The sequence below is a fragment of the Pseudomonas sp. BW7P1 genome (assembly GCF_024981055.1).
Classification (GTDB): Bacteria; Pseudomonadota; Gammaproteobacteria; order Pseudomonadales; family Pseudomonadaceae; genus Aquipseudomonas; species Aquipseudomonas bananamidigenes.
Genome location: NZ_CP103374.1, coordinates 5172685 through 5287022 on the forward strand (window position 1 = coordinate 5172685; position 114338 = coordinate 5287022).

General features: G+C 60.4%; 109 protein-coding genes, 1 other RNA gene, 2 pseudogenes and 1 riboswitch (1 of these 113 running past the window's edge). Of the genes and pseudogenes, 45 read left to right on the top strand and 67 right to left on the bottom strand.

Features of this window, described 5'->3' with window-relative positions; translation table 11 throughout:
* Window positions 1–37: 37 nt before the first annotated feature.
* The 9 genes from NWV16_RS23235 to hmpA form a co-directional block, all read right to left on the bottom strand.
* Window positions 38–352, bottom strand: a complete 315-nt coding sequence (locus NWV16_RS23235; protein WP_260520920.1) for a DNA-binding transcriptional regulator — start codon at window positions 350–352, stop codon at window positions 38–40.
* 141 nt (window positions 353–493) lie between these two features.
* Window positions 494–1381 carry a heme o synthase gene (gene cyoE / locus NWV16_RS23240; RefSeq protein WP_039765651.1) on the bottom strand — a complete coding sequence of 296 codons (888 nt, stop codon included), beginning with the start codon at window positions 1379–1381 and terminating at the stop codon, window positions 494–496.
* 10 nt (window positions 1382–1391) lie between these two features.
* Window positions 1392–1727 (bottom strand): cytochrome o ubiquinol oxidase subunit IV, encoded by a 336-nt coding sequence (gene cyoD, locus NWV16_RS23245; protein WP_065261339.1) that lies wholly within the window; start codon window positions 1725–1727, stop codon window positions 1392–1394.
* On the bottom strand, window positions 1727–2353 hold the full coding sequence (locus NWV16_RS23250; RefSeq protein WP_065261340.1) for a cytochrome o ubiquinol oxidase subunit III: 627 nt from the start codon (window positions 2351–2353) through the stop codon (window positions 1727–1729). Before NWV16_RS23250 ends, cyoD begins: the two co-directional genes overlap by 1 nt.
* Window positions 2354–2356: 3 nt before the next feature.
* Window positions 2357–4387, bottom strand: a complete 2031-nt coding sequence (gene cyoB, locus NWV16_RS23255; protein WP_065261341.1) for a cytochrome o ubiquinol oxidase subunit I — start codon at window positions 4385–4387, stop codon at window positions 2357–2359.
* Between the two features lie 3 nt (window positions 4388–4390).
* A complete protein-coding gene (gene cyoA / locus NWV16_RS23260) occupies window positions 4391–5332 on the bottom strand; it encodes a ubiquinol oxidase subunit II (RefSeq protein WP_260520921.1) in 942 nt (313 codons plus the stop codon).
* Window positions 5333–6155: 823 nt separating this feature from the next.
* Window positions 6156–6665, bottom strand: coding sequence for a disulfide bond formation protein B (locus tag NWV16_RS23265; RefSeq protein WP_260520922.1), 510 nt, complete (start codon window positions 6663–6665; stop codon window positions 6156–6158).
* Window positions 6666–6690: 25 nt separating this feature from the next.
* Window positions 6691–7251 (bottom strand): ester cyclase, encoded by a 561-nt coding sequence (locus NWV16_RS23270; RefSeq protein WP_260520923.1) that lies wholly within the window; start codon window positions 7249–7251, stop codon window positions 6691–6693.
* Between the two features lie 235 nt (window positions 7252–7486).
* Window positions 7487–8668: an NO-inducible flavohemoprotein gene (gene hmpA, locus NWV16_RS23275; RefSeq protein WP_260520924.1), complete on the bottom strand. Its 1182-nt coding sequence runs from the start codon at window positions 8666–8668 to the stop codon at window positions 7487–7489.
* Window positions 8669–8831: 163 nt separating this feature from the next.
* Between hmpA and norR the strand changes: the two genes are divergently transcribed.
* The 5 genes from norR to NWV16_RS23300 all read left to right on the top strand — a co-directional run bounded on the left by norR (window position 8832) and on the right by NWV16_RS23300 (window position 13121).
* Window positions 8832–10388 carry a nitric oxide reductase transcriptional regulator NorR gene (gene norR, locus NWV16_RS23280; RefSeq protein WP_260520925.1) on the top strand — a complete coding sequence of 519 codons (1557 nt, stop codon included), beginning with the start codon at window positions 8832–8834 and terminating at the stop codon, window positions 10386–10388.
* Window positions 10389–10516: 128 nt separating this feature from the next.
* Entirely contained in the window at window positions 10517–11419 is a 903-nt protein-coding gene (locus NWV16_RS23285) for a chemotaxis protein CheV (protein WP_065261347.1), read from the top strand.
* A gap of 27 nt (window positions 11420–11446) precedes the next feature.
* A complete protein-coding gene (locus NWV16_RS23290) occupies window positions 11447–11905 on the top strand; it encodes a GNAT family N-acetyltransferase (protein ID WP_260523577.1) in 459 nt (152 codons plus the stop codon).
* Between the two features lie 61 nt (window positions 11906–11966).
* Window positions 11967–12284, top strand: a complete 318-nt coding sequence (locus NWV16_RS23295) for a hypothetical protein (protein ID WP_260520926.1) — start codon at window positions 11967–11969, stop codon at window positions 12282–12284.
* Between the two features lie 87 nt (window positions 12285–12371).
* Window positions 12372–13121: a YkgJ family cysteine cluster protein gene (locus NWV16_RS23300; RefSeq protein ID WP_260520927.1), complete on the top strand. Its 750-nt coding sequence runs from the start codon at window positions 12372–12374 to the stop codon at window positions 13119–13121.
* Here NWV16_RS23300 and NWV16_RS23305 read toward each other — a convergent pair.
* The 4 genes and pseudogenes from NWV16_RS23305 to NWV16_RS23315 form a co-directional block, all read right to left on the bottom strand.
* Window positions 13118–14182 (bottom strand): methyl-accepting chemotaxis protein, encoded by a 1065-nt coding sequence (locus NWV16_RS23305; RefSeq protein WP_409519396.1) that lies wholly within the window; start codon window positions 14180–14182, stop codon window positions 13118–13120. The genes NWV16_RS23300 and NWV16_RS23305 overlap by 4 nt on opposite strands.
* A gap of 243 nt (window positions 14183–14425) precedes the next feature.
* Window positions 14426–14707, bottom strand: a pseudogene (locus tag NWV16_RS27910) (PAS domain-containing protein); the annotation flags it as partial.
* A gap of 150 nt (window positions 14708–14857) precedes the next feature.
* Window positions 14858–15085: a hypothetical protein gene (locus NWV16_RS23310; RefSeq protein WP_260520929.1), complete on the bottom strand. Its 228-nt coding sequence runs from the start codon at window positions 15083–15085 to the stop codon at window positions 14858–14860.
* A 134-nt stretch (window positions 15086–15219) separates the two neighbouring features.
* Entirely contained in the window at window positions 15220–15579 is a 360-nt protein-coding gene (locus tag NWV16_RS23315) for a DUF6124 family protein (protein ID WP_065261353.1), read from the bottom strand.
* Window positions 15580–16496: 917 nt separating this feature from the next.
* Here NWV16_RS23315 and NWV16_RS23320 point away from each other — a divergent pair.
* The 7 genes from NWV16_RS23320 (at window position 16497) to NWV16_RS23350 (ending at window position 26352) form a co-directional block, all read left to right on the top strand.
* A complete protein-coding gene (locus NWV16_RS23320; RefSeq protein ID WP_260520930.1) occupies window positions 16497–17657 on the top strand; it encodes an efflux RND transporter periplasmic adaptor subunit in 1161 nt (386 codons plus the stop codon).
* A complete protein-coding gene (locus tag NWV16_RS23325; protein ID WP_260520931.1) occupies window positions 17654–20755 on the top strand; it encodes a multidrug efflux RND transporter permease subunit in 3102 nt (1033 codons plus the stop codon). The genes NWV16_RS23320 and NWV16_RS23325 overlap by 4 nt, the downstream gene beginning before the upstream one ends.
* An 8-nt stretch (window positions 20756–20763) precedes the next feature.
* Window positions 20764–21441, top strand: coding sequence for a heavy metal response regulator transcription factor (locus tag NWV16_RS23330; protein WP_260520932.1), 678 nt, complete (start codon window positions 20764–20766; stop codon window positions 21439–21441).
* On the top strand, window positions 21431–22795 hold the full coding sequence (locus NWV16_RS23335) for a heavy metal sensor histidine kinase (protein ID WP_260520933.1): 1365 nt from the start codon (window positions 21431–21433) through the stop codon (window positions 22793–22795). Before NWV16_RS23330 ends, NWV16_RS23335 begins: the two co-directional genes overlap by 11 nt.
* 206 nt (window positions 22796–23001) lie before the next feature.
* A complete protein-coding gene (locus NWV16_RS23340; protein WP_260520934.1) occupies window positions 23002–23223 on the top strand; it encodes a hypothetical protein in 222 nt (73 codons plus the stop codon).
* Window positions 23224–23419: 196 nt separating this feature from the next.
* Complete coding sequence (locus tag NWV16_RS23345) at window positions 23420–24736, top strand: OprD family porin (RefSeq protein ID WP_260520935.1); 1317 nt, start codon at window positions 23420–23422, stop codon at window positions 24734–24736.
* A 110-nt stretch (window positions 24737–24846) separates the two neighbouring features.
* Window positions 24847–26352 carry a sensor domain-containing diguanylate cyclase gene (locus tag NWV16_RS23350; RefSeq protein WP_260520936.1) on the top strand — a complete coding sequence of 502 codons (1506 nt, stop codon included), beginning with the start codon at window positions 24847–24849 and terminating at the stop codon, window positions 26350–26352.
* Window positions 26353–26462: 110 nt separating this feature from the next.
* On the opposite strand, the gene lpxC is transcribed toward NWV16_RS23350, so the two are convergent.
* The 18 genes from lpxC to rsmI all read right to left on the bottom strand — a co-directional run bounded on the left by lpxC (window position 26463) and on the right by rsmI (window position 46016).
* On the bottom strand, window positions 26463–27374 hold the full coding sequence (gene lpxC / locus NWV16_RS23355) for a UDP-3-O-acyl-N-acetylglucosamine deacetylase (RefSeq protein WP_065261513.1): 912 nt from the start codon (window positions 27372–27374) through the stop codon (window positions 26463–26465).
* 112 nt (window positions 27375–27486) lie between these two features.
* A complete protein-coding gene (gene ftsZ, locus NWV16_RS23360) occupies window positions 27487–28683 on the bottom strand; it encodes a cell division protein FtsZ (RefSeq protein ID WP_065261512.1) in 1197 nt (398 codons plus the stop codon).
* Between the two features lie 67 nt (window positions 28684–28750).
* Complete coding sequence (gene ftsA, locus NWV16_RS23365) at window positions 28751–30010, bottom strand: cell division protein FtsA (protein WP_065261511.1); 1260 nt, start codon at window positions 30008–30010, stop codon at window positions 28751–28753.
* Window positions 30011–30025: 15 nt separating this feature from the next.
* Window positions 30026–30892, bottom strand: coding sequence for a cell division protein FtsQ/DivIB (locus NWV16_RS23370; RefSeq protein ID WP_260520937.1), 867 nt, complete (start codon window positions 30890–30892; stop codon window positions 30026–30028).
* A gap of 4 nt (window positions 30893–30896) precedes the next feature.
* Window positions 30897–31871 (bottom strand): D-alanine--D-alanine ligase, encoded by a 975-nt coding sequence (locus NWV16_RS23375; protein ID WP_260520938.1) that lies wholly within the window; start codon window positions 31869–31871, stop codon window positions 30897–30899.
* Window positions 31868–33328 (bottom strand): UDP-N-acetylmuramate--L-alanine ligase, encoded by a 1461-nt coding sequence (murC, locus tag NWV16_RS23380; protein WP_065261508.1) that lies wholly within the window; start codon window positions 33326–33328, stop codon window positions 31868–31870. Before murC ends, NWV16_RS23375 begins: the two co-directional genes overlap by 4 nt.
* A complete protein-coding gene (murG, locus tag NWV16_RS23385; RefSeq protein ID WP_065261507.1) occupies window positions 33321–34391 on the bottom strand; it encodes an undecaprenyldiphospho-muramoylpentapeptide beta-N-acetylglucosaminyltransferase in 1071 nt (356 codons plus the stop codon). Before murG ends, murC begins: the two co-directional genes overlap by 8 nt.
* Window positions 34381–35598 carry a putative lipid II flippase FtsW gene (gene ftsW, locus NWV16_RS23390; RefSeq protein WP_085709351.1) on the bottom strand — a complete coding sequence of 406 codons (1218 nt, stop codon included), beginning with the start codon at window positions 35596–35598 and terminating at the stop codon, window positions 34381–34383. Before ftsW ends, murG begins: the two co-directional genes overlap by 11 nt.
* Window positions 35595–36941, bottom strand: a complete 1347-nt coding sequence (gene murD / locus NWV16_RS23395; RefSeq protein ID WP_260520939.1) for a UDP-N-acetylmuramoyl-L-alanine--D-glutamate ligase — start codon at window positions 36939–36941, stop codon at window positions 35595–35597. The genes ftsW and murD overlap by 4 nt, the downstream gene beginning before the upstream one ends.
* Window positions 36942–36946: 5 nt before the next feature.
* On the bottom strand, window positions 36947–38029 hold the full coding sequence (mraY, locus tag NWV16_RS23400) for a phospho-N-acetylmuramoyl-pentapeptide-transferase (RefSeq protein WP_065261505.1): 1083 nt from the start codon (window positions 38027–38029) through the stop codon (window positions 36947–36949).
* Window positions 38029–39396 (bottom strand): UDP-N-acetylmuramoyl-tripeptide--D-alanyl-D-alanine ligase, encoded by a 1368-nt coding sequence (murF, locus tag NWV16_RS23405; RefSeq protein ID WP_260520940.1) that lies wholly within the window; start codon window positions 39394–39396, stop codon window positions 38029–38031. The genes mraY and murF overlap by 1 nt, the downstream gene beginning before the upstream one ends.
* Window positions 39389–40852, bottom strand: coding sequence for a UDP-N-acetylmuramoyl-L-alanyl-D-glutamate--2,6-diaminopimelate ligase (locus tag NWV16_RS23410; protein WP_260520941.1), 1464 nt, complete (start codon window positions 40850–40852; stop codon window positions 39389–39391). Before NWV16_RS23410 ends, murF begins: the two co-directional genes overlap by 8 nt.
* Window positions 40852–42591 (bottom strand): peptidoglycan D,D-transpeptidase FtsI family protein, encoded by a 1740-nt coding sequence (locus tag NWV16_RS23415; protein ID WP_176704498.1) that lies wholly within the window; start codon window positions 42589–42591, stop codon window positions 40852–40854. Before NWV16_RS23415 ends, NWV16_RS23410 begins: the two co-directional genes overlap by 1 nt.
* Window positions 42591–42884 (bottom strand): cell division protein FtsL, encoded by a 294-nt coding sequence (gene ftsL / locus NWV16_RS23420; RefSeq protein WP_003228022.1) that lies wholly within the window; start codon window positions 42882–42884, stop codon window positions 42591–42593. The genes NWV16_RS23415 and ftsL overlap by 1 nt, the downstream gene beginning before the upstream one ends.
* On the bottom strand, window positions 42881–43828 hold the full coding sequence (gene rsmH / locus NWV16_RS23425; protein WP_409519311.1) for a 16S rRNA (cytosine(1402)-N(4))-methyltransferase RsmH: 948 nt from the start codon (window positions 43826–43828) through the stop codon (window positions 42881–42883). The genes ftsL and rsmH overlap by 4 nt, the downstream gene beginning before the upstream one ends.
* Window positions 43825–44280 carry a division/cell wall cluster transcriptional repressor MraZ gene (gene mraZ, locus NWV16_RS23430; RefSeq protein ID WP_003205355.1) on the bottom strand — a complete coding sequence of 152 codons (456 nt, stop codon included), beginning with the start codon at window positions 44278–44280 and terminating at the stop codon, window positions 43825–43827. Before mraZ ends, rsmH begins: the two co-directional genes overlap by 4 nt.
* A 403-nt stretch (window positions 44281–44683) precedes the next feature.
* Window positions 44684–45037, bottom strand: an RNA gene (gene rnpB / locus NWV16_RS23435) — RNase P RNA component class A.
* Window positions 45038–45110: 73 nt separating this feature from the next.
* Entirely contained in the window at window positions 45111–46016 is a 906-nt protein-coding gene (gene rsmI / locus NWV16_RS23440) for a 16S rRNA (cytidine(1402)-2'-O)-methyltransferase (protein ID WP_409316147.1), read from the bottom strand.
* 177 nt (window positions 46017–46193) lie between these two features.
* On the opposite strand from rsmI, the gene NWV16_RS23445 reads away from it, so the two are divergent.
* The 4 genes from NWV16_RS23445 (at window position 46194) to NWV16_RS23460 (ending at window position 49637) form a co-directional block, all read left to right on the top strand.
* Window positions 46194–48005: a penicillin-binding protein activator gene (locus NWV16_RS23445; RefSeq protein WP_260520943.1), complete on the top strand. Its 1812-nt coding sequence runs from the start codon at window positions 46194–46196 to the stop codon at window positions 48003–48005.
* On the top strand, window positions 48005–48367 hold the full coding sequence (locus tag NWV16_RS23450; RefSeq protein ID WP_260520944.1) for a YraN family protein: 363 nt from the start codon (window positions 48005–48007) through the stop codon (window positions 48365–48367). The genes NWV16_RS23445 and NWV16_RS23450 overlap by 1 nt, the downstream gene beginning before the upstream one ends.
* Before the next feature lie 101 nt (window positions 48368–48468).
* The gene (locus NWV16_RS23455) at window positions 48469–49062 is read left to right on the top strand and encodes a phosphoheptose isomerase (protein ID WP_007928463.1); all 594 of its coding nucleotides are present in this window, start codon (window positions 48469–48471) and stop codon (window positions 49060–49062) included.
* Window positions 49059–49637, top strand: coding sequence for a BON domain-containing protein (locus NWV16_RS23460; protein ID WP_260520945.1), 579 nt, complete (start codon window positions 49059–49061; stop codon window positions 49635–49637). The genes NWV16_RS23455 and NWV16_RS23460 overlap by 4 nt, the downstream gene beginning before the upstream one ends.
* 54 nt (window positions 49638–49691) lie before the next feature.
* Here NWV16_RS23460 and NWV16_RS23465 read toward each other — a convergent pair whose 3' ends face one another.
* The 7 genes from NWV16_RS23465 to rplM form a co-directional block, all read right to left on the bottom strand.
* Complete coding sequence (locus tag NWV16_RS23465) at window positions 49692–50105, bottom strand: ClpXP protease specificity-enhancing factor (protein WP_007956787.1); 414 nt, start codon at window positions 50103–50105, stop codon at window positions 49692–49694.
* 16 nt (window positions 50106–50121) lie between these two features.
* On the bottom strand, window positions 50122–50739 hold the full coding sequence (locus NWV16_RS23470) for a glutathione S-transferase N-terminal domain-containing protein (protein WP_065261495.1): 618 nt from the start codon (window positions 50737–50739) through the stop codon (window positions 50122–50124).
* Between the two features lie 148 nt (window positions 50740–50887).
* Window positions 50888–51670 carry a cytochrome c1 gene (locus NWV16_RS23475; RefSeq protein WP_065261494.1) on the bottom strand — a complete coding sequence of 261 codons (783 nt, stop codon included), beginning with the start codon at window positions 51668–51670 and terminating at the stop codon, window positions 50888–50890.
* Window positions 51670–52881, bottom strand: coding sequence for a cytochrome b (locus tag NWV16_RS23480; protein WP_065261493.1), 1212 nt, complete (start codon window positions 52879–52881; stop codon window positions 51670–51672). Before NWV16_RS23480 ends, NWV16_RS23475 begins: the two co-directional genes overlap by 1 nt.
* The gene (petA, locus tag NWV16_RS23485) at window positions 52881–53474 is read right to left on the bottom strand and encodes a ubiquinol-cytochrome c reductase iron-sulfur subunit (protein ID WP_065261492.1); all 594 of its coding nucleotides are present in this window, start codon (window positions 53472–53474) and stop codon (window positions 52881–52883) included. Before petA ends, NWV16_RS23480 begins: the two co-directional genes overlap by 1 nt.
* Before the next feature lie 270 nt (window positions 53475–53744).
* On the bottom strand, window positions 53745–54137 hold the full coding sequence (gene rpsI, locus NWV16_RS23490) for a 30S ribosomal protein S9 (protein WP_065261675.1): 393 nt from the start codon (window positions 54135–54137) through the stop codon (window positions 53745–53747).
* A gap of 14 nt (window positions 54138–54151) precedes the next feature.
* Complete coding sequence (gene rplM, locus NWV16_RS23495) at window positions 54152–54580, bottom strand: 50S ribosomal protein L13 (RefSeq protein ID WP_013789889.1); 429 nt, start codon at window positions 54578–54580, stop codon at window positions 54152–54154.
* 244 nt (window positions 54581–54824) lie between these two features.
* On the opposite strand from rplM, the gene NWV16_RS23500 reads away from it, so the two are divergent.
* Window positions 54825–55865, top strand: coding sequence for an NADP(H)-dependent aldo-keto reductase (locus tag NWV16_RS23500; RefSeq protein WP_260520946.1), 1041 nt, complete (start codon window positions 54825–54827; stop codon window positions 55863–55865).
* A 105-nt stretch (window positions 55866–55970) separates the two neighbouring features.
* Here the strand turns inward: NWV16_RS23500 and NWV16_RS23505 are convergent, their stop codons facing one another.
* Window positions 55971–57107 (bottom strand): acyl-CoA dehydrogenase family protein, encoded by a 1137-nt coding sequence (locus NWV16_RS23505; RefSeq protein WP_260520947.1) that lies wholly within the window; start codon window positions 57105–57107, stop codon window positions 55971–55973.
* A gap of 246 nt (window positions 57108–57353) precedes the next feature.
* Here NWV16_RS23505 and NWV16_RS23510 point away from each other — a divergent pair, with 246 nt between their 5' ends.
* Entirely contained in the window at window positions 57354–58250 is an 897-nt protein-coding gene (locus NWV16_RS23510) for a GlxA family transcriptional regulator (protein WP_176704507.1), read from the top strand.
* A gap of 62 nt (window positions 58251–58312) precedes the next feature.
* Here NWV16_RS23510 and zapE read toward each other — a convergent pair whose 3' ends face one another.
* From zapE to NWV16_RS23525, 3 genes are all read right to left on the bottom strand, one after another.
* The gene (gene zapE / locus NWV16_RS23515; protein WP_065261678.1) at window positions 58313–59407 is read right to left on the bottom strand and encodes a cell division protein ZapE; all 1095 of its coding nucleotides are present in this window, start codon (window positions 59405–59407) and stop codon (window positions 58313–58315) included.
* 90 nt (window positions 59408–59497) lie between these two features.
* On the bottom strand, window positions 59498–60856 hold the full coding sequence (locus tag NWV16_RS23520; RefSeq protein WP_260520948.1) for a tryptophan--tRNA ligase: 1359 nt from the start codon (window positions 60854–60856) through the stop codon (window positions 59498–59500).
* A gap of 24 nt (window positions 60857–60880) precedes the next feature.
* Window positions 60881–61510 carry an alpha/beta hydrolase gene (locus NWV16_RS23525; RefSeq protein ID WP_260523579.1) on the bottom strand — a complete coding sequence of 210 codons (630 nt, stop codon included), beginning with the start codon at window positions 61508–61510 and terminating at the stop codon, window positions 60881–60883.
* Window positions 61511–61654: 144 nt separating this feature from the next.
* On the opposite strand from NWV16_RS23525, the gene NWV16_RS23530 reads away from it, so the two are divergent.
* The gene (locus tag NWV16_RS23530; protein ID WP_039766275.1) at window positions 61655–62089 is read left to right on the top strand and encodes a YhcB family protein; all 435 of its coding nucleotides are present in this window, start codon (window positions 61655–61657) and stop codon (window positions 62087–62089) included.
* Window positions 62090–62156: 67 nt separating this feature from the next.
* Here the strand turns inward: NWV16_RS23530 and NWV16_RS23535 are convergent, their stop codons facing one another.
* Both NWV16_RS23535 and NWV16_RS23540 read right to left on the bottom strand, forming a co-directional pair.
* Window positions 62157–62891, bottom strand: a complete 735-nt coding sequence (locus NWV16_RS23535; RefSeq protein WP_065261680.1) for an OmpA family protein — start codon at window positions 62889–62891, stop codon at window positions 62157–62159.
* A 116-nt stretch (window positions 62892–63007) separates the two neighbouring features.
* A complete protein-coding gene (locus tag NWV16_RS23540; protein WP_260520949.1) occupies window positions 63008–63652 on the bottom strand; it encodes an MBL fold metallo-hydrolase in 645 nt (214 codons plus the stop codon).
* A 202-nt stretch (window positions 63653–63854) separates the two neighbouring features.
* Here NWV16_RS23540 and NWV16_RS23545 point away from each other — a divergent pair, with 202 nt between their 5' ends.
* Window positions 63855–68771, top strand: coding sequence for a M10 family metallopeptidase C-terminal domain-containing protein (locus NWV16_RS23545; protein ID WP_260520950.1), 4917 nt, complete (start codon window positions 63855–63857; stop codon window positions 68769–68771).
* A gap of 95 nt (window positions 68772–68866) precedes the next feature.
* Here the strand turns inward: NWV16_RS23545 and NWV16_RS23550 are convergent, their stop codons facing one another.
* The 5 genes from NWV16_RS23550 to NWV16_RS23570 form a co-directional block, all read right to left on the bottom strand.
* Entirely contained in the window at window positions 68867–71602 is a 2736-nt protein-coding gene (locus NWV16_RS23550) for a LuxR C-terminal-related transcriptional regulator (protein WP_260520951.1), read from the bottom strand.
* 171 nt (window positions 71603–71773) lie between these two features.
* Window positions 71774–73138, bottom strand: a complete 1365-nt coding sequence (locus tag NWV16_RS23555) for a DUF1329 domain-containing protein (protein WP_260520952.1) — start codon at window positions 73136–73138, stop codon at window positions 71774–71776.
* 27 nt (window positions 73139–73165) lie between these two features.
* Window positions 73166–75055, bottom strand: a complete 1890-nt coding sequence (locus tag NWV16_RS23560; RefSeq protein WP_260520953.1) for a DUF1302 domain-containing protein — start codon at window positions 75053–75055, stop codon at window positions 73166–73168.
* Between the two features lie 318 nt (window positions 75056–75373).
* Entirely contained in the window at window positions 75374–77056 is a 1683-nt protein-coding gene (locus NWV16_RS23565) for a fatty acid--CoA ligase (RefSeq protein WP_260520954.1), read from the bottom strand.
* Between the two features lie 147 nt (window positions 77057–77203).
* The gene (locus tag NWV16_RS23570) at window positions 77204–78388 is read right to left on the bottom strand and encodes an MFS transporter (protein WP_260520955.1); all 1185 of its coding nucleotides are present in this window, start codon (window positions 78386–78388) and stop codon (window positions 77204–77206) included.
* Window positions 78389–78484: 96 nt separating this feature from the next.
* Here NWV16_RS23570 and NWV16_RS23575 point away from each other — a divergent pair, with 96 nt between their 5' ends.
* On the top strand, window positions 78485–79258 hold the full coding sequence (locus tag NWV16_RS23575) for a helix-turn-helix domain-containing protein (protein ID WP_260520956.1): 774 nt from the start codon (window positions 78485–78487) through the stop codon (window positions 79256–79258).
* Here NWV16_RS23575 and NWV16_RS23580 read toward each other — a convergent pair.
* A complete protein-coding gene (locus NWV16_RS23580; RefSeq protein WP_114885453.1) occupies window positions 79242–79871 on the bottom strand; it encodes a LysE family translocator in 630 nt (209 codons plus the stop codon). The genes NWV16_RS23575 and NWV16_RS23580 overlap by 17 nt on opposite strands.
* A gap of 179 nt (window positions 79872–80050) precedes the next feature.
* Between NWV16_RS23580 and NWV16_RS23585 the strand changes: the two genes are divergently transcribed.
* From NWV16_RS23585 to NWV16_RS23595, 3 genes are all read left to right on the top strand, one after another.
* Window positions 80051–81016, top strand: a complete 966-nt coding sequence (locus NWV16_RS23585; protein WP_260520957.1) for a 2-hydroxyacid dehydrogenase — start codon at window positions 80051–80053, stop codon at window positions 81014–81016.
* Window positions 81017–81049: 33 nt separating this feature from the next.
* Entirely contained in the window at window positions 81050–82048 is a 999-nt protein-coding gene (locus tag NWV16_RS23590; protein ID WP_260520958.1) for a class I SAM-dependent methyltransferase, read from the top strand.
* A gap of 40 nt (window positions 82049–82088) precedes the next feature.
* Window positions 82089–82211, top strand: a riboswitch (yybP-ykoY riboswitch).
* Between the two features lie 88 nt (window positions 82212–82299).
* Window positions 82300–82884: a TMEM165/GDT1 family protein gene (locus NWV16_RS23595; protein ID WP_260520959.1), complete on the top strand. Its 585-nt coding sequence runs from the start codon at window positions 82300–82302 to the stop codon at window positions 82882–82884.
* Between the two features lie 44 nt (window positions 82885–82928).
* Here NWV16_RS23595 and NWV16_RS23600 read toward each other — a convergent pair whose 3' ends face one another.
* A complete protein-coding gene (locus NWV16_RS23600; protein ID WP_065261237.1) occupies window positions 82929–83747 on the bottom strand; it encodes a M48 family metallopeptidase in 819 nt (272 codons plus the stop codon).
* A 1353-nt stretch (window positions 83748–85100) separates the two neighbouring features.
* Here NWV16_RS23600 and NWV16_RS27915 point away from each other — a divergent pair.
* Both NWV16_RS27915 and NWV16_RS27920 read left to right on the top strand, forming a co-directional pair.
* Window positions 85101–85298: pseudogene (locus tag NWV16_RS27915) on the top strand (HAMP domain-containing protein); the annotation flags it as partial.
* A gap of 111 nt (window positions 85299–85409) precedes the next feature.
* The gene (locus NWV16_RS27920) at window positions 85410–86153 is read left to right on the top strand and encodes a methyl-accepting chemotaxis protein (RefSeq protein ID WP_409519397.1); all 744 of its coding nucleotides are present in this window, start codon (window positions 85410–85412) and stop codon (window positions 86151–86153) included.
* 4 nt (window positions 86154–86157) lie between these two features.
* On the opposite strand, the gene NWV16_RS23610 is transcribed toward NWV16_RS27920, so the two are convergent.
* Genes NWV16_RS23610 through NWV16_RS23620 form a run of 3 tightly spaced genes read right to left on the bottom strand, consistent with a single transcriptional unit; the run spans window position 86158 to window position 87270 of the window.
* Window positions 86158–86781, bottom strand: coding sequence for an SOS response-associated peptidase (locus NWV16_RS23610; RefSeq protein ID WP_260520961.1), 624 nt, complete (start codon window positions 86779–86781; stop codon window positions 86158–86160).
* Window positions 86782–86817: 36 nt separating this feature from the next.
* Complete coding sequence (locus NWV16_RS23615) at window positions 86818–87078, bottom strand: putative signal transducing protein (RefSeq protein ID WP_065261234.1); 261 nt, start codon at window positions 87076–87078, stop codon at window positions 86818–86820.
* A gap of 9 nt (window positions 87079–87087) precedes the next feature.
* Window positions 87088–87270 carry a CPXCG motif-containing cysteine-rich protein gene (locus tag NWV16_RS23620; RefSeq protein WP_065261233.1) on the bottom strand — a complete coding sequence of 61 codons (183 nt, stop codon included), beginning with the start codon at window positions 87268–87270 and terminating at the stop codon, window positions 87088–87090.
* A 139-nt stretch (window positions 87271–87409) separates the two neighbouring features.
* Between NWV16_RS23620 and NWV16_RS23625 the strand changes: the two genes are divergently transcribed.
* Window positions 87410–88576: a 1-acyl-sn-glycerol-3-phosphate acyltransferase gene (locus NWV16_RS23625; RefSeq protein ID WP_260520962.1), complete on the top strand. Its 1167-nt coding sequence runs from the start codon at window positions 87410–87412 to the stop codon at window positions 88574–88576.
* A gap of 64 nt (window positions 88577–88640) precedes the next feature.
* On the opposite strand, the gene NWV16_RS23630 is transcribed toward NWV16_RS23625, so the two are convergent.
* Window positions 88641–88913 carry a hypothetical protein gene (locus NWV16_RS23630; protein WP_260520963.1) on the bottom strand — a complete coding sequence of 91 codons (273 nt, stop codon included), beginning with the start codon at window positions 88911–88913 and terminating at the stop codon, window positions 88641–88643.
* Window positions 88914–89106: 193 nt separating this feature from the next.
* On the opposite strand from NWV16_RS23630, the gene NWV16_RS23635 reads away from it, so the two are divergent.
* On the top strand, window positions 89107–89313 hold the full coding sequence (locus tag NWV16_RS23635; protein ID WP_260520964.1) for a hypothetical protein: 207 nt from the start codon (window positions 89107–89109) through the stop codon (window positions 89311–89313).
* Window positions 89314–89370: 57 nt separating this feature from the next.
* On the opposite strand, the gene NWV16_RS23640 is transcribed toward NWV16_RS23635, so the two are convergent.
* Window positions 89371–89955 carry a YajG family lipoprotein gene (locus NWV16_RS23640; RefSeq protein WP_260520965.1) on the bottom strand — a complete coding sequence of 195 codons (585 nt, stop codon included), beginning with the start codon at window positions 89953–89955 and terminating at the stop codon, window positions 89371–89373.
* A 192-nt stretch (window positions 89956–90147) separates the two neighbouring features.
* Between NWV16_RS23640 and NWV16_RS23645 the strand changes: the two genes are divergently transcribed.
* The gene (locus tag NWV16_RS23645) at window positions 90148–90381 is read left to right on the top strand and encodes a hypothetical protein (RefSeq protein ID WP_260520966.1); all 234 of its coding nucleotides are present in this window, start codon (window positions 90148–90150) and stop codon (window positions 90379–90381) included.
* A gap of 699 nt (window positions 90382–91080) precedes the next feature.
* Window positions 91081–92589, top strand: a complete 1509-nt coding sequence (gene mqo, locus NWV16_RS23650) for a malate dehydrogenase (quinone) (protein WP_260520967.1) — start codon at window positions 91081–91083, stop codon at window positions 92587–92589.
* A 145-nt stretch (window positions 92590–92734) separates the two neighbouring features.
* On the opposite strand, the gene NWV16_RS23655 is transcribed toward mqo, so the two are convergent.
* The 3 genes from NWV16_RS23655 to NWV16_RS23665 all read right to left on the bottom strand — a co-directional run bounded on the left by NWV16_RS23655 (window position 92735) and on the right by NWV16_RS23665 (window position 94306).
* Entirely contained in the window at window positions 92735–93022 is a 288-nt protein-coding gene (locus NWV16_RS23655) for a PA4642 family protein (RefSeq protein WP_065261225.1), read from the bottom strand.
* Window positions 93023–93085: 63 nt separating this feature from the next.
* The gene (locus tag NWV16_RS23660) at window positions 93086–93565 is read right to left on the bottom strand and encodes a hypothetical protein (protein ID WP_260520968.1); all 480 of its coding nucleotides are present in this window, start codon (window positions 93563–93565) and stop codon (window positions 93086–93088) included.
* A 183-nt stretch (window positions 93566–93748) separates the two neighbouring features.
* Complete coding sequence (locus NWV16_RS23665) at window positions 93749–94306, bottom strand: hypoxanthine-guanine phosphoribosyltransferase (RefSeq protein WP_065261223.1); 558 nt, start codon at window positions 94304–94306, stop codon at window positions 93749–93751.
* 165 nt (window positions 94307–94471) lie between these two features.
* Here NWV16_RS23665 and upp point away from each other — a divergent pair, with 165 nt between their 5' ends.
* On the top strand, window positions 94472–95110 hold the full coding sequence (gene upp / locus NWV16_RS23670; RefSeq protein ID WP_260520969.1) for a uracil phosphoribosyltransferase: 639 nt from the start codon (window positions 94472–94474) through the stop codon (window positions 95108–95110).
* Between the two features lie 2 nt (window positions 95111–95112).
* Window positions 95113–96387, top strand: coding sequence for a uracil-xanthine permease family protein (locus NWV16_RS23675; protein ID WP_260520970.1), 1275 nt, complete (start codon window positions 95113–95115; stop codon window positions 96385–96387).
* Window positions 96388–96492: 105 nt separating this feature from the next.
* Here the strand turns inward: NWV16_RS23675 and hemH are convergent, their stop codons facing one another.
* On the bottom strand, window positions 96493–97518 hold the full coding sequence (gene hemH / locus NWV16_RS23680; RefSeq protein WP_260520971.1) for a ferrochelatase: 1026 nt from the start codon (window positions 97516–97518) through the stop codon (window positions 96493–96495).
* A gap of 13 nt (window positions 97519–97531) precedes the next feature.
* Window positions 97532–98434: a TIGR01777 family oxidoreductase gene (locus tag NWV16_RS23685; protein ID WP_260520972.1), complete on the bottom strand. Its 903-nt coding sequence runs from the start codon at window positions 98432–98434 to the stop codon at window positions 97532–97534.
* A 197-nt stretch (window positions 98435–98631) separates the two neighbouring features.
* On the opposite strand from NWV16_RS23685, the gene NWV16_RS23690 reads away from it, so the two are divergent.
* The 12 genes from NWV16_RS23690 (at window position 98632) to NWV16_RS23745 (ending at window position 108651) form a co-directional block, all read left to right on the top strand.
* Window positions 98632–99618 (top strand): NAD(P)/FAD-dependent oxidoreductase, encoded by a 987-nt coding sequence (locus NWV16_RS23690; RefSeq protein WP_260520973.1) that lies wholly within the window; start codon window positions 98632–98634, stop codon window positions 99616–99618.
* The gene (locus NWV16_RS23695) at window positions 99615–99830 is read left to right on the top strand and encodes a TIGR02450 family Trp-rich protein (RefSeq protein WP_260520974.1); all 216 of its coding nucleotides are present in this window, start codon (window positions 99615–99617) and stop codon (window positions 99828–99830) included. Before NWV16_RS23690 ends, NWV16_RS23695 begins: the two co-directional genes overlap by 4 nt.
* Before the next feature lie 110 nt (window positions 99831–99940).
* Window positions 99941–100894, top strand: coding sequence for a YbgA family protein (locus tag NWV16_RS23700; RefSeq protein ID WP_260520975.1), 954 nt, complete (start codon window positions 99941–99943; stop codon window positions 100892–100894).
* A complete protein-coding gene (locus NWV16_RS23705) occupies window positions 100894–101835 on the top strand; it encodes a MerR family transcriptional regulator (RefSeq protein ID WP_260520976.1) in 942 nt (313 codons plus the stop codon). The genes NWV16_RS23700 and NWV16_RS23705 overlap by 1 nt, the downstream gene beginning before the upstream one ends.
* A 20-nt stretch (window positions 101836–101855) precedes the next feature.
* A complete protein-coding gene (phrB, locus tag NWV16_RS23710; RefSeq protein WP_260520977.1) occupies window positions 101856–103301 on the top strand; it encodes a deoxyribodipyrimidine photo-lyase in 1446 nt (481 codons plus the stop codon).
* A complete protein-coding gene (locus NWV16_RS23715; protein ID WP_260520978.1) occupies window positions 103294–103716 on the top strand; it encodes a nuclear transport factor 2 family protein in 423 nt (140 codons plus the stop codon). The genes phrB and NWV16_RS23715 overlap by 8 nt, the downstream gene beginning before the upstream one ends.
* On the top strand, window positions 103713–104495 hold the full coding sequence (locus NWV16_RS23720) for an SDR family oxidoreductase (RefSeq protein ID WP_260520979.1): 783 nt from the start codon (window positions 103713–103715) through the stop codon (window positions 104493–104495). Before NWV16_RS23715 ends, NWV16_RS23720 begins: the two co-directional genes overlap by 4 nt.
* Window positions 104492–105739: an NAD(P)/FAD-dependent oxidoreductase gene (locus NWV16_RS23725; RefSeq protein ID WP_260520980.1), complete on the top strand. Its 1248-nt coding sequence runs from the start codon at window positions 104492–104494 to the stop codon at window positions 105737–105739. The genes NWV16_RS23720 and NWV16_RS23725 overlap by 4 nt, the downstream gene beginning before the upstream one ends.
* Complete coding sequence (locus tag NWV16_RS23730) at window positions 105736–106551, top strand: DUF1365 domain-containing protein (protein ID WP_260520981.1); 816 nt, start codon at window positions 105736–105738, stop codon at window positions 106549–106551. The genes NWV16_RS23725 and NWV16_RS23730 overlap by 4 nt, the downstream gene beginning before the upstream one ends.
* Window positions 106538–107809 (top strand): cyclopropane-fatty-acyl-phospholipid synthase family protein, encoded by a 1272-nt coding sequence (locus tag NWV16_RS23735; protein WP_260520982.1) that lies wholly within the window; start codon window positions 106538–106540, stop codon window positions 107807–107809. The genes NWV16_RS23730 and NWV16_RS23735 overlap by 14 nt, the downstream gene beginning before the upstream one ends.
* Entirely contained in the window at window positions 107802–108290 is a 489-nt protein-coding gene (locus NWV16_RS23740) for a DUF2878 domain-containing protein (protein ID WP_260520983.1), read from the top strand. Before NWV16_RS23735 ends, NWV16_RS23740 begins: the two co-directional genes overlap by 8 nt.
* A 55-nt stretch (window positions 108291–108345) precedes the next feature.
* A complete protein-coding gene (locus NWV16_RS23745; protein WP_260520984.1) occupies window positions 108346–108651 on the top strand; it encodes a YkgJ family cysteine cluster protein in 306 nt (101 codons plus the stop codon).
* A gap of 40 nt (window positions 108652–108691) precedes the next feature.
* Here NWV16_RS23745 and NWV16_RS23750 read toward each other — a convergent pair whose 3' ends face one another.
* From NWV16_RS23750 to hemA, 6 genes are all read right to left on the bottom strand, one after another.
* Complete coding sequence (locus NWV16_RS23750) at window positions 108692–109210, bottom strand: acyloxyacyl hydrolase (RefSeq protein WP_065261206.1); 519 nt, start codon at window positions 109208–109210, stop codon at window positions 108692–108694.
* A 111-nt stretch (window positions 109211–109321) separates the two neighbouring features.
* Window positions 109322–110113 (bottom strand): glutamate racemase, encoded by a 792-nt coding sequence (gene murI / locus NWV16_RS23755; RefSeq protein WP_260520985.1) that lies wholly within the window; start codon window positions 110111–110113, stop codon window positions 109322–109324.
* Window positions 110106–110861, bottom strand: coding sequence for a molybdopterin-synthase adenylyltransferase MoeB (locus tag NWV16_RS23760; RefSeq protein ID WP_260520986.1), 756 nt, complete (start codon window positions 110859–110861; stop codon window positions 110106–110108). The genes murI and NWV16_RS23760 overlap by 8 nt, the downstream gene beginning before the upstream one ends.
* Window positions 110855–111685 carry a peptide chain release factor N(5)-glutamine methyltransferase gene (gene prmC, locus NWV16_RS23765; protein WP_260520987.1) on the bottom strand — a complete coding sequence of 277 codons (831 nt, stop codon included), beginning with the start codon at window positions 111683–111685 and terminating at the stop codon, window positions 110855–110857. Before prmC ends, NWV16_RS23760 begins: the two co-directional genes overlap by 7 nt.
* Window positions 111686–112768: a peptide chain release factor 1 gene (prfA, locus tag NWV16_RS23770; RefSeq protein ID WP_260520988.1), complete on the bottom strand. Its 1083-nt coding sequence runs from the start codon at window positions 112766–112768 to the stop codon at window positions 111686–111688. It abuts the gene before it with no gap.
* Window positions 112765–114051: a glutamyl-tRNA reductase gene (gene hemA / locus NWV16_RS23775; protein WP_260520989.1), complete on the bottom strand. Its 1287-nt coding sequence runs from the start codon at window positions 114049–114051 to the stop codon at window positions 112765–112767. The genes prfA and hemA overlap by 4 nt, the downstream gene beginning before the upstream one ends.
* Before the next feature lie 182 nt (window positions 114052–114233).
* Here hemA and NWV16_RS23780 point away from each other — a divergent pair, with 182 nt between their 5' ends.
* Window positions 114234–114338: the 5' end (the start) of a tetratricopeptide repeat protein gene (locus NWV16_RS23780; protein WP_260520990.1), read on the top strand. The gene runs 1620 nt beyond the window's last position; only the first 105 of its 1725 coding nucleotides appear in the window; it begins with the start codon at window positions 114234–114236; the stop codon falls past the right edge of the window.

Genomic DNA, 114338 nt, shown 5'->3' on the forward strand with positions numbered 1-114338 from the left:
TAAGCGTGCAGGGCTTTACGCAGACTTCGAAACGACTCTAAACAGCGCTCAATCGCTCGACCATATCAGGGAATTTTTCCACCAAACGGATCAGCAAGGCAGCTTGAGCGTTGGGCTTCGATTTCTCCTGTTCCCAGTTTCTAAGGGTGCTTGGACTTGTCCTGATTCGTCTGGCAAAAACGGCCTGTGACATGTGCAGTTTTTCCCGTAACGCTACGATTTCCCGAGCACCGACTTCAGGAGCTGGTTTCTCCTCAAGCGTCGTATTACGTAGCGTGATTTTTCCTTCGCGTTGAGCCGCCATCTCATCAACGCCCTGCATCAATTCTGCAAACAGGTCGCGTTTTTTCATGGGGTACCTCGTGTTTTCTTGCTTTCATTCAAAAACTATAAGCAAGTTGCCTATAGCAGAACAATAAACACCTTTCGTGCAGACAACAAAAAACCCCGCTCATCTCTCGATGAACGGGGTTTCTCATACAGCGTTCGAACCTTACGGCGCGTACGTCAGCAGCAGCTCGGTCGGCACCTTGAAGTCCAGGGACATCATGACGCTCAACGCGGTGATGGTGAAGATCGAGAACACGAACAGCTTGCGTGCCCAGACCGTATCATCCACCGCCTTGTAGCCGGTCCAGGCCATGTACAGCCAGTACATGCCCATGGCCGCGGCGACGGCGAGGTAGCTCATGCCGGCGTAGCCGCTGAAGGTCAGCATCAAGGTCGCCACGAGGAACGCCAGGATGTAGAACAGGATGTGCTTCTTGGCCACCTGGATTCCGCGCTTCACTGGCAGCACCGGAATCGATGCGGCCAGGTAATCGTTGAAGCGGAAGATCGCGATGGCGTAGGAATGCGGCATCTGCCACAGGCTGAACATCACCAGCAGGGTCAGCGCGGCCATGTCGAAGCTGTTGGTCACGGCCACGTAACCGATCACCGGTGGCATGGCGCCCGACAGACTGCCCACCAGCGTGCCGTGAACCGACTTGCGCTTGAGGTACAGGCTGTAGAAGCCGACGTAGATGATGAAGCCGATCACGGCGAACAGGGCAGCCAACGGGTTGGCCACCTTGTACAGCAACGCAACGCCGGCAACACCCAGGACGGTCGCATAGACCAGGGCCAGCTTCAGGGAGATCAGGCCCTGGACCAGCACCCGGTTTTTGGTGCGTTCCATCTTCAGGTCGATGTCGCGGTCGATGCAGTTGTTGAACACGCAACCGGAGGCCACGACCAGGGACGTGCCGATCATGGCGGCCAGGAACACCGCCAGATCCACATGCCCTTTCGAGGCCAGGAAGAACCCGCCTGCCACAGAAAGCACGTTACCGAAAATGATCCCCGGTTTGGTGATTTGGATAAAGTGCTTGAGCGACATCGGGTCTACCTCACTTCGCCATCATGAACGTGTGGATGCTGAACATGATCCACAGCGACAGGCCGACCAGCAGCAGGATCACGATGGCCGTAAAGACGAACGCGATCACGTTGTTACGCTGAGCCACGGAGCGGTCCAGGTGCAGGAAGTAATACAGGTGAACGATCACCTGGATCACCGCGAACAGCAGGACGATTGCCAGCGTGGTGGACTTCGGCAGGGTCGGGAACATCACCAGGCCGAACGGGATGACGGTCAGGATCACCGACAGGATGAAGCCGATGGCGTACGACTTTACGCTGCCGTGGCCAGCATCATGGCTGTCATGGGAGTGTGCATTAGCCATTACAGGGTCCCCATCAGGTAAACAACGGTGAATACGCAGATCCACACCACGTCCAGGAAGTGCCAGAACAGGCTCAGGCAGCTCAGACGGGTCTTGTTGGTCGCCGTCAGGCCGTGCTTGTTGACCTGGTACATCATGATGCCCATCCAGATCAGACCTGCGGATACGTGCAGACCGTGGGTACCGACCAGGGTGAAGAACGCCGACAGGAAGCCCGAACGGCTAGGACCGAAGCCCTCGGAGATCAACAGATGGAACTCGTTGATCTCCATGGCGATGAAGCCTGCGCCGAGCAGGAAGGTCAGGAACAGCCAGCCCAGAACCTGCTGCTTTTTACCTTTGTACAACGCCAGCATGGCGAAGCCGTAGGTGATCGAGCTGAACAACAGCAGAGCGGTTTCGCCCAGCACGTATGGCAGTTCGAAGATGTCGTGGCCCGACGGGCCACCGGCAACGTTGTTTACCAGTACCGCGTACACCGCGAAGATCGATGCAAACAGAATGCAGTCGGTCATCAGGTAGAGCCAGAAACCGTATACGGTCATCTCGCCCGAGTCGTGGTGATGGTCGTCATGCCCATGGTCATGGCCATGGGCGTGTCCAGCATTGGTCACTAAGTTCGACATTGTTTAAGCCTGTTCCAACTTGGTTTCAACACGGGTCGCGGAAGCAGGGATCTTCCCGGCCGCTACCAGACGCTTGTGCTGCTCGGCTTCGATGCGTTCGATCACGTCGACCGGCACCATGTAGCCTTGATCGTCACGTGCAGCGTGGATCACGAAGTAGATGACAGTGCCGGCCAGGCTGGCGATCGCCAACCACCAGATGTGCCAGATCATCGCGAAACCGAACACGGTCAGCAGTGCGCCCATCACCACGCCAGTGGCGGTGTTGTTCGGCATGTGGATCGGCTCGTACTTGGCCGGAGTCTGGTACGCGGTACCGTTTTCCTTGGCTTCGGTGAACGGGTCGATGCAGTCTGCTTTTGGCAGCACGGCGAAGTTGTAGAACGGAGGTGGCGACGAGGTCGACCATTCCAGGGTGTGGCCGTTCCACGGGTCACCGTGTTCGCACATGTTTTCCGGCTTGTTGCGGTCACGCACCGAAACGTACAGCTGGATCAGCTGGCAGGCGATGCCCACGGCGATCAGGATCGCACCGAACATGGCAACGTACAGGTACGGTACCCACTCAGGGTTGGTGGTGGCGTTCAGACGACGGGTCATGCCCATGAAGCCCAGAGCGTAGAGCGGCATGAACGCGACGAAGAAGCCCGAGATCCAGAACCAGAACGCTGCTTTACCCCAGCCTTCGTGCAGCTTGAAGCCGAACGCTTTCGGGAAGTAGAAGCCGAAACCTGCGATGTAGCCGAATACCGCGCCGCCGATGATCACGTTGTGGAAGTGCGCGATCACGAACAGGCTGTTGTGCAGAACGAAGTCGGCACCCGGAATGGCCAGCAGTACGCCGGTCATGCCGCCGATGGCGAAGGTCACCATGAAGCCCAGGGTCCACAGAACCTGGCTGGTGAAGCGCAGACGGCCCTGGTAGATGGTGAACAGCCAGTTGAACAGTTTCACACCCGTCGGGATGGAGATCAGCATCGTCGCCAGACCGAAGAAGGCGTTGACGCTGGCACCCGAACCCATGGTGAAGAAGTGGTGCAGCCACACCATGAAGCCCAGTACCGAGATCGCGCCCGAAGCGTAGATCATCGAGTGGTGGCCGAACAGTTTCTTGCCGGTGAAGGCCGAGACCACTTCCGAGAAGATACCGAAGGCCGGCAGGATCAGGATGTAAACCTCAGGGTGGCCCCATGCCCAGAACAGGTTGACGTACATCATTGGATTGCCACCAAGTTCATTGGTGAAAATGTGGAAATCCATGTAACGGTCAAGGGTCAGCAGTGCCAGGGTCGCGGTCAGGATCGGGAACGAAGCCACGATCAGAACGTTTGCCCAGGTGCAGGTCCAGGTGAAGATCGGCATGTCCATCAGTTTCATGCCTGGGGTACGCATTTTCAGCACGGTAGCGAGGAAGTTGACCCCCGTTAACGTTGTCCCGAGACCGGATAGCTGTAGCGCCCAGATGTAGTAGTCCACACCCACCCCAGGGCTGTATTGCAGACCCGACAGCGGTGGATAGGCAACCCAGCCGGTCTTGGCGAATTCGCCGACGCCCAGGGAAACGTTGATCAGCACGACGCCGGACACCAGCAGCCAGAAGCTCAGGGAGTTCAGGAACGGGAACGCAACGTCGCGGGCACCGATCTGCAGCGGCACTGCAAGGTTCATCAGGCCGGTGAAGAATGGCATCGCCATGAAGATGATCATGATCACACCGTGAGCGGTGAAGATCTGGTCATAGTGTTCAGGTGGCAGGTAGCCAGGCGAACCCTCGGTGGCCATGGCCAGCTGGGTACGCATCATGATGGCGTCGGCAAAGCCACGCAGCAGCATGACCATGGCAACGATGATGTACATCACACCGATTTTCTTGTGGTCGACCGACGTCAGCCACTCGGTCCACAAGTAAGTCCACTTCTTGAAGTAGGTGATTGCAGCGAACAACGCCAGACCACCGAGCGCGATCATCGAGATGGTGACCATCACGATCGGCTCGTGGAAAGGGATCGCTTCCCAACTTAATTTACCAAACATCGTTTACTCCTCTGCCCCGGCAGCTGAATGCGAATTCGAGTCCATATCCGTTGCCGCCACTTCTTTCTCTTTCTTCTCGTGCTTCAGCGGCTTGCCCGGTTTCATGCCTTCGTACTTGTCGACGATGGTCTGGAACAGGTTCGGCGCGACCGAGGAGTAGAGCTCGACTGGATTGTTCTGGCTTGGCTTGGCAAGGGCTGCGTATTCAGCTTGTTCAAGCTGTTTAGGTGCCTTTTTGACTTCACTTACCCAGGCGTCGAAATCTTCCTGAGAAGTTGCGATCGCTTTGAATTTCATACCGGTGAAACCAGCGCCGCTGTAGTTGGCGGAGATACCGTCCATTTCAGCGTTGCGGTCAGCGATCAGATGCAGCTTGGTGGTCATGCCCGCCATCGCGTAGATCTGGCCGCCCAGACCCGGGATGAAGAACGAGTTCATCACCGCGTCCGAAGTGATCCGGAAGTTGACTGGCGTGTGCGCCGGGAACACGATCTTGTTGACCGTGGCGATGCCTTGTTCCGGGTAGATGAACAGCCACTTCCAGTCCAGCGCGACCACTTCGATGGTCACTGGCTTGACATCGGATTCGATCGGACGATACGGATCCAGCGAGTGGGTCGACTTGTAGGTGATGTAACCCAGGGCAATGATGATCAGGACCGGGATGGTCCAGACGGCCACTTCGATCTTGGTCGAGTGCGACCATTTCGGGGTGTAGACGGCGTTCTTGTTGGAGGCGCGGTACTTCCAGGCGAACAGGAAGGTCATGACGATGACCGGCACAACGACCAACAGCATCAGCAGCGTGGCGGTGATGATCAGGTTGCGCTGTTCCAGGCCGACCTGGCCCGTTGGATTGAGCAAGGTCATGTTGCAGCCTCCCAGCAACAACGTGCCGAGCAGCGGCACTAGGCCTAGTAATCTGGGGTACCTGTTTTTACTCATCTCACGACCTCTAAAGCAGCTTGCGCAATGCAGTTGGGTTTTGATCGCCAACACTTCACCCTGCCAAGGGTTGGCATTTTCTTTGGATTGAATAAGGGCCGCCCGTCGCGCGTCAGACGCTCGACAAATCCTGGGACAGCGGTCAGTTCTTATTCGAATTCGTGGTCAAAGGCCTTGTTACAGACCAATTCCATTTGGTGCGGAAAGTTGGAAGGCACCGACACCTGGGTGTCTCGCAGGCCTTTCGGCCCCTCGACACCCGACTTCCTGCTCAGTTCCTTATAAAGGTTGAACAGTGCCGGGAATTCAGTGCGGGCGATTGTAGTTAGGTAGCGCCCTGGACACCATGTCTTATCCCGAAATAATTTTTATCGCTCCGAGCAACAATCCATCACCGTTTTTGCAAAAGTTCCGCATGTTATCGAAATCGATTCTCAACAAAAACACCAAAAAATGTAGGTGTACCTGGCTCGGATCAGACAGTTCCGAAGACTTTTTCTGACACCGTGGAGCGCTTAAACCCCGATAACCCAAGGGCTTTGGCCAATTGCCAGCAGTTGTTAAAACTGCCTGTTTCGGCACAAGCGTGCGAAAACCGAAAAACCCTGAAACAGACCAATCCTTTTTTGTAACAACGCTCCAATCCAGGCCCGCGAAAGGCACTGCGACGCAGCGTATGTGACAACATGTCGCACATCTGCCGCACCCTCCCTTGCCCTTCGTCACGGTGTTTTCACCAAGACTCTGAAATGCGAAACGCCCCGATTTCCATCACGGCAAATCGGGGCGTTCCTGATATCGGCGCATCGTCCGAAAAGTTGATTCAGCGCATTGCCTTTCGGTTACGCGAGGTCAGCAGAGGTACCAGGATCACCACCAGCACGAAGGCCACCAGGGCCCATTGCGCCAGCGACAGGCCGAGGATCGGCGGGTACGGCGTCGAGCAGAAACCGTCGACCTGGAAGCCCAGCGGGAAGATCTTCGCCAGTGGCAGATCATCGACGATCGGTTGCAGCACATCGATGCCGCAACTCACCGCCGGGTAGAACTGGGTGTACACGTGATGCCCGGCAACGCCGGCTCCGGCAATCGCACAAATCACCACCAGCACCTCGAACACGGTGATGCTGCGACGAGTGCGCATGGCCGCACCGATGAACGCGAACAGTGCGATCAGCAGCAAGGCATAACGCTGCAGGATGCACAGCGGGCACGGTGCTTCGCCCAGCACGACCTGCATGTACAGCGCGCCCCCGATCAGCGCCAGGCAGATGACGCCCAGCAACACCAGATAGCGCCGCTCACGTCCCAATCGAATCGTTTCCTCGCTCATCGCGTTTCCCTTTCTAGTCCATGGTTCAGCCGGCCGGCGCCTGCGCTTGCAGTTGCGCCATCAGGCTGATGTTGTCTTCGATATGCCAATTGGCCGCGATGCGACCGTTGTCGATCTGATAGATATCGGTTGCCCGGAAGTCTACACGCTGGCCCTGCCCTTTGAGAGCCTTGAACATACCGGTGAAATGCCCGCGAAAGTGCAGATGCACGACCACGCGATCACCGGCGACGATCATTTGCTCGATCTCGCAGCTCAGGTCCGGCACCGCCGTGCGAAAGAACTTCGACGCCAGCAATGGTCCCGTCGGCCCTTGCACCCGGCCTTCCGGCGGGGTCTTGTCGACAAACTGCGGCGACAGGGCCGCGGTGGCCAACGCTTCCTCGCCACTGTTCCAGAAACTGCCGTAACGTCGCGCCGCCAGTTCCATTGCATCACGCTGGGCCTTGGGCAGGCTCTGATCAACGATCAGGCTCTGCGGCTGGATCAACGCGGACTCGGCAAAGGCAAACGGACTGGACAGCAAGGCAACCGACAGGCCCACAGCGGCCAGGCTGATACGACGGGAGGAAGCGAAGTGCGACATGGGGGCGATCCTGATCATGTAAACGAACGAGCGCCTATCATCAGCATCAGGGAATAAACGATAAACCGGTTAAGAAACGATTAACCTTTAAACAGAATTTAAGAATCAGGGGCCGTGTAACGACCAATCGCTGGCAAGCCAGCTCCCACAGTTTCAGCGCCGGTCACAAATTCTGTGCACGCCATAAACTCTGTGGGAGCGGGCTTGCCCGCGATGAGGGCAACCCGGTTTCAGATCATTCCAAAGCCGCCGCCGGCCCGAAGAACTCATACCGGCTCTGCTTCTCCGGTACACCCAGCGCCTTCAAATGACGCTTGATCGCGCCCATGAAGCCTTTCGGCCCGAGGAAGTAGGCGTCCACATCTCGCTGTTCCGGCAGCCACTCGCCCAACTGTTCCTGGCTCAACAGCCCGACCTTGTCGGCCGCCGGGCTCACGCCGTCATCTTCGGCGTAGCAATAGAAGCGCTTGAGCTGCGGATGACGCTCGGCCAGACCGTCGATCCAGTCACGGAACGCATGCACGCTGCCATTGCGCGCGCAGTGAATGAAATGCACCGGACGCTCGGTTTCCAGTGCCGCTTCCAGCATCGCCAGGGTCGGGGTGATGCCCACGCCACCGCTGATCAGCACCAGCGGTTTGTCGCTCGCCGTCAGCGTGAATTCACCTGATGGCGGGAACAGCTGAATGCGAGCGCCGACGTGCAATTGATCGTGCAGGTAATTGGAGGCGCGACCACCCGGTTCACGTTTCACACTGATGCGGTACTGGCCTTTATTGGCCAAGGCGGACAGCGAGTAGTTACGGCGGATTTCTTCGCCATCGAGCACCAGCTTCATGCCGATGTACTGCCCCGGCTCGGCAGCGAGAATCGGACCTTTGTCCGCCGGCTCGAAGTAGAACGAAATGATTTCCGCACTTTCCTCGACCCTGGCCGCGACGATGAACTCCCGAGCACCGCGCCAGCCGCCGACGGCCTGTTCTTTCCGGTCGTAGATGGCGGCTTCGGCACCGATCAGAATCTCGGCCAACTGGCCGTAGGCCGCACCCCAGGCGCTCATCACGTCAGGCGTGGCAATCTCATCGCCCAGCACCTCGGAAATGGCACGCAGCAGGCACGTACCGACGATCGGGTAATGTTCCGGCAGAATCTGCAGCGCCACATGCTTGTTGATGATTTTCGCCACCAGATCGCCCAACTGGTCGAGCTGGTCGATATGGCGGGCGTACATCAACACACCGTTGGCCAGGGCGCGAGGCTGGTCGCCACTGGCCTGGTGCGCCTGGTTGAACAGCGGGCGGACTTCCGGGAATTCGGAGAGCATCATGCGGTAGAAGTGGGTGATCAGCGCTTCACCGCCGCTTTCCAGCAGCGGCACTGTGGATTTGACGATGGCACGATCCTGAACGCTAAGCATAAGGGTGACTCCTGAGCTTTCTTTAAAAGTGCCTTGACCATTTCAGTTATCGTGCCAATTAAATTTTCCATATAAATCAATAGTTTGAAATTTATGTAGTCAGATTGACACAAGTGCCTCTATAGTCGCTTCGACTACAACGTGTCCCTTTGACTACAAGCCCATGTCCGCCAAATCTTTGCTGACCGCTCTGCTCCCGCTGGTTTCCGACCTTTCCCGCGAATTGCCCGAAGGCGAGCGCTACCGGCGCCTGCTTGAAGCCATGCGCGCCCTGCTGCCGTGCGATGCCGCAGCCCTGCTGCGCCTCGACGGTGAATGGCTGGTGCCGCTGGCGGTAGACGGTTTGAGCACCGACACTCTCGGCCGGCGCTTCAAGGTCAGCGAACATCCGCGCTTTGAAGTGCTGCTGGCCGGCGAAGGGCCGACCCGCTTCGCCGCCGACAGCGAATTGCCCGACCCCTATGACGGACTGGTCGACGGCCTGGACGATCACCTCGAAGTCCACGATTGCCTCGGCTGCCCGCTGTTCGTCGATGAAAAGCTCTGGGGCCTGATCACCCTCGACGCCCTCGACCCCGAGCGCTTCGAGCCCATTGAACTCGACGCCCTGCAAGCCTTCGCCAGCCTGGCTTCGGCCACGGTCAACGCCGCCGAACGCATCGAACGCCTGGCGATCCGCGCCGAAGACGAACACCAGCGTGCCGAGGTCTATCGCCAGGCCAGCGGCCAGCAGAACCGCGAAATGATCGGCCAGAGCAAGGCCCACAAGCGGCTGGTGGAAGAAATCAATCTGGTGGGCGGCAGCGACCTGACTGTGTTGATCACCGGGGAAACCGGTGTCGGCAAGGAGCTGGTTGCCCAAGCGATCCACGCCGCCTCCCCGCGCGCCGACAAACCGATCATCAGCCTCAACTGCGCGGCCCTGCCGGATACCCTGGTGGAAAGCGAACTGTTCGGCCATGTGCGCGGCGCCTTCACCGGCGCCACCAGCGACCGGCGCGGCAAGTTCGAACTGGCCAATGGCGGTACGCTGTTTCTTGACGAGGTCGGCGAGTTGTCGCTGACCGTGCAGGCCAAGCTGTTGCGCGTGTTGCAAAGCGGCCAGTTACAACGCCTGGGGTCGGACAAGGAACATCAGGTCGACGTGCGCCTGATCGCCGCAACCAACCGCGACCTCGCCGAAGAGGTGCGCAGCGGTCGCTACCGCGCCGACTTCTACCATCGCCTGAGCGTGTACCCGTTGCGGGTGCCGGCCCTGCGTGAACGGGGTCGCGATGTGTTGCTGCTCAGCGGCTTTTTCCTCGAACAGAACCGCTCGCGCATGGGCCTCAACAGCCTGCGCCTGAACAGTGACGCCCAAGAAGCACTGCTGGCCTACACCTGGCCTGGCAACGTGCGGGAACTGGAACACCTGATCGGGCGCAGCGCACTGAAAGCGCTGGGCAACTGCAAGGTACGACCGAAGATTCTCAGCCTGGGTGCGATGGATCTCGATCTGCCACGGGATGTTGTGGATAACTCGCCGGAAACCGCCAGTGCAGTCGCTTCACTGCCTTTGATTTCCGGGGATCTGCGCAGCGCCACCGAGCACTATCAGCGGCAGTTGATCAGTGCCGCACTCGAGCGCAATCAGGACAACTGGGCCAGCGCCGCGCGCGAACTGGGGTTGGATCGTGCGAATCTGGGGCGGCTGGCCAAGCGGCTTGGCCTGAAAAGCTGAAAGATCCGGCATCGGAACGCCATCCGACAACTAACCTAAAGCCCACCCTTTTGACGCCGATAACCCGGCATCACTCGTTTCTGGCGATTTTCACCCTCGCCCATCACCTTTTTTCGCAGAAGGTTTTTATGTCTTCCAACAAAGCCCGCGCAGATTCACTTTCGCTTCTGCTGTTTACCTTGCGCAGCGGCAAGCTGATGGCGATCAACCTGCTGAAAGTCAGTGAAATCATCCCCTGCCCGCCGCTGACCAAGCTGCCGGAGTCGCACCCCCACGTCAAAGGGATCGCCACCCTGCGCGGCAACTCCCTGTCGGTGATCGACCTGAGCCGGGCCATCGGCGAACGACCGCTGGAAGACCCGAACGGCGGCTGCCTGATCGTCACCGATGTCAGCCGCTCGAAGCAGGGTCTGCACGTGCAGGCAGTGAGCAAGATCGTGCATTGCCTGACCACCGACATCAAACCTCCGCCGTTCGGCTCTGGCGGTTCCCGCGCCTACATCACCGGCGTGACCTCGGTGGACGGCACGCTGGTGCAAGTGCTGGACATCGAGAAAGTCATCCACGGCATCGCGCCGGCGCAAATCGACATGGCCCCGACCGAGCTGAGCATGGAAGACGCCGAAGTGCTGGGCAACGCGCGGATTCTGGTGGTCGACGACAGCCAGGTGGCCCTGCAGCAATCGGTGCACACCTTGCGCAACCTCGGCCTGGAATGCCACACCGCTCGCAGCGCCAAGGAGGCCATCGACTGCCTGCTGGACCTGCAAGGCACGGCGCAGCAGATCAACCTGATTGTCTCCGACATCGAAATGTCCGAAATGGATGGCTATGCCTTCACCCGGACCCTGCGCGAGACCCCGGACTTCGCTCACCTTTATGTGCTGTTGCACACCTCGCTGGACAGCGCGATGAACAGCGAAAAAGCCCGCCTCGCCGGGGCCAACGGCGTGCTGACCAAGTTCTCCTCGCCGGAGTTGACCCACTGCCTGATCGAAGCGGCCAAACACGTCGCCGCTCAGGGCTACTGAGTCTTGAGCGAGACGTTCTGCTTTCTGATGCGGCGCGACCTGAGCCAGCACGTGCCGGCCATCGAGTGGCCGCAAGGCATCGAACTCACCACGTACAGCCGCGAACAGGCGGCCGCCGTGCATGAACTCATGCAAGTCGGTTACCGCCAAGGTGGCGGTCGGGTACCGGCGCTGGACGTCTGGCGACAGCAGTTTGAAAACGATCCGGAGTACGATCCGGCACTGTGCTTCATCGCCAGCAATGGCGAAGGCGTCATCGGTGTGGCGCAATGCTGGACCAGTTCATATATCAAGAACCTGGTGGTGCATCCTCGGGTGCAGGGTCGCGGACTGGGTAAAGCGTTATTGCTTCACGCTTTCAAGGTGTTTCAGGATCGACGCGAAGGCTTTGTCGATCTGAAGGTATTGGAGGACAACCTGCGGGCCCGGCATTTGTATGAAAAGTCTGGAATGTATGTGGTCCGCCGGGAATTGGTGCCGGACTGACAAACTAAAATCCTGCGACATACTCAAACTCTGGCGATCAACCTCCAGGGAAGCCCCGACCATGAAACGCCTCGCCCTCTCCGTGCTGTGCCTCATCGCTCCATTCGCCCACGCTTCCAGCCCCGACGCCTGGGCCGCCTACGACAAAGCCGTGCTCGCCAGTTGCACCAAGGCCAGCGGCCTGAAAGACGCCAAACCGGTTGGCACTGCGGCGCAATTCGATGACCGCGTGGGCTACACCGCGCTGTTGCTGCAAGGCCAGTACCCGCAAAAACACATGAAGGGCCAGCAAGGCACCGAACTGTGCCTGTACAACAAGAAGTCGAAAACCGCGTACGTCACCGAATGGGACTCGATCCGTCAGGCCGCCAGACCCTGAACGAATGGCGCACAACTTGCTTCACTCCGGGCCTGTACGGCGGCTTAATGTCGCCGATTCATACCCTGATTGAAGATTGCCCGTTCAATGAATACGACCTTTTCCTGCGTAGGCTGCGGTAAATGCTGCACCGATCACCACGTGCCCCTGACCCTGGCCGAAACCCGCATGTGGGCGGCCGACGGCGGTCAGGTGATCGTGCTGGTGGAGGCGTTTCTCGGTAACGGCCTGGGCTTGCCGGCGCAACAGCGTGAGCATGCACAGCGGCGTTCGGCGGTCGTGCGCAGCGGCACGTCCGACGCCCATGTGGCGATCACCTTCGCCGCCTACAACGTCGGTCCCTGCCGGAATCTTGACGAAGATAAGCGGTGCCGCATCTACGAACGCCGGCCGCTGGTGTGTCGTATTTATCCCGCCGAAATCAATCCGCACATTGCGCTGAACCCTGCCGCCAAGGATTGCCCGCCGGAATCGTGGGAACAGGGGCCGGAGCTGATCGTCGGTGGCGAACTGGAGGATCAGGAACTGGTGACGCTGATCCAGCGTTCGCGCCAGGCGGATCGCGACGACATCCGGATCAAGGATGCGATCTGCGGACAACTGGGGATCCGCACCACGGCACTGAAGGGCGACGGGTTTACCGCGTATCTGCCGGACATGGGCGTGTTTGCCTCGGTGATCGATCAGGTTACGGCGCAACCACTGGCTGCCGGAGACAGCGAATGGCTGTTCCATGTCTCCGGCGATGACATCGCCGGGCAAGTAAGGGCGGCCGGGGCACAAGTGGTGTCCGAACCGCCGCAGACTTACGCGTTCATTTCCCTGCGCGCGGCCTAGGATCCCTGCCGCCGCCCCCAGAACTCCTGCGCCAGCGAGCGCAGATCCCCCGCCAGCCCGGCCACGTCCTGTGAGTTGAGCTGGCTCTGGCGCCCCTCATCCACCGTCAGCTCACACGCCGTGCGAATGCTGACGATGTTGCGGTTGATGTCCTCGCTCACCGCGCTCTGCTCCTCGACCGCTGCGGCAATCTGCAGGCTCATCTCGGTGATCTGTTCGACACGCCCATTGATCCCGTCCAGTGCCCGGGCCGCACGCTGCGCCTGTTCGACGCTGTTATCCACATGCTCGCTGCTCTGCTGCATCACCAGCACCGCATCCCGCGCGCCATTCTGCAGGGTGCTGATCATTCGTTGAATTTCGTTGGTCGACTGCTGAGTGCGCTGGGCCAGCCCCCGCACTTCATCGGCCACCACCGCAAACCCACGCCCGGCATCCCCGGCCCGGGCCGCTTCAATTGCGGCGTTGAGTGCCAGCAGGTTGGTCTGCTCGGCAATGCTGCGAATCACCTCCAGCACCCCGGAAATCTCGCTGCTGTGGCCTTCCAGTTGATGAATCACCTCGGTCGCCCGGCCCAACTCCTCAGCCAGTCTCAACACCGCACTGCGACTCTCGCCCACCAGCAAATGACCTTCTCGGGTTTCCGTCCCCGCCATATCCGCCGCCACCGACGCCTGCTGCGCATGGCTGGCGACCTCGGCCACACTGGCCGCCATCTGATGAATCGCCGCCGCCACCTGATCGGTTTCCGCCTGCTGCGCCAGGGTGCTGGTGTGACTGCTGTGCAGATGATCGACCAGTTGCGCCGCATGCCCGGCCAGCCGTTGCGACGCATCGCCGATCCGCCCGACCACCGCGCCGACCTGGGCTTCGAGCATCTGCAAGGCGAACTCGATCTGCCCGAACTGATCCCGCCGCCCGGTGTAAATGCCCTGGCTCAACGGATTGTCGGCAATCAGTTTCGCGCGTTCGGTCAGTCGCTCCAGCGGACGCAGCAACCAACCGACACCCAGCGCGCACGCTCCACTGCCAGCGACCCACGCGGTGACTTCGATACCCATGGACTCCGGCCGCAGCCAGGCTTCAATCCCCAGCACCAGCGCCAGCACCGAACCGGTCAGCGCCACGATCCGCGCCCGCAACCCCGACACCGGCAGCCGTCTCCAACGCGACACCCGCCCCTCGCGCAATTGCGCGTAGGCCCGTTCCGCCGCAGCGATCTGCCGGGCATCCGGGCGCGTACGCACCGACTGAAACTCCACCGCCGCACCGTTCTGCGTGACTGGCGTGACATAGGCACTGACCCAGTAGTGATCACCGTTCTTGCAACGATTCTTCACCAGGCCCATCCACGACCGACCGCGCTTGAGCGTTTGCCACATATGGGCAAACGCCTGAGCCGGCATGTCCGGATGGCGCAACAGGTTATGCGGCGTGCCCAACAGCTCGTCACGGCTGTAACCGCTGATTTTGATGAAGTCGTCGTTGGCGTAGGTGATTGCGCTGGTCAGATCGGTGGTCGAGAGAATGTTCGCATCCGGCGCAATCTCGACATTGCGCCCGGTCACCGGGAGATTGATCTTCATGGAAAGCGCGCTCGTTTTATTGGAAAGAGTCGGCAGGGCTGCTGACTCTAAGCGCACTAATTGACTGAACGTTGATCTGGCTCAGCAACTGAGCATTTAGCCATCACTGTGACCGAAAATCACAGACGATGGCTGCAGAAAGGAAGGGAATCAGCGCTTGCCCATCGAACGGCGAGTACCCGACGGGGCCACACCCGGGGTCTTGGCGTGACGATCACCGCCCTTGCCCTTGAACTGCGGCTGTCTGGCGGCTTTGGCGGCGGCCAGTTCACCTGGCTTGAACGGAAACTTGAACGCAGGAATGGTCGGCTTTGTTTCGCCAGCCTCGGCCAGCTCTGCCGGGACATCGCTCACGGCGTTGTCGATTGGGGAAGTCATGAAAGCTCCGGGAAGCAAAAAGTCCGGCCCGGTGGATGAGCCGCGAAGGCGCGCAGTATACCTGCGCGCGGGGACTTTAAAGAGTCCCGAAAAGGGTACGACCGGTCCCTTTTTGGGACTGCTCGACTAACGGATCACGTCTGCGGATCAACCCGATCCAGCGCCCGGTTCACCGCCAGTTCGGCCAGCATGATGATCTGCTGGATCCCGAGCGCCGTACTGCGCTGCGGGCCGCTGAGTTCATTGGCGAAATTGCTGGCGATGGTGCTGGCCGAGGCCAGGGATTCACAGGCATTGACCAACAGGCTTTCGGTATCGACGTTGGGAGTGACCATGTACATCGTGCTCGGGCGTGGTTTCGAGGGCTTCGGGCAAAGGTAATAGTCGAGGGCGCGTTTGATGGCTTCGCGGTTACGGGCGAGGTCTTCGGCGCGCATGGCCTCTTCGAGAGGGGTGGGGGATTCGTAGGGTGGATCGGGTACGGGCTTCGTCATTGAAATGTTCCTGTTCAATCGCCAGCACTCGTCGTTTCTCACGCAACGAAGTGGTGGCAGCTATGTGCGGAGTGAGAAACCGGTAGGAACAGATCCGGCCGGACCGAAGTCCGCCCGCACACAGCCGCCATAAAACATTGCAAGCAGCAGATAAGCCGGCGGCAATTATGGTGGTACTGATGATGGATTAACAGTTCCTAAGGGTTCTCACACCCGATCACAGAGTTTTCTGCGACAGCCAAAGATTAGAGAGCCTGCTTCCGACGGACAACCTGAAAACATTGTGGGAAGGTTCGGTAAACCCCACACATTTTTAAACGTTCAAAAATGGAACGCGGAGCGTCCCGGGCTGCATTCCCACAAGATCTGGTCGGCTATCAGGCCGCCATCGCCAGCAGGCTGGCTCCCACAGGAAAGCAGTTCGCTCCTGGCTTCTCGCTTCTCGCTTCCCACCACTCAACACGATGAGCGTTAGCTCGAGTAAAGCTCTTGATCTTCTGGCCCCTTCGGCAGGCTGAGTGGAGGGATTTATCCGGGGGTGGGAGCGCAGCGACCGTGCGGCGAAGCCGCATGCATCGAGAGGAGGTGCAGCGAAGCAAACCGTAGGCGATGCCCCCGGATGGATCCCGGAACGAAGGAACGCCGAGCCACAGCGAGGCGCCGAACGCCGGGGCCCAGCCTTTTGGTTCCTTTTTGGCGTTTGAAAAAGGGACTCGCCGTAAGGGCGAAACCGCCAGTGGCACCCCCCGCAGAAACGGATATACACACACCCCAAAACCAGCATGGCCGGCCCAAAGGCCGCCAAGTCAAAGCCGAAACTGACAGCGCCGTCAGCCAGCCGTCACCCTCCTGACCCCCAAACAAGTTTATAAAGAACCAACCTGCCCAAATCCCGTCCCCTCCGGCGCCCCACAAGCATGCAAATCCAGAAGAACAAGGCCCTGCTCGCCACCCTGCTGATCGCCCTCGCAGCCGCCGGCCTGTGGTATGCAATCAAACCTGCACCGGCCAGACTCGCTGCCCCGACGGCGATCCCGGTCAGGGTCGTCACCGTCAGCGAAAAAGACGTCCCCCGCTACACCAGCGGCATCGGCTCGGTGCTCTCGCTGCACAGCGTGGTGGTGCGCCCACAGATCGACGGCATCCTCACCAAGCTGTTCGTCAAGGAAGGTCAGTTGGTCAAACAGGGCGACCTGCTCGCCACCATCGACGACCGCTCGATCCGCGCCAGTCTCGACCAGGCCCGTGCACAACTGGGGGAAAGCCAGGCGCAGCTGCAAGTGGCGCTGGTCAACCTCAAGCGCTACAAACTGCTCAGCGTCGACGACGGCGTCTCGAAGCAGACCTACGACCAGCAACAGGCATTGGTCAACCAGCTCAAGGCCACTGCCCAGGGAAATCAGGCGTCGATTGACGCGGCGCAGGTACAGCTTTCCTACACCCAGATTCGCTCCCCGGTCACCGGTCGCGTCGGGATTCGTACGGTCGACGAAGGCAACTTCCTGCGCATGAGCGACACTCAGGGTCTGTTCACCGTGACCCAGATCGACCCGATCGCTGTCGAATTTTCCCTGCCTCAGCAACTGCTGCCGACCCTGCAAGGCCTGATCAGCGATCCGCAACGCGCCCAGGTCAAGGCCTACATCGGCGCCGACACCGATGGCGAAACCGCCAACCTGCTCGGCGAAGGGCACCTGACCCTGATCGACAACCAGATCAACGCCAACACCGGCACCATCCGCGCCAAAGCCGAATTCACCAACCCCGACCAGAAGCTCTGGCCCGGCCTGCTGGTGACGGTAAAGATTCAGACGGCACTGGATAAAAATGCGCTGGTGGTTCCGCCCACCGTCGTACAGCGAGGCCTGGATCAACACTTCGTGTACCGGGTCAATGGCGACAAGGTTGAAGCCGTGCAAGTGCAGACGGTCTATCAGGGCAGCGGCCAGGACATCATCCAGGGCGTGAATCCCGGCGACGTACTGGTCAGCGATGGTCAGTCTCGGCTTAAACCCGGTTCGACGGTGCAAGTCATGAGCGAACCCCCGCAAGTGGTGCAAGCGGAGCCCAGGCCATGAAGCAACACAAAGGCGTTTCGACCTGGTGCATCGATCACCCGGTGGCGACGATTCTGTTGACCATCGCGCTGGTGCTGGTCGGGGTGATTGCCTTCCCGCGTCTGCCGATTGCGCCGTTGCCGGAAGCGGAATTTCCGACGATCCAGGTCTCCGCCCAACTGCCCGGCGCCAGCCCGGACACCATGGCGTCCTCCGTGGCCACGCCGCTGGAGGTGCAATTCAGCGCCATTCCCGGCATGACCCAGATGACGTCCAGCAGCGCGCTGGGCTCCACTCTGCTGACCCTGCAATTCACCCTCGACAAGAGCATCGACACCGCCGCCCAGGAAGTGCAGGCCGCGATCAACACCGCCGCCGGCAAACTGCCAAAAGACATGCCGACCCTGCCGACCTGGAGGAAGGTCAACCCGGCCGACAGTCCGGTGCTGATCCTCAGCGTCAGTTCCACGCAGATGCCCGGCACCGAACTCAGTGACCTGGTGGAAACCCTGCTGGCCCGTCAGATCAGTCAGATCGACGGTGTAGGCCAGATCAACATCACCGGTCAGCAGCGTCCGGCGATTCGCGTGCAGGCTTCGGCGGACAAACTGGCGGCCATCGGCCTGACCCTCGCCGACATTCGTCTGGCCATCCAACAGACCAGCCTCAACCTCGCCAAAGGTGCGCTGTATGGCGAGTCGAGCATTTCCACGCTTTCGACCAACGACCAGTTGTTCCACCCCGAGGAATACAGCCAGCTCATCGTTTCGTACAAGGACGGCGCCCCGGTTCACCTCAAGGATGTCGCGAAAGTCGTCAACGGTTCGGAAGATGCCTACGTGCAGGCCTGGGCCGGCGACCGACCGGGGGTGAATCTGGTGATCTCCCGCCAGCCGGGGGCCAACATTGTCGAGACCGTGGATCGCATCCAGGCCGCCCTGCCCGGCCTCGAAGCCATGCTGCCGGCCTCGGTGCAGGTCAAGGTGCTGATCGACCGCACCCAGACCATCCGCGCCTCCCTGCATGAAGTGGAGATCACCCTGCTGATCGCGATCCTGCTGGTGGTGGCGGTGATGGCGCTGTTCCTGCGCCAGCTGTCGGCGACGATGATTGTGTCAGCGGTGCTCGGTGTGTCGCTGACCGCCAGTTTCGCCCTGATGTATTTACTCGGTTTCAGCCTGAACAATCTGACGCTGGTGGCCATCGTCGTGGCGGTCGGTTTCGTGGTCGACGATGCGATCGTGGTCGTGGAGAACATTCACCGCCATCTGGAGGCCGGCGACAGCATGCGCGATGCGGCGGTCAAGGGTGCCGGCGAGATCGGCTTCACCGTGGTGTCGATCAGTTTCTCGCTGGTGGCGGCGTTCATACCGCTGCTGTTCATGGGCGGCGTGGTCGGGCGTCTGTTCAAGGAATTCGCCCTGACGGCGACCTCGACCATTCTGATTTCCGTGGTGGTGTCGCTGACGCTGGCGCCAACCCTCGCCGCGCTGTTCATGCGCAAACCGGTGCATCACGCCCACGACAAACCGGGCTTCAGCGAACGCCTGCTCGGCTGGTATGAAAAAGGCCTGCGCCGGGCCCTTGCCCACCAGAAACTGATGATCGCGGTGTTCGGTGTTTCCGTGGCGATGGCGATCGGCGGCTATATTTTTATCCCCAAGGGTTTTTTCCCGGTGCAGGACACCGGTTTCGTTCTCGGCACCACCGAAGCCGCTGCGGACATTTCCTACAGCGACATGGTGAAGAAGCACCTGGCGATGGCGGAAATCGTCGCTGCCGACCCGGCCGTGCAAGCGTTTTCCCATTCGGTGGGCGTTTCCGGCAGCAACCAGACCATCGCCAATGGTCGCTTCTGGATTGCCTTGAAACCAGGCGGCGAGCGCGACGTTTCGGCCAGTCAGTTCATCGACCGCATCCGGCCGCAACTGATGAAAGTGCCCGGCATCGTGCTTTACCTGCGCGCCGGTCAGGACATCAACCTCAGCTCCGGTCCGAGCCGTGCGCAGTATCAATACGTACTCAAGAGCAACGACGGGCCGACGCTGGCCACCTGGACCCAGAAGCTGACCGAGAAACTGCGCAGCATTCCGGCATTCCGCGACATTTCCAACGACCTGCAACTGGGCGGCAGCATCACCCACATCAGCATCGACCGCAGCGCCGCTGCGCGTTTCGGCCTGACCGCCAGCGATGTCGACGAGGCGCTGTACGACGCCTTCGGCCAGCGGCAGATCAACGAGTTCCAGACCCAGGTCAACCAGTACAACGTGATTCTGGAACTGGACACCGCACAACGCGGCAAGGCCGAAAGCCTCAATTACTTCTACCTGCGCTCGCCGTTGAGCGGGGAAATGGTGCCGCTGTCGGCGCTAGCACGGTTCGATGCACCGACCATCGGCCCGTTGTCCATCGCTCACGACGGCATGTTCCCGGCCGCCAACCTGTCGTTCAACCTGGCACCCGGCGTGGCACTGGGCGACGCGGTGATTCTGCTGAACCAGGCCAAGGCCGAGATCGGCATGCCGACCGCAATCAGTGGCAACTTCCAGGGCGCGGCGCAGGCCTTCCAGAGTTCGCTGAAGAGTCAACCATGGCTGATTCTCGCGGCGCTGGTGGCGGTGTACATCATTCTCGGTGTGCTCTATGAGAGCTTCGTCCATCCGCTGACAATCATCTCGACCTTGCCGGCGGCAGGTCTCGGCGCGGTGATCATGCTGTGGATCTGCGGCCAGGACTTTTCGATCATGGCGCTGATCGGACTGGTGCTGCTGATCGGCATCGTGAAAAAGAACGGCATCCTGATGATCGACTTCGCCCTGGAAGCCCAGCGTCAGCGTGGACTCGCGCCGCAGGATGCGATTTTCGAGGCGTGCCTGACGCGGTTCCGACCGATCATTATGACCACCCTGGCCGCCCTGCTCGGCGCCCTGCCGCTGATGCTCGGCTACGGCACCGGCGCCGAACTGCGCCAGCCGTTGGGGATAGCGGTGGTCGGTGGTTTGCTGGTCAGCCAGATGCTGACGCTGTTCACCACGCCGGTCATATACTTGTGGCTTGAGCGGCTGTTCCACAAGCCCAAACCATCGCCCGTCGCGGCGCTGGCAACGACAGACTGAGGCAGGTCATGCGCGTCCTGATCATCGAAGACGAAGAGAAAACCGCGGATTATCTGCACCGCGGCCTGACGGAGCAGGGTTACATCGTGGACCTGGCCCGCGACGGCATCGAGGGCCTGCACCTGGCGCTGGAAAGCGACTACGCGGTGATCGTCCTCGACGTGATGCTGCCGGGCCTCGATGGTTTCGGCGTATTGCGTGCCTTGCGTGCGCGCAAACAGACGCCGGTGATCATGCTCACCGCCCGCGAACGGGTCGAAGACCGGATCCGGGGTTTGCGCGATGGCGCCGACGATTACCTCGGCAAACCGTTTTCCTTCCTCGAACTGGTGGCACGGCTGCAAGCGCTGACCCGGCGCAGCGGTGGCCATGAACCGGTGCAAGTGAGCATCGCCGACCTGTGGATCGACCTGATCAGCCGCAAGGCCACCCGGGCCGGTACCCGGCTGGATCTGACGGCGAAAGAGTTTTCGCTGCTCAGCGTGCTGGCCCGGCGCCAGGGTGAAATCCTGTCGAAAACCGCGATCGCGGAAATGGTCTGGGACATCAATTTCGACAGCGACGCCAATGTGGTCGAAGTCGCGATCAAACGTCTGCGGGCCAAGCTCGATGGGCCGTTCGACGAGAAACTGCTGCACACCATCCGTGGCATGGGGTATGTGCTGGAGAGCCGTGGTGTCCAGTAACTCAATAGCGCTGCGCCTGAGCGGGATGTTCACGCTGGTGGCGCTGCTGGTTTTTCTGTTGATCGGCGGCGCGTTGTATCAACAGGTGGACAAGGGCCTGGGGCTGTTGCCGGAAGCCGAGCTGGATGCGCGTTACAGCGTGCTCGAGTCGGCACTCAACCGCTTCGGCACGCCTGAGCACTGGGTGAAGATCAACGCCAAGCTGAACCTGCTCGGCGAGGAAGACAAACGCATCCATTTCTGGGTGGTGAGCGGCGATCCGCGTTATGAATATGGCCGGCCGGATGCCTTGATCCGCGCCTTTGCCCAAGGCCCCTTGGGCATGCGCGACCTGCCACTGCCCGGTCATGAAGACCCGCTGAGAGTGCTGCTGACCGAACTGCCGGCCAAGGATCAGCGCCCGCCCCTGCGTTTCATGATCGGCATTGATACCGAAACCTTTCACCAGACCCAGCACAAGCTGCTGATCGCCTTGATCGGCCTGGCGATTGTCGGCGTGTTGCTGGCATCGGCCTTGGGTTATTGGGTCGCGCGGATCGGCCTGAAACCATTGATCAAACTGTCCCAGGAGGCCCAGCGCCTGGCGCCGCCACTGCGGGCCGGGCGCTTGCGTCTGTCGCCGCTGCCGCCGGAACTGGAACAGTTTGTCGACTCGTTCAACTCGACGCTGGAGCGAGTCGAACAGGCGTATTCACGGCTGGAATCGTTCAACGCCGATGTGGCCCATGAGCTGCGCTCGCCGCTGACCAACCTGATCGGCCAGACCCAGGTCGCCCTCACTCGCGTACGCTCCGCCGAACACTATTTCGAAGTGCTGCAATCCAACCTCGAAGAGCTGGAACGCCTGCGCTCGATCATCAATGACATGCTGTTTCTGGCCAGTGCCGATCAGGGCAGCAAGGCCACCAAACTGACGTCGACGTCTCTGGCCGACGAAGTAGCGACCACGCTCGAATACCTCGACTTTATCCTCGAAGACGCACAGGTTCAGGTGCACGTGAGCGGCGACGCCCAGGTGCAGATCGAGATCGCCCATCTGCGCCGGGCATTGATCAATCTGTTGAGCAACGCTGTGCAACACACCGCGCCGGGCCAGATCATCGAAGTGCAGATCACGGTCGAGGAGCATCAAGTCAGCATCGGCGTGGCCAATCCCGGTGCGCCGATTGCCAGCGAGCACTTGCCACGGCTGTTCGAGCGCTTCTACCGGGTCGATGCCTCGCGCAGCAACAGCGGCAACAACCACGGCCTGGGGCTGGCGATCGTCAAGGCGATCGCGCTGATGCATGGCGGCGATGTGTTTGTGCGCAGTGATCGGGGGATGAACACTTTTGGTATTCATCTTCCGGTCTGACCCCACCCTCATCGTTCCTACGCTGCGTGGGGAATGCCGCCCGGGACGCTCCGCGTCCGTATCAAGCCGAACCCGATAACGATTCCCCCACTGATCTTTGCTTCTGCTGTAACAGTCATTTATGAAAATCGCGCTGTTTCCCGGTGCCCGGCAACCTTATCTTTGCCCGCACCAAACAGCACTTGCCAAGCAAGAAGGTTTTCAAGATGTCCAACAGTATGGGTATTGCCAGCGCTTTCGTTTTGTCCTCATTGATCCTGTCGCCGATGGCGATGGCTGAAGAATCGCAGTCGTTCGTAGCGCAAAATACCGCTCGCGCCCAGGCATTCGAACAGCATCAGGCAGAAGTGATGGCCAAGGCGCAGGACGCCACGCAAGCCCCTCAGGCCGCAAACGCCCGGGTTCAGAGCGTCGAGAAAGACAGCTGAGCCGCACACCGCGCAACGTTTCCCTCGACGCGGTTGTTTGGCTCTTCCCGTTCAACCGTCGTCCTTCCAGGCCACTGATGTTCAGTGGCCTTTTTTCGTTGTGGTGTGAAAGCGGTCCGGTTCGTCTCTTACAATTAGAAACATCCAGCACCTCAAGACATTGAAGTGTCAGTTGACCCAAGGAGCTTTACCGCAAGTGCGTTACCCAGCCCGTTTCACCCCGCTGTTCATTGCAATTGCCGCAACGATTGCCCCCGCTGCCCACGCCGCTGAAGCCGAGAAAGAAGGCTTCGTCGAAGGCTCCAGCCTCAACCTCAACGCTCGCAACTACTACATGAATCGCAACCGCCTGCAGCACGCGGACGACAACATCGAGTGGGGCCAGGGTTTCCTCGGCAAATTCCAGTCGGGTTACACCGAAGGCACGGTCGGCTTCGGCATCGATGCCCACGCCATGCTCGGTCTGAAACTCGACGGCGGTGGCGGCACGGACAACTCCAGCATCCTGCCGGTCAGCGATGGCAACGGCAAAGCGCCGGGCTCGTTCTCCACGGCGGGCGGTACGCTGAAAATGCGTGCGTTCGATACCGAGCTGAAGGCCGGTGACCTGTTCCTCACCAACCCGGTGATCGCCGGCGGTGAAAGCCGCATGCTGCCGCAGACGTTTCGTGGTGTCAGCCTGACCAACCACAGCTTCGACGGCTGGATGATCGAGGGCGGCCAGGCCAGCTTCACCAAACCTTACAACCAGAGCGGTCACAAGCGCATCGGCACCTCCTACGGCACCCTCGCCGAGGGTGATCAAAGCCAGCACCTGAACTGGGCCGGCGTGTCCTGGAGCGGCGTCGAAGGCCTGACCAGTAACCTGTACGCGGCCGAACTGAAGGACATCTGGAACCAGTACTACTACGACCTGGACTACACCTGGGCGCTGAGCGACCTGGTGACCCTCAACCCGGGCCTGCACTTCTATCACACCCAGGACACCGGCGACGCGCTGCTGGGCAACATCGACAACAACACCTACAGCCTGCATTTCACCGTCGGCATCGGCCATCACAGCGTCACCGCCGCCTACCAGCGAGTCAACGGCAACACGCCGTTCGACTACATCAGCCAGGGCGACAGCATCTACCTCGACAACTCCCAGCAATACTCGGACTTCAACGGCCCCAACGAGCGCTCGTGGAAACTCAAGTACGCCTACGACTTCGCTGGCATCGGCCTGCCGGGCCTGACCTCGGCGGTGTCCTACTCGCGCGGCACGCTGGACCTGACCAAAGTCGATCCGGACAGCAAGGGCTACGCCGCGTGGTACAGCGCCGAAGGCCGCAACGCCAGGCACTGGGAACGCGATATCGACCTCAAGTACGTGGTACAGAGCGGTCAGGCCAAAGACCTGGCAGTGCGTCTGCAATGGGCCACCAACCGTGGCGGCAACGGCTACGGCGCGCTGGACACCGACACAGATGAATACCGAGTGATCATCGACTACCCGATCAACGTCTTCTAAGATCGGCGCTACAGTAAGAAGGCCAGCCCAAAGTGCTGGCCTTCTTCTTGCGTGCGGCAGAGATGCTTGTAGAACTACGCTTATAAGAATCTTCAACCGATAACCGAACCATGATCGCGAGCCGTACCCCACCTGCTGCGGGCAAGACCGGACGTCCCGAGCGGCTGCTGATTCTCGGCAGTCTGCTGAGCGTGATCGCGATTGTGTGCATCGTCACTTTTCTGCTGATTCGCGAGCATGCCAACGCTCAGGAATCGGCCACCCGCAGTGCCACCACCATTGCCCAACTCATCGATGCCGACGTGCTGCGTACCGTCGAGCTGTACGACCTGACTTTGCAAGGGCTGATCGCCGCCGCCCAGCGCGAAGACCTGAAAAACGTATCGCCGCAGATCCGCCACCTGGCGCTGTTCGACCGCTCCACCACGGCGCGTTTCAAGGGCGACATCCTGCTGCTCGACAAGCACGGCGAGGTCATTGCCGATTCCTCGCGGATCACTCCGCTGCCGGGAAATTTCGCCGATCGCGATTACTTTCTCGCCCATGCCTTCAACCGCGACACCGGCATGTTCATCAGCCGCCCGTTCAAACCCCGTTGCGACTGCGACGACGCGGATCAGTGGCGCATCAGTTTCAGCCGGCGCATTTCCTCGGACACTGGCGAATTCCTGGGCGTGGCCGTGGCGTCGATGAAGCTCGACTACTTCGACCAGTTGTTCAACAGTCTCGATATCGGCGTCGACAGCACCCTGAACATCATCAACAACGACGGCATTCTGCTGGCCCAGAAGCCTTATCTGCAGAGCGACTCGATCGGCAAGAGCTTCGCCAACCGCCCCAACGTGGTGCGGATCCTGCGCGACCGCAGCGGCAATGGCAGCTTCAACAGCATTTCGAGCATGGATCACCAACAACGCCTGTATACCTATTCCCAGGTCGGCAACCTGCCGCTGACGGTGATCGTTGCACTGTCGAGCGATGAGGTGTTCGGTGCCTGGCGACGCACGGCCATTCTGATCAGCGGCGCCACCGGCGTCCTGTGTGTGGGGCTGCTATGGCTGACCTGGCTGTTGGCCCGGGAGCTGCGCCTGCGGCAACGAGCCGAACACGAGCTGGCGCAACTGGCCGCCACCGATGCCCTGACCGGTGTCGCCAACCGGCGCATGCTCGATCAGTCGCTGCGTCATGAATGGTTTCGTGCCCAGCGTTCGGGCAAACCCTTGTCGCTGCTGATGATCGACGCCGATCACTTCAAGGCCTTCAACGACCGGCACGGCCATCAGGCCGGGGATCAGGCATTGCGTGAACTGGCCAGGGTCATTACCGCCAATGTGCGCCGCCCGGCGGACCTGGTGGCGCGTTATGGCGGTGAAGAGTTCTCGGTGGTTCTGGCGGAAACCGACAGCGCCGGCGCGCAGCAGATTGCCGAGCATGTGCGGGCCGCTGTCGAACAATTGCCGCGCCTGGAGGGCGATGACAGGCCGATGACGGTGAGCATCGGGATCGGTACCTGGACAGCGGCCAGTGAAATCAGTCTGGAACAACTGCTGTTCGCGGCAGACCGGGCGCTGTATCAGGCCAAGGAAGGAGGCCGGAATCGGGTTGTCATGGCTTGATGCCGGGGCGGCCTTTCCGGCCCCATCGCTGGCACAGCCAATACAAAGCCTGCAGGCATAAAAAAAGGCCACCCAAGGGTGGCCTTCAAAAAACTAGAGAGGTTTTTTACCTACACTGCCGCAACCGGGCGCATGTAAGAGATCGGTGCAGTGCTGGCGTCTTCGAACGTCACGACTTCCCAGGCATCTTTCTGCTCAATCAGTTTGCGCAGAAGCTGGTTGTTCAGTGCGTGGCCGGACTTGAAGCCCTTGAACTCACCAATCAGGCTGTTGCCCAGCAGGTACAGGTCGCCAATGGCATCGAGGATCTTGTGCTTCACGAATTCGTCTTCGTAGCGAAGGCCGTCTTCGTTCAGTACGCCATCGGCATCGACCACGATCGCGTTTTCAACGCTGCCGCCGAGTGCGAGGTTGTGCTTGCGCAGGTACTCGATGTCACTCATGAAACCGAAAGTACGCGCGCGGCTGACTTCTTTTACGAACGAAGTGCTGGAAAAGTCCACGCTTGCACTTTGCGTGCGGTCCCGGAATACCGGGTGATCGAAATCGATCTCGAAGCTCACCTTGAATCCGTCGAAAGGGACGAAAGTGGCGCGCTTGTCGCCGTCTTCCACTGTCACTTCACGCAGGATGCGGATGAATTTCTTGGCGGCGTCCTGTTCTTCCAGGCCTGCCGATTGAATCAGGAATACGAAAGGTCCTGCGCTACCGTCCATGATCGGGACTTCGGACGCGGAGAGCTCGACGTAGGCGTTATCGATGCCCAGGCCAGCCATGGCCGAGAGCAAGTGCTCTACCGTGTCCACTTTGACGTCGCCGTTGATCAGCGTCGTCGACATAGTGGTTTCACCGACGTTTTCCGCGCGGGCAGGAATCTGCACCACAGGGTCGAGGTCAGCGCGACAAAACACAATGCCAGTGTCGACAGGCGCAGGCTTGAGGGTCAGGTAGACCTTCTCCCCGGAGTGCAGGCCTACACCTGTGGCACGGATAATATTTTTCAGTGTGCGTTGTTTAATCATGGCTTGGGCCGCTTCAGCGCAAATTGCGAACTGGTATCAACAAAGGCTGGCGATAATATCAGACCGAGCCTTTGCTGAACACCAATCACCTTCATAGCCCTGATACATTCCATCAATCAGCCTGACGACGCAGGAAGGCCGGGATGTCCAGGTAATCCAGGTCATCTTGCGGATTCATCTTCGCGGCAGTCGCAGCACCGGCCTGAGCCTGGTTGCGCATGACGGTCGGACGGTCCAGATCACGGTAGTTCACGGCAGGTTGTTCCTGACGCGCAGGCGCCTGCTGTTGCACCGGAGCGGCAGCCATGGTGGTGTGAACGGTGTTGTCGATGACCTTCACAGGCTTCTCGATTTTGGCGCCCAGACCGGTGGCAACCACGGTGACGTGCAGCTCGTCGCGCATGTCCGGATCGATCACGGTACCGACCTTGACCATCGCGTGCTCGGACGCGAAGGCTTCGATGATCGAACCCACGTCGGAGTACTCGCCGAGGGACAGGTCAGGACCGGCAGTGATGTTCACCAGGATGCCGCGCGCGCCCTGCAGGTTCACGTCTTCCAGCAGCGGGTTGCGGATGGCCGCTTCGGTGGCTTCACGTGCACGGTTCGGACCACTGGCGCAGCCGGTGCCCATCATCGCCATGCCCATTTCGCTCATCACGGTGCGTACGTCGGCGAAGTCGACGTTGATCATGCCCGGACGCTTGATGATGTCGGAGATACCGCGAACGGCACCGGCCAGTACATCGTCAGCCTTGGCGAAAGCCGACAGCAGGCTTGCGTCTTTACCGAGGATGGTCAGCAGCTTCTCGTTGGGAATGGTGATCAACGAGTCGACGCTTTCGGAAAGCATGCGGATGCCTTCGTCGGCGATCTGCATGCGCTTGCGGCCTTCGAACGGGAACGGACGGGTCACGACCGCAACGGTCAGGATGCCCAGTTCCTTGGCCACTTCGGCGATGATCGGCGCTGCACCGGTACCGGTACCGCCGCCCATGCCGGTGGTGATGAACACCATGTTGGTGCCGGCCAGCACTTCAGCGATGCGCTCGCGATCTTCCAGCGCAGCCTGACGGCCGACTTCCGGGTTGGCGCCGGCGCCCAGGCCCTTGGTCACGCCGGTGCCCAGTTGCAGGATGGTACGCGCGCCGATGTTTTTCAGCGCCTGAGCATCGGTGTTGGCGCAAATGAACTCGACGCCTTCGATGTTGCTCTTGACCATGTGGTTGACAGCGTTGCCGCCGCCACCGCCAACACCGATAACCTTGATTACCGGGCTTGCGGGGATGTTGTCTACGAGTTCGAACATTTTCCCTCTCCTTACATTCTCTAGTTTTTTCGCCTACTGCATTTTGTTGCGGTGTTGCGGTAAAGCTTCAGAAGTTGCCTTGAACCCACTTCTTCAAACGGTCCAGCAACGGTGCCTGAGGCTCATCGTTGCTGTAGCTGTCGCGGCTGCCGATGCCCGAGAACGAGATCCCGTCGGACTGCTTCTGCAGGCCGTACATCAGCAGGCCCACGCCAGTGGAATAGATCGGGTTGCGCACCACGTCATCCAGGCCCTTAACGCCGTGCGGCACACCGAGGCGTACCGGCATGTGGAAGATTTCCTCGGCCAGTTCGGTGGCGCCTTCCATCTTCGACGTACCGCCGGTCAGCACGATGCCGGCCGGAATCAGGTCTTCGTAGCCGCTGCGGCGCAGCTCGGCCTGGATCAGGGTGAACAGCTCGTCGTAGCGCGGCTCGACCACTTCGGCCAGGGCCTGACGGGACAGTTCGCGTGGCGGACGGTCGCCGACGCTCGGCACCTTGATGGTCTCGCCGGCACCGGCCAGTTTGGCCAGGGCGCAGGCGTAGCGGATCTTGATCTCTTCGGCGTACTGGGTCGGGGTACGCAACGCCATGGCGATGTCGTTGGTCACCTGATCGCCGGCAATCGGGATCACGGCCGTGTGACGGATCGCGCCTTCGGTGAAGATCGCGATGTCGGTGGTGCCGCCGCCGATGTCGACCAGGCACACGCCGAGCTCTTTTTCGTCGTCGGTCAGTACCGAGTAGGCCGAAGCCAGTTGCTCGAGAATGATGTCGTCGATTTCCAGACCGCAGCGACGCACGCATTTTTCAATGTTCTGCGCGGCGTTGACGGCGCAGGTGACCACGTGGACCTTGGCTTCCAGGCGCACGCCGGACATGCCCAGTGGCTCGCGCACGCCTTCCTGGTTATCGATCACGTAGTCCTGCGGCAGGGTGTGCAGCACTCGTTGGTCAGCCGGAATCGCCACGGCCTGGGCGGCGTCGAGTACGCGCTCCAGGTCAGCCGAGCTGACTTCGCGATCACGGATCGCCACGATGCCGTGGGAGTTCAGGCTGCGAATGTGGTTGCCCGCCACGCCGACGAACGCCGAGTGAATGCGGCAGCCCGCCATCAACTGGGCTTCTTCGATCGCGCGCTGGATCGATTGCACGGTGGACTCGATGTTCACCACCACGCCTTTCTTCAGGCCGCGGGACGGATGGGTGCCGATCCCGACGATATCGAGCGTGCCGTCGTCCGCAACCTCGCCGACCAGCGCCACCACTTTGGAGGTGCCGATATCGAGACCGACGATCATTTTGCCGCTTTGCACGTTTGCCATGGGTCCTGCCTCTTCTTAATTCTTTGCGACAGCGGGTTGGGCTGTCGTCGGCGCTACGGGTTCCCGCCAGCCAACAGCGAGGCCGTTGGCGTAGCGCAGATCGATACGCGCAATGTTCGTAATCTGGTCTTTAAGCGTCTTGTCGTAGATGGCAATAAAGCGGCGCATCTTTTCCACCAGGTTGCCGCGTCCCAGCAGCAACTCGATGCCGGGGCCGGAACTGCCGGCACCGGTGGTCAGGAACCAGCTGCCACGTTCGCGCAATTCCAGGCGCGCGATCGAGAAGCCCAACGGCCGGAGCATCTGGCTCAGCACCTGATACTGCTGCATCACTTGCTGCTGGGCCCGCTGTGGGCCGAACAACTGCGGCAGGTGTTCGTAGTTCGCCAGCTCCTTGGGCGTGAACGCCTGGCCCTGGTTGTTGAGCAGCGACTCGTCACCCCAACGGGCCACCGGCAGTTGCTCTTCGAGGCGAATCACCACCTGGTCCGGCCACACGCGACGGACTTCGGCGTGGGCGATCCAGGGCATCTGTTCCAGCTCCGAGCGCATGCTGGCCAGGTCGATGGTGAAGAAGCTCGACGTCACATACGGGGCGATCCGCTGCTGCACCGCCTGCTGGCTGATGTAGCTCAGGTCACCCTGTACGGCGATCCTGGTGATCGGTCGGTCGGCGTACGGCAGCAGACGCTGCGCGCCTTCGTAGGTGCCGAAACCGAGCGCTACCAGCAGCACCGGCCAGAACAGACCTTTGAGGAACCCGAAATTGGCTTTCGGCAGGCGCGCGGACATCGGCTCTTTGGCCACCATTCGGCTGGCACCCCGTGGCACCGGCTTGCGGCCGGGTGCGGGTGGCTGATGTCTGAGCTGTGCGCCTTGCATGGTCTTAACCTCGCGCCTCTTTTTGGCCATCGGCATCGACACTGGCGGCCAGGATGGCCAGGACCAGTTGCTGGAAATCCAGACCGGCCGCTTTCGCCGCCATCGGTACCAGGCTGTGGTCGGTCATGCCGGGAGCCGTGTTGACTTCCAGGAACCAGAATTTGCCGTCGGCGTCCTGCATCACGTCCGCCCGACCCCAACCTGCGATCCCCAGCGCCTCGCAGGCTTGCGCCGTGAGGTCCATGAGTTCTTTTTCCTTGGCGGCATCGAGCCCGCACGGAATCCGGTACTGGGTATCGTTGGCGATGTACTTGGCGTCGTAGTCGTAGAACGTGTGCGGTGTACCCAGGGCGATAGGAGGCAACACCTGGTCACGCAGGGTGGCGATGGTGAACTCCGGACCGTGGATCCATTGCTCGACCAACACTTGCGAATCGTAGGTACTGGCCGCTTTCCATGCGTCGATCAACTCGGACGCAGAACTCACTTTGGCCATCCCGATACTTGAACCTTCATGCGCCGGTTTGACGATCAAAGGGAAGCCCAGTTCCGTCGCTGCCGAAATACAATCGGCCTCGCTGCGCAGCACGGCGTGGCGCGGCGTCGGAATGCCCAGCGTGTGCCAGACCTGCTTGGTGCGCAGCTTGTCCATGGCCAGCGCCGACGCGAGGATGCCGCTGCCGGTGTACGGAATGCCGGCCACTTCGAGCAGGCCCTGCATGCTGCCGTCTTCACCGCCACGACCATGGAGGATGATGAAGGCGCGGTCGATCTTTTCACTCAGCAGACGCTGCAGAATGTCGGCGCCGACATCGATCCCGAACGCGTCCACACCGGCGCTCTGCAATGCAGAGAGCACGGCGTTGCCGGACTTCAGCGAGACTTCACGTTCGGCACTCAGACCGCCGAACAGCACGGCGACACGGCCGAAGTCTTTCGGCGCAATGGTGGAGAACAGGTTGGCGTAGGCAGCAGTCATTTCAACTTCCCCTCGACCGGTGCGGCCACGGCACCGGCGAACAGCTCGCTTTTCAACAGTTTCGGTGCGAGACCGCCGATATCACCGGCGCCCTGGCACAGCAGAATGTCGCCGGCACGCAGCAGCGGCTTGACCAGCGGCGCCAGATCGACACCGCGCTCGATGTAGATCGGGTCCAGCTGACCACGCTGACGGATGCTGTTGCACAGCTTGCGGCTGTCGGCACCCGGAATCGGCTCCTCACCGGCCGGATAGACTTCCATCAGCAGCAGCACGTTGGCATCGGCCAGTACCTGGACGAAATCGTCATACAGGTCGCGGGTACGGCTGTAGCGGTGCGGCTGATAGACCATCACCAGACGGCGCTCAGGCCAGCCACCGCGCACGGCCTTGATCACGGCCGCGACTTCGGTCGGGTGGTGGCCGTAGTCGTCGACCAGCATCACGTTGCCGCCGTCCACCGGCAGTTCGCCGTAGACCTGGAAGCGGCGACCGACACCCTGGAACCCGGACAGCCCCTGGACGATGGCTTCATCGCTGACGCCCTCGTCGGTGGCGATGCAGATGGTCGCCAGGGAATTCAGCACGTTGTGGTTGCCCGGCATGTTCACGGACACATCCAGCGGCTCGCGATCAGGGCGCAGCACGGTGAAGAAGGTCTGCATGCCCTGTTGGCGCACGTTGATGGCGCGCACGTCGGCGTCTTCGCTGAAGCCGTAGGTCACGGTCGGACGCTTCACCTGCGGCAGGATTTCACGCACCACCGGATCGTCCAGGCACATCACCGCCAGACCGTAGAACGGCAGGTTGTGCAGAAACTCGACGAAGGTTTTCTTCAGCTTGTTGAAGTCACCGTCGTAGGTCGCCATGTGGTCGGCGTCGATGTTGGTCACCACGGCCACCAGCGGTTGCAGGTGCAGGAAGCTGGCGTCGCTCTCGTCGGCCTCGGCGATCAGATAGCGGCTGGTGCCGAGCTGGGCATTGGTGCCCGCGGCATTCAGACGGCCCCCGATGACGAAGGTCGGGTCCAGGCCACCGGCGGCGAACACCGAAGCGATCAGGCTGGTGGTGGTGGTCTTGCCGTGAGTGCCGGCGACGGCGATGCCGTGGCGGTAGCGCATCAGCTCGGCGAGCATCTCGGCACGGGGCACCACCGGAATACGGCGCTCAAGGGCGGTCGCCACTTCCGGGTTGGAGGTGTTCACGGCACTCGACACCACCAGCACGTCGGCGGCAGCGGCGTTCTCGGCACGGTGGCCGATGAAGATCTGCGCACCGAAGGATTCCAGGCGCTCGGTAACCGGCGACGCCTTGAGGTCGGAACCGGACACGGCATAACCCAGGTTCAGCAGCACTTCAGCGATGCCACACATGCCCACGCCGCCGATCCCGACGAAGTGGATGCGACGGATGCGGCGCATTTCCGGTTGCGGCATGGCTTTCTGATTCTCAACCATGGGCCACCTCCAGACAGGTATCGACCACGCTGCGGGTGGCTTCGGGTTTTGCCAGACGGCGGGCCGCTCGGGCCATTTCTTCGAGTCGTTGCGGTTGCATCAAGACCTCTGTCAGGCGCGCGGCAAGGTCCGCGGCACCAGTCGTTCTTTGCGGCATCAGGAAGGCAGCGCCTTCGCGGGCCAGATAATCGGCGTTGCGGGTCTGGTGATCGTCGATCGCGTGGGGCAAGGGCACCAGCATCGACGGCAGACCGGCGGCGGCCAGCTCGCTGACGGTCAATGCGCCTGCACGGCACACCACGATGTCAGCCCAGCCATAGGCCTGAGCCATGTCCTTGATGAAGGGCTGCACCTGCGCATCCACGCCGGCGGCGCGGTAGCGCTCTGCAGTCACTTCATCGTGATTTTTGCCAGCCTGATGAAACACTTCCGGGCGCAAGTCGGCAGCGACTTGTGACAGGGCTTCAGGCAGCAACTTGTTCAACGGTTCTGCCCCCAGGCTTCCGCCCAGGATCAGCAAACGCGCCTTGCGTCCGGCCAGTGCCGGACGCGGTGTTTCGAGGAACAGCTCGCTGCGCACCGGGTTACCGGTGGTACGGCGGCTGTCCGACAGGGTAAAGGTGTCGGGGAACGCTTCACACACCCGGGCGGCGAACGGCACCAGCAACCGATTGGCGGTGCCGGCCACAGCGTTCTGTTCGTGAACGATCACCGGCACACCGGCCAGTTTGGCGGCGATCCCGCCGGGGCCGGTCACATAACCACCGAAACCGACCACGCACACCGGACGCAGGCGGCGAATGATCGCCCGTGCCTGCCACACCGACTTCAGCAGCATGAACGGTGCCTTGAGCAACGACAGCTTGCCCTTGCCGCGCAGGCCGGTGGCGTTGATGCGATGCAGCTCAAGGCCGGCGGCCGGCACCAGATCGTTCTCGATCCCCCGTGGCGTACCGAGCCAGTGCACGGTGTAGCCGCGCGCCTGGAATTCACGGGCACAGGACAGCGCCGGGAACACGTGACCACCGGTACCGCCGGCCATGATCAATACGTTAGCGCCCATGGTTCGGCTCCTCGGCGAAGTCGCTCTCATGGAATTCCATCTCTTCACTGCCCAGGTGGGTCCGGCTCTCCCACTCGATCCTCAGCAACAGGCCAAGGCAGGCACAGCAGATCACCAGGGAACTGCCGCCATAACTGAGGAACGGCAGGGTCAGGCCCTTGGTCGGCAACAGGCCGACGTTCACGCCGATGTTGATCAGGAACTGACCGATCCACAGGAACGACAGACCGTAGGCAACATACGCGGCAAAAAACTGTTTGGCTTTCTCGGCCCACAGACCGATGTACATGCCGCGGATACACACGAACACGAACAGCGCCACGGTGCACAGCGAACCCACCGCGCCCAGCTCTTCAGCGAGTACCGAGAACACGAAGTCGGTGTGGGCTTCCGGCAGGTAGAACTGCTTCTGCACGCTGTTGCCCAGACCAACGCCCAGCCACTCGCCGCGACCGAAGGCGATCAAGGCCTGGGACAACTGATAACCGGCACCGAACTGGTCGGCCCACGGGTCGGCAAAGTTGGTCAGACGTGCCATCCGGTACGGCTGCATCTGGATCAGCAACACCACCGCCGCCACCGCCAGCACCACCATCAGCGAGAACCGGAACAGCCCGACCCCGCCGAGAAACAGCATCGCCGCTGCGGCGCCCATCATCACGACGGTGGCGCCGAAGTCCGGCTCCATCAGCAACAGGCCGGCCATCGGCAGCAGCACGATGAACGGCTTGAAGAAACCCATCCAGCTTTCGCGTACTTCCTTCTGGCGACGCACCAGATAACCGGCGAGATAGATCACCACGAACACCTTGGCGATCTCGGACGGTTGTACGTTGAAGAAGCTGAAACCGATCCAGCGCATCGAGCCGTTCACTTCACGACCGATCCCGGGGACGATCACCATCACCAACAGGCCAAACGCGCCGATCAGCATCATCCAGCCCAGACGCTGCCAGGTGGCGATCGGAATCATCATGGTGACGATGCACGCGCCCAGCCCCAGCACCACGTAGATCAGATGACGGGTCATGTAGTAGAGCGCACTGCCCGACTGCACGGCACCGACCTCGGTCGATGCCGAAGCGATCATGATCAGGCCCAGGCCGAGCAGCGCGAGGCAACCGGCGAGCATCGGGAAATCGAGGTCGATCCCGCGTCCGGTGATGATCGGCGACGGATACGGCTTGATGATGTTTCGCAGGCTCATGCCAGATCCTCCACGGCGCGGACGAACTGGTGACCACGGTCTTCGTAATTCTTGAACATGTCGAAACTGGCGCAGGCCGGCGACAGCAGCACCACATCACCCGGCCGGGCGGCGGCACGGCATTTTTCCACGGCGTCGATCAGTGTAGTGGCACGGATCAGCGGCACGGCGTCGCCGATGGCCTGACCGATCCTGTCGGAGTCGCGGCCCATCAGGACCACGGCTCGGCAATGGGCTGCCGCCGGATCACGCAGATCCTTGAAATCGGCACCCTTGCCGTCGCCACCGGCGATCAGCACGACCTTGCCGCTGATGTCCGCACCCAGGCCCTCGATGGCGGCCAGTGCGGCGCCGACGTTGGTGGCTTTGGAGTCGTTGTAGTAGCCGACGCCATCCAGGTCACGCACCCACTGGCAACGGTGTTCGAGGCCGGCGAAGTTGCGCAGGGCCGCGAGCATGGCATCGAACGGCAGACCGACCGCATGCCCCAGCGCCAGCGCCGCCAGAGCATTGGACTGGTTGTGGGCACCACGAATCTTCAGCTCTCGTACCGGCATCAGGTTCTGGAATTCGAAGGCCAGGTATTTCTCGCCGTTCTCTTCGCGCAGACCGAACGCCTTGAAGTCGGGTTTGGTCAGGCCGAAGGTCCAGCATGGCTGGCCCTCGCCCATCAGCGGTCGGGTCAGGGCGTCCTGACGGTTGACCACGAACTGCTTCGCGCCGCGGAAGATCCGGTGCTTGGCCAGGTGATAGGCCGGCAGACCGCTGTAGCGATCCATGTGGTCTTCGCTGATGTTGAGCACGGTCGCGACTTCGGCGTTGAGCTGATCGGTGGTTTCCAGCTGGAAGCTCGACAGTTCCATGACATACAGCTCGACATCATCGCTGAGCAGATCCAGTGCCGGCGTACCGAGGTTGCCGCCAACGGCCACACGCTTGCCGGCTGCTGCTGCCATCTCGCCAACCAGGGTGGTGACGGTGCTTTTCGCATTGGAACCGCTGATGGCCACGATCGGCGCCTTCGCGTTACGCGCGAACAGCTCGATGTCACCGGACAGTTTCACGCCGCGGGCGGCGGCGGCTTGCAGGGCCGGGGTCGCGAGCGCCAGGCCGGGACTCACGTAGAGCTCGTCGGCACGGCACAGGAACTCGACGTCCAGCTCGCCACAACGCACTTCCACGTGCGGATAGTCACGCTGGAGCGTGGCCAGTTCCGGTGGATTTTCCCGCGTATCGGCCACGGCAAACGCCACGCCCCGGTTCGCCAGGAAGCGAACCAGGGACATGCCGCTCTTGCCGAGGCCGACAACGATGCGGAAGTGGTCAGAAGCGATCAGAGACACTCGTTCTACCTCAGCTTCAGGGTGGCAAGGCCGATCAGCACGAGAATCACGGTGATGATCCAGAAACGGACGATCACGCGCGGCTCGGGCCAGCCCTTGAGTTCAAAGTGGTGGTGGATCGGCGCCATGCGGAACACACGGCGACCGGTCAGTTTGAAGGACGCCACCTGAATGACGACTGACAGGGTTTCCATCACGAACACACCGCCCATGATGAACAGGACGATTTCCTGACGGACGATCACCGCGATGGTGCCCAGGGCTGCGCCCAACGCCAGTGCGCCGACGTCGCCCATGAAGACTTGCGCCGGATAGGTGTTGAACCACAGGAAGCCCAGACCCGCACCGATCAGCGCGCCGCAGAACACGATCAGCTCGCCTGCGCCCGGTACGTACGGGATCAACAGGTATTCAGCGAATTTCACGTTACCCGACAGATAGCAGAAGATCCCCAGGCCACCGCCGACCATCACCGTCGGCATGATCGCCAGACCGTCGAGGCCGTCGGTCAGGTTGACCGCGTTGCTCGAGCCGACGATCACGAAGTAGGTCAGCACGATGAAAGCGGCGCCCAGCGGAATGCTGTAGTCCTTGAGCATCGGCAGGATCAGGGTGGTCTCCACCGGCGTGGCGGCAGTCATATAAAGGAAGATCGCCGCGCCGAGGCCAAACACCGATTGCCAGAAATATTTCCAGCGACTTGGCAGGCCACGGGAGTTCTTCTCGATCACCTTGCGGTAGTCATCGACCCAGCCGATGGCGCCGAACAGCAGGGTCACCAGCAGCACGACCCATACATAACGATTGCTCAGGTCAGCCCACAACAGGGTACTGACACCGATGGACGACAGAATCAGTGCGCCACCCATGGTCGGCGTACCGGATTTGGACAGGTGCGATTGCGGGCCGTCGTTACGGACGGCTTGACCGATCTGACGGTTCTGCAGGGTGCGGATCATCCACGGGCCGTAGCACAGCGACAGGACCAGCGCGGTCAGCACACCGAGAATCCCGCGCAGGGTCAGGTACTGGAAGACCGCGAAGCCTTTGTAGAACTGTTGCAGATACTCCGCTAGCAGCAGCAGCATTAATGTTTCTCCAGACTGGTCCCGCACAGGGCCGCAACGATGTTTTCCATCGCCGCGCTGCGCGAACCCTTGATCAAAATGGTGGTGTTTTTGTCCTGTTCGGCGCCCAGGGCCTGGATCAGTTCGGCCTGCGTGCCGAAGTGATGCGCCTCTTTGCCGAATGCGTTCACGGCGTGGACCATGTTCGGCCCGACAGCGTAAAGCGCGGAAACCTTGCCCCGGGCGTATTCGCCCACGTCGCGGTGCCCCTGCTCCGCCCAGTCGCCCAACTCGCCGATATCCCCGAGCACCAGAACGGTGCGGCCGGAAAAGCCGGCGAGTATATCAACGGCCGCGCACATGGAGGTGGGGTTCGCGTTGTAAGTGTCATCAATCACGCGCATACCGTTTTTCGCCAGTTGCGCAACGGTGCGTCCCTTGACCGGCTGGACCGCGCCAAGCCCGGTGACGATGCCGAACAGCGACACGCCCAGAGCGTGAGCGGCTGCAGCGGCGGCCATGGCATTGGCGACGTTGTGCGTGCCCAGCAGGTTCAACTGAACAGGCTCGACACCTTCAGGTGTATGCAGGTTGAAGGACGGGCAACCACGGGCGTCGGTGCTCAGGTCGCTGGCGTAAAAATCTGCCTGGGGATTGCTCAGGGAGAAGGTCAGCACTTTGCGTGCGCCGGCGCGGGTCTTCCAGATACCGAAGGCCTTGTCGTCGAAGTTCAATACGGCAATACCATCCGCCGCCAGACCATCGATGATCTCGCCTTTGGCCTCGACGATTTTTTCCGGACCGCCGAACTCACCGACGTGTGCAGTGCCGGCATTGTTCAGAATCGCCACGTGCGGCCGGGTCAGGCCGACGGTGTAGGCGATTTCGCCCAGACGCGAGGCGCCCAGTTCGATCACGGCCGCCGTATGTTCCGGAGCCAGCTCGAGCAGGGTCAACGGTGCGCCCAGATCGTTGTTCAGGTTGCCACGAGTGGCGAGCACGGCACCGCGGGTGCGCAGGATGCTGGCGAGCATTTCCTTGACCGTTGTCTTGCCGCTGGAGCCGGTGATCGCCGCGACCGGCCGAGTGAACGCAGCACGGTTCAACGCCCCCAACTGGCCGAGGGCCTGACGGGTGTCCTTGACCAGCAGCTGCGGCAGTGTACTGTCGCCGACTTCGCGTTCGACCAGTGCAGCGACCGCGCCTTTGGTGGCGACCTCATTCAGATAATCATGACCGTCGAAACGCGGGCCGGTCAGGGCGATAAACAGCTGGCCGGCCTTGATGGCACGGCTGTCGATGCTCACGCCGTCAAAACTGGCGTCCGCGCTGATCAGTCGTGCGTCGAGAGCATTGGTCAGCTCACTGAGTTTCAGGGCCTTAAGCATGGGCAACCTCCCAGGCGGTCAGGGCATGATCGGCCTCGACCAGATCAGAGAAGGCGTGGCGAACGCCGTTGATTTCCTGATAGTCCTCGTGCCCCTTGCCGGCCAGGACAACCACGTCATCGGCCGATGCGCTGGCGATCAGTTGCGCGATGGCCTGGCCACGACCGGCCACGAATGTCACGTTATCCACAGCCGTGAAGCCGGTGCGAATGTCTTCAAAAATGACGGCTGGATCTTCGGTGCGTGGATTGTCATCAGTGACCAGCACGCGATCGGCCAGACGCTCGACCACTTCGGCCATCAACGGACGCTTGCCGCGATCACGATCACCGCCACAGCCGAACAGGCACAGCAACCGGCCTTTGACGTGCGGGCGCAGTGCGGTCAGGACTTTTTCCAGCGCATCCGGCGTGTGGGCGTAATCGACCACCACCAGAGGTTGTGTGCCACCGCCAAGACGCTGCATGCGTCCGGCCGGGCCTTCGAGTTTCGGCAGCACGTCGAGGATTTCGTCGAGGGCGTAATCCAGCCCCAGCAATGCACCGACAGCAGCCAGTACGTTGCTCAGGTTGAAACGCCCCAGCAGCGTGCTGCGCAGATGATGTTCGCCCTGGGGCGTGACCAGCGTGGCACGCACGCCATGGTCGTCGAACTGCGCTTCACGAACATACAGATAAGCGCTGCTGTCGAGCAGGCTGTAAGTGATCAGGCGCGACTCACGCTTTTCAGCGGCCAGTTGCCGGCCGAAATCGTCGTCCAGATTGACGACACGGCACTTCAGGTCATTCCAGGCGAAGAGCTTGGCCTTGGCCGCTGCGTACGCCTCCATGGTGCCGTGGTAATCGAGATGATCACGGGACAGGTTGGTCATCACCGCCACATCAAACGCCAGCGCGGTGACCCGCCCCTGATCCAGACCGTGGGACGAGACTTCCATGGCCACGGCTTTGGCACCGGCCTTTTTCAGGTCGCCCAGCGTCGCCTGCATCGCAATCGGATTCGGTGTGGTGTGCATTCCACTCTGCAGCGAGCCATGAAAGCCGGAGCCGAGAGTACCGACGATGCCGCAATGCTGGCCGAGAAGATCCAGCGCCTGAGCCACCAATTGGGTCACGCTGGTCTTGCCGTTGGTGCCGGTGACGCCCACCAGATTCAGATGATGGCTGGGTTCACCGTAAAAACGACCGGCGATATCCGACAGCTGCGCTGCCAGGCCCTTGACCGGAATCAGCGGCACATCAGTGATCGGCAGCACGGTGGCGCCTTCCACTTCGTAAGCGACCGCCGCTGCGCCACGCGCCAGCGCATCGGCAATGTGTGCACGGCCATCGAACTTGCCGCCCGGCACCGCGAGGAACAGGTCACCTGCGCGCACGTTGCGGCTGTCGAGAGCCAACTCACGGATCAGCAGATCGTGGCCGGCGTGGGGGAAAATCTTGTTCAGACTCAGAGACATCAGCCGCGCCCTCCATTGGCTTTCAGCGGAACGACCGGGGTGGCGTTGGCTTGTTGGGTGGTCGGCAGGTTGTCCGGGGTGATGTTCATCAGGCGCAGGGTGCCGGACATCACACGGCTGAACACCGGCGCCGATACCAGACCACCGAAGTAACCGGCCTTGGTCGGCTCATCGATCACGACAACGATGGCGTAACGCGGATCGCTCATCGGGCCGAAACCGGCGAACAGCGAGCGATAGGAGTTTTCGGCATAGCCCTTGGTGCCGACCGAGGTCTTGCGCGCCGTACCCGACTTGCCGGCCACGTGATAGGCCGGCACCTGCGCACGGAATACGCCGCGTGGCGCTTCGATCACCTGTTGCAGCATGCCTTGCATGGTTTTCGCCACAGCTTCCGGCAGCACCTGAGTGGTCTGCGGCGCCTTGTCGGTTTTGATCAGTGTCAGCGGCGCGAGACGACCGTTGTTGGCCAGCGCCGAGAACGCGTGCACCAGCTGAATCGCGGTGACCGAAACACCGTAGCCGTAGGACAGCGTTGCGGTTTCAGCCTTGCGCCACTCGCGGTAGTTCGGCAGGTTGCCGACACGTTCGCCCGGGAAGCCGAGACCGGTGTCCTGCCCTAGGCCGACTTTCTGTGCGAGACGGAAAATGGTTTCGCCACCAATGTCGAATGCGACCTTGCTCATGCCAACGTTACTGGAATTGATCAGAATTCCGGTCAGGTCAAGCACCGGACCTTCGGTCTTGGATACGTCCTTGATGGTGTATTTGCCGATCTGCAGGGAGCCCGGATACACCTCGACGGTGTCGCTCGGTTTCCAGCGCCCGGTCTCGATCGCGGCGCTCATCGAGATCGCCTTCATGGTCGAGCCCGGCTCGAACACGTCGATCATTGCGCGGTTACGCATCATCGCCGGCTGCAGGTTGCGACGGTTGTTCGGGTTGTAGGTCGGCTGGTTGACCATGGCGAGGATCTCGCCGGTTTTCACATCCATGATCACCAGACTGCCGGCCTTCGCGCCGTTCTCGATGATCGCGTTGCGCAGTTCGCGGTTGGCCAGGTATTGCAGGCGCAGGTCAATGGACAACGCCAAGGGCTTGCCGGCCTTGGCGTTCTTGGTGACCTGGACATCCTTGATCAGCCGACCGCGCCGATCCTTGATGACCTGTCGCTTGCCGGGTACGCCGGCCAGCCACTCGTCATAGGCCAGTTCGACGCCTTCGCGGCCATGGTCGTCAATATCGGTAAACCCGACCATGTGCGCGGTGACCTCACCGGCCGGATAGAACCGGCGGAATTCTTCGATGCCATAGACGCCCGGCACTTTCAGGTCGAGCACGGCCTGGCCCTGCTCGGGGGTCAGCCCGCGCACCAGATAAATGAATTCCTTGTTGGCCTGGGCTTCGAGACGTTCGGCCAGGGCTTTCGGATCCTGCCCCAGCGCGGCTGCCAGTGCCGGCCATTTTTCCTTGGCCAGTTGCATTTCCTTGGCGTTGGCCCACAACGTGGTCACCGGCGTACTCACTGCCAGAGGCTCGCCATTGCGATCGGTGATCAGGCCACGGTGCGCCGGAATCGGAATATGACGAACGCTGCGCGCATCGCCCTGGCCCTTGAGGAAGTCACGGTCGATCACCTGCAGGTCGATGATTCGCCAGCAGATCGCGGCCACCATCATGCCCAGCAGACCGACCACCAGACGGAAGCGCCACGGGAACAGTGCCCCTTCGAGTTTCATCATGGCGCCACCATCTTCACGTCAGCCGCGCCGGGGATGTGCATCTTCAGTTGTTCGGTGGCCAGCACTTCGATCCGGCTGTGGGCGGTCCAGGTGCTTTGCTCGAGAATCAGGCGACCCCACTCGGCCTGCGCCTTGTCGCGCACGCTGAGTTCGTTGTAAAGGGTGTTGAGCAACTGCCGGTTCCAGTGAGCGCTATAGGAAACGCCGATGGCCGACACGAGCACGCCGATGAAGAGCAGCAGCATGATGAAGCTGCCGCCGGGCAGTGGCTTGGCGAAAAGCTTGCTCACCGGAGTTTCTCCGCGACGCGCATGACGGCGCTACGAGAACGAGGGTTGGCCTTGAGTTCGGCGTCCGAGGCCGTTTGCGCCTTGCCATGGATCTTGATTTTCGGTTCGAAGGCAACGTGGCGAACCGGCAGGTTGCGTGGCAGATTGTCGGCTTCGCCTTTCACCAGCTTGCGCATGAACAGTTTGACGATGCGGTCTTCCAGCGAGTGGAAGCTGATCACGACCAGACGGCCGCCCACTTCCAGGCAGTCCAGCGCGGCTTCAAGACCCGCCTCCAGATCGCCCAGTTCGTTGTTGACGTGAATGCGCAGGCCCTGGAATGCGCGGGTGGCCGGGTTCTTGCCTTTTTCCCACGCCGGGTTGGCGACTTTCAGGACTTCGGCCAGGTCGGCGGTGCGCTCGAACGGGGTGATGTCACGGCGCTCGACCACGGCACGCGCCATGCGACCGGAGAAGCGCTCCTCACCATACTCCTTGAATACCCGGGCGATTTCTTCCACCGGCGCGGTATTGACGAACTCGGCTGCGCTGATCCCACGAGACGGATCCATGCGCATGTCCAGCGGACCGTCATTGAGGAAGCTGAAACCGCGCTCGGCATCGTCAAGCTGCGGCGAAGAAACGCCGAGATCGAGCAGAATGCCGCTGACCTTGCCGGCCAGACCGCGCTCGGCAACTTCCGAGCCGAGTTCGGCAAAGCTGCGCTGCACAACGACAAAGCGGCCGTCTTCGGCCGCTAGCGTTTGCCCGGTAGCAATCGCTTGAGGATCCTTGTCGAACCCGATGAGCCGACCATCCGGTCCGAGCTTGCTGAGAATCAGCCGGCTGTGCCCGCCGCGTCCGAACGTACCATCCAGATAGCAGCCATCAGGACGTACGGCGAGAGCCTCGACGGCTTCGTCAAGCAGTACGGTGATGTGGTTAAAGCCGCTATCAATAGTCACAGGATCAGATCACGCAGTTCGTCAGGCATGGCGCCCGGTTGTTGTATGGCAGCCAGGTCAGCGGCAGAAACCGCATTCCAGGCATCTTCGTCCCACAGTTGGAACTTGTTCAGTTGACCGACCAGCATCGCGCGCTTGTCCAGCTTTGCGTATTCGCGCAGGCGCGGCGGAACCAGAAAACGACCACTGCCGTCGAGTTCGAGGTCGACGGCGTTACCAATCAATAAACGCTGCAGACGACGGTTCTCTTCGCGGAGCGAAGGAAGCGCGCGCAACTTGGTTTCAATAATTTCCCACTCATCGAGCGGGTAGACACACAGGCACGGATCAACGGCATCGATGGTCACGATCAACTGGCCGGAACTACGCGAAACGAGCTCGTCACGGTACCGGCTCGGCATGGCGAGACGGCCCTTTGCGTCGAGACTGATAGCGTTAGCTCCGCGAAACACGTCAGCGTTTCTCCAATTTTTATCGTTTTGAGCTCAAAAAACCCACTTCATGCCACTTTCCGCCACTTGCGCACACTATAGGAATGCGCCCACCACACCGTCAAGGCGCGGATCAAAGGAAAACCCTTACAGAACGGAGATTTAGGAGCATAAGAGGAGGAGCAACGAGAATCCGGCGGATGCTTTTATCCAATAACTTGAGACAGCACTGAGAGCTGCGCCCGAAAGTTAAAGTAATTTGTTAAGAGTAAGATTTTTTCGGTATTACAAAAGCGCTTCTGCTGTTGATTGAAGCAAGGTGGGAAATGGCTATTACTGCGGTTGCCGCTGCCGGAATTCCAGCGCAGGCCTGCTGATAATAAACAGCCCTGTCGTCTTTAATTCAAGCAGGGAAAAGAAAAAGGTGGAGAGTCGATCTGTAAGCCGGGTTCTGTCTTGAACAGTCATTCGTCTACGATGGCCATCACTGGACATCTTTAGCAACCTACCCGGTCCCAGCGCGGGCCACGCCTTGGGACCCTATTTGGTCTTGCTCCAAGTGGGGTTTACCTAGCCACGAACTGTTGCCAGACGTGCGGTGCGCTCTTACCGCACCTTTTCACCCTTACCGGTGCCGAAGCACTTAGGCGGTTATTTTCTGTGGCACTTTCCGTAGGCTCACGCCTCCCAGGCATTACCTGGCACTTCGCCCTATGGAGCCCGGACTTTCCTCCCCCCCCTAATTTTCATAGGGGGCAGCGACTGTCCGATCGACTCTCCGCCGCGCAGGTTAACGGCAGAGCGGCCGAAGAACAAGCGCTAATAGCCCGCGAACGGCTCTGCGCGACCGGTTACGTGTCTTTTTGCTGATCCAGCGCAACCTGATACAACACGTTTTTGCGCTCACCGGTGATTTGCGCCGCCAGCGCCGCCGCACGCTTGAGCGGCATCTCTTCGAGCAACAAATTGAGGATGCGCATGGCCTCGCTGCTGACGGCGTCTTCGGATTCCGGCGCGGTCCAGCCAGCCACCACCACAACACACTCGCCACGCTGCTGATTGCCATCCGCCTCGACGAACGCACGCAACTCGGCCAGCGGCAGGCCCTTGAGCGTTTCAAAGGTCTTGGTGATTTCCCGGGCGAGCAATGCCGGGCGATCTGCACCAAACACGGTTTCCATATCCTGCAGGCACTCGAGAATACGATGTGGTGCCTCGTAGAAGATCAGCGTGCGCGGCTCTTCCTTGATGGCTTCCAGGCGCGCCTTGCGGCCAACAGCCTTGGCCGGCAAAAAGCCCTCAAAGATGAAGCGGTCAGAAGGCAGCCCCGCTGCCGACAACGCTGCGATCAATGCACAGGCTCCCGGCACCGGCACCACATTGATCCCGGCGGCGCGCGCCTGGCGCACCAGGTGATAACCCGGATCGGAAATCAGCGGCGTACCGGCGTCGGAAATCAGCGCCACGTTATCGCCGGCCAGCAGACGCGTGATGAAACGACTCCCTTCATCACGCTCGTTGTGCTCATGACAGGCCGCCAGCGGCGTGCTGATGCCGAAATGCTGCATCAGGCGCTGGGAATGGCGGGTATCCTCTGCAGCGATCAGTGCGACCTCGCGCAGGATTTTCAACGCCCGGGCGCTGATGTCATCCAGGTTGCCGATGGGCGTCGCCACCACATAAAGCGAGCCCGCAGCGGAATTCAAAGCACCTGGAGCAGTCAAAGCGCACACCTCATGATCGGTAAAAGCCGCCATTGTAGCGCGTCGTACGACCGGCGATGCGATCGCGACAGACACGGTTTGTCGCACCATTGTGCGGTCGTGCAACATTTACATCAGCTAAATTGACGGTTTCACACCAGCAACATCGCGCCCCGGCCAGCGCTTGGGTACAATTCGACGCTAATTTGATCGAGTATCAGGAACACTTACATGATCGCTTGCCTGCGGCTGTTCACTGCCCTCTGCCTCGCTGCCTTGCTGGCGGCCTGCGCCAGCTCCCCTTCCTCCAGCCTTGGCGAACTTCCACGGACACCGGATGCCAGCATCGAGCAACTGCTCGAACAGGCCGCCCAGGCCAAATCGCCGGACAAGGCTGCACTGCTGCGCCTGAGCGCCGCAGACCTGGCTTACCGTCAGGGCAATGCCGGACAGTCCGCGCAGATCCTGCAACAAGTGCCGATGGAGCAACTCCAGCCAGGTCAGCAGGCCTTCGCCAGTACCCTGTCCGCCGAACTGGCGATGACCCGCAACCAGCCGAAAGCCGCGCTGGCAGCCCTGAATCACCCAAGCCTGCAACGCCTGAGTGAAATGTCGATTCCGCTGCAGGTTCGCGCCGGCACGGTTCACGCCCGTGCTCTCGAAGCCGATGGCCAGACATTGGCTGCCGCTCGCGAACGCATCTTCATCGCACCGATGCTCGAAGGCGAAGCCGCCAGCAAGAACCACGAAGCCATCTGGACCCTGATCGCCTCGCTGCCGACCGACCAATTGCAACCCAACGGGACCGACGACCTCGCAGGCTGGATGAGCCTGGCCCTGGCCGTGAAAACCGCCGGCACCCTGGAACAGCAACAGGCCGCCATCGACGATTGGCGTTCGCAGCACCCGAAACATCCGGCCGCCATCAACCTGCCGCTGCCACTGACCAAGCTCAAGGAGCTGGCCAGCCAGCCTCTGAGCAAGATCGCCCTGCTGCTGCCACAGGACGGCCAGCTGGCCTCGGTTGGCAAGGCTCTGCGTGACGGCTTCATGGCCGCGCACTACCAAGCCCAGCAAGCCGGGCAGAAACCACCGGCCATCGTGTTCTACGACAGCTCGCACCTGACCAGCATGGACGAGTTCTATCGCAAGGCCCAGGCAGACGGCGTGCAACTGGTCGTCGGGCCACTGGAAAAACCGCTGGTCAAACAGCTGAGCACCCGCCCGCAACTGCCGATCACCACTCTGGCGCTGAACTACAGCGAAGGCGACCAGGGCCCGGCGCAACTGTTCCAGTTCGGCCTCGCCGCTGAAGACGAAGCCCGCGAAGTCTCCCGTCGTGCCCGCGCCGACGGCCTGCACCGCGCCGCGATCATGGTGCCGAAAGGCGAATGGGGTGACCGCGTCCTGCGTGCATTCAGCCAGGACTGGCAAGCCAACGGCGGCAGCATTGTCGCCACCGAGCGCGTCGACCAGCCCGTGCAGCTGGCCCAGCAGATCGCCGACATGTTCCAGCTGCGCCAGAGCGAAGCCCGCGCCAAGAGCCTGCAGAATGCTGCCGGCACCAACGTCGCCGCACAGCCTTCGCGTCGCCAGGACATCGAGTTCATCTTCCTCGCCGCAACCCCTCAACAGGCCCAGCAGATCAAGCCGACCCTGAACTTCCAGTACGCCGGCGACGTGCCGGTCTACGCCACCTCCCACGTGTTCAGCGCCAGCGGCGACGTGAACCAGTACAACGACATGAACGGCGTACGCTTTTGCGAAACCCCATGGCTGCTGGATGCCAATGATCCGCTGCGCAAACAGGTCACCGCACAATGGCCGCAAGCCTCCGGCAGCCTCGGTCGCCTGTATGCGATGGGCGCGGATGCCTATCGCCTGGCCCCACGCCTGAGCCAGCTCAAGACCTTGCCGGACAGTCGCATCGAAGGCCTGTCGGGCAGCCTGGGCATGACCCAGAGCCAACGCGTCGTGCGCCAGTTGCCATGGGCACAGTTTGTCAGCGGCCAGATCCAGCGTCTGCCGGACACTCCGCGCTGATGCCTGACAGGTCACACCTGCAAAGCGGCAAGGATGCCGAGCGCCAGGCGCTCGAGCATCTGCAACACCAGGGTCTGCGCCTACTGGCGCAGAACTGGACATGCAAACGCGGCGAGCTTGATCTGGTCATGCTCGATGGCGATACAGTAGTATTCGTCGAAGTACGTTATCGAAAGAACACTCAATGGGGTGGCGCGCTCGCCAGTATCGACGGGCGCAAACGGCAGAAACTGATTTTTGCCGCACAATATTTTCTTCAGCACGAGTCGCGTTGGGCAAATTCCCCTTGCCGCTTCGACGTGGTGGCCATCGACAGCCATCAGGATCAGTTGAACTGGTTGCAGAATGCGTTCGACACTTGACTGCCTGCATCCAACAGACACTTTCACTCAACACTTTTGCTCTTTGCTTTGCGGGCTGCACATTCATGTGCCGGACAGCCGCGCCAATTAAGGTCACACAGATGGACATGCAATCCCGAATTCGCCAGCTTTTCCAGGCCAGTATCGACACCAAGCAACAGGCGATGGACGTACTTGCACCGCACATCGAGCAAGCCAGCCAGGTAATGGTCAACGCCCTGCTCAACGAGGGAAAAATGCTCTCGTGCGGCAACGGCGGCTCGGCCGGCGATGCCCAGCACTTTTCTTCGGAACTGCTCAACCGCTTCGAGCGCGAGCGCCCGAGCCTGCCGGCCATCGCCCTGACCACCGACAGCTCGACCATCACTTCGATCGCCAACGATTACAGCTACAACGAAGTGTTCTCCAAGCAGATACGCGCACTCGGCCAACCGGGTGATGTGCTGCTGGCGATTTCGACCAGCGGTAACTCGGCGAACATTATTCAAGCGATCCAGGCCGCACATGATCGCGAAATGATTGTCGTAGCCTTGACCGGACGCGACGGCGGCGGAATGGCTTCGCTGCTGCTGCCTGAAGACGTCGAAATCCGCGTACCGGCCAACGTCACTGCGCGTATTCAGGAAGTCCACTTGCTGGCGATCCATTGCCTCTGCGATCTGATCGACAGCCAACTGTTCGGGAGTGAAGAATGACCCCTAATCGCCTTGGCCTTCTGGCCTTGACCCTTTGCCTCGGCATAACCGGCTGCACCTCGGTGGTGAACGCCAGCCGCGAAGCACCGATCGAAGACGATCGCGGCACCCGCACCTTCGGCAGCAAAATTGACGACTCGCTGATCGAAACCAAAGTCGGCGTCAACGTGGCCAAGGCCGATCCGGCTCTGGACAACGACTCACACATCGTTGTCACCAGCTTCAATGGTGTCGTCCTGCTCGCCGGCCAGACACCTCGCGAGGACCTCAAGGCCAAGGCCGAGCAGGCTGCCGCCAACGTGCAACGCGTGAAGAAAGTGCACAACGAGCTGCAAGTGATTGCACCTTCGAGCTTCCTCGCCCGTCAGAACGACGCTTGGCTGACAACCAAGATCAAAACCCAGATGCTCACCGACGCCAGCATTCCAGGCTCACGCATCAAGGTTGTGACCGAGAACGGTATCGTTTATCTGCTGGGCCTGCTGACCAGACAGGAGGCCACCCAGGCTGCCAATCTGGTACAGGGTGTATCCGGCGTGCAGAAGATCGTGAAGCTGTTCGAATACATCGATTGACACAAAACCTGCAGGCACAAAAAAGGCGATCCGGTCGGGATCGCCTTTTTTTTATTACTTCACCACTTTCAGGCTGGGTCGACCGCTAGGGCGCGGTGGCTCGCTGTCTGGTGGCGGAACATCGTCATCCTGCTCGATCTCGTCTTCGTCATCCATCGGCGACTCCAGATCGAACACCATGCCCTGACCGTTCTCCCGGGCGTAAATACCCAGGATCGCGGCAATCGGTACATACAGACTGTGCGGAACGCCACCGAAGCGACCTTCGAAGGTCACGACGTCGTTGTCCATGTGCAGATGTCGCACGGCACTTGGTGAAATATTCAGGACAATTTGTCCATCACTGGCAAAACCCTGCGGCACCTGCACCGCCGGGTATTCGGAATTGACCAGCATGTGCGGGGTGCAATCGTTATCCACAATCCACTCGTAGAGCGCGCGGACCAGATAAGGTCGACTGGAGTTCATAGCGGCTCCTTAAGCCTTAGCGCATATCGCGTTCGACGCCAGACAGACTCGCCTGGAAAGCCTCGCGCGCAAATTGACGCTCCATATAATCAAGCAGCGGCTTGGCCGGCCGCGGCAGTTCTATACCCAGAATCGGCAAACGCCAGAGTATTGGCAATAGGCAGCAATCCACCAGACTTTGTTCCTCACTGAGGAAAAACGGCTTGTCGGCGAACAACGGCGACACACCCGTCAGGCTTTCGCGCAACTCCTTGCGCGCCACGGCACGAGCCGCCTCCTTGGTTCGCGAATCCAGAATCAGGTCCACCAGACCACACCAGTCGCGCTGAATGCGATGCATCAACAGACGACTGTTGGCACGCGCCACCGGGTACACAGGCATCAATGGCGGATGCGGGTAACGCTCATCCAGGTACTCCATCACCACGGTCGACTCCCACAACGCCAGGTCGCGATCGACCAGTGTCGGAAGACTGCCATAAGGGTTCACCTCAATCAGTTTAGGCGGCTGGCGACCAGCCTCCACAAAAATGATTTCGGCGCTTACACCCTTCTCAGCAAGCACAATGCGCACCCGGTGGGAATAGTGGTCGGCGGGGTCGGAGTAACAGGCCAACCGATTGGTCACGCCCATGGCGATCCTCCTCGCTTGTTGAAATGATCGGAGCCGGAAAAACGCGCGCGCCCAGAGGGCGCCTCCCGCAACACCTGGCTGTGCAGACGTTGCGTTTTCAGAGGCGCCCTTGGGCGCGCGCGATTAACAGCAATTGCTTGAAGCGTTATCAGTGCACGTCTTTCCAGTATTCACGCTTGAGCAGGTAGGCGAACACAAAGAAGAACGCCAGGTACAGCAAGACATAAGTACCGATGCGCTGATGTTGCAGCTTAACCGGGTTAGCCGAGTAAGCCAGGAAGGTTACCAGATTCTTGACCTTTTCATCGAACTGCTCTTCGTTCAAGGTGCCGGTTTTCGGCACGATGGTCAGTTGATCGCAAGCTTCATGAGTCAACGGCGTACCGGTCAGCGGATCGAATTGCTTCTTGCCATCCTCGACGATCTGCACCTGTTTGCAACCCACGACCTGACGACCCTGCAGGCCGACCAGCACGTTAGGCATGCCGACATTCGGGAAGACCTTGTTGTTCACGCCCCATGGACGCGCCGGATCTTCATAGAACGAACGCAGATAACCATAAAGCCAGTCGGTACCGCGTACCCGAGCCACCAGAGTCAGGTCCGGCGGGGCGGCGCCAAACCAGGTCTTGGCGTCTGCCGGCTGCATGCCGATGCTCATGTGATCACCGATCTTGGCACCGGTGAACACCAGCTTCTCCAGCATCATTTCGTGCGGAATACCGAGGTCATCGGCAACGCGCTCGTAACGCTGGAATTTGGCGCTGTGGCAACCCATGCAATAGTTCGCAAAAGTGCGTGCACCATCCTGCAGGGCGGCCTTGTCGGAAACGTCGATGTCGACTTTTTCCAGTTCAGGGCCACCATGTTCGGCAGCGAAAGACAGCACAGGCAGAGCAGCAAAAATCAGAGCAAAAAATAACTTTTTCATCAGCCAGTCACCCTTTCCGGAACCGGTTTGGTCTTCTCGAGCCTGGTGTAGAACGGCATCAGAATGAAGTAGGCGAAGTACAGGAAGGTGCAGATCTGCGACACCAGCGTGCGCTCCGGCGTCGGAGCCAGAACCCCCAGAATGCCGAGGATCACGAAGGAAATGCAGAACACCACCAGCCAGATTTTGCTCATCCAGCCTTTGTAACGCATCGACTTGACCGGACTGCGGTCGAGCCATGGCAGGACAAACAGCACTGCAATGGCCGCCCCCATGGCGATAACACCCATGAGCTTGTCAGGAACCGCACGCAAGATCGCGTAGAACGGCGTGAAGTACCAGACCGGCGCGATGTGTTCCGGCGTCTTGAACGGGTTGGCCTGTTCGAAGTTTGGTTTTTCGAGGAAGTAGCCGCCCATTTCCGGGAAGAAGAACACAATGAAACAGAAGATGAACAGGAACACCACGACACCGACAATGTCTTTCACGGTGTAGTACGGATGGAACGCGATGCCGTCCAGCGGAACACCGTTTTCATCCTTGTGCTTCTTGATGTCCACACCGTCCGGGTTGTTCGAACCCACTTCGTGCAGCGCCAGAATGTGCAGCACTACCAGACCCAGGATCACGATCGGCAGAGCGACCACGTGCAGGGCGAAGAAGCGGTTCAGGGTAATCCCGGAAATCAGGTAGTCACCACGAATCCACTGGGTCAGGTCGTTGCCGATGACCGGAATCGCGCCGAACAGCGAGATGATCACCTGGGCGCCCCAGTAAGACATTTGACCCCATGGCAGCAGATATCCCATGAAGGCTTCGGCCATCAGCGCCAGGTAGATCAGCATGCCGAACACCCACACCAGCTCACGGGGTTTCTGGTACGAACCGTAGAGCAGACCACGGAACATGTGCAGATAAACCACGATAAAGAACGCCGAAGCGCCGGTGGAATGGAGCAGACGCAGGATCGAGCCGTACTCGACGTCGCGCATGATGTATTCGACAGAGGCAAACGCCTCTTCCGCCGAAGGGGTGTAACTCATGGTCAGCCAGACACCGGTGACGATCTGATTGACCAGAACGAGCAGCGCCAGCGAGCCGAAGAAATAGAAAAAATTGAAGTTTTTTGGAGCGTAATACTTGCTGAGATGGTCTTCCCACATCTTCGTGGCGGGGAAGCGCGCATCGACCCAATCCATGAACTTGCTCATCACGCTTTCTCCGTATCGACGCCAATGACAATCAGATCATCGGACTCATAGGAATGCGGGGGTACTGGCAGGTTCAAAGGCGCAGGTTGCGACTTGTAGACGCGGCCAGCCAGATCGTAATGGGAACCGTGGCAAGGGCAGAAATAGCCACCTACCCAGTCTTTGCCCAGATCCGCGGGCGCCACTTCGGGACGGAAGGTCGGTGAGCAACCCAGGTGCGTACAGATCCCGATCAGCAGCAGAATCTCCGGCTTGATCGAACGTACTTCAGGGTCGACATAGGTGGGTTGCGTAGAGTTTTTGGAGGTCGGATCGGAGAGCTGGCCTTCGATCTTCTTGAGATTCCCCAGGATTTCCGCGGTACGGCGAACTATGAATACCGGCTGGCCGCGCCATTCAGCAATCATCTGCTGTCCGGGCTCGATTTTGCTGACATTCACTTTCACCGGTGCGCCGGCAGCTTTTGCCTTGGCACTGGGAAACCATGACCCCACGAACGGGACCGCAGCCCCCACCGCTCCTGCAGCACCCACCACGGATGTGGCCGCTACCAGGAAGCGACGCCGGCCTGCATTCACGCCGTCATTGCTCATTCAGTCCTCTCCCATCAGCTTTGTGGCCTGTTAAATCAGGCATCTACTAAATATGAAACAATGTACTTATAAAAATTTTGCCGAATGGTAATGAAAACCCCCAATTCTGACAAGGTAATTACCCGGAGGGCTGGCCCTCAAGCCTTGTAGTATAGGGGGTCTACGAATGTGGCAAGTTGTCACAGCGCAATTATTCGAGAAATCGCACGCATAAAAAAACGCCCGGTTCCGTGAGGAATCGGGCGTTCTTTTTTGAACGTGGAAGCGAAATTAACGCTTCGAGTACTGCGGACGCTTACGCGCTTTACGCAGACCCACTTTCTTACGTTCAACTTCACGGGCGTCGCGAGTGACATAGCCAGCTTTGCGCAGAGCGCTACGCAGGGTTTCGTCGTAGTCCATCAGAGCGCGAGTGATGCCGTGGCGGATTGCGCCAGCCTGACCACTTACACCACCACCGATCACGGTGACGTAGATGTCGAACTTCTCGACAGTCTCGGTCAGCTCCAGCGGCTGACGAACTACCATGCGGGCAGTTTCGCGGCCGAAGAAGGTTTCCAGCGAACGGTTGTTGATGGAGATGTTACCAGTACCCGGACGCAGGAAAACGCGTGCGGTTGCGGTCTTGCGACGGCCAGTGCCGTAATTTTGAGTCGCCGACATAATGAACTATTCCGTTAAATCTTCAGTTCTTGGGGCTGCTGAGCAGTATGAGGGTGTGCAGCGCCCGCATAGACTTTCAGCTTACGGTACATGTCGCGACCCAGCGGGTTCTTAGGCAGCATGCCTTTAACCGCGGTCTCGATCACGCGCTCAGGGGCCTTGGCGATCAGCTTTTCAAAGTTGATCGACTTGATACCGCCCGGGAAACCGGAGTGGGAGTAGTACATTTTGTCGCTGGTTTTGGCACCGGTAACACGTACTTGTTCAGCATTGATCACGACGATGTAGTCGCCGGTGTCAACGTGAGGGGTGTACTCAGGCTTGTGCTTGCCACGCAGACGGCTCGCGATTTCGGTGGCCAGACGACCCAGGGTCTGACCAGCAGCGTCGACGACAAACCAGTCGCGCTTTACTGTTTCCGGTTTAGCAGTAAAAGTTTTCATTCTTTATAGCCTCAGGGGCCGCCTGTAAATAAGACGGCGGATCTTACTGAATAGTGCGTACTTTGACAAGTCAAAGGCAGCCGGATACAGACGCTTTCGGGGGCTCGGGTCGGCGCGTCCGTTCAACGGCAAGATTCTTCGGCGGCGGGGCATCACTTCCACTGCAGAAAGAGGTCGGCAATTATCCAGATTGCGAAAAAATATTCAACCTGCTTTTATGATTGCTTTGCCCAAGGAGCACCCGATGGACTATCGCCAGCTAGGCCGCACCGACCTGAACGTGAGTGCAATCTGCCTCGGCACCATGACCTGGGGCGAGCAAAACACCGAAGCCGAAGCCTTCGCGCAGATCGAGAGAGCCAAGGGCGCCGGGATCAATTTCATCGACACCGCCGAGATGTACCCGGTGCCGCCGAAAGCCGAAACCTACGCCACCACCGAACGTTACATCGGCAATTACTTCAAGAGCCGCGGCGACCGCGCCGACTGGATCCTCGCCAGCAAGATCGCCGGCCCCGGCAACACCATCGACTACATCCGCGACCGCAACCTGCGCCATAACCGCCAGCACATCACCGAAGCAGTGGACGCCAGCCTCAAGCGCCTGCAGACCGATTACATCGACCTGTATCAGTTGCACTGGCCGGAGCGCAGCACCAACTTTTTCGGACAACTGGGCTACAAGCACAAGACCGAAGCCAACCTCACGCCACTCGAAGACACACTCGAAGCGCTCGATGAGCAAGTGAAGGCCGGCAAGATCCGCCATATCGGCCTGTCCAACGAAACGCCGTGGGGCACCATGCGTTTTCTGGCCCTGGCCGAAGCTCGTGGCTGGCCACGCGCGGTGTCGATCCAGAATCCGTACAACCTGCTCAACCGCAGTTTCGAAATCGGCCTGGCGGAAATCGCGATTCGCGAACAGTGCGGTCTGCTCGCCTACTCGCCACTGGCATTCGGCTTTCTGTCGGGCAAGTACGAGGGCGGCGCCCGTCCACCGAAAGGCCGCCTGAGCCTCTACAGCCGCTTCAGCCGCTATTTCAATCCGCAATCGGAAGCAGCCTGCAGCCGTTATGTGGCACTGGCCCGGGAACATGGCCTGGACCCGGCGCAAATGGCTCTGGCCTTCGTCAACCAGCAACCGTTCGTCACCAGCAACATCATCGGTGCGACAACCCTGGAGCAACTGGACAGTAACATCGCCAGTTACTATCTGAACCTCTCGGACGAAGTGCTGACAGGCATCGAGGCGATTCACAAGGATCACCCGAACCCGGCACCGTGATCAGCCGCTAAAAAGCTTCGCGAGCAGGCTCGCTCCCACAGGTACAGCGTGATCCTTGTGGGAGCGAGCCTGCTCGCGAAGGGGCCAGTCAACTCACTGCAAAACTCAAAGCGACCGCGCAATGATTTCTTTCATGATTTCGTTGGTGCCGGCATAGATCCGCTGCACCCGTGCATCCGCCCAGGCACGGGCCACCGGGTATTCCCACATGAAACCGTACCCGCCATGCAGCTGCACGCACTCGTCGAGCACCTTGCATTGCAGGTCGGTGCCCCAGTATTTGGCCATTGCCGCCGTCGGCACATCCAGCTTGCCCTGAAGGTGCAGTTCCAGACAGCGGTCGACGAACACCCGGCCAATCTGAATCTCCGTGGCCATTTCTGCCAGTTTGAAGCGCGTGTTCTGGAAGTCGGCGATGGCCTTGCCGAACGCCTTGCGGTCACGGGTGTAATCCAGCGTCCACTGCAGCGCCGCTTCGGCTGAAGCCAAACCGCCAATCGCCACGGTCAGACGCTCCTGTGGCAACTCCTGCATCAGGTAGGCAAACCCGGCGCCGGCCTGGCCCAACAGGTTTTCCTTTGGCACACGCACGTCCTGGAAGAACAATTCCGACGTGTCCTGTGCCTTCATTCCGACCTTTTCCAGACGTTTACCCTTGTCGAAGCCCGGGGTGCCCGCCTCTACCAGAAACAGACTGGTGCCCTTGGCACCGGCTTTGGGGTCGGTCTTGGCAACCACGATCACCAGATCAGCCAGAAAACCGTTGGTGATGAAAGTCTTCGAGCCGTTGATCACATATTCGTCGCCATCCAGCACCGCCGTGGTCTTGACACCTTGCAGGTCGGAACCGGCGCCAGGCTCGGTCATTGCGATAGCGCTGACCATTTCGCCGGACACCAGCTTCGGCAGGTATTTCTGCTTCAGCGCTTCGCTGCCGTAGTGCAGGATGTAAGGCGCAACGATGTCCGAATGCAGCGAGAAGCCGATTCCGGTCAAACCCAATCGCCCCACTTCCTCGATCACTACGGCGCTGTACAGGAAATCCGCTCCCAGCCCGCCGTACTCCTCCGGCAGGTGCGAGCAGAGCATTCCCGCCTCCCCTGCCTTGTTCCACAGTTTGCGGTCGATGTAGCCTTGCTTTTCCCATTGCCCGTGGAACGGCACGGCCTCTTTTTCAAGGAAAGTCCGCACGCTGTCGCGGAACAATTCGTGCTCGGAGCTGAACAGGGTTCTGGGGATCATGCGACACCTTTTCTTATGAATTGGAGGGATCAGACCTTCAGAGACTAAGCCGCACACCCGATACAGGACACTGGACACATCCGACAAAAAATAAGACGATCCAGCCGTCTGGTGACCACTTTCCCTTATAAAAACAAAAGATGAATTATGTCCAAGCAAGTCTCCACGCCCTTGCGGCGCGTCAGCATCCTGGCGATCGACCGGGTTTTCGCTTCCACCCTCATGCAAGCCAAGGATTTCTTCCACCTGGCCAGCCTGCGTTATGGCAAACAACTGGGCCAGGGTCTGACTCCGGCATTCGAAACCCGCCTGGTCAGCCCCGACGGCAAACCGGTGAACAGCTTCAGTGACGTGGTCATGCCGGTGGACGGCGGCCTGGAAAACACCGATGTCATCATCCTTCCGGCCTTCTGGGACGACTTCGACACCCTGAGCCAGCGTTATCCACAGATCCTGCCCTGGCTGCGTGAGCAACATGCACGCGGCGCCGTGCTCTGCGGCGAGGCCACCGGAGTGTTCTGGCTCGCCGAGGCCGGGTTGCTCAATGGCAAGGAGGCGACCACTTACTGGCGCTTCTTCAATGCCTTTGCCGAGCGTTTTCCGCAGGTTTACCTCAACCAGGACAAGCACCTGACCGATGCAGACAATCTGTATTGCGCCGGTGGCACGACGTCGGCCTGCGATCTTTATATCTATCTGATCGAGCGTTTCTGCGGTGCCAACGTAGCCCAGGCCGTGGCCCGCGACATTCTTTATGAAGTCCAGCGCAGTTACTCACCGGGCCGCATCGGTTTTGGTGGCCAGAAGTTGCACCAGGACGTGATCATCCTGCAGATCCAGCACTGGCTCGAAGAGCATTTCGCCGACAAGTTCCGTTTCGAGGACGTGGCCCGCGAGCACGGCATGAGCATCCGCAATTTCATGCGCCGCTTCCAGACCGCCACCGGTGACAAGCCGCTGCACTACCTGCAACGACTGCGCATCGAAACGGCCAAAGGCCTGTTGTCCGGCAGCCGCAAGAGCATCAAGACCATCAGCTACGAAGTGGGCTACGACGATGCGAGCTTCTTCGCACGCCTGTTCCGTCAGCACACCGAACTGTCGCCGAACCAGTATCGACAGCAGTTCCAGCAAGCGGCCTGACGATTCGACCAGACACAAAAAAGGGCCTGCATCTGCAGGCCCTTTTTATTTGCCGAATCCGCTCAAGGCTTGTGTGCCCGGGACAGGAATTCGTGAGATTGCATCTCCAGCAGACGGCTGAGGGTCCGCTGGAACTCGAACGTCAGGCGCCCGCCGGTGTACAGGTCTTTCAACTCGACTTCGGCAGAAATGATCAGCTTGACGTTACGGTCGTAGAACTCATCGACCATGTTGATGAAGCGTCGGGCGATGTCGTCGGTGGTGACGCTCATCTGTTCTACGCCGCTGAGCAGCACGGCGTGGAAGATCTTGCCTATCTCGATGTAATCGTTCTGGCTGCGCGGGCCATCGCACAGTTCGCGGAAGTCGAACCAGGCCACGTCATCGCAAGTACGCAGGGCGCGGATTTCGCGGTTCTCGATGATCAGCACATCGTTTTCCACGGCCGCCGTGCATTCAGGCGTCAGCGCACGGAAGCTCTTGCGCAGGCTTTCGTGGGCCGCTTCATTGAGCGGAAAGTGGAACAGCTCCGCCTGTTCGAGATGACGCAGACGGTAATCGACGCCGCTGTCGACGTTGACGATCTCGGTGTTCTGCTTGATCAGCGCAATGGCCGGCAGGAAACGCGCGCGCTGCAGGCCATCCTTGTACAGCCCGTCCGGCACGATGTTCGAAGTGGCGACCAGGGTCACGCCATTCTTGAACAGTTCTTCCATCAGCGTGCCGAGGATCATGGCGTCGGTGATGTCGGAGACGAAGAATTCATCGAAGCAGATGACCCGCGACTCCGCCGCAAAACGCTTGGCGATGATGGTCAGCGGATTTTTCTCGCCGCCGAGGGTCTTCATCTCTTCGTGCACACGCTTCATGAAGCGGTGGAAGTGGGTACGGGTCTTTTCCTTGAATGGCAGGGCTTCGAAGAAGGTATCCACCAGATAGGTTTTGCCACGACCCACGCCGCCCCAGAAATACAGGCCCTTGACCGGCGTCTGATCCTTTTTGCCAAACAGCTTGCCCAGCAAACCCGGCTTGTTCTGCTCGGCCGCGATCAGATCGTCGTACAGGCGTTGCAGATGACGCACGGCGGTTTCCTGCGCGGCGTCATGGAAGAAGTCCGGGCGTTTCAGATCAGCTTGATATCGTTCTAGGGGCGTCATAATTCGTTAGCAAGGCAACAAAAACGGGCCGTCACTGTAGCGATGGCCCGTGGGAATGGCAATCGGCCCTTGGTCGGGCCGGCCCGTTGATTATTCCTGAACCGGTGTCAGAGCGATCCGCAGCGCTTTGATCGCTGCATTTCGAGCATCACTGTCTGCGAACACCGGGCCATTCGCAACATGTTCGCGATTCACCCAGACAGAGAAGCTCGTGTTGCGCTCGTCCTGGATGTCATACGCAAGACCCGATTGCAGGGATTTGACGACCGCGCCCGCCGACTTGCCATCCTCGAAACCCAGCGAGCACATCATTTCCTCGCCATCAGCCGAAAGAAGGCGGAAACGGAAGCTGCCGTCGTCTTCGCGGAAGCTGACGAAACGTGCGGCTTTCGCAGCTTTCTTTTTGGTGGTGGCAGCCACTTGCACCTGATTGACGAACGAACGCAGGCCGACCGCTTCACGCAACTCGTTGAGGAACGGAGTGGCGACCGCACGGGCCTTTTTCGCACCGTGCTGCAGGATGTCTTCCAGATCCGCCGGACGCTCGATCAATTGCTGGTAACGCTCGCGAGACTCGCCCAGTTCGTTGTCCAGCAATTGGAACAGGCGGTTCTTCGCCTCGCCCCAACCCAGTCCGCCCAGCAGCTCGCTGCGGAACTCGTCGGCCTGCGCCGGTGTGGCGAACGCCTGGAACAGGGTGAACAGGTGCGAATTGTCCGGATCCTTCGCTTCGCCCGGCGCACGGGAGTCGGTAACGATGCGCGAGATCGCGTCCTTCATGTCCTTGGCACTGGAGAACAGTGGAATGGTGTTGTCGTAGCTCTTGGACATCTTGCGACCGTCCAGCCCCGGCAACGTGGCGACGCTTTCCTCGATCAGCGCTTCGGGCATGGTGAAGAACTCCTTGCCCTGGCCGAACAGATGGTTGAAACGCTGGCCGATGTCACGGGCCATTTCCACGTGCTGGATCTGGTCACGGCCGACCGGCACCTTGTGCGCGTTGAACATCAGGATGTCCGCCGCCATCAGCACCGGGTAGCTGTACAGGCCCATGGTGATGCCGGCATCCGGGTCTTCGCCGGTCTCGATGTTTTTGTCCACCGACGCCTTATAGGCGTGCGCGCGATTGAGCAGGCCCTTGGCAGCGACACAGGTCAGCAGCCAGGTCAGCTCGGGGATTTCCGGAATGTCGGACTGGCGATAGAACGTCACGCGATCCACATCCAGACCACCGGCCAGCCAGGTTGCGGCGATTTCCAGACGCGAGCGCTGGATGCGCAGCGGGTCATCGCACTTGATCAAGGCGTGGTAGTCGGCCAGGAAGTAGAACGAATCGGCGTTCGTGTCACGGCTGGCGACGATCGCCGGGCGGATGGCACCGGCGTAGTTGCCCAGGTGCGGAGTACCGGTGGTAGTGATGCCGGTGAGGATGCGGGTACGGTTCGTCATGGGTAATCGCTTGTCAGACTGCAATCAATTCGAGAGACGCGGCAGGATCAGATCCTTGAGATCGGTCAGCTTGCCATGAAAAAAGTGTCCGCATTCTGCCACTTTCAGCAGCTCATGGGGGCGCTGGAGTTTGTCGGACCATTCGTAGACCAGCTGTGGATCGATCACTTCGTCGGTTTCCGGCTGGATCACGGTCAGTTCGCCCTGTTGCGGCAACTGATCCTGATCGCCCAGGCGCATGACCGCAGGCGCGACCATGAACAGATGCTTGAGCGCTACACCTTGTGCTTCAAGACGACCGCCGAGACTTGCTGCAACAAACCCACCGAAGGAGAAACCGAACAGGGTCAGCGGCAGATCCGGGTGTTTTTCCCGCAGCCACTCGGCGGCGGCCAGTGCGTCATCGACTTCACCGCTGCCCATATCATGGGAGCCTTGGCTGGCACCCACACCGCGGTAGTTGAAACGCAGGGTTATCAGGCCGGCGTCGCGCGCGGTGCGCTGCAGAGTCGAAACGACCTTGTTGAGCATGGTGCCACCCTGCACCGGGTTGGGATGACAGATCAGCGCGATGCCGCGTGGCTGCTCATTGTCCAGATACAAGGATTCAAGTTGACCCACCGGGCCATCAATCACTACAGGGGTTTCACGCATCAGCAAGGAAGGAACTCCGTGACCTCGGATCGGGTCGACTCGTCTAGCAAATTGTCTGTGCCAGTCTATTGCGAGTGAATCGCGGTATACAGCGCAGGTTCGAGCCGTTAACGTAAAGCAAAGCCGTTTATAGAGGAAGGACTCGTGGAACACTCGCTCTTAGTTTGGTTGTTACCGACTCTTGCCCTGGTTGTGGGTGTCGCCATTGGTTTCCTGATCGCCCGCGTTGCGCCGAACGCCGCGCCCAGCCGCACACAGCGTCAACTGGATGATATTCAGGAACGTTTCGACAGTTATCAGAACGAAGTGGTGACCCACTTCAACAGCACCGCCAATCTGGTCAAGAAACTGACCCAGAGTTATCAGGAAGTGCAGGATCACCTCGCCGAGGGCGCCAATCGCCTGGCCCTGGATGAGCAGACCCGTCAGCGTCTTCTGGCCTCTCTGCACTCCGAAGCGGCACAGGCCCCACGGGAGCGCCTGACGCCACCACGGGATCAGGAGCCGCCGCGCGACTATGCGCCGAAGACGCCGAACTCGCCGGGCATGCTCGATGAGCATTACGGCCTGAAGAAGTAATCAGCCTTCGCACCAACAAAAAGCCCCCGGACAATCACTTGTCCGGGGGCTTTTTTGTACCTGACGGTTACGGATACTGCTGAACCGTACCTGGTTGTTGCTGCTGACCACCGTATTGCTGACCCGGGATCGCCTTAAGGTTGACTTCAACGCGGCGGTTCTGCGCCCGGCCATTGACGTCACCGTTGCTGGCGATCGGATTATCCGGGCCGGCGCCACGGGCTGACAGATTGGCACCGCTGACGCCCTGGGAAGTCAGGTAGGTGGCCACGCTCTGCGCACGACGTTGGGACAGGTCCATGTTGTGCTGACGGCTGCCAGTGCTGTCGGTGTAGCCGACGATTTCGATCTGGTTCTGGTTGAACTCCTTGAGCGAGTTGGCCAGGTTGTTCAGCGGTTGGTAGAAGCTCGGCGCGATGTTCGCCGAGTCAGTGGCGAAGGTGATGTTGCCCGGCATGATCAGCTTGATCTGATCGCCCTGACGCTGCACTTCAACCCCGGTGTTGGCCATGCTGGCGCGCAGCTTTTTCTCCTGCTGGTCGGCGTAGTAGCCGTAACCGGCAGCAGAAGCACCGACAACGGCAGCGCCGATCAAGGCGCCCTTGCCGCGGTTGTTGTGGTCGATGGCGGCACCGGCCAGTGCGCCGGCCAGTGCTCCCAGGCCACCGTACTTGGCGGTTTTGCTCATGCCCTGGGAGCCACCGTCAGCCTGACCCTGATTGTCATACGGGTTGGGCGAGGCGCAGCCGGACAAAACGGCCACGGCAGTAGCGACAATAATCAAACGACGCGTGGTGAACATGGAGAGCTCCTACTTTTCTGCATTCTGTGGTGCAACGGCGGTTTGGCAATGGACCATTGCGGGCGTTGGATCATGACAATGCACAAAAATTCCGCCGGGCACTCGTGACAAAATGTTTAGGCGCGCACGAACGGATTTTCCCGCATTTCATCACCCAGACGCGTGTCCGGGCCATGTCCGGCCACAACGGTCGCGTCCTCGTCCAATGTGTACAGCCGCTGCTTGATCGATCGCACGATGGTCGCCTGATCGCCGCCCCACAAATCCGTGCGCCCTACTCCGCGCCGGAACAATGTGTCACCGGCAATCAACAGCTTAGCCTCGGAAAACCAAAAGCTCATGGAACCGGGTGTATGCCCCGGCGTGTGCAGCGCCACGCCGCAGCCGCAGGCCAGCTCTTCATCATCGCTGAGCCAGCGATCCGGTGATGGCACCGGGGTATAAGGCACACCGAACATCTGGCATTGCATCTCCAGGTTGTCCCACAGGAATTGATCTTCTTTATGCAGGTGCAGGGTTGCACCGGTTTTCTCCTTCATCTGACCGGAGGCGAGAAAATGATCGAGATGCGCATGGGTGTGGATGATGCTCACCACTTTCAGACCCAGTGCATCGAGGCGCGCCATAATCAGATCGGGATTGCCTCCCGGATCGACGACGATGGCTTTTTTGGTGATTGGGTCTCCGATGATGGTGCAGTTGCACTGCAAAGGACCGACGGGGAAGGTTTCTCGGATAAGCACGGGGCTGGAAACGGACATAGAGATCCTGGACAAACGGCAAGTGGGCTTGCTTCAGGATTCTACTTCACATGCCGATATAGATCGCCCGGACAGTAATTTGACGCCATTAATCAGAAAGATAGTGGCCCAATGATGTCAAATGCATTGTTTCTGGTGCAAAATCGCATTTTTTGTAGCGGTCGTATCCAGGAAGGGCCGCAGCGCACCCAGGAAATCCCGCATGCCAACGCCCAAGACGTATTCATTAAGCCTCCCAGCGTCACTGACCGGCAACGCCAAGGTCGACAGTATTATTTCCGGAACATACTGGTTTGGCTCCAACTGGAAGCCGCTCGGGCCGACCAATCTCAGCTATAGCTTCATGGCGCCCGGCACTTCTTATTTCGCCATCAACTACAGCCCTGACAACGAATACAATGCACTGTATGAACTGACACAAGGTCAAAAGACAGCAGCGATCAATGCACTTAACACGTGGAGTGCTGTCGCCAATCTGAACTTCACCTTGACCAGCGATACCCTGAACAACGTCGGTGATTTGCGCTTCGGTGGTTATCGCTTGATGGATGACAAAACCGCTGCCTGGGCCTACTTTCCGGCCAACAGCCCTGCTGGCGGTGACGTATGGATAGGTCCGCAGACAAATGACCCCAATCCATCCAAAGGCACTTATGACTTCTTGACGTTTGTGCATGAAATCGGTCATGCCCTGGGCCTCAAACACCCATTCGATTTCAGTGCAACCAACAGCACGCTGCTGGATCCCTCACTGGACGATGTCCATTTCACGGTGATGAGTTACAACAGTAACTATTCCTACCAGCCCACTACTCCCATGGTGCTCGATATCGTCGCGATTCAGAGCCTGTACGGCGTTAACATGCTTTGGCAGACCGGCGACAATGTGTACAAATGGGATGCAAACCAATCGATCTTCGAGACCATTTGGGATGCAGGCGGTAACGACACCATCGATGCAAGCAACCAGCTGGCAGCTGTCAGCATCGACCTGAATGAAGGGGCCTATAGCCAGATTGGCAAGTCGTTCACCAATCTGAACAACCAGACCGCCATCAATAACGGGCTCGCCATCGCCTATGGAGCCAAGATTGAAAACGCCATTGGGTCGCAGTTCAACGACTCGCTGGTCGGTAATGCGCTCAACAATTCGCTCTATGGTGGTGCCGGGGCCGATACGATGGATGGCGGTGATGGTAGCGATATCTATTACGTTGACAACATCGGTGACGTTGTCACCGAAACAAGTACTTCGCTCAGCGATACCGATTGGGTTTTCTCCAGCGTCGATTTCACGTTGGGCGCCAACATCGAGAACCTGACGCTGACAGACTCAGGCAATCTCAACGGTACCGGCAACGATCTGAATAACATTCTGACTGGTAACGCCGGCAACAACATTCTCACCGGCAATGCCGGCAATGACTTCCTCGACGGCAAGGCCGGCGCCGACACCATGATCGGCGGTGATGGCAGCGACACCTACTATGTCGACAACGTCAGCGATGTGGTGATCGAGACCAGTACCTCGCTCACCGATCTCGACCGGGTGTACACCTTCATCGACTACACCCTGGGCGCCAACCTGGAGAACATCCTGCTCAGCGGCAACGGCAACATCAACGGCACCGGCAACGAGCTGAACAACCGCATGACCGGCAACGCCGGCAACAACGTCTTCGACGGCAAGGGTGGCGCCGACATCATGATCGGCAACGGTGGCAGCGACACTTACTATGTCGACAACGTCGGCGATCAGGTCATCGAACTCGAAGCCTCGCTCACCGATGTTGACCAAGTGTTTTCGTCCATTGACTACACCCTTGGCACCAATGTCGAGAACCTGACCCTGCTGGGCAGCGCCAACCTCAATGGCAACGGCAATGAGCTGAACAATGTGCTGACCGGCAACGCCGGCAACAACATTCTCACCGGCAATGCCGGCAATGACTTCCTCGATGGCAAGGCCGGCGCCGACACCATGATCGGCGGTGATGGCAGCGACACCTACTACGTCGACAACATCGGCGATGTGGTGATCGAGACCAGTACCTCGCTCACCGATCTCGATCGGGTCTTTACCTCCATCGACTACACCCTGGGCGCCAACCTGGAGAACATCCTGCTCAGCGGCAACGGCAACATCAACGGCACCGGCAACGAGCTGAACAACCGCATGACCGGCAACGCCGGCGACAACGTCTTCGACGGCAAGGGTGGCGCCGACATCATGATCGGCAACGGCGGCAGCGACACTTACTACGTCGACAACGTCGGCGATCAGGTCATCGAACTCGAAGCCTCGCTCACCGACATTGACCGGGTCTTCTCCTCCATCGATTACACCCTGGCCACCAACGTGGAGAACCTGGCCCTGCTGGGCAACGCCAACCTCAATGGCAACGGCAATGAGCTGAACAATGTGCTGACCGGCAACGCCGGCAACAACTTCCTCGATGGCAAGGCCGGCGCCGACACCATGATCGGCGGTGATGGCAGCGACACCTACTACGTCGACAACATCGGCGATGTGGTGATCGAGACCAGTACCTCGCTCACCGATCTCGACCGGGTCTTTACCTCCATCGACTACACCCTGGGCGCCAACCTGGAGAACATCCTGCTCAGCGGCAACGGCAACATCAACGGCACCGGCAACGAGCTGAACAACCGCATGACCGGCAACGCCGGCAACAACGTCTTCGACGGCAAGGGTGGCGCCGACATCATGATCGGCAACGGTGGCAGCGACACTTACTATGTCGACAACGTCGGCGATCAGGTCATCGAACTCGAAGCCTCGCTCACCGATGTTGACCAAGTGTTTTCGTCCATTGACTACACCCTTGGCACCAATGTCGAGAACCTGACCCTGCTGGGCAGCGCCAACCTCAATGGCAACGGCAATGAGCTGAACAATGTGCTGACCGGCAACGCCGGCAACAACATTCTCACCGGCAATGCCGGCAATGACTTCCTCGATGGCAAGGCCGGCGCCGACACCATGATCGGCGGTGATGGCAGCGACACCTACTACGTCGACAACATCGGCGATGTGGTGATCGAGACCAGTACCTCGCTCACCGATCTCGACCGGGTGTACACCTTCATCGACTACACCCTGGGCGCCAACCTGGAGAACATCCTCCTCAGCGGCAACGGCAACATCAACGGCACCGGCAACGAGCTGAACAACCGCATGACCGGCAACGCCGGCGACAACGTCTTCGACGGCAAGGGTGGCGCCGACATCATGATCGGCAACGGCGGCAGCGACACTTACTACGTCGACAACGTCGGCGATCAGGTCATCGAACTCGAAGCCTCGCTCACCGACATTGACCGGGTCTTCTCCTCCATCGATTACACCCTGGCCACCAACGTGGAGAACCTGGCCCTGCTGGGCAACGCCAACCTCAATGGCAACGGCAATGAGCTGAACAATGTGCTGACCGGCAACGCCGGCAACAACTTCCTCGATGGCAAGGCCGGCGCCGACACCATGATCGGCGGTGATGGCAGCGACACCTACTACGTCGACAACATCGGCGATGTGGTGATCGAGACCAGTACCTCGCTCACCGATCTCGATCGGGTCTTTACCTCCATCGACTACACCCTGGGCGCCAACCTGGAGAACATCCTGCTCAGCGGCAACGGCAACATCAACGGCACCGGCAACGAGCTGAACAACCGCATGACCGGCAACGCCGGCAACAACGTCTTCGACGGCAAGGGTGGCGCCGACATCATGATCGGCAACGGTGGCAGCGACACTTACTATGTCGACAACGTCGGCGATCAGGTCATCGAACTCGAAGCCTCGCTCACCGATGTTGACCAAGTGTTTTCGTCCATTGACTACACCCTTGGCACCAATGTCGAGAACCTGACCCTGCTGGGCAGCGCCAACCTCAATGGCAACGGCAATGAGCTGAACAATGTGCTGACCGGCAACGCCGGCAACAACATTCTCACCGGCAATGCCGGCAATGACTTCCTCGATGGCAAGGCCGGCGCCGACACCATGATCGGCGGTGATGGCAGCGACACCTACTACGTCGACAACATCGGCGATGTGGTGATCGAGACCAGTACCTCGCTCACCGATCTCGATCGGGTCTTTACCTCCATCGACTACACCCTGGGCGCCAACCTGGAGAACATCCTGCTCAGCGGCAACGGCAACATCAACGGCACCGGCAACGAGCTGAACAACCGCATGACCGGCAACGCCGGCGACAACGTCTTCGACGGCAAGGGTGGCGCCGACATCATGATCGGCAACGGCGGCAGCGACACTTACTACGTCGACAACGTCGGCGATCAGGTCATCGAACTCGAAGCCTCGCTCACCGACATTGACCGGGTCTTCTCCTCCATCGATTACACCCTGGCCACCAACGTGGAGAACCTGGCCCTGCTGGGCAACGCCAACCTCAATGGCAACGGCAATGAGCTGAACAATGTGCTGACCGGCAACGCCGGCAACAACTTCCTCGATGGCAAGGCCGGCGCCGACACCATGATCGGCGGTGATGGCAGCGACACCTACTACGTCGACAACATCGGCGATGTGGTGATCGAGACCAGTACCTCGCTCACCGATCTCGATCGGGTCTTTACCTCCATCGACTACACGCTGGGTGCCAACCTGGAGAACATAATTCTCACCGGTAATGCAAACATCAATGGCGTGGGCAATGAACTGAACAATCGTATGACCGGCAATGCCGGTAATAATCAACTCAACGGCGGAGACGGCAACGACACACTGATAGGTGGATTCGGAGTAGACACCATGACAGGTGGCAATGGCGCAGACGTGTTTATGTACAGCACGTGGAGTGAAACGGGTGTGGGCAGCCTGCGTGACATCATCACCGATTTCAGCAGCCTGCAAGGCGACAAAATCGACTTGAGAATGTTCGATGCCAACTTGCAGCAGAGTGGCCTCAACAGTTTCTCTTTCATCGGATCTGCCCAGTTCACCGGCGCGGGTCAACTGCGCTTCGTCGATCACGTATTGTCGGGCAACGTAAGTGGCAACGCCGGTGCGGATTTCGAAATCCAACTGGTAGGTGTAAACAGCTTCAGCGCCAACGACCTGGTAGCCTGACTCGATCTTCCCGGCCTGCCCCCAGGCCGGGCACAGACAAAAAAACGCCCCGATTGATTCGGGGCTTTTTTGTTTGTGCCGGTTGGAGCTACGCTCTAAGTCAAGACGCCCATCGCCTTGGCCCGCGCAACCGCCTGGGTGCGCCGCTCGACGCCAAGCTTACTGTTGATATGGCTGGCATGGGTTTTCACCGTGTGCAACGAGATGAACAGTTGCTCGCTGATTTCCTGATTCGAGCAACCTTGGGCAATCAACCGCAAGACGGCGAGCTCCCGGCTGCTGAGCTGTTCAGTGGCGGCAGACTCCACAATGGAGCGAGCCGGCGCCTGCGGAAAGTGCTCCAGCAATTGCTGACCGACAGCTGTCGGTGCAGTCAGCGACAATTGCCCGCGCAGCCAGTCCGCATGTTCCCTGACCAGCGCGTCGAAGGGTTGCAGGACACCGCCGGTAGCCGCCTCCAGTGCCTGACTCAACGCCTTTCGGGCTTCAGCTTCGCGCCCACCCGCCAACAGCAATGCCACTTTTTGCGTCAGCGCCATCACGCTGAGTAGCTGTCGTCCAGTTTGTTGGCCATTCTCCAGCAGCGCGTTCAGCCGCCCCTCAGCGAGCATCGGTTGTCCCTGTATAACGTCCAGTAACGCCCGTTGCAGTTCGACGTGCAACGGCAACTGCGGATGAAATTCCGGCGGAGCTGCAGCCCGTTCCCCCGTGTAAGTCTGCCCCAGCCGTGCCAGCCAGGCCTCGGCCAGGTCAATCCGCCCCTGTGCCAGCCACAGCTCGCATTTGACCAACGTAATCATCGCCAGATAGTAGATCGGCGGAACGTCCCAGATGTGCATCAGACGCTCGGCTTCGGCCAGCTCGGCAAAGGCCCTTGCGCAGTCGCCGCTGCTGCCATCAAGTCGAGCGATAACGCAATGGCCGATCAACACGCTGATATCCCGACAGGCCCGTGCTTCGCTCAAACCCGCCTGTAATCGCTGGCGCGCCGCTTCGGGCTGCAAGCGCATAGCCAACAGAAATCCCTCGTACAGCGTCAGCCGTGCACGCACGGCATACAAGCGCTGGGCCGATAATCCGCGCAGGCGCTCAAGGCCCTGTTGCACTTCATCGAGCGAGCGCACAATTTCCCCGCGCGCTTGCAAGACCCGGGCGCGGTCGTAGTGGGCCAGTGCCTCGAACAGCGGATTGCCGACCCGCTGCGCCAGCTCCAGAGATTCTCGGTTCAAGCCTCGTGCACGCCACAGATCACCATCGGCAATCGCCAGGTTGGACAAGGTCGACAGGCACATCAGACGCTGGCCATAACGCTTGGCCGGCAGGCTCTCCAGTGCTTCGCTGCAATATTCGATGGTCTGTTCGCGATGCCCTCGGCCACGGGCGATGATGCCTTTGAGCGCCAGCCATTGGGCCAGCATGGATTTCTGTGCGGTAGCCGACGGCGCCGGCAGAAACCGGCTCAGGTGACTGGCCAGCTCCTCGGCCGCATCGAGCTGGCATGCCAGCCCCAGCGCCCAGCTGTACAACACGATCAGGCGCGGCGTGCTGATCAGCAGGCTATCGGGCAAGTCCATTTTCCAGCGCAGCAACATGCCGACATTCTGCTCGGCCAGCAGTTGTTCCTCGGACAGGTTCTGTACCAGGTTCGCCGCCACATCCAGATGCCCTGCACGCAGCGCCTGTTCCACGGCCTCGTCCAGCAAGCCCTGAGCATTGAACCAGCGACAGGCACGCAGGTGCAGCGTAGCGACAGGAACCACCGCCCGAGCGATTGGCCGACTGCGCAACAGATCGGAAAACAGATGGTGATAGCGATACCAGTGCCCATGCTCGTCCAGCGGCACCAGAAACACCTGATGCGCCAACAGGAAGCGCAGAATCTCGGCGCTGTCGTGAGATTCGCGCACCGCATCGCACAGCTCGCTGCAAAAACGTTCCTGCGGCGCGGTGTCGTAGAGGAACGCCTGCACCTCGGCCGGCAGGCAATCGATGACCTCTTCGAGCAGGTAATCGCGGATCAACCCTTCCCCGCTGTTCAAGGCCTGAGGCAACGCCGCCTCGCTTCCAGCCTCGGCCACCGCCAGCAGCCAGAAACGCAAACCGGCGACCCAGCCTTCACTGCGCTGGATCAGGTTTTCCAGGGCCTCGCCGCGTAGCGAGCTGCTGTGGCGATCGAGCAGGGTCAGGGCTTCGTCGTGAGTCAGGCGCAAATCCTGCTCATGCAGTTCCAGCAACTGTCGCGATAACCGCAGGCGGGCGAGATGCCAGTCCGGCCGCTGACGGCTGGTGACCATGACCAGCAAACCATCCGGCAAGTGATTGAGGAAAAATTGCAGGCAGCGATCGAGTACCGGCCCTTGGGCAAGGTGGTAGTCGTCCAGTACCAATAACAGCGGCGAGGTCGGTTGCAGGTGCAGTGCCAACTCATCGAGCAGGCCATCGAGCCATTCCTCGAAGGCGAACGGCTGATGACGCTGGCGCATTTTCAGCAGCCCGAGTGCGCGGCTGCCGAGTCCCGGGAAGTAAGCCTGCAGGCCTTCGAGCAGACGCTCGAGAAATCGCCCCGGGTCGCTGTCCCGGGCGCTCAGTCCCAGCCACAGGCTTTGCCAGTGTCCCGGCAGACTTTGACAGAACTCCACGGCCAGCGAGCTCTTGCCGAACCCCGCCGGGGCGCAGACCAGCAACAGACGCCCACCCAGCCCGGCTTGCAGGCGCTCACACAGACGTGGTCGCAATACATGACCATCAGGCAACGGAGGGCGAAAAAAACGCCCGTCCAATGCCGTGACGGCAACGCTTGCAGGACCCGGAAGCGGGGACAGATCAGTCATGGCCGGCTCTTGTTCGAATGGCTGTTGGCGGCGTAGCAGATGTCCGCAGACTAGCCTTAAACGGCGTGCATATGAAGTTGTTGCTACAAATGGCTACAAAATCACCACGCAAAAAAAACGCCCCGAACCGGTCGGGGCGTTTTTTTCGAGGATGCGGCCTCGGGTCAAAGCTTAGCGGATACCGTCCTGGCCCAGGTTGCCCGGCTGGAATTCGCTTTTGCTGGCAGAGAAGCCGAAGTCATAAGCCTGTTTCTCTTCGTTCTTCATGCCCAGTGCCAGGTAACGGCCCGATTGCAGGTCGTACAGGGTTTCCAGCGCGTACCACGGCACTTGCTTGTCGTAGTAGTCCTCGGCATGGGCCTCGGCGACGCGCCACAGCTGACCACGACCGTCGTAGTGGTCGATGACCGCTGCCTGCCAGGTATCTTCATCGATGAAGAAGTCACGTTTGGCGTAGATGTGACGCTGACCCGGCTTCAAGGTTGCCACCACATGCCAGACGCGACGCAGCTCGTAGCGAGTCAGGTCCTGGTTGATGTGGCCGGCCTTGAGGATGTCGGCGTACTTCAGGTTCGGCGAATCGATCTTGTAGCTGTTGTTGGCAATGTACATCTCTTTTTTGCCTTCGAGCTTCCAGTCATAGCGATCCGGGGCGCCGTTGTACATGTCCAGGTTATCGGAGGTACGCAGACCGTCAGCGGCAGTACCCGGACCGTCATAGGACACTTGCGGTGCCTGACGCACACGGCGCTGACCGGTCGCATAGACCCATGCCTTGCGCGGTTCCTTCACCTGGTCGAGGGTCTCGTGCACCAGCAGCACGGTCCCTGCCAGACGGGCCGGCGCGGTCACTTTCTGCTTGAAGTAGAACAACACGTTGCCCGGATTGGCCGGATCGTAATCCTTCATTTTGTCGCGGAACACGAACTGGTCCTGGAAGTACACCAGGCTGTACGAGCCATTGGCCTGGGGCGTCGCCTGGGTCACCAGACGGGTCACGCTGCCACCGCGATAGCGGGTGATGTGGTTCCAGATGACTTCCAGACCGTCTTTCGGGATCGGGAACGGGATGGCGGTCTGGAAGTTTTCCAGGCCGTTGCCGCCGGCCACCAGCGTGGTGGTCGTGGCGTTCTTCCTGATCGCGGCGAACACGTCATCCGGTACGGTGGCACCGCGATGGGACGGATAGACCGGCATCTTGAAGGTATCCGGGTAGCGCTTGAACATCGCGTACTGACCCGGTGCAAGCTTGTCCTTGTACTGGTCGACGTTTTGCGCCGTGATGGTGAACAGCGGCTTTTCACTGGCGTACGGGTCGGACAGGAAGCCCTTGCTGTCGACGGTGCCGGCGTTCTTCGCCAGCGGCTTCCAGGCCGGGATCGAACCATCGGCGTTGCCCGCCATTTCGGCGCCCATCGGGGTCAAACTTTTGCCCAGTTTGTCGGCTTCGGCGGCCGGTACCGCCGCCATCACGCTGGTGGCCAGCAGCGAAAGACCCAGAACACCGGCGTGGAACAGATTCTTTGTTATTTTCATAGGTTTGTTCGTCCTGAAAAACTGTACTTAGAAGTTCACGCCAACACTGAGGGCAACGAAGTCGCGATCATCCACCGTGCTGTATTCGCCACCAAAGAAGTTGGTGTAAGCCAGGCTTGCGGTGTAGGTGTTCTGGTATTCGGCATCCAGACCGAGGCTGATGGCCTTGCGACCTTCCTCGAAGTTGCCGCCCGGGCCCGGGGAGTAACCCTTGACGTCGTGGGACCAGGCCACGTTCGGCTTCAGGTTCACACCGGCGAACACGTCGCTGTAATCCCAGATGGCGCGAGCGCGATAGCCCCAGGATGTGGCGGTGGTGAAACCGTTGTTGTCACAGTTGCTGGAACGGTTGCTGGTCGATGCGCCAGGGCCGGCACCGTTGATGGTCGAGGTGTTGAGGATCTGCGAGCAGGTATTGAGGCCATTGGTGGATGGCAGTTCACCCGGACCGAAGACCGGATCGCGACCGTAACGGGCCTCGGACTTGCTTTCCAGCCCGCCGACGTGGGTCACGCCGACTTCACCCACCAGGGTCAGGCGGTTGGCGCCCATGACCTGATCGAAGAAGTGCGTCAGGGTGGTCTGCAGTTGAGTGATTTCCTTGCGGTTGTATCCGTGCAGGTCCTGCCCCGGAACACCGTTGAGGATCGAAGCGTTGGTCAGAGCACCGCCCAGCGGACGCACACCGGCGAACAGGATGTCGGTGGAGTTCAGTTGCACCGGCGCGTTCGGGCGGTAGCTGATCTCACCACTCCACGCCGTACCGGTAGGCAGGGTGGTGGAGAAGCTCAGGCCGTAGAGACGAATGTCCTCCGGATACTCGATGAAATACTCGGAGTTCCCCGCCACCACCAGCGGCCCCAAGGCCTGGAATGGACCCGGGAGTGCCTTGACGCCGTTATAGATCGACTGTGGCGCACCGGTTGCGCTGAAGATCGGCGCACGGCTGTGGTAGTTCATGAAGTAGGCACCGAACTCGGTGGCCAGCGGATCGAACATGTACTTGGCGGACACGCCCCACTGCCCGCTGTCCCGCGCATTGCGGTTCGGTGAGCGGCGCACCAGCACGCCTTCCTCGTTGACATCGACACCGGCGGCAGCCAACGGGCCGAGGGCAACACCTGGAATGGTCGAGCGCTTGTTCAGCACACGCAGGTTGTCGTCGCAACCGGTGGTGACGATGTCGGGCTGGGAGAAGAAGGTGCCGCAGTTGTCGGTCACGGTCTTCTGCCAGTCGATCTGGTAGAAGCCTTCGGCCGACAGGTTTTCGGTGATGCTCTGGGACAGGTAGAACATGTTGACCGGGATCAGGCCTTCCTTGATCTCGGCGCCCGGACGGCGGAATGCAGATACGTCGATCGGGTTGATCGAGTTGATTCCGCCACCGATGAAGGTGCTTTCACCCCAGTTCACCACCTGCTTGCCCAGACGCACCGAGCCCGGCTCATCGGCAATGGCGTAGTTGTGGTAGATGAAGGCGTCGAGGATCTGGCCACCCGAAGAACGGGCTGCCACGTCGCGGTTGTGATTGCTGACGTCCTTGTATTCCAGGTCCTGGTTCTGCAGCGCAAAGTCGTACCAGTACTTGCCCCGGACGAAGACACCGGTATCGCCATATTTCAGTTCGAGGTCATGGATGCCCTTGAAGATCTTCGAGAACGCTTGCCCGCTCTTGAAGTTCAAGTGACCGTCGTCGGAGGTCTGGGACAGGCCCCGGCCACCGTTGTTGACACCAATCAGGTCCTTGTTCGGCTGCTGGGTCGAAACGCTCATGCCCAGGGAGAGCGCGGAGTCGAACTGGCCTTCGATTTCACCGACATTGAAGCTGACGCCGAATGCGGGTCCGGCGAGCGTGGAGGCAAGACTGACCGCCAGAGGCAGTTTCGCCCGGCGCCAGAACTGGTTTACTGAGGTCATCGACGCTACTCCATGTGCATTATTGTTATGGCAGTGAGTACTTTTAAAAACGCCTGAAGGACCGGGTGCCAGGAGCTTCCCGAAATCGCTTCAATGTTGCATTGCCCCGTTCTTAAAAATCCTTGACGGACTATAGCCAGCAGGGGGTACTGCTTGATCCCTCTAAAGTGTGATTTGCAGTGGCCGGCCACTCTGGAACAGTCCTTACGCCAGTCCGACACATGTCGGCCCGGCAAGGATGGCTGATTTTTCCGATTTCACAAGCCTAGCGCTTGCTTGGTGGGGCTGGCGCGCCGTTTTCGGCGCGCCGCAGGACGCTCAGAGCGTCGAGAGAAAGGTGCTGTTGTTGGCCTGCCATTCGGTGATGTCGAGGCGGATGCGCTTCTTGTCGAGCTTGCCGACGCTGGTCTTGGGAATTTCCGTAACAAGGGCGATCTGGCTCGGAATCGCCCACTTGCTCAGGTGCCCCAGTTCGACGAACGGCTTGAGGTGTTCCTTGAGCTCCCGGGCCCCGATGGTGTGCCCTTCACGGACAACCAGCAGGGCAAACGGACGCTCGCCCCATTGCGGGTCGGCGATCCCCACCACTGCTACTTCACGTACCGCGGCGTGACGGCTGATCAGGTCTTCGAGGTCCAGCGAGGAAATCCATTCGCCGCCGGTCTTGATCACGTCCTTGATCCGGTCGCGGATGTCGATCACCCCCATGCCGTCCAGCGTCGCCACGTCGCCGGTATGCAGCCAGCCACCGGCCCACAGCTCGGCGCCCTTCTGCGGTTCGTTGAAATAGCCCTCGGTCAGCCACGGCGCACGCAGCACCAGCTCGCCCTGGGTTTCGCCGTCGGCGGGCAGGAAGTTGCCGTCTCCATCGACGATGGCCGCTTCGACCAGCGGCCCCGGCACGCCGGCCTTGATCCGGTAGGTGGTGCGTTCGTCTTCGGTGCCTGCCATCAACTCGTCGTTGAGGTGTGCGCAGGAAACCAGCGGCCCGGTTTCCGACATGCCATACGCCGCCGTGAGCTGGATGCCCCGCGCCTTGGCCGCCTCATAAAGTGAACGATTGAGCGCACTTCCGCCGATGACGATTTTCCAGCCGCCGAAGTCGGTGCCCTGCGCGCCCTTGGCGTTGAGCACCATCTGCAGGATGGTCGGCACGCAGTGGGAGAACGTGACCTTCTCCTTGCGCCACAGCTCGACGAGGAATTCCGGGTCGTAGCGGCCCGGATAAACCTGCTTGAGCCCGAGCATGGTCGCCACATACGGCAGGCCCCAGGCATGTACGTGGAACATCGGGGTGATCGGCATGTACACATCGTTGGTACCCAGCAGCCGCACGCTGTCGATGGCACCCATGATGGTCGACACGCCCATGGTGTGCAGTACCAGTTGCCGATGGGTGAAATACACCCCCTTCGGATTGCCGGTGGTGCCTGTGGTGTAGAAGGTGGTGGCAACCGAGTTTTCGTCGAAATCCTGGAAGTCGTATTGCGGGTTCGCGGCCGCCAGCAGTTGTTCGTACTCGCCGACCAGATTCGGCAGGTCCGCGGTTTTTTCCGGCAGATCAGTCAGCAGCAGGGTTTTCTCCACCGTGGTCAGGTGCGGCGCAATGGCCTGGTACAGTCCGACGAACTCGCTGTTGACCAGCACGAAGCGGTCCTCGGCGTGGTTCATGGTGTAGAGGATCTGTTCCGGCGACAGGCGCACGTTGATGGTGTGAATCACCGCGCCAATCATCGGAATGGCAAACATGCATTCCAGATAGCGATGGCTGTCCCAGTCCATCACCGCCACGGTGTCGCCGGCCTTCACACCGGCGGCCGTCAGAACGTTGGCCAATCGCGCGACCCGCTCGATCAGTGTCGGGTAGCTGTAGCGCAACTGGTCACGGTAAATGATCTCGCGGGTTTTCTCGTAACGGGCGCCCGACATCAGCAGCCGTTTAATCAGCAATGGATACTGGTAGGCCCCTTCGGCGGGCGGAATAACGCGAGTCTGCAACATAAGAATCCCTTTTCTGACTGCACGGTGTTGGCATTGGAGTTCTGTACTCTAGAACCCTTATACGCCAGCCAAATCAGCCAAAGGAATGATTTGCAGAGCCGTACAAATGCTAGCTTTGCGCCAGCATTTGTCGGATTTCTTCACCGGTCAGGCCGTTTGCCCTACAGCCGCTTCGGAAGGCGTGCGCGGGAAAACCGCCGCAGCGAGGAAAGTCAAAGCGCCAAAACCCGCCAGAATCAGGTAAAGCCCCACAAAACCATGGCGCGGTTCAACATAGGCAATCAGCGGAATCGCTGTCGCACTGGCACCGAACGATAAACAGTAACGCAAGGCAAACACTCGGGATTGCCAGTGCGGCGCAACGAAATTGGCAACCATCGAGTCATTAACCGTCACCTGACCGAACACCACGAACATGAACGCCGCACCGAGCGCGATCACCGCCCAGCCCTCGACATAAGCCATGGCATACAGCAGTGGCGCCTGAAACAGCGTCAGCACGACAAATGGCCATTTCAGGCTGACCCGGTGCAACAGCTGTCCGATGCTCAGTTGCGCCACCGCACCGAACGCATACGCCAGGCTCACCACCACGCCCAGGGTCTGCGGCGAGGCGAACAAGTCATGCAAGCGCTCCTGAAACAATTTGGGATAGGTCATGGTGGTGGCGTTGAATACCACACCGCCGGTGGCGGTGGCCAAAGCCAGTACGCCGAACACCATGACCATCGAAATGCGCTGGCCGGCGGCGCTCTTGAGCGCAGTGTGCGGGCGTTTGGGGATCGGTTCCTCACGCACCTGCAAGGCAAAACCGATCCCCAGTACGATGGCCACGGCCCCCGGAATCAGAAACGCCGAACGCCAGCCGAACTGCGCCACCAGCAAACCGGTGATCAGTGCCGAGAACGCCACGCCAAGATTGCCCCACATGCCGTTGATGCCGATTTCACGACCGCGATTCTGCGCGTAGGCCACCAGCATCGCCGTGCCGACCGGGTGATAGATCGCGGCGAAAATGCCGATCAGGGTCAGGCCGATGACCAGCGACGTCGGGCTGTTACTGAGGCCGGTGATGATTGCCGAACCACCGATACCGAAGAAAAACACCAGCATCATCCGTCGTCGGCTCCAGTGATCGCCGAGCCAGCCGGCCGGTAGCGAACAGGCGCCAAACGCGATGAAGCCGCCCAGCGACAGGCCGATCAGCGCGGCATAGTCGAGGGCGAAGGCCTGGGTCATGCCCAGGACAGCAGCGGGAAAAATCAGCATGAACATGTGATCGATCACATGAGCTGCGTTGATGTAGCGAATGACATTTCTGGATTGATTCATCGCGGCACGCTTTCTTGTTGTGAACAGATGAGGGTGAGCGCTTATGCTAAGTTGGCGAAAAAGCGCATTCCTGCCATACAAGTCAGCGAACCGGACATGTTGATCAGCCATTTCGAACACGGCCCGGTGAGCGCCTACCCCCGGGATTACCTGGACGGCGCACACCAGCCGCTGCATTTGCATCGCGAGGCGCAGTTGCTGTATGCGGTGAGCGGCGTCATGCGGGTGGTCACGGCGCAAGGGGCGTGGGTCATTCCACCGAGCCGCGCGGTGTGGATTCCGCCGCAGGTGGGACATGAGATCTTCATGTCCGGGGATGTGCAAATGCGTTCGTTGTTCATCGCCCCCGAACTGTCCCCGGCCAGCCTGCAACACTGTTGCGTGCTGGCCGTGACGCCATTGCTGCGCGAATTGATCCTGCGTGCGGTGCAGGGCCCGCCCCACGCCGACAATCCGCTGATCCAGCAATTGATGCTGGAGGAACTGGCCGGCCTCGAAAACCTGCCGTTGCACATCCCGATGCCGAGCGATCGACGCCTGCAAAACATCTGCCTGGCGCTGCTGCGCGAGCCCGATCATCCCAACACCCTGGAAGACTGGGCGCAGCAGGTCGGGGCCAGCTCACGCACCCTGGCGAGGCTGTTTCAGCAGCAATTGCAGATGAATTTCAATGCCTGGCGCCAGCAACTGCGCCTGATGGAAGCCCTGCCCCGCCTGCTCGCCGGGGACAGCGTGCAGAGCGTGGCGCGGGATCTGGGTTATGGCAGCGCGCGGGCGTTCAGCGCGATGTTTCGCCGTTTGCTCGGGGACAATCCCCGGGAGTACCTCAACGCCCTGAATCAGCTCAGCTCGATCAATGCATCTCGGTGAACGCGAGCTTCACGCCAATGGCAATCAGCACGGCGCCCATGGTGCGATCGAACCAGTGGCCCATACGGGCAAAACCGGCGCGCACGCGCTGCTGGCTGAACAGCATCGCCACCAGGCAGAACCAGGTTGCCGTTGCAGCGGCCAGGTAAATCCCGTAACCGGCCTGCACTGCCAGCGGCGTGTGCGGGTTGATCACCACGGTGAACAGCGACAGGAAGAACAGCGTGGCTTTCGGGTTCAGTCCGTTGGTCACGAAGCCTGAGGTGAACGCGCCACGGGCGGTGCGTTCGCCGGCCTCTTTGTGCAGATCGTCGGTCACGGTTTTGGCCGGTTGCGCGCGCAAGGCCTTGTAGCCGATGTACAGCAGGTAAGCGGCGGCGGCCCATTTCAGGGCGTTGAACAACACGATCGATTGCGAAACGATCAGCCCGATGCCCAGCAGCGAATAACCGACGTGCAGGAAAATCGCCGTGCCCACGCCCAGTGCCGTCCAGGTGCCGGCGCGGCGACCGTGGGTCACGCTCTCGCGCACCACCACGGCAAAGTCCGGGCCGGGGCTGGCAACCGCCAGCAGGTGGATCAGTGCAACGGTCAAGAACTCGGTCCAGTACATGGGGGCTCCTTTGAGGTCATTACATTCCTGTGGGAGCGAGCCTGCTCGCGAAGCCGATGTGTCAGCCACATCGTTGTTGCCTGAGACGACGCCTCGCAAGCAGGCTCGCTCCCACAGGGGTTTCATCTGTTAGGCTCGGCAGATTACGCCTTCCCTTCACAGCACGACAGGTACAGTTGATGACGAACGCCCACCGCGCCGTATTCCTCGATCACCCTTCCCTGGATCTGGGCGACCTTGACCTCGCGCCACTGCAAGCCTGCTTCAGCGACCTGCAACTGTTCCCCCAGACGTTGCCTGCGCAAGTGAGCGACCGCCTGCAAGGCGCGACCGTAGCCATCAGCAACAAGATCCTGATCGATGCCGCCGCCATGGACGCCAACCCGCAACTGAAACTGATCCTGATCACGGCCACCGGCACCAACAATGTCGATCTGGCCGCCGCTCGCGCCCGGGGTATCACCGTGTGCAACTGCCAGGGTTACGGCACGCCGTCAGTGGCGCAACACACGATCATGCTGTTGCTCAATCTCGCCACGCGTCTTGCCGATTATCAAAAAGCCGTCGGCGAAGGCCGCTGGCAGCAAGCCAAACAGTTCTGTCTGCTGGACTACCCGATCGTCGAGCTGGAGGGCAAGACCCTCGGGCTGCTCGGGCACGGTGAACTGGGTGGCGCGGTGGCGCGCCTGGCCGAAGCGTTTGGCATGCGTGTGTTACTCGGGCAGATTCCGGGGCGCCCGGCCCGTCCGGATCGCCTGCCGCTGGAAGAACTGCTGCCACAGATCGACGCCCTCACGCTGCACTGCCCGCTCAATGAACACACCCGACACTTCATCGGTGCCCGCGAGCTGGCATTGATGAAACCCGGTGCTTTCGTGGTCAACACCGCCCGTGGCGGGCTGATCGATGAACAGGCCCTGGCCGATGCGCTGCGCAACGGTCATCTCGGCGGCGCAGCCACCGATGTGTTGAGCATCGAACCGCCAACCCACGGCAATCCATTGCTCGCCACCGACATCCCGCGCCTGATCGTCACCCCGCACAACGCCTGGGGCAGTCGCGAAGCCCGGCAGCGAATCGTCGGCCAACTGGTGGAAAACACCCGGGCGTTTTACAGCGGTAAGGCGCTGCGGGTCGTCAGTTGATAAACTGCGGCACTTTTTTTCACGGGAGCAGTTATGGATCCGCGCAGTGAAGTACTGCTTCGTCAGGTCGAGTTATTCCAGGGTTCGCTGTTGCTGGTCGGTCTGCCCGCCGATGACTTGCTCGGGCGCCTGCCCGACGCATTCGGCTGGTGCTGGCATGCCGGCGATCAGGCGGCGCTCGAGGCGCGTTTCAAAGGTCGCAGCCATTTCGGCGTGAATGTGCCGGAGCGCGAGTTCGACAGCGCAGTGGTGTTCCTGCCCAAGTCCAGGGATTTGACCGACTACCTCCTCAATGCCGTGGCCTCACGTCTGGCCGGGCGCGAAGTGTTTCTGGTCGGGGAAAAACGCAGCGGCATCGAAGGCGCGTCCAAACAGCTCAACTCGTTCGGCAAGCCGCGCAAGCTCGACAGCGCGCGCCACTGCCAGTTGTGGCAAGTGACGGTAGCCAACGCCCCGCAAGCCAAATCCCTGGAAAGCCTGGCCCAGACCTACGAACTGCCGCTGGCCGAAGGCCCGCTGAAAGTCATCAGCCTGCCGGGCGTGTTCAGCCATGGCCGACTGGATCGCGGCAGTGCTCTGCTGCTGGAGCATCTGGATCAACTGCCGAGCGGTCATCTGCTGGACTTCGGTTGCGGCGCCGGCGTACTCGGCGCGGCGGTCAAGCGTCGCTATCCACAGAATCAAGTCACGTTGCTGGACGTCGACGCATTCGCAGCCGCCAGCAGTCGCCTGACACTGGCGGCCAACGGTCTGGAAGCCGAGGTGTTGACCGGTGATGGCATCGACGCAGCACCGATGGATCTGAGCACGATTCTGAGCAATCCACCGTTCCATACCGGTGTTCACACCGATTATTTCGCCACCGAAAACTTGCTGCGAAAAGCGGCAAAACATCTGAAAAAAGGTGGCGAACTGCGCCTTGTGGCCAACAGCTTCCTGAAGTATCAGCCACTGATCGAAGAGCATCTGGGCGCATGCGCGATCAAGGCCGAAGGCGATGGTTTCCGGATTTACCAGGCCAGACGCAGCTGAAAATTAGTGCTTGCCGAATGGATTGCGCCTAGGCAGAATCCGCTCCGTCCTAGGGGAGTAGTCTCCCACGAGCGCCAAGCTCGTCCGGTATACGTCAACACACTTGATCCTCAGATCATGGCGTATGCGACCCAAGCGTCCGCAACAGACGGTTCGCAGGGTTTGACAAGACCTATGACACGAACACCTTACCCGGGGCGGGAAGGCTGTACGTGTCATAGCCGTGTCGACCCGCCCCTTAGGAAATCCTGATGCTGGACTCGTTACTCGTTCCCACCGCAATCGTTGCCCTGGCCGAAATCGGCGACAAGACGCAACTGCTCGCGCTGATTCTCGCCGCTCGCTTTCGCAAACCCTGGCCGATCATTGCCGGCATCGTCGCTGCGACCCTGGCCAACCACGCGGCAGCCGGTGCGGTAGGCGCCTGGTTCGGCAGCTTCTTCTCCGACTCGGTTCTTCACTGGATACTCGCGGCCAGCTTCACCGCCACCGCCCTGTGGACGCTGGTGCCGGACAAGATGGATGACGACGAAACCAGCACCGCCCGCAAGTTCGGGCCGTTCCTGACCACCCTGATTGCGTTCTTCCTCGCGGAAATCGGTGACAAGACGCAGATCGCCACCGTAATGCTGGCCGCGCAATACCCGGAGCTGTGGCTGGTGATCATCGGCACCACGGCGGGCATGCTGATTGCCAACGTGCCAGTGGTATTGGCCGGTAACTTTGCCGCAGAAAAACTGCCGTTGACCCTGATCCGTCGACTGGCCGCCTCGGCGTTCATGATTCTGGCGCTCGTCGCGGTGTACAAGGCGATGCAGAGCAGCGGCTGGATTTGATCCGGCAGACCGCTCCCACACGCAGTGCGGGAGCGGTCTTTGTTTCAAGACTTGGGCGCTTTTTCGTACAGCGGCATGACCTTCGGAATTGCCGCCTGCAACGACGCGATCCGGCTGGAGGATGCCGGGTGAGTGCTCATGAACTCCGGCGGTGCACCTTCGGACGCCTTGCTCATTTTGTTCCACAGGGTGATCGCGGCGTTCGGGTTGTAGCCGGCACGGGCGGCCAGTTCCAGGCCGATCAGGTCGGCTTCGTTCTCGTTGGCGCGGCTGTTGGGCAGCGTCATGCCGTAGTTGGCCACGGTGTCGGCCAGCGCCAGGCTGTCCTGGCCGAGGCCGAACAATGCGCCGGCGCCCTGCTTGGCCATTTCGATGCCGTAAGCCTTGGACATCGCTTCACGACCGTGCTCACGCAGGGCGTGGGCGATTTCATGACCCATGACCGCGGCGATTTCATCGTCGGTCAGTTTCAGGCTGTCGATCAGCCCGGTGTAGAAAATGATCTTGCCGCCAGGACCGCAGTTGGCGTTGAGTTCATCACTCTTGATCAGGTTCACTTCCCATTGCCATTGCGCCGCGTCCGGACGAAAGTTCGGTGCCTGAGCGATCAGGCGGTTGGCGATCGCCTGGACACGCTTCGCGTCATTGCTGGTCTTGTCCAGCACACCTTTGCTGGACGCCTCGCCTACGGTTTTCTGATAGGACTGGGCATACATCTGGTCGACCTCTTGCGAGGACAGCATGCTGAACATGTACTGCTTGCGTTCCACGCCCACGGCACCGCCGCTGGTGGTGTTGACCGACTGACAGCCGGCCAGCAACAAAGCCGCGCTCAGTGCACTTACAACCAAAGTCTTGTTCATTCAAAAGCTCCCTGAAAACTTGCCGCGTATGCTAGGCGGGTAATTGTATCGACGCCAGATACAACAGACGTGATGCATCTGTTTTTCAGAAAGCGTCTGCCAACCCTGCAGGAAAAAATTCATATTCGCCGAAAAGCCCTGCGCATCTGCGTCGCGCACTGCTCCATTTGCGACATCTGCCCTCAATTGCTCGCACTTCGCCTCATGGCGCAATAGTGGCTGCCGATACAACAGCGCAGATGTCCTCTTGCGTGCGGAGCTTCCATGAAATTCAAGTCGATCCAGTTTTCCGTGGCGGCCCTGGCCGGCGCCATCGTTCTCAGCGTGGTAGCTGCGCTGGTGCTGTATGCGCTGTTTTCCGGTGCTCGCACTCAAGAGATGGTTCAACAGCGAACCCAGGAGCAGTTCGAGCAAGTCATCGAACAGCGCCTGACTTCGCTGGCGCAGACTCAGGTCAGCCAGATCCAGCGCGAACTGGAAGCACCGCTGCTGATCGCCGGCGGACTGGTGCGGGTCAACGCCCTGCTCGGCACCTCGGGCACCGATGGCCAACCGCGCCTGACCGTCAGCCGCGAACAGCTGATCAGCCTGATCAAGGAAAACGTCGAGAAGAATCCGAAAATTCTCGGCACCTACATCGGCTGGGAAAAAAACGCACTGGATCACAATGACGCGGCTTATGTCGGCACCCGCGTAGTGGGCATCGACGCCACCAACGGACGCTTCCTGCCGTGGTGGTTCCGCAACGAGGACGGCACCCTGGGCCTGGACAAACTGGTAGACGTCGAAGATCAGAAAGTCCTGTCCACCGGCGTACGCGCCAGCGAGTACTACCTGTGCTCGAAAGAAACCAAAAAATCCTGCGTGATCGATCCGGCGCCCTACAAGGTGGGCGACAAGATCGTCATGCTCGCCTCCTTCATCGAGCCGATCATGCTCAACGGCGCCTTCCAGGGCATTGTCGGGGCCGACCTCTCGGTGAACTTCATTCAGGAAATGCTGCTGGGAGCCAACCAGAAACTGTACGGCGGCGCCGGGCAAATGGCCCTGATCGGTGGCAATGGCCGGATCGTCGCCTATACAAAGGACCCGAGCAAATTCGGCGAGAAGGTCAGTGACATTCTCGATGCCCAGCAGATTGCCAACATGGCCAATCTCAAGCGCGGCGAAGTGACCTACACCGTCAACAAGGAGTCGGGGCGGATCGAGTTGTACCTGCCCTTCGGTATCGGCCAGACCGATGCGCGCTGGACACTGATGCTGCAACTGCCGCTGAATGCGGTGATGGCCGATCTGCAGAAACTCCAGGGCGACCTCGACGCCCAGCGTAAATCCGACACTTTCGGCATGGCCATGGTCGGCCTGGTCATCGCCGGCCTCGGCCTGCTGGTGATCTGGCTGGTGGGCCACGGCATCGCCCGGCCGCTCAAGCAAATGGTGACCATGCTCGATGACATCGCCCAGGGCGAAGGCGACCTGACCCGTCGTTTGAGCAGTGACCGCAATGACGAACTGGGCTCGATCGCCAAGGGCTTCAACACCTTCCTGGCCAAGTTGCAGGCGATGATCACCCAAGTGGTGACGTCGGTGCAGAGCGTCAGCGATTCTTCGGAACACACCGCCGACATCGCCATCCGCACCAACATCGGCGTGCAGAAGCAAATGGCCGAGATCGATCAGGTCGCCACCGCTGTGCAGGAAATGACCGCCACCGCCCAGGACGTGGCGCGCAACGCAACCCAGGCGGCGCAGGCCGCCAGCCATGCGGATCAGGCAGCGGCGCAAGGCATGCAGATCGTGCGCGACACGTCGAATTCGATCGGTGTGCTGGCCGTGGAAATCGGCAAGGCGGTGGACGTGGTGCAAACGCTGGCCAAGGACAGCGAAAACATCAATGCGATCCTGATTGCCATTCGCGGGATCGCCGAGCAGACCAACCTGCTGGCCCTCAACGCCGCCATCGAAGCCGCCCGAGCCGGTGAGCAGGGTCGCGGTTTTGCCGTTGTCGCCGACGAGGTGCGTAACCTGGCGCAGAAGACCCAGAAAGCCACCGAAGAAATCCAGAGCATGATCCAGCAACTGCAACAGGGCACTCGCGACGTGGTGCGGGTCATGGAGGACAGCCAGAACCGCACCGACGAAAGCGTGCAGCAGGCAGCCAAGGCCGCCGAAGCGCTGGAGACCATCACTCAGGCGGTGTCGGTGATCAACGACATGAACACTCAGATCGCCAGCGCCGCCGAAGAACAGAGCGCGGTGGCCGACGACATCAACCGCAACGTGATCAACATCGGTCAGGTGGCGAACGAAGTGGCCGGTGGGGCGGACGAGTCGAGTTCGGCGAGTGCGGATTTGACCAAACTGGCGGAACAGCAGCGGCGGTTGATCAATCAGTTCAAGGTCTGACCGATCAGGCCGGCGTCAAGCACTCCGGCCCGTTGAGTTTCGGATCATTGACCAGGTTCGCCAGCACCCGCTCGCGCAAGGCGGCGGGTTCGCCGGCGAGCAGACCTTGCAGGACATGCAGCGGCGTCTCGGGATCGAGCCACGCCGCCTGCCCCGCCTCATCGAGTATCAACGGTCGGCGTTGACTGGCTGCCGGTTGGGTAATCACTGCGGTGCTGAGCCAGACTTGTTCCTGCACCGGATACGCCTCCCAGATCGCCGCGAAAAACAGCGAAGAACCCTCTCCCGGCGTCAGCCAGTACGGCTGTTTGCGCACGTTGCCGCGCCATTCGTAGAAACCGTTGGCCGGCAGCAAGCAGCGACGCAGGCGCAGCGCCTCGCGAAACATCGGTTGTTCAGCCACGGTTTCGGCCCGGGCGTGGGCCGGCGTGCGCGACAGGTCTGTCAGCCATGGCGGCGTCAGGCCCCAGCGGGCGCGGGCCAGGCTGCGCTGGCCGTCGGCTTCGGCACGCAACATCAACACCGAATCATTGGGGGAAATGTTCCACTGTGCCTGCTGATCGGCGGGAAAACCTGGCAGCGCGGCGAAGTCGCGGTTCCAGCGAAACAGGGCATAACGTCCACACATGGGGCAGCACGACTCAAAAGTAAAACGAACGCCAGCCTAACAGACCAGCGTACCGGGGAAGCTCTCCGGTTCATCGCCGGGCAGCGGCAGCGCGGCATTGTACGCGCTGATCAGTTCGCGGGCGTACTCGGCCTGATCGTTCTCGACCGAAAGCCCGAGCAGCCCGAAGATCGGCAATTCGCCCGTACCACCGAGCAGATCGCGCCCGACCAGATGCGCCTCGATGCCTTCGCTGGCGAGCATGCCCTTGAGCATCTCGCCCTCCATCAGGTTTGCCGGCTCGTAGATTCGCCGCATGGGCACACCTCACTCGTTTTCGCTGAACACTTCCAGAAACCAGTCCTGACCATCGACCTGCAGTACAAACTTGATCGGCTTACAACACACCTGACAGTCTTCGATATAGGTCTGATCACCTCCCGACAGATCCACGGAAGTCTCGACCTCCTCCCCACAGTACGGACATTCATACAGTGCGCTTTCCAGCATCGCGGTCTCCCGGGTGACTTGTGCGTATAATCGCCGGTCTATTTGCAGGGCTATTTTTGTCTGGCTACTTTTTCAGACCATGCCCCGTTGGTTTTCGATCAAAACCTTTACTTACCCTAGCCGTTTCCAACAAGAGAGCATGATGGGCGAATTCGATGCCATCCGACCTTACGACGACAGCGAAGTACCTGCGGTACTGGCAAGACTGCTCGGCGACAAGGCGTTTCTAGATATCCTCACCCACTTCCGCTTCCCGCGTTTCGCCGGTGCCTTCGGCTGGATGCTCAAACCTCTTATAGCCCATCGGCTGCGTCGTGAGTTCGCTGACGTGACGTCCGTGGCGACGTTGCAGGACAAGGTCGAGTTCTACGTCGACCACACCATCGAGCGCGCCACCGACGGCGTGACCTACACCGGTGTCGAGCAGTTCAAGTCCGGCAGCGCCTATCTGTTCATCGCCAATCACCGCGATATCGTGATGGACCCGGCCTTCGTCAACTATGCGGTGTATCACGCCGGCCTGCCGACGCCGCGCATCGCGATTGGCGATAACCTGCTGCAAAAACCTTTCGTCAGCGACCTGATGCGCCTGAACAAGAGCTTCATCGTGCACCGTTCGATCACCGGGCGCCGCGAGAAAATGGCCGCGTACCAGTTGCTGTCGGCCTACATCAACCACTCGATCCGCAACGATTGCGCCTCGATCTGGATCGCTCAGGCCGAAGGCCGGGCCAAGGACGGCGACGACCGCACCGAGTCGGCGATCCTCAAGATGTTCCACATGAGCCGCAAGGACGAGCCGTTCGGCGAGGTCATTCAGTCGCTGAACCTGACCCCGGTGTCGATCAGCTACGAATACGACCCATGCGATCAGGCCAAGGCCCGCGAGCTGTACATCCGCGCCACCACCGGCACCTACAGCAAGGCGCCGGGCGAGGATGACGTGAGCATCGCCAAGGGCATCACCGGCTACAAGGGCCGGGTGCACGTGAACTTCGCCGCGCCGATTACCGAACTGTTCGAAGACACCAAGCAACTGGCGGTCGAGATGGACAAGCAGATTCTCGGCGGCTACCGCTTGTTCCCGGTGCACTACCTGGCGTACGCGCAGTGGGCCGATGCCGATCCTCAACTGAATGTGCCGAAGGCCGCCGAAGTGTTCGGAGCCGAGGAACTGGCCAAGGCCCGGGAAGAGTGGCAGAACCGTCTGGAGGCCTGCCCTGAAGAATATCGTCCGTATCTGGTGCTGCAATATGCGACGCCGGTACGCAATCAGTACCGGGTCAAGGCAGGCTTGCCGCTGTAAGTGCTTACGGCGGGCGGCGCCCTGTGGCGAGGGCGCTCGTTCCCGCCGGGTTTCGAAGCAGCCCTCAGTAGCGGGTACTGATCCAGGAAATCAGCAACGCCAGTCCCAGACAGGCAAAACCGAAACGATAGAAAAACCGGTTCATGCGCAGGGTCGCCCAGTCCAGCACCGGTTCCTGATCCGGCTGGCTCTGGCGCTGGGCTGCGATACTGGCCATCGCCCGTTGTTCACGACGACGGGTCGCGTGCAGCAGCCAACTGCCCGGAAAGGCCAGCAGCAGGGCCAGCAGGTTGATCAGTTTGGCGGGATGGGCGGCAAACAGCGTCATCAAGTGCATCACAGACCTCAATCTAGACCGGAATGGCGAACGCCAGACCGACGACCGCGGCGCGGATTCTACCGAAACCCTCCACCATCGCCCTACCTTTTGCGACAAATAACCCATCAATCGACCGATGGCTGTCCTGTGTCACGGCATCGTCATTTGTTTCGGCCACCCTGCTCGCCTCGAAACGTAAACGGAACGCGACATGCTTCACGCAGAAAACCAGGATCGTCTGTACCTCATCTCTCCCTCCGACGAACAACAGGCCCTCGTCGACAGCCTGGCCTTCAATGTCCAGGACCGCCACTGGCTGGTGTATTGCGCCCTCGGCGGGCACCCGCATGCGGACTTGCCCGAGACCGATCTGCTGACCGGCGTCAGCGTCCTCCACTTCTACTCGCAAGCCGCCTGAACGAAAAAAGCCCGGAGCCATCACTGGCCCCGGGCTTTTTCACATCGGGCGCATGCCTTATTCGGCGAGGATCTGGCCGATGGACGGATCCTTGAACAGACGGGTCAACGCATCGCTCAACACGTCACTGACCAGCTTGGTGTTGGTTTCCTGGTTCGGCGCCATGCCGAAACGCTGGTCCAGCGAAGCGCCGTAACGGCCGGTGTAACGACGGTTGCCGCTCTGCACGTCGGAGCGGAAGGTCGCGCCGATGGTGGCTTCAGTCACGTACATGCCTTCTTTCGGCGACTGGTATTTCAATTCGGTCAGGGTCACGGTCAGTTGCGGAGCATTCATCGCGCCGTTGGACGGGGTGAAGCCCAGCAGACGTACGGCCGCTTCGGCCTGGGCCTGCAACTTCGGCACGATCTGCTCACGCTGTACGGTGATGGCGCTGGTTTCCGGGTACAGGCCACCGCGGGTGCCCAGGGTTGGCGACGGACGACCATCCACTACGCGAACCACGACTGGCTGGCCATGGCCGACCGGTGCCAGCTGAGTGGTCAGCTTCGGTTCCGGGCTCAGTTGTTGCGGGCTGTGGGCGCAGCCAACCAGGGTCAAACTGGTCACAGTGATCAAACCGAACAACAGGCGTTGCAACATGCTCTTCTCTCCAGAATCAGGCACAGACAGGCCGGCAGTATAGCGGTGGGCCACTGCGGGTCACCAGCACTGAAATCTCGGACAACCCCGCGGCGCACGCGGTTCCTGTCACAGATTGTTCACCGCCCTTACATGTGCGCTTCACGGTCTTTTGACAAGCTTTGCCTCAGATCTCCAGAAGGAACCCAAACCATGCGCTATCTGATCTCGCTATTCGCTCCTCGCCCCCTGCACCGCAGCTTTGCCCTGCTCGACCGCAACGGCCACTGCCAGGCATTCAAGCAATGCAGCCTGCAGCCCATGGGTGACGATTGGGTCGAAATCGAAGAAATCCGCCTGAACTGGCTGCACCAGCCGCTGCCTGCGAGCGCCCGTGTCGAACAGCACCGCCCTCGCGCACGTGCCCAGGCGATGTTGAGCATCTGACCGGATGCCTAATAAAAGTCATTAAACTCGACCAACTCCCCGCATTTCTTCGATACAATCTCCCCCCGATTATAAGGACGTCTCCTGATCGGGCCCCGCAACAGCGTCAATGCGCTTGCATTGGCATCCATATCGCCCACAGAGAGCCGCCCACACAGATCGAGTGAAGCTGGCGTGCCTGCTGTTTCCCCGGCATATCACCGCTTTTCGCGAATCTGCAGAGCTGTCATGACGCGCGGTCACTGAGTTGTTTGCCCTTCAGGGCACGGTGCCAGCCGGGACAGCCCTTTTTGAGGTTCACGTCTTCAAAAGAGCGTGAAAAAAACGGGTTTTCACAACTTCACAAGAGTGTGGCGAGCAAATGAATAGTTTTGCGTCTGAACATGCACCATTAGCGTCTGAAACAGCCCAACGACACAGGAACGGGAACGCCTCGAATACCGGAGCCTGAAGCCTGTCCGCTACGGATTTGGTTGCACGAACGGATGTCTCGACCATAAGTCGAATTGCCAGCCACCTGCTGAAATGAGTTCATGTGACTCTTGAAGCCAGGCCGCACGCATCCGTCGAAGTTGCGAAAAATTGCGAGATTCGGACATGGCAAACCTGGCCATGGGTACCTGGGGCGCCACTGACCTGCCCCGGACACCTGGCAGCCATGCCGACAATTTGGTGCTGCAGATTTTGGAGACGCGTTAAATGGCGCATAACGAAGCAGTCGACGTAGTTCTGGTTGGGGCCGGCATCATGAGTGCCACCCTTGCAGTGCTGCTCAAGGAACTCGACCCGGCGATCAAGCTGGAAGTCGTCGAACTGATGGATTCCGGTGCCGCGGAAAGTTCCAACCCGTGGAACAACGCCGGTACCGGCCACGCCGGCCTCTGCGAGCTGAACTACACGCCGCAGAATGCCGACGGCACCGTCGACATCAAGAAAGCCGTGCACATCAACACCCAGTTCGAGGTGTCGAAGCAGTTCTGGTCGTACCTGACCAAAAAAGGCACGTTCGGCTCGTGCAAGTCCTTCATCAGCCCGGTGCCGCACCTGAGCTACGTCGAAGGTGAAAAAGGCGTGTCGTTCCTCAAGGAACGCTTCAACACCCTGCGCAAGCACCACGCCTTCGCCGACATGGAATACACCGAAGACAAGGCGAAGATGGCCGAGTGGATGCCGCTGATGATGCCGGGTCGTCCGAAAGACCAGGTGCTCGCCGCCACCCGCGTGATCAACGGTACCGACGTCAACTTCGGCGCCCTGACCAATCAGTTGCTCAAGCACCTGACCAGCGCCCCGGATGCCCAGGTCAAATACTGCAAGCGCGTGACCGGCCTCAAGCGTAACGCCAACGGCTGGACCGTGAGCATCAAGGACGTCAACAGCGGCGGCAGTCGCGAAGTCGACGCAAAATTCGTGTTCCTCGGCGCCGGTGGCGCGGCCCTGCCGCTGCTGCAGGCCTCGGGCATCGAAGAAAGCAAAGGCTTCGGCGGCTTCCCGATCAGCGGCCAGTGGCTGCGTTGCGACAACCCGGAAGTGGTCAAGCACCACCAGGCCAAGGTCTACAGCCAGGCAGCCGTGGGTTCGCCACCGATGTCCGTGCCGCACCTGGACACCCGCGTGGTCGATGGCAAGAAGTCCCTGCTGTTCGGGCCATATGCCGGCTTCACCACCAAGTTCCTCAAGCACGGCTCCTTCATGGACCTGCCGCTGTCGGTTCGCGCCGGCAATATCGGTCCGATGCTGGCCGTGGCCAAGAACAACATGGACCTGACCAAGTACCTGGTCAGCGAAGTGATGCAGTCGATGGAACAGCGCCTGGAATCCCTGCGTCGTTTCTACCCCGAGGCGAAAGCCGAAGACTGGCGCCTGGAAGTGGCCGGCCAACGGGTGCAGATCATCAAGAAAGACCCGAAAAAGGGCGGCATTCTGCAGTTCGGTACCGAACTGGTGGCAGCGAAGGACGGCTCCCTCGCCGCCCTGCTCGGCGCCTCCCCAGGCGCTTCGGTGACTGTTTCGATCATGCTGGAACTGATCGAGAAGTGCTTCCCGGCCAAGGCCAAGGGTGAGTGGGCTGCCAAACTGGCAGAAATCTTCCCGGCCCGTGAAAAGGTCCTGGAGACCGACGCTGCGCTGTATCGCAAGATCAACACGCAGAACAACGTCGCGCTGGAACTGGTCGAAGCCAGTAACGAGACCGAAAGCTACGCCTGATCCGGTCCATGAAAAACGCCCCGCACTCAGTGAGTGCGGGGCGTTTTTTATGCCTGATACCGGCCTTTGGCACATCGGCCTCTGTGACGGGGGCGCTTCGTACGCCGACGAGAGCAAGCTCCCTCGCCACAGTTGCGGAATGTTCTCAGCCGCGCGCTTTCTCGATCAGCTCGATGTATTCAGCTGCATTGCGTTGATCGCGGATCTGGTCGATGAAGGTCTTGCCATGCTCGTCCTTGCCATCGACGTCATAACCGGCCTCGACGAAGAACGTCAGAAAGCGCTCGAAATCGTCGATGCGCAGACCACGGTAGGCCTTGACCAGTTTGTGCAGCGACGGCGAAGTGGCGTCGACCGGCTCAAAATCGAGGAACAGCTTGATCTGCTCATCGCCGATCTCGTCACCAATCACTTGCTTCTTGTCTTTACGCATTGCCGACTCCAGCTCGCAGATATTTCACGGGGCGGGCAGTTTACCCCTGCCCGGGCACGGGGCTCAACGCGCGCGGGTGCTGCCGGTGTGCAGATCGGCCCAGATATGGCCGTTGGCGTAGCTGAGAAACTGCACATACACGGTGTCATTGCGCAGCAGATCGATGATCACCCGGTATTGGGACAGCGGATAGAACAGGGTCAGGGTCTTGCGCTTGTCGTCATACACCGGTTTTTTCAGGCTTTTGCTTTCGCCATCGAAGCTGACCAGCACCTGGTTGATCGTCGCCCCCTTGTTCAGGGACTTGCCCTTGAGGCGAATCATCAACGGCGAGGTGACCGGAATCGGCTGCTGGTTCGACTGCCGCTGAGCGCCGACCACCACCGAATAGTCGGTGACCTGCAACAGTTGCTGCTGTTCGGGTTCGGCATCACGCAGGGTCAGGTCGTCAGGCGGCAGGAACTGACTGTGCATCGGCGCAGCGGCCAAGGGCAGGCTGAGGGTGAACAACAGAGCGGCGCAGCTGCGGATCAAGAGGCTCATGACGGGCTCCGGAGGGCGGGGCCGAGCACTCTAGCATGGGTATTGCGGATGGATCAGCACACACAAAACAACTGTGGGAGCGTGGCTTGCCCGCGAAAGCGTCGATCAATCCGACATCAATGTGTCAGAAAGTCCGCCATCGCGGGCAAGCCCGCTCCCACAGGGATCGGGGATTACCCGGAATTACATGCCTTTGACGGCGAAGATCCCGTTGGCGTTGCGCCAGTAGCCCTTGTAATCCATGCCGTAACCGAAGATGTAGCGGTCAACGCACGGCAGGCCGACGAAATCGGCTTTCAGGTCCGGACGGGCCTTGCGGTCGTGGTCCTTGTCGATCAGCACGGCGGTGTGCACGGCACGCGCGCCGGCGTGTTTGCAGAAGTCGATGATCGCGCCAAGGGTGTGACCTTCGTCGAGGATGTCATCGATGATCAGCACGTCGCGGTCGATGAACGAAATTTCCGGCTTGGCTTTCCAGAACAGGTCACCGCCAGTGGTTTCGTTGCGATAGCGAGTGGCGTGCAGGTAAGACGACTCGAGTGGAAACTGCAGATGGGTGAGCAGTTTGCCGGAGAAGATCAGGCCACCGTTCATCACGCAGAACACCACCGGATTGCTGTCGGCCAGTTGTTCGTTGATTTGTGCACCGACGCGGGCAATGGCTGCCTCGACTTCAGCTTCGGTGTACAGGCAGTCAGCCTCTCGCATGATTTGACGGATATGCTCGAGATCAGCGGACATGGCGCTCTCCAGGGGGGACGGATTTCGGAAAAGCGGGCAAAGGTACGCATCCCTTACGGCCGAATCAAGCATTTGTGGACTAACGTACTGTATGTCCTATAGGACATCACCCTCGGATAGATTAATCTAGGCCGGTTTTTTTGCCCGCCGCCGGAGCCTTTCCCCATGTCCATCCAAGAGATCCGCCATCCGCTGATCCGTCACAAACTTGGCCTTATGCGCCGTGCAGACATCAGCACCAAGAATTTCCGTGAGCTCGCTCAGGAAGTCGGTGCCCTGTTGACCTATGAAGCGACCAAAGACCTGCCACTGGAAACCTACGATATCGAAGGTTGGTGCGGCACTGTGTCGGTCGAGAAAATCGCCGGCAAGAAAATTACCGTCGTGCCGATCCTGCGTGCCGGCATCGGCATGCTCGAAGGCGTGCTCAGCCTGATCCCGGGCGCCAAGGTCAGCGCCGTCGGTGTTGCCCGCAACGAAGAAACCCTGCAGGCCCACACCTACCTGGAAAAACTGGTTCCGGAAATCGACGAACGCCTGGCGATGATCATCGACCCGATGCTCGCCACCGGCAGTTCCATGGTCGCGACCATCGACCTGCTGAAGAAAGCCGGCTGCAAAGACATCCGCGCCATGGTGCTGGTAGCAGCGCCGGAAGGTATCGCCGCCGTCGAACAGGCCCACCCGGACGTGATCATCTACACCGCGTCCATCGATCAGAAACTCAACGAGCACGGTTACATCATTCCTGGGCTTGGCGATGCCGGTGACAAGATCTTCGGCACCAAGCAGAAGGACTCGTAACCATGCAGGATGAGTTCAACGATCCGCTCTGGCGCACGGTGCTGTCGGGCGCGCAGATGCTGTTCGTGGCGTTCGGCGCTCTGGTGCTGATGCCGCTGATCACCGGCCTGGACCCGAACGTGGCGCTGTTCACCGCAGGTCTGGGCACGATCCTGTTCCAGATCGTCACCGGGCGGCAGGTGCCGGTGTTTCTGGCGTCGAGCTTTGCCTTCATCACCCCGATCATTCTCGCCAAGGGCCAGTTCGGCCTCGCCGCGACCATGGGCGGCGTGATGGCAGCCGGTTTCGTCTACACCTTCCTCGGCCTGGCCGTGAAAATCAAAGGCACCGGGTTCATCGACCGCCTGCTGCCGCCGGTTGTGATCGGGCCCGTGATCATTTCCATCGGCCTGGCCATGGCGCCGATTGCCGCGAACATGGCGATGGGCAAGGCCGGTGACGGCTCGGAACTGATTCATTACCAGACCGCGATGATGATCTCGATGCCGGCGCTGCTGACCACGTTGATCGTGGCGGTATTCGGCAAGGGGATCTTCCGCCTGGTGCCGATCATCTCCGGCGTGCTGGTGGGCTTTGCCCTGTCCTTCTACTTTGGCGTGGTCGATACCGCGAAGATTGCCGCGGCACCGTGGTTCGCCCTGCCGAACTTCACCGCTCCGGAGTTCAACTGGCAGGCGATCCTGTTCATCGTCCCGGTGGCGCTGGCGCCGGCCATCGAACACATCGGCGGCGTGATTGCGGTCGGCAGCGTGACCGGTCGCGACTACCTGAAGAAGCCGGGCCTGCATCGCACCCTGCTGGGGGACGGCATCGCCACCACGGCTGCCGGCCTGTTCGGCGGTCCGCCCAACACCACCTACGCCGAAGTGACTGGCGCAGTGATGCTGACCAAGAACTACAACCCGAAGATCATGACCTGGGCGGCGATCTTCGCCATCGCCTTGGCGTTCATCGGCAAGTTCGGCGCCCTGCTGCAAAGCATTCCGGTGCCGGTGATGGGCGGGATTCTGTGCCTGCTGTTCGGTTCGATTGCGGCGGTGGGGATGAACACCCTGATCCGCCACAAGATCGACCTGGGCGAGGCGCGCAATCTGGTGATCGTTTCGGTGACCCTGGTGTTCGGCATCGGTGGTGTGCTGATCGGTACCGGCAATGGCCCGGACGACTTCGGCCTCAAAGGCATCGCGCTGTGCGCGGTGGTGGCGATTGCGCTGAACCTGATCCTGCCGGGCAACGACAGCTGGAAACACAAGAAGGCGGATGAGCCGCTGCTCTGATTCCAGCAGTCAGATCAGCTTGTCTTTCAGATAGCCTTCGCGGGCAAGCCCGCTCCCACATTTAATCCCCTGTGGGAGCGGGCTTGCCCGCGAAGCTTTTGATTTTCAGAGGGCCAACGGCGCCCGCTCACACAACGTCGCCAATGCCTTCGCCCATTGCGGGTCATCGTTCAGGCACGGCACCAGCACCAACTCCTCTCCTCCCGCTTCGCGGAACTGTTCCTTGCCGCGATCGCCGATCTCTTCCAGGGTCTCGATGCAATCGGCAACAAACGCCGGGCACATCACCAGAATTTTCTTCACGCCGCTTTTGGCCAGTTCGTCGAGTCTTGCCTCTGTGTAGGGTTCGATCCACTTCGCCCGGCCCAGCCGCGACTGAAACGATACCGACCATTTGCCGTCCGGCAGTCCCATGCGCTCAGCGAACAAGGCCGCCGTGCGCAGACATTGCGCACGATAACAGGTGGCCAATACGGCAGCCGAGGCGTTCTTGCAGCAATTGTCACCCTTCAAGCAATGATTGCCCTTCGGATCGAGCTTGGTCAGGTGCCGCTCCGGCAAGCCATGAAAACTCAGCAGCAGGTGATCGTAATCCTGCTGCAGGTGCGGTCGGGCACTCGCCACCAGCGCATCGAGGTATTCCGGTTGATCGTAGAAAGGCTGCAACACCGACAGTTGCACATCGAGTTTTTTCTCGCGCACCACCCGCCTGGCTTCTTCAATCACGGTGGTGGTGGTGCTGTCGGCGAACTGTGGATAAAGCGGCGCGAGGGTGATGCGTTTGTGTCCCGCCGCCACCAGCTTCAGCAGGCCCGTCTCAATGGATGGCTCGCCGTAACGCATGGCCAGCTCCACCGGACCGTGGCCCCACCGCGCCTTCATCTGCTGTTGCAAGCGACGGCTGAGCACCACCAGCGGCGAACCCTCATCCCACCAGATCGACGCATAGGCGTGAGCCGACTGTTCGGGGCGCTTGATCAGGATCAGCGACACCAGCAGACGCCGCACCGGCCAGGGCAGATCGATCACGTACGGGTCCATCAGAAATTGATTGAGGTAGCTGCGCACGTCGGCCACTGAAGTGGAAGCCGGCGAACCCAGGTTGACCAGAAGCAAGGCGTGATCGGTCATGCAACGTCCTATTTCAAAGGCGGCCGGACAGATCGTCCAGGGCCGCGCGTAAATCCGTGAACCGGAAACTGAATCCGGCTTCCAGCAAGCGTGCCGGCGTGGCCCGCTGGCCACCCAGCAACAACAGTGACATTTCGCCGAGCCCGACCTTCAAGGCCAGGGCCGGCATCGGCATGAACGCCGGGCGGTGCAGCACGCTGCCCAGCGTTCTGGCAAATTCGCGATTGCGCACAGGTTTTGGCGCGCACGCATTATAAGGACCACTCGCCTGATCGCGGTGCAGAAGAAAATCAATCAGGGCGATTTGATCGTCGATATGAATCCACGGCATCCACTGCCGACCATTGCCCAAAGGCCCGCCCAGCCCGAGCTTGAACGGCAGCAACAGGCGCGGCAAAAAGCCGCCCTCGGCCGACAGCACCAGCCCGGTCCGTACCAGCACCACGCGAATGTCCATGGCTTCGGCGCGCTGTGCGGTTTCCTCCCAGGCGATGCACAACTGACTGGCGAAATCGTCGATCACCGGCGGCGACTCTTCCGTCAATTCGCGTTCGCCACCGTCACCGTACCAACCCACCGCCGACCCCGAAATCAGCAGCGACGGTTTCTGCCCGCGATTTTCCAGCCACGTCAGCAGCGTCTCGGTGAGGGTGATCCGGCTGCTCCACAGCAACGCCTTGCGCCTGTGAGTCCATGGCCGGTCGGCAATCGGTGCACCGGCGAGGTTGACGATCACGTCCACCGCTTCGTCGCCAAGCTCTTCCAGACGCGCAATACCACGCACTTGAGCGCCGCAGAGGGTCGCGACCTTTTCCGCACGACGGCTCCACACGGTCAACCGGTAGCCTTGACCCGACCAGTACCGACAGAGCTGGCGGCCGATCAATCCAGTACCGCCGGTCAGCAATATGTGCATGACGTCTTCCTCACGTGGCGTTTTACTTCGATCACTAGTCTATTTTTATAGGCAGGGATCTTTTCTATCAGGCAGGTTCTATTGTTTAACAATAGGCCAAGCTGTCAGAACCAAAACGCTGGAAGTTATACCAAAAAACATAATTGTACAGGTTTCATCCACGGCGTAGTCTGTACAGAAAGGTAAACGAGGCCCCTATGACTGTACCCATCGCAATCATCGGTACCGGCATCGCCGGACTCTCCGCCGCCCAGGCCCTCACAGAGGCCGGGCACTCCGTCCAGTTGTTCGATAAAAGCCGCGGCAGCGGCGGGCGCATGTCGAGCAAGCGCAGCGATGCCGGCTCATTGGACATGGGCGCTCAGTATTTCACCGCCCGCGACCGGCGCTTCGTGACCGAGGTTCAGCGCTGGCAGAGCAAAGGCTGGGTCGCCGAGTGGACACCGCAGCTCTACACCTTTCATGGCGGACAACTGAATCTGTCACCGGACGAACAGACCCGCTGGGTCGGCTCGCCACGCATGAGCGCCATCACCCGTGGCCTGCTCGACGGCCTGGAAGTGCACTTCGCCTGCCGGATCACCGAGGTCTATCGCGGTGAAGAGCACTGGCATTTGCAAGACGCAGAAGGTTTTACGCACGGGCCGTTCAGCCACGTGGTGATCGCCACCCCGGCACCTCAGGCCACCGCATTGCTGGCCGCCGCACCGAAACTCGCCGGAGCCGCCGCCGGTGTGAAGATGGACCCGACCTGGGCAGTCGCCCTCGCCTTCGACACGCCGCTGGATACGCCCATCGAAGGCTGCTTCGTACAGGACAGCCCGCTCGACTGGTTGGCCCGCAATCGCAGCAAGCCGGGACGCGACAACACCCTCGACACCTGGGTCCTGCATGCCAGCAGTGCCTGGAGCCGCCAGCACATCGACCTGTCCAGGGAAGCGGTGATCGAGCACTTGCACGGCGCCTTCGCCGAGTTGCTGCACAGCGCGATGCCGGCACCGACCTTCAGTCTGGCTCACCGCTGGCTCTATGCCCGCCCGGCCACCAGCCATGAATGGGGCACGCTGGCGGATGCCGATCTTGGACTTTATGCCTGTGGTGACTGGTGCCTGTCAGGAAGGGTCGAAGGGGCCTGGCTCAGCGGCCAGGAAGCTGCACGTCGCCTGCACGAACACCTGCAATGAACCGCATCAATCCGAGCAAGTTGCTGCTGTCGAAATGGACAGCAGCCCTCCCGCAAAACCGCGAGAAACATTTTCTGGTGACCGAGCTGCATCGCGACGAAGACGGCGTGGTGCAGGAAGTCGAGTTGCAGGCCGTGCTGACTCGGCGCTGCGAACAAATGGACTGGCATGCCCTGCAGGATGACAGCCGCTGGAGAATGGGCTGGCGATAATTTCGATATTTTCTTGTACAAATAATTTGACTTGTACACCCACGAATCTATGCTGAAGGAGAGTTGTACAGAAATGATCCTCTGTACAAATTTAGATTCGAGGTGTCTTCATGTCCGATGCTTCTCCACCGAAAATCGCCATCAGCGCCTGCCTGATGGGGGCCGAAGTGCGCTACAACGGCGGACACAAAGAATCGCGCCTGTGCACCCACACACTCACTGAATATTTCGATTTCGTCCCGGTGTGTCCGGAAGTCGCGATCGGTCTGGGCATTCCCCGCGAACCGATTCGTCTGGTAGGCGACCCTGATCATCCCCGGGCGCTCGGCACTGTCCATCACCAGACCGACGTCACCGATGAACTGGCCGTCTACGGCGAGAAAATGGCCGATGAGCTCAAGGACATCTGCGGCTACATTTTCATGCAGCAATCGCCATCCTGCGGACTTGAAAGGGTCAAGGTCTACCATCCCAACGGCTCGCCGATCGGCAGCGGGCGCGGGATCTATGCCCGGGCATTCTGTGACCGGCATCCGGACCTTCCCGTGGAAGAAGCCGGGCGCCTGAACGATCCGGTCCTGCGGGAAAATTTCATCACCCGAGTGTTCGCCTACAGCGACTGGCAACACGTGCTTCGGCAAGGCTTGAGCCGCCGCGCCCTCACCGATTTCCACTCCCGCTACAAGTACCTGCTGATGGCTCACAACCCGGTGCAATACAAGGCCCTGGGTAATCTGCTGGGCAACATGGGGCGGATCGATCCCGTGGAAATCGGCCCGCGCTATTTCAGCCAGTTGATGACGGCGCTCTCCACCTGCGCTACGCGCCGCACCCACAGCAATGTGTTGCAGCACATCAGCGGCTACCTGAAACGAGCCATCAGCGCCGAAGACAAACAGGAAATGCAGCACGTCATCGGCCAGTACCGCCACGGCATCGTGCCGCTGGTGGTGCCGTTGACACTGCTCAAGCATCACTTTCGTCAACACCCGGATCCGTACATCGCGCAACAGGTTTACCTGCAACCGCACCCGGAAAATCTCAGCCTGCGAAACGCCATTTAATGAACGACACACCCGACAGCAGCGCCCGCGAAGACCTCGGCGCCGACTTCAAGAAAGCCCTCGACGAGGGCTGGTTGCCGATACGCGAGGTCGCACGCCAGACCGGCGTCAATGCGATCACCCTGCGCGCCTGGGAGCGCCGCTACGGACTGATCGTGCCCCAGCGTACCCCCAAGGGTCACCGCCTGTACTCGGCCGAGCACGTACTGCGCATCCAGAACATTCTCACCTGGCTCAACCGTGGCGTGGCGGTCAGTCAGGTCAAACCGTTGCTCGACACTCCCCAGGTCATCGATGAGCCACCGGAAAATGAATGGCAGCCTCTGCGCCAGGCCGCCCTGCTGGCGGTCACCCGGTTGAATGAACGCAGCCTCGACGACAGCATCAACCAGGCCATGGCGCTGTATCCACCACGCACCCTGTGCGAGCAATTGCTGATGCCGTTGCTGGCGGATCTCGAACAGCGCTGGCAAGGCCAGTTCGGCGCGCAGATGGAGCGGGTGTTTTTTCATTCCTGGCTGCGTAGCAAATTCGGCGCACGCATCTACCATAACAATCGTCAATTGCGCGGCGCACCGCTGCTGCTGGTCAATCAGTCGGATCTGTTGCTCGAGCCACACCTTTGGCTTTGCGCCTGGCTGATCAGCAGCGCCGATTGCCCGGTGCAGGTGTTCGACTGGCCGTTGCCGGCGGGGGAGCTGGCGCTGACCGTCGATCACCTGCAAGCCCGCGGCGTCCTGCTGTATTCCAGCAAAGCCATGAACTCCGGTCAGTTGCCAAAACTGTTGAGCGGCATCGATTGCCCAAAAATGATTGCCGGACCCACGGTGTGCATCCACCACGCCGAGTTGTCCGCAAGAACCACCGAGATCGCTGATCTGCACCTGGCCGACGATCCCCTGTCGGCCCATCGGGCGCTCCTTCAGCGTGGGTTGATTTAATGAATCGGGCCGAGAACACCATGCAATTGATCTGGCTGCGCAGCGATCTGCGCCAACATGACAACACCGCCCTGACGGCCGCCGCCGAGCGTGGTCCGACCGTGGCCGTGTACCTGTTGAGCCCCGAACAATGGCAGGCACATGACGATGCACCGTGCAAGGTCGATTTCTGGCTGCGCAACCTGCGGGAACTGAGCAAAAGCCTCGGCAAACTGAACATCCCGCTGCTGATACGCAGCGCCCCGCACTGGGATCAGGCCCCGGCAGTACTGCTTGAGCTGTGCCGGCAACTGCAGGTCGAAGCCGTTCATGTGAATGAGGAATACGGCGTCCACGAAAGCCGCCGCGATGCTGCCGTTGCCGAGAAACTGCGGGCCGAGGGGATCGCATTTCAAAGTTATCTCGATCAGTTGCTCTTCAAACCCGGCAGCGTCCTGACCAAGACCGGCAGCTACTTTCAGGTGTTCAGCCAGTTCCGCAAAGTCTGTTATGAACGTCTGCATCACTCGATACCGGGACTGATAAAGGTTCCGTCAGCCCAGGCGCCACTGACGTTGAAGAGTGATTCGGTACCCGATGCCATCAAGGGTTTCCCGGCACCGTCACAATCCTTGCGGGATCTGTGGCCCGCCGGCGAAGCCGAGGCCCGACGCCGGCTCGACACGTTCACCGATGAGCAGATCGACTACTACAAAAGCGAGCGCGACTTTCCGGCCAAACCCGGCACCAGCCAGCTCTCGGCCTACCTTGCTGCCGGTGTGATTTCGCCGCGTCAGTGCCTGCATGCCGCGCTGCAAAGCAATCAGGGTGAATTCGAGAGCGGCAAGGTCGGCGCCGTCACGTGGATCAACGAACTCCTTTGGCGTGAGTTCTACAAACACATCCTGGTCGGTTATCCACGGGTTTCCCGGCATCGCGCGTTCCGTACGGAAACCGAAGCCCTGGCCTGGCGCGATGCGCCTCAGGAACTCGCAGCCTGGCAAGAGGCGCGCACCGGCGTGCCGATCATCGACGCGGCCATGCGTCAATTGCGCGAAACCGGCTGGATGCACAATCGCCTGCGGATGGTCGTAGCGATGTTCCTGACCAAAAACCTGCTCATCGACTGGCGCGAAGGCGAACGCTTTTTCATGCGTCATCTGATCGATGGCGACCTGGCAGCGAACAACGGTGGCTGGCAGTGGAGCGCATCGACCGGTACCGACGCGGCACCCTACTTCCGGATCTTCAACCCGATCAGCCAGTCGGAAAAGTTCGACAGCGAAGGCCTGTTCATCAAGCACTGGCTGCCCGAACTGGCCGGGCTGAACAAAAAAGAAGTGCACGACCCGGCCAGTGCCGGCGGGCTGTTCGGTGTCGCAGGCTATCCATCGCCGATCGTCAACCTGAGCACCTCACGGGAGCGGGCGCTGACAGCGTTCAAGAAGCTGCCCTCCCGCGCGTCTGTCGGAGAAGGCCATGAGTGAATTTCTGCGCCGTTTCGCCCGCCGGTTTGCGCAACTGAACAAGGACAACCTGCACACTCTGGACGCGCTCTACAGCGAGGACATTCATTTCACCGACCCTTTGCACGAGGTGCAGGGGCTGAAGCAACTGCGCGACTACTTCAATGAGCTGTACGCCAACGTCAGCGAATTGCGCTTCGACTTTCACGGTTTTGACCAGATCGGCGACTGTGAAGGCTATCTGCGCTGGGTCATGAGTTACCGCCACCCGCGTCTGGCCGGCGGACGGTTGATTCGGGTCACAGGCTGCTCGCACCTGCTCTGGCGCGACAAGGTTTATCGCCATCGGGATTATTTCGATGCCGGGGCGCTGCTTTACGAACATTTACCCATATTGGGCCGGGTGATCACCTGGCTGAAAAGGAGACTGGGATGACCCGTTCGACTCCACGACGTTACTGGCTGACTGGCGCCAGCAGTGGCATCGGCGCAGCGCTGGCTGAAGAAATTCTGAAAGCCGGGGCGCACCTGGCGGTCAGCTCCCGTCAGGTCGCGCCACTCAGAGTGTTATCGCAGCGCTACCCGGGTCAAGTGCTGGTGGTGCCGGGGGATCTGACCGACAGTCAGACCGTTCGGGAAATCGGTGAACAGATCGCTCAGGCCTGGGGATCGCTGGACACCGTGATCCTCAACGCGGGCACCTGCGAATACGTTGACGCCAGGCAGTTCGATGCCTCGATCGTTGAACACGTTGTGCGCACCAACCTGCTGGCCAGCAGTTATTGCATCGAAGCCGCTCTGCCCCTGCTGCGCAAAGGAACCGCGCCGCATCTGGTGGGCATGGCCAGTTCCGTGACCTACGTGCCGCTGCCCCGCGCCGAGGCCTACGGCGCGTCGAAGGCCGGATTGCGTTATCTGTTCGAGTCATTGCGCATCGATCTGGCAGACGAGGGCATCGAAGTCACGCTTATCAGCCCGGGCTTCATCGAGACGCCGTTGACAGCAAAGAATGATTTCCCGATGCCCTTGAGCTGGACTGCGGATAAAGCTGCACGGTACATCTTCGCCCGACTCAAGGAACGGCCACTGGAAATCGCTTTTCCAGCGCTGTTCATTGCAGCTCTATGGCCGCTGTCAAAAATGCCCGCCCGGTTACAGCTCGCCATTGGCAAGCGCATGGTACGCAGCTCCCCCCCCATGCGGGACATCATATGAACATCGCGATTGTCGGCAGCGGGATTTCCGGACTGACCTGTGCTCATCTGCTCAATCGTCGACATGAGGTCACGGTGTTCGAAGCCGGCGACTGGATCGGCGGCCATACGCACACGGTAAACGTCACGGTTGATGGCTCTGATTACGCGATCGACACCGGCTTCATCGTGTTCAATGACTGGACCTATCCGAACTTCATCCGTCTGCTCGGCCAATTGGGTGTCAGCAGCCGACCGACCGAGATGAGTTTCTCGGTAACCGACCCCGATACCGGCCTGGAATACAACGGCAACAACCTCGACAGCCTGTTCGCTCAGCGCCGCAACCTGTTTTCACCGGGTTTCTGGGGCATGCTGCGCGACATCCTGCGTTTCAACAAGCAAGCCCGGCGAGACCTCGCCGAACAGCGGATCAGCGGCGACACCACGCTGGACGACTACCTCAAGGCCGACGGCTACGGCGAGCGCTTCATCCTGCACTACATCGTGCCGATGGGTGCGGCGATCTGGTCGATGCCGATGGCCGAGATGCTGAATTTTCCGTTGCAGTTCTTCGTGCGCTTCTTCGAAAACCACGGTTTGTTGTCGGTCAACAATCGCCCGCAATGGCGGGTGATCGAGGGTGGTTCCAGTGCCTACATTGCGCCGCTGATCGCGCCATTCAAAGATCGGATTCGCTTGAATTGCCCGGTCACCCGCATCGACCGCGACGAACATGGCGTGATGATTCACAGCCCTGCGGGCATCGAACATTTCGACAAGGTCGTGCTGGCCTGTCACAGCGATCAGGCGTTGCGACTGCTGGGCAGTCCCGGCCGTGCAGAAAGAGAGATCCTCGGCGCACTGCCTTATGCCGACAATGAAGTGGTGTTGCATACGGATACCCGCCTGCTGCCGACACGCAAACGGGCCTGGGCCAGCTGGAACTACCGCCTCGGCGGAGCCGGCCACACCCAGGCGACCGTGACCTACGACATGAACATTCTGCAGGGCATCCAGAGCGATACCACTTTCTGCGTCAGCCTCAACCAGAGCGCCGGGATCAGCCCATCCAAAGTGCTGGGCCGCTTTACCTACGCCCACCCGCAATACAGCCTCGCAGCCGTGGCGGCCCAACGGCGCTGGGCCGAACTCGATGGCGTGCAACACACCCATTACTGTGGCGCCTACTGGGCCAACGGTTTTCATGAAGACGGCGTCGTCAGTGCTCTGCGTGTCGCCGCCGCGTTCGGAGAAAGCCTGTGAACAGCGCGCTCTACAGCGGATGGATCGCCCATCGGCGCTTCGCCCCACGCCGTCATGAGTTCCGCTACCGGATCGGGTTGCTCTATCTGGATCTGACCGAACAGGACGCCGTGCTGAACCTGTCACCGCTGGCCGGCAAAAGCCGCTTTGCACCGTTTTCGTTTCGCGAGAGCGACTACCTCAAGACCTTCACCGGTCGCGGTGTGCGCCTGGTCGATGCCGTGCGTTTGCAAGTGGGGGCGGCTCTCGGTCATGAACCGCAGGGCGCGATCTGTCTGCTGACCCAACCGCGCAGCTGGGGCCTGGCATTCAACCCCGTGAGTTTCTTTTATTGCCACGAAGCCGACGGGCAACTGGCGGCGATTCTCTGCGAAGTCAGCAACACGCCGTGGCGCGAGCGTTATCACTATGTGCTGCCGGCGCGAACACCGACCAGCGTGTGCGACTTCCATCAGCACTTTGCCGTGGCCAAGGCGTTTCATGTGTCGCCGTTCCTGCCACCGGATATTGAATACCGCATGAGCTTCAGCCCCGCTGCGCAAACCCTTGGCGTGCACATGGCGGACTGGCAGGGCGAACACAAACTGTTCGACGCCACGCTCAACCTGAAACGCGAACCTCTTGATCAGCGCAACCTGCACAGACATCTATGGCGCTTTCCGTGGATGACCGCGAAAACCGCCCTCGCGATCTATTGGCAGGCCCTGCGCTTGCTGCTCAAGCGCACCCCGCTGTTTCCCCATCGGACGGCCGACGACAGCTTTCGTACCGCCACTGTCTCTCCCGAGGAGCACCGCCATGAAATCCTCTAGCGTTTCGGCCAAAAGCTTACCGCTCAGTTCGCACGGCATCACCAGCTCGCTGCTGCGCCGTGGCGTTCTGCGTCAACTCTCACAGCTCAAGCAGGGGCAACTGGTGGTGATCGAAGACGGCGAGCGCCAGGTCTTCGGAACGCCGGGCAGCGCACTGGTGGGCGAGATTCATGTCCTCGACGCGGCGGCCTGGGGCATGGTCGCGGGCAACGGTTCGATCGGCGCCGGTGAAGCGTTCATTCACGGCTACTGGAGTTCACCGGACCTGACCGCCGTGGTGCGCGTCTTCGTCAGCAACCTTGAGGTGCTGGACGGCATGGAGGGCGGACTGGCGACGATCGGCCGGGGGCTGGCGCGCGGTCTGCATTGGCTCAATCGAAATACGCGCAAGGGTTCGCAGAAAAACATCGCCGCGCACTACGACCTCGGCAATGACCTGTTCGAACAGTTTCTCGACCCGACCATGATGTATTCGGCAGCGCAGTTCCTCAGCCCCGACGACAGTCTGGAACAGGCACAACTGAACAAGCTGGAACGGATCTGCCGCAAACTTGCCCTGCAACCCGACGATCACCTGCTGGAAATCGGCACCGGGTGGGGCAGCATGGCGCTGTACGCCGCGCAGCACTATGGCTGCAAAGTCACCACGACCACGCTGTCCAAAGAGCAATACGCATTCACCGCCCGGCGCATCGAAAACCTCGGTCTGCAGGATCGGGTGACGCTGTTGCTCAAGGACTACCGCGACCTCACCGGCCAGTACGACAAACTGGTGTCGATCGAGATGATCGAGGCCGTCGGCCATCGCTTCCTGCCCACCTATTTCAAGCAATGCGCGCACCTGCTCAAGAGCAACGGCCTGATGCTGCTGCAAGCGATCACCATCCGGGAGCAGCGCTACGAGCAGGCCAGGCGCGGCGTGGATTTCATTCAGCGCTATATCTTTCCCGGTGGCGCCCTGCCGTGTGTACAGAAGATGCTCGAAATCGTCAGCCGGGACACCGACATGAACCTGCTGCACATGGAAGATTTCGGCCTGCACTACGCCCGGACCCTGAACCTGTGGCGCGAGAACTTTCGCCACGCCCACGGTCGCCTGACCGAATTGGGCTACGACGATTATTTCCTGCGGCTGTGGGAGTTTTACCTGTGTTACTGCGAGGGCGGATTCCTCGAACGCACCATTGGCACCGCGCAAATGCTGCTGGCCAAACCGGGGGCGATGCCGGCACCCCTGCTTGGGCGCTTTGATGCCTGAGCGGATCGCCAATGCGCTGCTGTTCCAGATAGGCTGGCTGGCCTGCGTGCTCGGCGGCAACAGCTTGTGGTTGCTGATGGCACTGGCGGTATTGGTGATTCATCTGCGATGGGTCAGCAGTTGGGCGGCGGAAGGTCGCCTGATTCTCAGCGTGGTGATTATCGGTACCGCCGTGGACAGTGCCCTGCGCAGCCTCGGGGTCTTCGAGTTCAAGGATCTGTCACCGCTGATTCCACTGTGGCTGATGTTGCTGTGGGCGCTGCTCGCCACGACGTTGCGCCATTGTCTGCAATGGAGCGCTCGTCCCTGGTGGTTGGCGAGCGCACTCGGGGCCGTCGGTGGTGCATTGTCGTACTGCGCGGGCGGACGGCTGGCCGGGGTGCAATTTCCCTACGGCGAGCTACCGACCCTGATTGGCATCGGTATGTTGTGGGCGTTGCTGTTCCCGTTGTTGCATCACGTGTCCCGTCGTCTGGCGTAATCATCGTCCGTCAGCGCTTTCACACGTTTGAGAATCACTGCCGTACACTGCGCCCATGAAGACCATTCCTCTACAGTCGGTCGACGAGCCCGTCATCACCTGCGCGACTTGCGCAGCCTGCTGTTGCCGGCTCGAAGTCATGCTGATCACCGACACCGGCGTGCCCGAACGCTATATCGATACCGATGATTGGGGCGGGGAAGTGATGCTGCGTCTGGACGACGGCTGGTGCGCCGCGCTGGATCGCGACACGATGATGTGCACCATCTACGACAAACGCCCGCTGATCTGTCGCGAATTCGAGATGGGCGCGCCGGAGTGCATCGACGAACGCCAGGGGATAACCACGGCGTATCGTTGAATACAAAAAAGGAGCGCCTGGCGCTCCTTTTTCATCGGATTTACAACGGCAACGTGTAGTGCAGCGAGTAGCTTTCCACACCGTCGTTGTTGCTGCTCAGACCGGCGTTGGAATAGTGCGTGGCACGGATTCCGACTTCATGCCCGCCATTGAATCGCAGGCCGAAACCGATGCGGTCTTCGAACTGGAAGGCCCCACCGATATTGTTGTCTTCGTACTGGGTGTTGGAGAACAACGCCACCCCGATCCCTGCTTCGACGTAGGGTTTGACCGACTGACCGGCGAATTCGTAAACAAAAACCGGCGAGAACGAGAGACTGTTGTTGCTGGAGGTCTTGTCACCTTCCCAGTAAGTGTAGGCTCCGCTCCAGTAGCCGGTCAGGCGACCGGTATCGCTTTGCAGCCAGCTCTTGTCCCAGTCGAAATTCATCCCCAGGCGATAGGTCATCGTTGAATCGCTGGTAGCACCAACCCCGAATTCGACGCCAGCAGCCTGCGCGGTAAAACTTTGCCCCATCAGTGCAGCCGCAATCGCGGCCAAGCAGAATAGTCGCTTCACGTTGAAACTTCCTTTTCCGGAACGATCGTTTGGTTTTTAGGTAACTCAGCGGTATAGAAATCGGCGCTTAAACAGAAGTTCACCCGATATTCGGGTTATTTCACAATCTTTTTACAAGTGGAAGCGTTGCACATCGCCCGGCGTTTGTCCCAGCAACGGCAAAATGTTTTTCAAGAACTGCGGATCGGCACTGGTCCAGAACTTCGCGGGCCGGCTCGGACCGGCGGCGAGCAGCTCCCGCTCGGCCAATAATCGCTGAAGTTGCCTGGCCACGGCGGCGCCCGTATCGATCAGACTGATGTCGTCAGCAAGCATCGTCTTGAGCATCGGCTTCAGGAACGGATAGTGGGTGCAGCCGAGAATGATCGTGTCGCAACCGGCGGCCAGCAACGGTTCGACGTAACGGCGCAGCAGCTCCTGCAGCGCGGTGCTGTGCAGGTCACCGCTTTCGATCAGTTCCACAAGCCCGGGGCACGGTTGGGTGATGACCCGGATATCGGTGGCGAAACGATCAAGCAACGCCGCGAATTTCGCACTCTGCAAAGTGCCGGTGGTGGCGAGCACGCCGACCACGCCACTGCGCGTCGCGGCGGCAGCCGGCTTGACTGCAGGCTCCATGCCGACGATCGGCCAGTCGGGGAAATCACGCCGCAGGTCGGCGACGCCGGCCACGGTCGCGGTATTGCAGGCGATCACCAGCGCCTTGGCACTCTGTTCACGGAAAAAACCGGCCATCACATTGCAGCGCTGGCGGATGAACTCCGGAGACTTCTCGCCATAGGGAATGTGCCCGCAATCGCCGAGATAGAGCAGCGATTCATTGGGCAGCAGCCGCTGGATTTCCGCCAGCACCGACAGGCCGCCGACGCCGGAATCGAAAACGGCGATCGGCGCCTCACGCATGCTGCTTGCCACAGACGCTGCATCCCGGATCACGCTTGACCCGCAACTCACGAAAGCGCGAGCCCAGTGCATCGATCAACAACAGGCGGCCCACCAGAGGCTCGCCGAACCCCGCCAGCATCTTCAAGGCTTCCAGCGCTTGCAGGCTGCCGACCAGGCCGACCAGCGGCCCGACCACGCCGGCCTCGCTGCAGGTCAGCTCGGCTTCGCTGCCGTGGCCGTACAGGCAGTGGTAGCAAGGGCTCTGGGCTTGACGCGGGTCGAACACCGACAGTTGCCCTTCAAGACGGATCGCCGCGCCGCTGACCAGCGGTTTGGCCGCAGCCACACACGCGGCGTTGACCGCTTCGCGGGTGGTGAAGTTGTCCGAGCAGTCGAGCACCAGATCCACCGCTGTCACGGCGGCGGCGAGAGAATCCTCGTCCAGCGCCCGACGGTGGGGCACCAGTCGAATGTCAGGATTGATTGCGCTCAGGCGCTTGAGCGCCGAGTCGACCTTGGTCATGCCGACGCTGTCGGTGTCGTGAATGATCTGGCGTTGCAGGTTGGTCAGGTCGACCGTATCGAAGTCCGCCAGATGCAGCTCGCCCACACCCGCCGCTGCCAGATACAAGGCAGCCGGCGCGCCGAGCCCACCGAGGCCGACGATCAGCACTCGGCTGTCCTTGAGCTTCAACTGGCCATCGATGTCGATGTGTTGCAGCAAGATCTGCCGGCTGTAGCGCAACAATTCCTGATCATTCAGCACGGCAGGCGCCCCAGGCTGATTCGTTGATGACCGCCCAGATCGGTGCGGCTGTGGACTTCTTCGAAACCTTGCGTCAGCAGCAGATCGCGCACGGCTTCGGCTTGATCATAGCCGTGTTCGAGCATCAGCCAGCCACCGGCCTCCAGATGGGCCGGCGCCTGAGCGATGATCAGGCGTATATCGTCGAGCCCGTCGATACCGGCCACCAAGGCGCTTTCCGGTTCGAAACGCACATCACCTTCGACCAGGTGCGGATCGGCGGCGCGGATGTACGGCGGGTTACTGATGATCAGCTCGAAACGCTTGCCTTCGAGGGCGCTGAACCAGTGACTGCTCAGCACCGTGACATTGTTCAGGTGCAGGCGCTGACGGTTGCGCTCGGCCAGGGCCACGGCTTCCAGCACGCGATCCACGGCGGTGACGTTCCATGCCGGACGCTCACTGGCCAGGGCCAGGGCAATCGCTCCGCTGCCGGTGCCCAGATCAAGCACCCTGGCCGCAGTCGCCGGCAGCAGTTCCAGTGCGGCCTCCACCAGCAATTCGGTGTCCGGGCGCGGAATCAACGTGTGCGGCGCGACTTCCAGATCAAGTTTCCAGAAACCCTGCTGGCCGAGAATGTAGGCCACCGGCTCGCCACTGCGACGACGCTGCAGGTATTCGGCGAAGACCAGCACGGCTTCGCTGGGCACGATGCGCTCGGGCCAGGTGTGGAGAAAGCTGCGGGACTTGCCCAGCGCCGCGGCGAGAAGCAGTTCGGCATCCAGGCGTGCAGTGGGCGAGTCCGGCAATTCGGCGGCGCGCAACAGGCTGGCGATGATGGTCATTTACTCACCTATCGCTGCCAGTTGGTCGGCCTGGTATTCGGCCAGCAACGGCTCGATCACTGCTTCGACGCCGCCCGCGAGAATTTCGTCCAGGGAATACAGGGTCAGGTTGACGCGGTGGTCGGTGACCCGGCCCTGGGCAAAGTTATAGGTGCGGATCCGCTCGGAGCGGTCGCCGGAACCCACCAGCAATTTACGCTCGCTGGCGATGGCGTTGGCCGCTGCTGCGGTCTGCTGGTCGTTGAGCTTGGCCGACAGCCAGGCCATCGCCCGCGCACGGTTCTTGTGCTGGGAACGTTCTTCCTGGCACTCGACCACGATGCCGGTCGGCAAGTGGGTGATACGGATCGCCGAGTCGGTCTTGTTGACATGCTGACCACCGGCCCCGGAGGAGCGGTAAGTATCGACGCGCAAGTCCGCCGGGTTGATCTCGATTGCTTCCTGCTCGTCCGGCTCCGGCAACACGGCCACGGTGCAGGCCGAGGTGTGGATGCGGCCCTGGGATTCGGTGGCGGGCACGCGCTGTACGCGGTGGGCGCCGGACTCGAATTTCAGCTTGCCGTAGACATTGTCGCCCTCGACCCGGGCGATAACCTCTTTATAGCCGCCATGCTCACCCTCGCTCTCCGAGAGAATTTCCACGCGCCAGCCACGTTTTTCGGCATAGCGCGAGTACATGCGAAACAGGTCACCGGAGAAGATCGCCGCCTCGTCACCACCGGTGCCGGCGCGGATTTCGAGGAACACGTTGCGCCCGTCGTTGGGATCCTTGGGCAGCAGCATGCGCTGCAACGTGGCTTCCAGTTCGATGAGTTGCTCTTTGGTTTCGCGGACTTCTTCCACGGCCATTTCGCGCATGTCCGGGTCGCCGTCCTTGAGCAGCGCCTGGGCGCCTTCCAGATCGGCCTGGGCCTTGAGCAGCTGTTTATAGGCTTCGACGACCGGCTCGACTTCGGCGTATTCCTTGGAATAGGCGCGGAACCTGGTCTGGTCGGAAATGACTTCGGCGTCGCCAAGCAGCGCCGTCAGTTCCTCGAAACGGTCCTGGAGGATATCCAGCTTATTGAGCAGTGACGCTTTCATTGCGGTTTTTTATCCGAAAAGCTGTCCGGTGAGCCCTCAAGGGCAAAGAGTTCCTGGGCCATGGCCAGCGCATCGAGGCGGCCTTCGGCAGAAAGCTTTTTCAACTGTACGCTCGGTGCGTGCAGGAGTTTATTGGTCAGGCCACGGGCCAACTGGCTCAGCACATCTTCGGCATTGCCGCCGTTGGCCAGCAGACGCAGGGCCTTTTGCAGCTCTTCGTCACGCAGGCGCTCGCTCTGCTGACGATAGGCCTTGAGCACATCGACGGCGGCCAGTTCGCGCAGACGCACCATGAAATCGTCGGCACCGACCGAAACCATCTCTTCGGCGGCCTGGGCCGCGCCCTGACGACTCTTGAGGTTCTCGGCGACCACTTCGTGCAGATCGTCGACGCTGTAGAGGTAAACGTCGTCGAGTTCGCCGACTTCCGGTTCGATGTCCCGGGGAACGGCAATGTCGACCATGAAGATCGGTTTGTGCTTGCGCTGCTTGAGCGCGCTTTCCACGGCGCCCTTGCCCAGGATCGGCAACTGACTGGCGGTGGAACTGATGACGATATCACTGCGTACCAGTTCCGCCGGGATATCCGACAGCAGCACCGCATGGGCACCGAACTGCTCGGCCAGCAGGCTGGCGCGCTCCAGCGTGCGGTTGGCCACCACGATCCGCTTGACGCCCAGTTCGTGCAGATGACGGGCGACCAGGGTGATGGTCTCGCCGGCACCGATCAACAGGGCCTGGCTGCGTTGCAGGTCGCTGAAAATCTGTTTGGCCAGGCTGACGGCGGCAAACGCCACGGACACCGGGTTTTCGCCGATGGCGGTGTCGGTGCGTACCTGCTTGGCGGCGTTGAAAGTTGCCTGAAACAAACGCCCGAGCAACGGCCCGATGGTGCCGGCCTCACGGGCCACGGCGTAGGCCGATTTCATCTGGCCGAGAATCTGCGGTTCGCCCAGCACCAACGAATCGAGCCCTGAGGCGACGCGCATCATGTGACGAACTGCCGCATCATCTTCATGCACATACGCGCTCGCGCGCAGCTCTTCGAAGCTTAAATGGTGATAGTCGGCCAGCCAGCGCAGCACGATATCGGCCGAAAGCTGATCCTGTTCTATATACAGTTCACTGCGATTGCAGGTGGAAAGGATCGCAGCTTCGCGGCTGTCGGTGAGCCGGCAGAGCTGCTGCAGGGCCTCCACCAGCTGCTCAGGAGTAAAGGCCACGCGCTCGCGGACGTCTACGGAAGCAGTCTTGTGGTTGATACCGAGTGCAAGGAAGGCCATTCAAAGTCGCTGATGGTGACGTGAAGCCGGCAATTGTCCTACTTCGTCAGATTCAGAACAACTACCGCTGACTATTGTCCCAATTGTCGGCCCCTATAATGGCCACAATCGAGACTCGGTTATGTTTGGCCGAAGGCTTGTGTCATGATGATCCGACCGCAGGTTAGTCGTCCTCTTCCTATATGAATAGATCTTCCGCGTTGCTCCTTGCTTTTGTCTTCCTCAGCGGCTGCCAGGCCTTGGCCCCCGTTTCGCACGATGGCACCCCGTCGGTCGAAGACACCACG

Excerpts from the sequence above, each read along its gene's own strand:
- NWV16_RS27920 (WP_409519397.1), top strand. The coding sequence starts at position 85,410 with ATGGCCGAGATCGATCAGGTCGCCACCGCTGTGCAGGAAATGACCGCC.
- NWV16_RS23665 (WP_065261223.1), bottom strand. The coding sequence starts at position 94,306 with ATGTCCGCTGATCTCGAGCATATCCGTCAAATCATGCGAGAGGCTGAC.
- phrB (WP_260520977.1), top strand. The coding sequence starts at position 101,856 with ATGCAATTGATCTGGCTGCGCAGCGATCTGCGCCAACATGACAACACC.
- hmpA (WP_260520924.1), bottom strand. The coding sequence starts at position 8,668 with ATGCTTAGCGTTCAGGATCGTGCCATCGTCAAATCCACAGTGCCGCTG.
- NWV16_RS23615 (WP_065261234.1), bottom strand. The coding sequence starts at position 87,078 with ATGCGGCGAATCTACGAGCCGGCAAACCTGATGGAGGGCGAGATGCTC.
- NWV16_RS23370 (WP_260520937.1), bottom strand. The coding sequence starts at position 30,892 with ATGCAAGGCGCACAGCTCAGACATCAGCCACCCGCACCCGGCCGCAAG.
- NWV16_RS23285 (WP_065261347.1), top strand. The coding sequence starts at position 10,517 with ATGTCTTCCAACAAAGCCCGCGCAGATTCACTTTCGCTTCTGCTGTTT.
- petA (WP_065261492.1), bottom strand. The coding sequence starts at position 53,474 with ATGAGCAATGACGGCGTGAATGCAGGCCGGCGTCGCTTCCTGGTAGCG.
- NWV16_RS23310 (WP_260520929.1), bottom strand. The coding sequence starts at position 15,085 with ATGACTTCCCCAATCGACAACGCCGTGAGCGATGTCCCGGCAGAGCTG.
- NWV16_RS23635 (WP_260520964.1), top strand. The coding sequence starts at position 89,107 with ATGCTTCACGCAGAAAACCAGGATCGTCTGTACCTCATCTCTCCCTCC.
- norR (WP_260520925.1), top strand. The coding sequence starts at position 8,832 with ATGTCCGCCAAATCTTTGCTGACCGCTCTGCTCCCGCTGGTTTCCGAC.
- NWV16_RS23700 (WP_260520975.1), top strand. The coding sequence starts at position 99,941 with ATGTCCGATGCTTCTCCACCGAAAATCGCCATCAGCGCCTGCCTGATG.
- NWV16_RS23250 (WP_065261340.1), bottom strand. The coding sequence starts at position 2,353 with ATGTCGAACTTAGTGACCAATGCTGGACACGCCCATGGCCATGACCAT.
- NWV16_RS23295 (WP_260520926.1), top strand. The coding sequence starts at position 11,967 with ATGAAACGCCTCGCCCTCTCCGTGCTGTGCCTCATCGCTCCATTCGCC.
- NWV16_RS23350 (WP_260520936.1), top strand. The coding sequence starts at position 24,847 with ATGATCGCGAGCCGTACCCCACCTGCTGCGGGCAAGACCGGACGTCCC.
- cyoE (WP_039765651.1), bottom strand. The coding sequence starts at position 1,381 with ATGTCGCTCAAGCACTTTATCCAAATCACCAAACCGGGGATCATTTTC.
- NWV16_RS23600 (WP_065261237.1), bottom strand. The coding sequence starts at position 83,747 with ATGAACAAGACTTTGGTTGTAAGTGCACTGAGCGCGGCTTTGTTGCTG.
- ftsA (WP_065261511.1), bottom strand. The coding sequence starts at position 30,010 with ATGGCAAACGTGCAAAGCGGCAAAATGATCGTCGGTCTCGATATCGGC.
- mqo (WP_260520967.1), top strand. The coding sequence starts at position 91,081 with ATGGCGCATAACGAAGCAGTCGACGTAGTTCTGGTTGGGGCCGGCATC.
- NWV16_RS23685 (WP_260520972.1), bottom strand. The coding sequence starts at position 98,434 with ATGCACATATTGCTGACCGGCGGTACTGGATTGATCGGCCGCCAGCTC.
- NWV16_RS23455 (WP_007928463.1), top strand. The coding sequence starts at position 48,469 with ATGGACATGCAATCCCGAATTCGCCAGCTTTTCCAGGCCAGTATCGAC.
- prmC (WP_260520987.1), bottom strand. The coding sequence starts at position 111,685 with ATGACCATCATCGCCAGCCTGTTGCGCGCCGCCGAATTGCCGGACTCG.
- NWV16_RS23320 (WP_260520930.1), top strand. The coding sequence starts at position 16,497 with ATGCAAATCCAGAAGAACAAGGCCCTGCTCGCCACCCTGCTGATCGCC.
- NWV16_RS23475 (WP_065261494.1), bottom strand. The coding sequence starts at position 51,670 with ATGAAAAAGTTATTTTTTGCTCTGATTTTTGCTGCTCTGCCTGTGCTG.
- NWV16_RS23695 (WP_260520974.1), top strand. The coding sequence starts at position 99,615 with ATGAACCGCATCAATCCGAGCAAGTTGCTGCTGTCGAAATGGACAGCA.
- upp (WP_260520969.1), top strand. The coding sequence starts at position 94,472 with ATGTCCATCCAAGAGATCCGCCATCCGCTGATCCGTCACAAACTTGGC.
- NWV16_RS23715 (WP_260520978.1), top strand. The coding sequence starts at position 103,294 with ATGAGTGAATTTCTGCGCCGTTTCGCCCGCCGGTTTGCGCAACTGAAC.
- NWV16_RS23655 (WP_065261225.1), bottom strand. The coding sequence starts at position 93,022 with ATGCGTAAAGACAAGAAGCAAGTGATTGGTGACGAGATCGGCGATGAG.
- NWV16_RS23450 (WP_260520944.1), top strand. The coding sequence starts at position 48,005 with ATGCCTGACAGGTCACACCTGCAAAGCGGCAAGGATGCCGAGCGCCAG.
- NWV16_RS23740 (WP_260520983.1), top strand. The coding sequence starts at position 107,802 with ATGCCTGAGCGGATCGCCAATGCGCTGCTGTTCCAGATAGGCTGGCTG.
- NWV16_RS23290 (WP_260523577.1), top strand. The coding sequence starts at position 11,447 with ATGCGGCGCGACCTGAGCCAGCACGTGCCGGCCATCGAGTGGCCGCAA.
- NWV16_RS23575 (WP_260520956.1), top strand. The coding sequence starts at position 78,485 with ATGTTGATCAGCCATTTCGAACACGGCCCGGTGAGCGCCTACCCCCGG.
- NWV16_RS23520 (WP_260520948.1), bottom strand. The coding sequence starts at position 60,856 with ATGACGAACCGTACCCGCATCCTCACCGGCATCACTACCACCGGTACT.
- NWV16_RS23340 (WP_260520934.1), top strand. The coding sequence starts at position 23,002 with ATGTCCAACAGTATGGGTATTGCCAGCGCTTTCGTTTTGTCCTCATTG.
- NWV16_RS23480 (WP_065261493.1), bottom strand. The coding sequence starts at position 52,881 with ATGAGCAAGTTCATGGATTGGGTCGATGCGCGCTTCCCCGCCACGAAG.
- NWV16_RS23640 (WP_260520965.1), bottom strand. The coding sequence starts at position 89,955 with ATGTTGCAACGCCTGTTGTTCGGTTTGATCACTGTGACCAGTTTGACC.
- NWV16_RS23505 (WP_260520947.1), bottom strand. The coding sequence starts at position 57,107 with ATGATCCCCAGAACCCTGTTCAGCTCCGAGCACGAATTGTTCCGCGAC.
- cyoA (WP_260520921.1), bottom strand. The coding sequence starts at position 5,332 with ATGAGTAAAAACAGGTACCCCAGATTACTAGGCCTAGTGCCGCTGCTC.
- zapE (WP_065261678.1), bottom strand. The coding sequence starts at position 59,407 with ATGACGCCCCTAGAACGATATCAAGCTGATCTGAAACGCCCGGACTTC.
- NWV16_RS23325 (WP_260520931.1), top strand. The coding sequence starts at position 17,654 with ATGAAGCAACACAAAGGCGTTTCGACCTGGTGCATCGATCACCCGGTG.
- NWV16_RS23560 (WP_260520953.1), bottom strand. The coding sequence starts at position 75,055 with ATGACCTCAGTAAACCAGTTCTGGCGCCGGGCGAAACTGCCTCTGGCG.
- NWV16_RS23265 (WP_260520922.1), bottom strand. The coding sequence starts at position 6,665 with ATGAGCGAGGAAACGATTCGATTGGGACGTGAGCGGCGCTATCTGGTG.
- NWV16_RS23465 (WP_007956787.1), bottom strand. The coding sequence starts at position 50,105 with ATGAACTCCAGTCGACCTTATCTGGTCCGCGCGCTCTACGAGTGGATT.
- murC (WP_065261508.1), bottom strand. The coding sequence starts at position 33,328 with ATGGTTGAGAATCAGAAAGCCATGCCGCAACCGGAAATGCGCCGCATC.
- mraY (WP_065261505.1), bottom strand. The coding sequence starts at position 38,029 with ATGCTGCTGCTGCTAGCGGAGTATCTGCAACAGTTCTACAAAGGCTTC.
- prfA (WP_260520988.1), bottom strand. The coding sequence starts at position 112,768 with ATGAAAGCGTCACTGCTCAATAAGCTGGATATCCTCCAGGACCGTTTC.
- murF (WP_260520940.1), bottom strand. The coding sequence starts at position 39,396 with ATGCTTAAGGCCCTGAAACTCAGTGAGCTGACCAATGCTCTCGACGCA.
- NWV16_RS23270 (WP_260520923.1), bottom strand. The coding sequence starts at position 7,251 with ATGTCGCACTTCGCTTCCTCCCGTCGTATCAGCCTGGCCGCTGTGGGC.
- ftsZ (WP_065261512.1), bottom strand. The coding sequence starts at position 28,683 with ATGTTCGAACTCGTAGACAACATCCCCGCAAGCCCGGTAATCAAGGTT.
- hemA (WP_260520989.1), bottom strand. The coding sequence starts at position 114,051 with ATGGCCTTCCTTGCACTCGGTATCAACCACAAGACTGCTTCCGTAGAC.
- NWV16_RS23565 (WP_260520954.1), bottom strand. The coding sequence starts at position 77,056 with ATGTTGCAGACTCGCGTTATTCCGCCCGCCGAAGGGGCCTACCAGTAT.
- NWV16_RS23500 (WP_260520946.1), top strand. The coding sequence starts at position 54,825 with ATGGACTATCGCCAGCTAGGCCGCACCGACCTGAACGTGAGTGCAATC.
- NWV16_RS23660 (WP_260520968.1), bottom strand. The coding sequence starts at position 93,565 with ATGAGCCTCTTGATCCGCAGCTGCGCCGCTCTGTTGTTCACCCTCAGC.
- cyoB (WP_065261341.1), bottom strand. The coding sequence starts at position 4,387 with ATGTTTGGTAAATTAAGTTGGGAAGCGATCCCTTTCCACGAGCCGATC.
- NWV16_RS23675 (WP_260520970.1), top strand. The coding sequence starts at position 95,113 with ATGCAGGATGAGTTCAACGATCCGCTCTGGCGCACGGTGCTGTCGGGC.
- NWV16_RS23470 (WP_065261495.1), bottom strand. The coding sequence starts at position 50,739 with ATGGGCGTGACCAATCGGTTGGCCTGTTACTCCGACCCCGCCGACCAC.
- NWV16_RS23705 (WP_260520976.1), top strand. The coding sequence starts at position 100,894 with ATGAACGACACACCCGACAGCAGCGCCCGCGAAGACCTCGGCGCCGAC.
- murI (WP_260520985.1), bottom strand. The coding sequence starts at position 110,113 with ATGCGTGAGGCGCCGATCGCCGTTTTCGATTCCGGCGTCGGCGGCCTG.
- NWV16_RS23415 (WP_176704498.1), bottom strand. The coding sequence starts at position 42,591 with ATGAAACTCGAAGGGGCACTGTTCCCGTGGCGCTTCCGTCTGGTGGTC.
- NWV16_RS23745 (WP_260520984.1), top strand. The coding sequence starts at position 108,346 with ATGAAGACCATTCCTCTACAGTCGGTCGACGAGCCCGTCATCACCTGC.
- NWV16_RS23570 (WP_260520955.1), bottom strand. The coding sequence starts at position 78,388 with ATGAATCAATCCAGAAATGTCATTCGCTACATCAACGCAGCTCATGTG.
- NWV16_RS23690 (WP_260520973.1), top strand. The coding sequence starts at position 98,632 with ATGACTGTACCCATCGCAATCATCGGTACCGGCATCGCCGGACTCTCC.
- NWV16_RS23620 (WP_065261233.1), bottom strand. The coding sequence starts at position 87,270 with ATGCTGGAAAGCGCACTGTATGAATGTCCGTACTGTGGGGAGGAGGTC.
- NWV16_RS23315 (WP_065261353.1), bottom strand. The coding sequence starts at position 15,579 with ATGACGAAGCCCGTACCCGATCCACCCTACGAATCCCCCACCCCTCTC.
- NWV16_RS23235 (WP_260520920.1), bottom strand. The coding sequence starts at position 352 with ATGAAAAAACGCGACCTGTTTGCAGAATTGATGCAGGGCGTTGATGAG.
- NWV16_RS23585 (WP_260520957.1), top strand. The coding sequence starts at position 80,051 with ATGACGAACGCCCACCGCGCCGTATTCCTCGATCACCCTTCCCTGGAT.
- rpsI (WP_065261675.1), bottom strand. The coding sequence starts at position 54,137 with ATGTCGGCGACTCAAAATTACGGCACTGGCCGTCGCAAGACCGCAACC.
- NWV16_RS23550 (WP_260520951.1), bottom strand. The coding sequence starts at position 71,602 with ATGACTGATCTGTCCCCGCTTCCGGGTCCTGCAAGCGTTGCCGTCACG.
- rplM (WP_013789889.1), bottom strand. The coding sequence starts at position 54,580 with ATGAAAACTTTTACTGCTAAACCGGAAACAGTAAAGCGCGACTGGTTT.
- NWV16_RS23630 (WP_260520963.1), bottom strand. The coding sequence starts at position 88,913 with ATGCACTTGATGACGCTGTTTGCCGCCCATCCCGCCAAACTGATCAAC.
- NWV16_RS23535 (WP_065261680.1), bottom strand. The coding sequence starts at position 62,891 with ATGTTCACCACGCGTCGTTTGATTATTGTCGCTACTGCCGTGGCCGTT.
- NWV16_RS23300 (WP_260520927.1), top strand. The coding sequence starts at position 12,372 with ATGAATACGACCTTTTCCTGCGTAGGCTGCGGTAAATGCTGCACCGAT.
- NWV16_RS23725 (WP_260520980.1), top strand. The coding sequence starts at position 104,492 with ATGAACATCGCGATTGTCGGCAGCGGGATTTCCGGACTGACCTGTGCT.
- NWV16_RS23735 (WP_260520982.1), top strand. The coding sequence starts at position 106,538 with ATGAAATCCTCTAGCGTTTCGGCCAAAAGCTTACCGCTCAGTTCGCAC.
- NWV16_RS23610 (WP_260520961.1), bottom strand. The coding sequence starts at position 86,781 with ATGTGTGGACGTTATGCCCTGTTTCGCTGGAACCGCGACTTCGCCGCG.
- NWV16_RS23375 (WP_260520938.1), bottom strand. The coding sequence starts at position 31,871 with ATGACTGCTGCCTACGCCAACCTGTTCTCCACCATTGCGCCGAAAGAC.
- NWV16_RS23460 (WP_260520945.1), top strand. The coding sequence starts at position 49,059 with ATGACCCCTAATCGCCTTGGCCTTCTGGCCTTGACCCTTTGCCTCGGC.
- NWV16_RS23410 (WP_260520941.1), bottom strand. The coding sequence starts at position 40,852 with ATGTCTCTGAGTCTGAACAAGATTTTCCCCCACGCCGGCCACGATCTG.
- NWV16_RS23545 (WP_260520950.1), top strand. The coding sequence starts at position 63,855 with ATGCCAACGCCCAAGACGTATTCATTAAGCCTCCCAGCGTCACTGACC.
- rsmI (WP_409316147.1), bottom strand. The coding sequence starts at position 46,016 with ATGGCGGCTTTTACCGATCATGAGGTGTGCGCTTTGACTGCTCCAGGT.
- NWV16_RS23305 (WP_409519396.1), bottom strand. The coding sequence starts at position 14,182 with ATGGGTATCGAAGTCACCGCGTGGGTCGCTGGCAGTGGAGCGTGCGCG.
- cyoD (WP_065261339.1), bottom strand. The coding sequence starts at position 1,727 with ATGGCTAATGCACACTCCCATGACAGCCATGATGCTGGCCACGGCAGC.
- NWV16_RS23445 (WP_260520943.1), top strand. The coding sequence starts at position 46,194 with ATGATCGCTTGCCTGCGGCTGTTCACTGCCCTCTGCCTCGCTGCCTTG.
- NWV16_RS23645 (WP_260520966.1), top strand. The coding sequence starts at position 90,148 with ATGCGCTATCTGATCTCGCTATTCGCTCCTCGCCCCCTGCACCGCAGC.
- NWV16_RS23590 (WP_260520958.1), top strand. The coding sequence starts at position 81,050 with ATGGATCCGCGCAGTGAAGTACTGCTTCGTCAGGTCGAGTTATTCCAG.
- lpxC (WP_065261513.1), bottom strand. The coding sequence starts at position 27,374 with ATGATTAAACAACGCACACTGAAAAATATTATCCGTGCCACAGGTGTA.
- hemH (WP_260520971.1), bottom strand. The coding sequence starts at position 97,518 with ATGACCGATCACGCCTTGCTTCTGGTCAACCTGGGTTCGCCGGCTTCC.
- NWV16_RS23330 (WP_260520932.1), top strand. The coding sequence starts at position 20,764 with ATGCGCGTCCTGATCATCGAAGACGAAGAGAAAACCGCGGATTATCTG.
- NWV16_RS23625 (WP_260520962.1), top strand. The coding sequence starts at position 87,410 with ATGATGGGCGAATTCGATGCCATCCGACCTTACGACGACAGCGAAGTA.
- NWV16_RS23580 (WP_114885453.1), bottom strand. The coding sequence starts at position 79,871 with ATGTACTGGACCGAGTTCTTGACCGTTGCACTGATCCACCTGCTGGCG.
- ftsW (WP_085709351.1), bottom strand. The coding sequence starts at position 35,598 with ATGAGCCTGCGAAACATCATCAAGCCGTATCCGTCGCCGATCATCACC.
- NWV16_RS23555 (WP_260520952.1), bottom strand. The coding sequence starts at position 73,138 with ATGAAAATAACAAAGAATCTGTTCCACGCCGGTGTTCTGGGTCTTTCG.
- murG (WP_065261507.1), bottom strand. The coding sequence starts at position 34,391 with ATGGGCGCTAACGTATTGATCATGGCCGGCGGTACCGGTGGTCACGTG.
- NWV16_RS23595 (WP_260520959.1), top strand. The coding sequence starts at position 82,300 with ATGCTGGACTCGTTACTCGTTCCCACCGCAATCGTTGCCCTGGCCGAA.
- NWV16_RS23720 (WP_260520979.1), top strand. The coding sequence starts at position 103,713 with ATGACCCGTTCGACTCCACGACGTTACTGGCTGACTGGCGCCAGCAGT.
- NWV16_RS23540 (WP_260520949.1), bottom strand. The coding sequence starts at position 63,652 with ATGTCCGTTTCCAGCCCCGTGCTTATCCGAGAAACCTTCCCCGTCGGT.
- NWV16_RS23525 (WP_260523579.1), bottom strand. The coding sequence starts at position 61,510 with ATGCGTGAAACCCCTGTAGTGATTGATGGCCCGGTGGGTCAACTTGAA.